This is a genomic window from Pseudomonas sp. HPB0071, from assembly GCF_000478505.2.
Taxonomy (GTDB): domain Bacteria; phylum Pseudomonadota; class Gammaproteobacteria; order Pseudomonadales; family Pseudomonadaceae; genus Chryseomonas; species Chryseomonas luteola.
Genome location: NZ_KI517367.1, coordinates 3466473 through 3579742 on the forward strand (window position 1 = coordinate 3466473; position 113270 = coordinate 3579742).

The window sequence follows — 113270 nt, forward strand, 5'->3', positions numbered from 1 at the left end:
CCTCTGTTCGCAAGATGAGTCAGCAGTTGGGCGTCAGTCACGCAAGTGTTTTACAAGCTTATGCCACACTGGAAGACCAAGGGCTTATCCGGGCTCGTCCCCAGTCAGGGTTTTACGTACACCAGACGCCTGCCTTGACAGCGCCTACACCTGAAATCGGCAGGGTAGAGCGGCCAACCCTGGTCACTCGCGGTGACATTATCAATCAAGTGCTTCTGGAGTCCCGACGAGATGACGTGGTTCCTTTCGGGGCTGCCATTCCTAATGTGGATTTTCTACCTATCCGGGCCCTGCATCAGCAGATCAGCAAGGTGACGCGCTTTCACAGTCAGCGTGCGTTCAGCTATATGTACAGCCCGGGTTACGAGCCCTTGCGCCGCCAGGTTGCGATCCGTATGCGGGATGCCGGGGTCTCGGTAGCGCCTTCTGAGGTTGTTATTACCCATGGCTGTGTGGATGCCTTGCAGATGTCCCTGCGTGTGCTGACCAAACCAGGTGATCTGATCGCTACCGAATCGCCTACCTATTACGGCTTGCTGCAATTGGCTGATGTGCTAGGTCTCAAGGTGGTCGAGATTCCCTGTGACCCACAGACCGGTCTAAGCGTAGAGGCATTGCAGCTGGCCGCGCGGCAGTGGCCTGTAAAGGCGCTGGTCATGACCTCCCGGCTGAGCAATCCCCTAGGCAGTACAATGCCTGAGGCGCGTCAAAAGCAGCTGCTAAGGCTTGCCAATGAGCGAGACTTCATGATCATTGAGGACGATATCTACGGTGAATTGTTCTATGAGGTCGGTGCGACGAAGGCGTTGAAAGCCCATGATCGGAACGGCAGGGTGGTCTATTGTTCAAGTTTTTCCAAGACGATCTCACCTGGTGTGCGTATCGGTTGGGTCATTGCCAATCAATACCAGTCGGACATTCAGCGCTTACAGACCTTTACCACCCACTCTGCCTGTAGTCTCACGCAAATGGGTGTAGCGGCTTATCTTGAAAATGGCGGGTATGACCGTCATCTACGCTCCATCAGGCAGGAATACCGCAAGAATATGACGGCGTGGCAGCTAGCCGTTCAACAGTACTTCCCTGAGGGAACCCAAATGAGCCGACCTATCGGCGGCTTCATTCTATGGGTGAGCCTTCCAGCCAGGGTCAATACGAAGGATCTCCACCTCCGAGCGTTGCAGGAGGGCATCAGCATTGCGCCAGGCATTATTTTCAGCAATACGGATCAATTCAACAATTGTATTCGGCTCAATTGCGGGATGGCGTGGAATCGACAAACCGAGCGCGCTTTGATGACGATTGGAATACTGGCCAATCAGCTCTGCCAAGAGGCTCAGGTAGCTGCTTAACGGTGTGAACTCGTTCGCCATTTTGTGAGTCTGTTTACATTAGGCGTGAAGAGGTAAAGGTGTCGATGGGCTCGACCGAGGCCGCAAGCTGGCTGCCGATGATTGGAGTGCTAGGCAATGTACCGCTGGTGCTTGTTTGGCTGACAGGGCTGCTGGTGGCTTGCCTGAAATGGCGAACGCACCGCAAGGCGAGCCTGTTATGCCTGTTGAGTATGGTCATCCTGCTTGTCTGGCTTGCAGCCTATAGCGCGCTTACGCTGGCATTGCCGGTTTTACTGCCGCTCTGGCAGATCCCACTGGCGCCAGGGTGGGCGTATGCGTTACTCAACGCCGTCGGCAACCTGGTAACCGCAGTGTGCTATGCGCTATTGCTGTGGGCCATCTTCACAGGAAGGAGTTCACGACGTTCTGCCTGAGGCTTTCTTATGAGGACTCTACGTTGGATGGTGAGTGGTCATAAGCCGTGCTGGCTGGCGCTGGTATTGATACTCAGTGGGTGTGATAAGCCGGAAAAGGAACCGCCCAAAAAGCCAGCCGAACCGCAGGCGGCCTCTGTAGAGCAGACCGCGCCAAAACCAGTATCGCCAGCAGCTTCCCATGCCAAGCCAGTACCGGACACTTCGGCCCGGCAGGAACCCATCCTCACCTCCCGTGTCCCTGAAAGCTTTGATGAGGAGCCTGTGCCGGCTCCTCAGCCGGACAAAAAGCCTGAGCTGGTTATTGAAAAAACAAAGCCCAAACCGGTGCCCAAGACTGTAAAACAGAAGCTTCCCGAACCGGAGGAGCCACTCAAGGTTGACCTGAGTATTCCCAAAGAACTTATCGAGAGCGCAGTGCCTGTTACAGCAGAGCAAAAGGAGCCGACGGGCATGCTTCCTCCGCTGTTCGACAAGCATGAGGAGAATGATCGATTCAACCTGAGCGGTCGAATACTAAATCGCGAACGCTCAGATGATTTCGAAGGTGCTGAGTTGCAGTTTGAGTTCAGGCGCTAAGTCACAACTTAGGATATCTAGCGATTCCGGGCATCCTTGGCGTCCATTTCCGCGTTTCGCTGACGGATCCGCTGACGCTGCTCATCAGTGAGCTCTACCTTGTTGGCCGAGCTGCGAAGCATCAACAGGCTACCTACAATCGAGCCCACCGCAATAATCAAGAAAAGCCAGGCATACCAGGGCATGGTGCAGTCCTCCGTGCAAATGAAACAGTCTATGCTGCTTAGACCCGTCTAGGCAGTAGGAGTGCTTTTAAGCAAGGGTAAAACGCTATCGTCTTTCAAGTTGACCCCGGTCAGTTTTAGCTTTAAGGCCTGCTTGATCAGGTAGTCGAGTTTATGAACCGCCAAGCGGTACGGTAGCCCCTCGGGCCGTACATTGGAAATACAGTTACGCTCGCTATCCATACGTCCGCGGCGGGGCTGGTAGGTAACGTATAATCCGAGGCTGTCAGGTGATGTAAGACCAGGTCGCTCTCCGATCATCACGATTACGAGCTGAGCATTGAGCCGCTCTCCAATCTCGTCACCCAAGGCCACGCGGGCTTGCTCGGCAATGACCACGGGTATTTGGGACCAGTCGGTATCGAAACGCTCCTTTAGTAGCTCAAGTATGGGAACTGCATGGCTACTGGCCGCAAAGGACGACAGCCCGTCGGCAATGACGATAGCGATGTCCGGAGCAGGCGCTTCAGCCATTAACTGCTCACGGCTGGCGATATCCAGCATTCGGCCATGATCCGGGCGTAATAGATACTGCTGCCGATCCGCAGCCTGGCTGTGTACATGAATCGTGCGAAAACCTTTTGACTGGAGTTGCTCGCTCAGCATGTGGACATCCAGCGGATGGTGTACGGCATCTCTTGCCTGCGCATGAGCCAGGCCGAATCGAAGTACTTCCGCCGTGGGGAGGCTTGAGCCAACTCGGCCCAATGCTATACGTGCCGACGTATGGGTGCGCAGTTCGTCCCAGGGGTTTGTCTGGACCAGCGTAGGTTTGGCGGTCGTCATCATGCGGCTCCCGGCAGGTGGGGCAGGGCACGTAGCAGCTGGTGCTCGCGGTTGATGTCTCGTAGCTGTCCGGAGGGCTCTGTAATGGACATGCGGGTCAGCCAGGCTTCAAATTCGGGGGCACGCCTTAAATCCAGTACGCTGCGCAGATAAAGTCCATCATGAAAGGAAGTGCTCTGGTAGTTGAGCATAATGTCGTCAGCGCCTGGAATGCCCATGATGTAGGTCAACCCGGCGACGCCCAAAAGCGTCATGAGTGTGTCCATGTCATCCTGATCCGCTTCGGCATGGTTGGTGTAGCACACGTCGCAGCCCATCGGGACGCCCAGCAGCTTGGCGCAGAAATGGTCTTCAAGGCCGGCCCGGATGATCTGCTTTCCATCGTAGAGGTACTCGGGACCGATAAAGCCAACCACCGTATTGGTCAGCAGCGGTTTGAACGTCCGCGCGACCGCGTAAGCACGTGCTTCGCAGGTCTGCTGGTCAACACCATGGTGTGCGCTGGCGGAGAGGGCACTGCCTTGACCTGTCTCGAAATACATGACGTTATCGCCCAGCGTGCCCCGCTTGAGTGAACGGGCTGCATCATGCGCTTCCTGTAACAGGCTCAGCGTTACACCAAAGCTATCGTTGGTCTTTTGCGTGCCGGCAATGGATTGAAAGACTAGATCAACCGGGGCGCCTTTTTCGATCGCCTTGATTTGGGTGGTGACGTGGGTCAGTACACACGTCTGCATGGGAATATCAAAGTGCTGACGCAGCTCATCCATCATCTCCCACAGCGGCGTCAACGTTGAAAGCGAGTCACTGGCCGGATTGATACCGACAACGGCATCGCCTGCACCGTAGAGCAAGCCATCCAGCATGCTGGCCGCAATGCCTTGCAAATCGTCAGTAGGGTGATTGGGCTGCAGGCGCACCGAAAGATGGCCGGGCAAGCCTATCGTATTGCGGAAGCGGGTTATGACCTGGCATTTTTTGGCTACCAGGATCAGATCCTGATTGCGCATCAGTTTGCTGACAGCGGCGGCCATTTCAGGCGTGATGCCTGGCGAGACCGCTGTCAGGGTTTTGCTGTCCGTACTGTCGAGCAGGAGCCAATCACGAAAATCGCCTACGGTGAGATGACTGATAGGGGCAAATGCAAACGCGTCGTGACTGTCGATGATCAGGCGTGTTACGTCGTCCTGCTCGTAGGGAATCAAGGCCTCCTCAAGAAAGCGTTTGAGCGGGACATCCGCCAATGCGATCCTGGCAGCCATACGCTCCTCTGCCGAGCCGGCCACAAGCCCGGCCAGTTCGTCACCCGAGCGCGCCGGACTGGCCTTGGCCAGAAGTGTCTTGAGGTCTTCGAAGCGATAGGCCTGATGGCCGATGATGGTCTGGTAGATCATACACACTCCGGTTCTGTGACTGTCTCAGAGGGCCATCCCGAGGACAAGTGCTATCAGGCTCATATGGCGTTGACCTTCAGCAGGCTATCCGTGGGCGCCTGGGCACGCTGGCGTGCGGTAAAAAGAAAGTAGACGAAGCCGACGCCCATGAAGGTCAGGAAGACGAGGCCTATGACTGGGTTGAACCATGCCATGGCGACCAGGCAGACCAGTGCAATGGCCAATGCCAGCGCGGGTACGAAAGGGTAGCCGGGCGCACGGTAACTGCGCGGCAGGTTAGGTTCGGTGCGGCGCAGCCTGAACAGGCTCAGCATGCTCATGATGTACATGACGATGGCACCAAATACCGACATGGTAATCATGGCGGCAGTCAACGACATGCCTTGGAGGTTGATGAGCCCGTCGCTATAGATAGCCGCAACGCCCACGACCCCACCTGCAATGATGGCGCGATGGGGCGTCTGGAAGCGTGACAGTTTGGCGAGTCCGACGGGCAGATAGCCTGCTCGCGCCAAGGCAAAGAACTGGCGGGAGTATCCCAGAATGATTCCGTGGAAGCTGGCTACCAGACCAAACAGGCCGATCCATACGAGCATGTGTAGCCAACCGGAATTTTCGCCTACCACCATCTTCATGGCCTGCGGTAAGGGATCATTGATGTTGGAAAGCGTACGCCAGTCTCCAACGCCACCTGCGAAAAGCATGACGCCAATGGCCAGTACCACCAGTGTCAGAATGCCCGTCGTGTAGGCTTTGGGAATGGTGCGCTTGGGATCCTTGGCTTCTTCGGCCGCCATTGCAGCGCCTTCGATGGCAAGAAAGAACCAGATTGCGAAAGGGATGGCAGCAAAAATGCCAGTAATGGCGGGCATACCGAAGGTATCCGAGCCTGCCCAGCCATTAAGAGCAAAATTGGCGAAGCTGAAACCGGGTGCTACTACGCCCATGAAGACCAGCAGCTCCAGAACGGCCAGTACGGTCACGACCAGCTCAAAGGTGGCTGCCAGCTTTACGCCCAGAATATTGAGTGTCATGAATGTGATGTAGGCGCCTACGGCTGCAAGTTTGGGATCAAGCGCAGGGTACTGAACATTCAGATAAGCGCCGATGGCCATGGCGATGGCAGGCGGTGCAAAGACAAATTCGATTAGCGTGGCAAGGCCGGCAATCAGACCGCCTTTCTCGCCAAAGGCACGGCTGCTGTAGGCAAAAGGGCCTCCTGCATGGGGAATGGCTGTGGTGAGCTCGGTAAAGCTGAAAATAAATGCGGTATACATGGCGGCGATAATAAGCGCCGTTACCAGAAAGCCGAGCGTTCCGGCTACGCCCCAGCCGTAACTCCAGCCGAAATACTCCCCCGAAATGACCAGGCCTACAGCGATACCCCAGAGATGCAAGGTGCCCAAGGCGGGTTTTAATTGTGTAGTCATCTTGTCTTCTCACCGAGTGGGTTCACGGGTAACCATTGCAGCGAGCATGCCAGCCTGTTATTGGCTTTTTGGCGGCTTTCTAACACCATAGCTGCCCAAACGTAGGGCGCCAGCCAAAAAGTGACTCTTTGTTTTGGTGCATGGGTGTAGCAGACAAGCAATCCTTTTGCCGGGAAATGGCTTTCTGCGACAATAGGGCTTCCCTGGATTCATATGTGAGAGTGCCATGCCTGCTTGCCAGACACCGATTATTGTCGCCCTGGATTTTCCTACTGCCGAGGGTGCCCTGGCGTTGGCGGATCAGCTCGATCCGGCGCAGTGCCGCGTCAAAGTGGGCAAAGAGCTGTTTACTTCCCACGGCAGACCTGTCATCGAAGCGCTGCATGCCAAGGGCTTCGAGGTCTTTCTGGATCTCAAATTTCATGACATTCCCAATACCACAGCCATGGCCGTCAAGGCTGCTGCCGAGCAGGGCGTCTGGATGGTGAACGTCCATTGCTCGGGCGGTTTGCGTATGATGACAGCCTGCCGGGAGACGCTCGACACCCTTTCCGGCCCCAAGCCACTGCTTATTGGCGTGACAGTGCTGACCAGCATGGAGCGCGAAGACCTGGCAGGTATCGGTCTGGACATCGACCCCAAGGAGCAGGTCCTGCGTCTGGCCGGATTGGCTGAGCGCGCTGGTATGGACGGGCTGGTATGTTCGGCTCAGGAAGCCTCTTCGCTCAAGGCCGCTCACCCCAGCCTGCAGCTGGTCACTCCAGGTATTCGCCCGGCAGGCAGTTCGCTGGATGACCAACGTCGTATTCTTACGCCGCGTGAGGCGCTGGACGCCGGATCCGATTATCTGGTGATCGGCCGCCCCATCAGCCGCGCCAGTGATCCCGCGGCGGCATTGACGGCTATCCTGGCTGATCTACGCTGAAATTAGGAGATGTTCGCATGGCTCGCTCTAGCATGAGCGTTGCCTGCGAGCGTCACAAAAGATTTCAGGCCCTGTTCTTCGCTTGTACGGTTCAAGTAGCATCGGGCTGTTCAAAAGGAGAACGTAATGCACGCGCAACTGGAAACCTGTCTCCAAGCAGTCGACAGGGTCCTGCTCGGCAAGGACAAGCAAGTCCGCCTGGCCATGACCTGCCTGCTCGCCAAAGGTCACTTACTGATTGAAGACTTGCCCGGTATGGGCAAGACCACGCTGAGCCATGCCCTGGCCAAGGTACTCGGCCTTTCGTTTCAACGTATCCAGTTCACCTCCGATCTGTTGCCTGGCGATATTTTGGGTACCTCTGTCTTTGACAAGGACACTGGGCAGTTCGTCTTTCACCAAGGCCCGGTTTTTACCGAGTTGCTATTGGCCGACGAAATAAACCGGGCAACGCCAAAAAGCCAGAGTGCACTACTGGAGGCGATGGAGGAGGGGCAGGTCACTATTGAGGGTGCGACTCGCCCACTACCGGAGCCGTTCTTTGTCATCGCGACCCAGAACCCTGTTTCTCAGGGGGGAACGTTTGCATTGCCCGAGTCCCAGCTGGATCGCTTTTTGATGCGGCTTTCGCTGGGCTATCCAGGCCGCGCAGCCGAGCGAGCATTGCTGTTGGGTGGGTCGGGTAGAGACCAGCTTCCCAGGCTGGAGCCCCTGCTGGATCATCGGCAGCTGGCTGCTATCCAGAACGAAGTGCCCAATATCCATGCCAGCGATGCGGTGGTGGACTATGTGCTGCGTCTGGTCGAAGCAACCCGTACGCAACCTAACTTTGCCCTGGGTCTCTCACCAAGAGGCAGTCTGGCGCTGCTGGGTGCCGCCCGCGCCTGGGCGCTGTTGGACGGTCGTGACTATGTAATTCCTGAGGATGTTCAGGTTGTCTTGCCTGCCGTAGCCGGACATCGTCTGCGGGATCAGGCTGATCCTGCCGGTCATGGGGGCGGGGCGCTGGTCCAATGGCTGCTCCGTGAAGTCCCGGCACTCTGACGCTTATGAAAGCAGGTTTTTTCCGTCGTCAGTGGAGCGCCTGGCTCGATCGACGCATACCCGCTGCGCCATCCATGGTATTGCACCAGAAGCGCATTTTTATCCTTCCCACCCGCCAGGGCACAGCGTTTGGCGTTGCGTTGATTTTGATGCTGCTTGCAGCCATCAACTACCAGAACAGCTTGGCGTACGGCCTGACGTTTCTGCTGTTTTCGGTTGGGATCGTCACCATCCTGCATACCTATCGAAATCTGGCGGGACTGCGGTTGACGGCAGCTGGGTCAGCGCCAGCGTTCGTCGACGAGCCCGTGCGGTTTCGGGTGCGTCTGGACGATGAAGGGCGCGCCCATCAGGCCATTGCAATCGGGTGGGGTAAGGACACGCTTCAATACACCGATGTCGAGGCAGGTAGCGCCAGTGAGTTGGACCTCTTCCTGACACCCGTGAGGCGGGGATGGTTGAGGCCCGGCAGGCTGCGGGTAGAAAGCCGATTTCCGCTGGGGCTGATGGTGGCATGGAGCTGGCTTGATCTGGAGCAGAAAGCCTTGATCTACCCAAAACCGATACCGGGTGATTTGCTGTTGCCGGCGGGTCTTGACGCAGACGCTGACGAAGGTGCCCGCACTCAAGGGCAGGGTGCTGATGATTTTCTGGGACTCAGACCTTACCAACCAGGGGACTCACGTCGCCGGCTGGACTGGAAAGCGTACTCGCGTGGACAGGGCCTATTGGTCCGGGATTTCGCCATGCTGACAGGCAGTGATTTATGGCTCGACTTTTCTGTATTGGACGGAGATGTCGAAGCACGACTATCCCAACTGTGCCACTGGGTTCTGGTTTGCTCCGCCAAGCAGCAACGGTTTGGGCTGCGCTTACCAGGAACCGTGCTGGGCCCTGATACCGGTGAGGCACATCAGTCGGCATCGCTCAAGGCACTGGCTCTGTTCGGACAGCCCTCATGACAGCCGTTCAACCTATCCCCCGTATCGCGCTGACCTGGTTGCTGGTTGCCCAGGCATTAGTCATTGCGCCCCACTTGTTCCATCTGCCGTTCTGGATCGTCGGGCTGTGGCTGGGGTGCGCGTTCTGGCGTATTCAGCAGTTCAGGATGAGGGCTCGGGCACCTACCCGGATTGAAAAAGCCGGCTTGCTGATTGTAGCTGCCGCTAGTGTCTGGTTCGCCCAGGGTACGGTGATCGGGCTGGACGGCGGAACCGCGCTGCTCATCTCAATGTTTGTGCTCAAGCTGGTCGAAATGAACACAAGGCGGGATGCCTTGGTAGTGATCTTTCTGGGCTTTTTTGCGGTTGTCATTGCTTACCTGTTTGATGACAGCTTTCTTGCCGCCTTGTATAGCCTGTTGCCCATCTCTACGCTGCTAGCGGCGCTCATTGGCCTCCAACAGAGCGGCATGGCGCATCGGCCATGGCCTACCTACAGGCTGGCCGGAAGTCTGGTGCTTCAGGCACTGCCACTCATGCTCGTGTTGTTTCTCTTTTTTCCACGCATGGGACCGTTGTGGTCAATGCCACAATCGGGTGACAAGGCCGTAACGGGGCTTTCGGACAATATCGCTCCCGGCGAGATTGCCGAACTTTCCCAATCTGCCGAGCGGGCATTTCGAGTCAGCTTCGAAGGGACGCCTCCGCTACGCAATACGCTTTACTGGAGAGCAGTAACTTTCGAGCGCTTCGATGGCCAGCGCTGGTCGGTCAGCCAGGAAACTGCCTACAGCACTGCCCCACAATGGCAACCGGCTGGCGTTGCTATTCACTATACAGTGGTTATGGAGCCAAGCCAGAAGCCTTGGCTGTTTGCGCTAGACGTGCCGCAAACCAATCAGAGTGACGTCAGGCTGGTCGGAGATTTCCACCTGCAACGCCGAAGACCCGTTGATACGCCTTTGATGTACGAGGCGACATCATGGCCGCAAGTGATACGCGAGGAAGCTATAAATCCGGCCAACTCACGGCGCGCACTGCAACTACCTACCAACAACGACCTGCAAGCGCGTGCCTGGATTAAAGATCTGCAGCAGCGCTATCCCGAGCCTCAGGCATTGGCAGAGGCGATACTGCGCTATTTTCGTGTGGAGCCTTTTATTTACACCCTCAAACCGCCAGTCGGGGGGACGAATGCTATCGATGCCTTTCTCTTTGAGCATCGTCGTGGCTTTTGCGCCCATTATGCTGGTGCGATGACATTTCTCCTGCGTGTCGCCGGTATCCCTGCACGTATGGTGGCGGGTTATCAGGGAGGAGAATACAACCAGGCAGGCAATTACTTGACGGTCCATCAATTTGATGCACACGCCTGGGTAGAGTACTGGGTTTCCGGAAAAGGCTGGGTAAGCGCCGACCCTACGGCCCAAGTCGCGCCCGAGCGGGTAGAGCGTGGCCTTGAGGATGCGTTGTCAAGTGCACGAGGTGAAGGTGCTTTTCTAGAGTCGTCACCCTTCTCACCGATGCGCTATCGACAACTCGCCTGGCTTAACGAAGCCCGGATGGCGTGGGACAGGCTCAACTATGGCTGGCAACGCTGGGTTCTAAATTATCAGGCTGAGACGCAAGGCGACCTGCTGCGGAATTGGTTTGGCAAGGTCGATAGTGCCACGTTTGTTGCGACGCTTGTTGGCAGTGGGGGATTGTTGATGGGGCTATTGGCGGTATGGCTGCTCAAACCCTGGAAACAGGCAACTGACCCACAAACACGGCTATTCAATCAGTTCGAGCGAGTGGTAAGGCGCTACGGACTGACTCGTGAGAAAGCTGAAACCGTCCGTCATTTCATGCAGCGTACTATTCAACGACTCCCTCACCAGCAAGGCGAAATTGAAGCGTTCTGCCTGACCTTCGAACGCCAGCGCTACAGCCGCGAAACTGTGGATGAACATCTTCTTAAAGCACAGCTAAAGGCTTTGAAAAACGCTCTAAGAACATCAAAAAGTGCTGATCAGGCCTAGAGAAAGCGCTCGATCAGCTGACAAAAAGCGAGTGGGACTTCTTGCTCGGCTCGTGAAACTGGATCGCCATTGCCGCTACGATACCTACAACGCCCACTGCAACACTGGCAAGACTATGGCACAGCAGGCCGCTGGTAACAGTCAGCGCAGACAGGCTGACAAGCGGGACCGACAGCATCAGTGCCGTATCGCGTGAGGAGGCCCGATTCATCATATGGCGCATGATTGCACTCCTGTTAATTGATACACTTACTGTAAGGGCTTTGATAATGTGGTCGCGAATCGTTCCTCACTATCAAAGCCATAGTTTACTTGTGCTTAAAGCTTGAGCTGTTGGATGGCCCTGTTCAGGTCACCTGCCAATGCGGCCAGCTCCTGACTGGTTGCCGATGCATCGGATGTCTGCCGTACGGTATGCTCGGTAACGTCTCGTATACCGACCACTGAGCGGCTCATTTCCTCTGCTACGTGAGACTGCTGCTCGGCGGCAACCGCAATCTGCGTGTTGCTGTCGCGCATCTGCGCCACGGCTCCAGCAATCGCCGCCAAGGCCTGTCCGGCTTCGGCAGCTTCTTCAACACATCCATCTGCTTTGATCGAACTTTCGTTCATGAATTCAACCGCATCGCGCGTTCCTGCCTGAAGCGTTGCAATCATCTGAGTGATTTCGTTGGTTGAATCCTGTACACGCTGTGCCAGATTACGGACCTCGTCAGCCACGACGGCAAACCCGCGGCCCATTTCGCCCGCGCGAGCCGCTTCAATGGCAGCATTGAGTGCCAGCAGGTTGGTCTGTTCGGCAATACCATGAATGACACTGACGACGCTGCTGATTTTCTGGCTGTTGTCAGCCAGATGCTGGATCATTTCAGCCGTCTGCTGAACACCCTGGGAAAGTCCGGAGATCGACTGGCTGACGCGCTCGACTACGGTCTGTCCGGCACCGGCTAAACGATCGGCTTCCTTGGATTGATCCCGAGTGTCGGCGGTGTGCTGGGCGATGTGATGGACCGTTGCAGACATTTCATTGATGGCTGTTGCCGTCTGGTCCGTTTCGCTCTGCTGATTCAACATGCCGCGCTGTACTTCCCGCATCGTGCTGGCCAGACGTGCTGCGCCCTCATCCAGTCGAGTGGCGGTCTCGGTCACCGTCATGACAATACGTTGATAGCCCCCCTGCATTGCATTGAACGCGTTGGCCATCTGGCCGACTTCGTCACGGCTGTTGAGCGGTACTCGTGCTGACAGGTCACCGCTGCGCTCTACGTGCAGCATGACATCCTTGAGTGTATGCAGGTTGGTCAGAATGAAACGGATCAGAAGCTGAGAGGCGCACAGTAGTGCCAGCATTAGCACGAAAACGGCCACACCGTATTCGAAGGCGCGATGCATGAAGACCTCGCCAAAGCTCACCCGCTCCACGGTTATGGCAAACGGCTGACCATCGGAGGTCTGGGCAACCCAGGCTCCTGCCAGCGCTTCGCTGCGCTCCAGTTCCACCCAGTCCCGCTTTCCACTCAGCGAGACTGCATCGACTCCAAGGCGCGCTAGCGCAGCGGTGTCGTTGAGTTTCACCGCTGTGTCTGTAACCGGGAATTGAGCAGCCGCTAACGTCGATAGATGGCTGGCTTCCAGTCTGGCAGCGTTCTGACCGGCATCAAGGCGGGCATTCTGCTCAAGATGCATGGCAAACAAGACCAGTAACAACGTCGTAAAGAAAGCAACGGCGTTGACGGCCCAGAATTTGTACTTCAGGGAAATGTCTCGAATCCAACCACTCATGGAATGTTGTGTCCGTAACGGGAGTTTTTCCAGCATAGAGCCGGAACAAAATGTCGAAGCGGTCTACAGAGGCGACCGCTTCTTTCCACTCAGGTTAACGGCACAATAAAGAGCAGCTTTAGGTCGGATCTTCAAAACTCGCTTCAATCACCGGCAGGTTGAAAAACTGCCGGGCTGTGACTGTGGTATGTGCGGCGAGGGCCTGAGGCGACTCGTGACGATGGCGAGCCACTTCATGCAGTACTTCAGTCAGGAATGCTGGTTCGTTATGCCCACTCTTGGGTTTGGGGCGTAGCGTGCGCGGTAGCAGATAAGGCGCGTCGCTTTCCAGCATCAGGCGGCCCATGGGAATGTCATTCATCAGCGGATGAAGGTGTGTACCGCGACGCTCGTCACAAATCCAGCCGGTAATACCGATGTGCAGGTCCAGATCCAAGTATTGATAGAGGGCCTGTTTTTCGCCGGTAAAGCAGTGCACGACAGCCGCGGGAAGCTTGTCGCGAAAATCGCGTATAATGGCCAGCAGACGTTCGCTGGCGTCTCGTTCATGCAGGAAGACCGGAAGTTGTAGTTCAACGGCTATGGCCAGTTGTTCTTCAAGCGCTTTCTCTTGCACGGAGCGGGGAGCAATGTCGCGGTTGAAGTCCAGCCCGCATTCTCCAAGAGCACGTACTTTCTGCTCTTTTGCCAGCGCCTTGAGGCTGTTACCTGTCGTGGCGGTCCAGCTTGCTGCTTCGTGTGGATGAATGCCGGCTGTTGTAAACAGCGTGTTCGAGTCATCCAGCGTGCGGCAAAGTTCGAGCGCAGCCTCGCTTTCAGCAAGGCTTGTGCCGGTCAGTACCATTTGAACGACACCCGCTGTGCGCGCTCGCTCAATAACGGCTTCGGCTTCTCGCGCCAGGCTGGGATGAGTCAGATTGACGCCGATGTCGATCAGTTGCATGAGAAATACCTAATAAACGGTGGCCAGCTGAGTATCAGTCTGTCCATTTAATAAAAAAGTCGATCATGAACAGGATTATGTCGGTGTTCATGGGTAGTTCGGCTTCCATTGCCTCCTGGAAAGGGAGGGCGTCGTTGCGCCTTGTCTTGCGCTTGGCCAACCATGGAGAACCGGATGGCGCGTCATCTTATTGTTGTGTGTTGTCTGCTGTTGTTGTCACCTTTTCCTGCCCAGGCACGGGTCGGAAGTACAGAGCACTGGAAGCAGGAGAAGACCGTACGTGACCTGTCTGCGATTCGAACTGCAGGCGTGCTGCGTGTCCTGGTCAATCAGAACCGTAACAGCTCCGGCGAACTGGACGGCAAGCCCATCGGCATAGAGTACCGTCGTCTTGATGCCTTCGAGCAGTATCTCAACGCCAAGGGCAAAAAGGCTCAGCCGCTCAAGGTTGTTTTCATCCCAAAGCCTAAAGAGGAATTACTGGCTGCGCTAGAGCGGGGTGAGGGTGATATTGCTGCTCCGGGTGAGCTGTTTTCGGGGCCTATCGGGACCAAGATCGTACGCAGCCATCCACTGATGACCAATACGCCACTTGTAGTCGTCAGCCGATCAGGGCAGCGTCGCTATACTCGTCTGGATCAGCTGTCTGGTCGCCAGCTCACTCTGCCAGCCGGTAGCGCAGCCGAACCCGCGTTGCGCGAGCTGAATGCGCAACTGGCTAAGCGTAAGCTCAAGCCCATCGAGCTTGAGCGGGTTGACTCCAGCCTGGGTGTTGAGGATGTGCTGGAAATGGTTTCCGCTGGAATCTTCTCCCTTACGGTCGTTGAACAGCCTATTGCAGACCGCTGGGCCAAGGTCTTGCCCAAGCTTCATGTAGAGCGGCGGCTAGTAGTGGCCAAGCAGCAGGATATGACTTGGTTTGTCCGGCGCGATACCCCTGAACTGCGTAAAGCGGTGAATGGCTTTCTGGCTGGAAATCGTATGCCGACCGGCAGCGATGTGGCGTTTCAAAAGGCCTACAAAGGCAGTTCCAAGGTCCGGAATCCGTTAGGTGCAGACGATCACCAGCGGCTTACCGAAGTTCGTCCGGTCCTGAAGCGATACGCGAACACTTACAATCTGGATTGGCTAACCCTGGCGGCTATGGCTTACAAGGAATCAGGTCTGGATGGCGCTGCCAAAGGTAGCGGTGGCGCAACAGGGCTGATGCAAATTACACCATCGGCGGCCCGAAGCGTTGGGGTCAAGAATATTCGCACGGTTGACGGCAATGTGCAGGCTGCTGCTCGCTACATGGCAAAGCTGCGCCGCCAATTCTTTTCAAGCCGCACGCTGGATGAGCGTGAGCGTCGGGCTTTTGTTCTCGCAGCTTACAACCTGGGACCAGAGCGGGTTCAGCGGCTGCGGACCGAAGCGAAGCGACAGGGGCTTAACCCTAACAAGTGGTTCTTTCAGGTCGAGCGAATTGCCTCTGAAAAATATGGGATGGGCGTCGTCAATTACGTCAGCAGCGTCAATAAATACTATCTGGCGTATGCCCGCGAGCGTGACCGGCTGGAAGAGGGCAAGCGCAGCATCCGTATTACCAGTCGTTAATCCGGTTGGCAAACCGCCGTGCTTGACAGCATGAGTACCGCTTGCCTAGGATTCGAATGCGCCGATTTAAACAGCAACTTGCGGGGCGCGAGTCTATCGAGACTCAAAAAATACCGCTAAAGCGCTGGCCGGTGATTGCCTCACCGCTGACCAGCGGGACTTATGAGGCGGATACCATCACCATGACCATTTCCCACTGCCAATTGCGCCTGACCCCCATTACTCACGGATCGCTCAGCTCGCATCCTTCCATTTTGCTTGGCGGACTGCATCAGCCCACACTGCTCCGGTATCTGGAAGGCTGGCCAAGGCGTTGGCCTGCTTCTCGCTCCTTCCAGATCCGTTTTGCCCAGCAACCGCAGGAGTTGAGCCAATTTGCCAAGGACATGTTTGACTTCGCCGTCATCGAAGCGCCTTCCAGGGACCAGGCGGCTGCGGTCGTGCATGAATTGACACGGATTGCCCGGCAAGGCGTGATTACCCGGCGTCAGGGGTAATCAATTTCTACGATGTACCAGCGCTTCTCGCCGGTTGGTGTCTGCACGGTAATTTCCGCATCCAGCGGTTTACCGACCATGGCACGAGCCAGCGGGGCGTCGATGCTGATCTGGTTGAGTTTTATGTCGAACTCATCCGGTCCTACGATTCGATAGCGAGCCTGTTCACCCTCGTCATCTTCCAGGGTTACCCAGGCGCCAAAATACACCTTGTTGGGATCTGCCGGCCGCTCGCTGATAACCTTGAGATTCTCCAATCGCTTACGCAAAAAACGTACACGGCTATCGATTTCACGCAGCATTTTCTTGCCATAGGTGTACTCGGCATTCTCTGAACGATCACCCTGGGCCGCCGCTTCGCTCACGGACTGCGTGACTTGTGGTCGACGGACATTCCAGAGCTCATGCAGCTCGGCGCGCAGGCGCGCTTCGCCTTCGGGCGTAATCAAAGGGGTGCCTGCACTACGAGGCGGTCGGTATCGACTCATACATCCATTCCATATAAAAACCTGATTAACCTTCCCGCAGAATGCGTAGCGGACTGACCGTCAATGCCCGTCTCGTTCCCAAAAGACCGGCTGCAGCAATCATTGCTGCGCCTATCAGGGGAAGCAGCAAAAGCCATGGGTGCGGTTGCCATGGCATATCGAACACAAGGCGGTACAGCAAAGCTGTAATGATCTCACACCCTAATGCTGCCAAAAGTCCACTGGTTGCGCCAAGCAAGGCAAATTCAACCCGGCGGGTGCGTATCAGGAGTCGTCGCTCCGATCCCAGTGCCCGCAAAAGTGCGCCCTGGCGTATGCGCTCATCCAGTGTGGATTGAAGACCGGCAAACAAGACCGTCATTCCAGCGGCCAATACAAAGAGCAAGACGAATTCTACCGCAATGGTCACCTGGCCCAGGATGCTGCGTAGTTGCGCAAGGATCGCATCGATAGGCAATAACGTCGCGGCTGGAAACTGACGTGCCAACTCAACCATGGCCCGGTCATGGCCAGGCGGAATGTAAAAGCTGGTGAGATAGGTGACGGGAACATTGGTAAACGTTCCCGTCTGAAAGATCATGAAGAAATTGGGCTGAAAATTATTCCAGTCCACGGTTCGCAGACTACTCACCTGCGCCTCTATGATCTTGCCGGCAATATTGAAGCTGAGATGATCGCCTATCCCTACTTTGAGGCTCTTGGCCAGTTCTGCCTCTACGGATACGCCCGGCAGATCACGTGTTGGTGGTGTAACGTCCCACCACCGTCCGGCAGTGATGACATTGCCTGAGGGCAGCGTGTCAGCCCAGGTAAGACTAAGGTCGCGACGCGTGGCGCGGTCTCCGCGTGACTCGCTTTCTACGACCTCGCTGGCAGGCTCGCCATTGATCAACACCAAACGACCCTGCACGATGGGATATAACGGTTTCGGATTGGGCGACAGCTGGCTGATCTGTGCCGCAAAGGCGTCCTTCTCGGCAGGCAGGATATTGAGTGCAAAATAATTGGGGGAGTCCGCTGGCAGCTGGTCCTGCCAGCGGTCCAGTATTTCTCCGCGCAACAAGGCGATAAGCGCCATCGCCAACAAAATCAGCCCAAATGCCAGGGCCTGTCCGGCAGCAGCGACTGGATGACGAAGCAATTGGCCCAGCCCCAAACGCCAGGCAAGCGGTGCCGAGGCTAGCATGCGGCGTAATCCTTTCAAGCCCAGCAGCATTAGTCCGCCAAGCACTACTGTGGCAGCCAGTCCGCCACCTAGCAGTGCCAGGGTTAGCCTGAGGTCCAGCGATAACCGCCACATGATCAGCCCTAAGGCCAGCAGGGCAGTACCATAGACGATCCAGCTTCTAGGAGGAACAGGAAGAAGGTCGCTGCGCAGAACGCGCAGGGGCGGGACTCGGCCAAGTGCAGCCAGGGGCGGCAACGCGAAACCAGCAAGCGCGATCAGGCCCGTCCCCATGCCCGCAAGTGCTGGAAATAGTCCTGCACTGGGGATTGTTGCGGGCAGCAACCCTGCCATCAGGTGGAAGAGCAGAAACTGGGCAAGCCAGCCCAGTACAGCACCCAGTACGCTGGCCGCCAGTCCGAGCATGGCCAGTTGCACGCTATACAGAATCAAGGCTTCCCGGCGCGAAAGCCCAAGGCAGCGGAGCAGAGCGCTTGCGTCGAAGCGCCTGACTGCGAAGCGATTGGCCGACATGGCCACGGCCACGCCAGCCAACAACACGGCGGCGAGGCTCGCTAATCCCAGGTAGCGTTGCGCTCGGTCCAGGGCGCTGCCGAGCTGACGATTACCGTCGCGTGGGTCCTCGATTCGCTGATTGACATCGAGACTACGTTCGAGCGTTGCCCGGTAACGCTCCAGCTGATCGGTCGCTCCACTCCAGAGGTCTCGGTAGCGAACCCGGCTGCCCGGCTGGATGACTTCAGTGGCCGGCAGGTCTGCACTGTTCATCAGGACACGTGGCGTCAAACTGTAAAAGTCCCCAGCGCGATCGGGTTCGTAGGTCAGGATGCGAGAGATACGTAGTGTTTTACGACCAACATCGATCGTGTCACCTATCTTCAGTTCAAGTGCCGGTAACAGACGAGCCTCGACCCAGGCCTCCCCAGGATCTGGAAGGCCTCCAACTGTTTCCTGACCTTGTGGAGTGAGCGTGCTCTTGAGCTGTCCCCTGAGCGGATAGGAGCCGCTGACGGCTTTGACGCTGGACAGTTGAATGGCCTGTTCACCGGCAATGACGCTGGAAAACTCTATGGTTTGAGCATGTTTCAGCCCTTGGGCAAGGCCGGCATCGATCTGCTCCTGACGAGCTGCCGAGGTACCTCGCAGTGCCAGGTCACCGCCTAGAAACTCCGTGGCCCTCAACACCATGGCTTCGTTCAGGCGAGCCGTGAAATAACCGATCGCACAGCTTGAGGCAACCGCAATCACCAGTGCAAAGAAGAGCACTCGCAGCTCTCCGGCTCGAACTTCTCGCATAAGCTGCCGGCTGGCTTGACGCAATAATCGGAAGAAGGGGGGGCGAGTCATTCAGGCCTCCAATGTGACTAGGCGGCCGCTTTCCAGACGTATCAGACGATTGCATCGCTGCGCGAGTCGCTCATCATGGGTCACCAGCACCAGGGTGGTTCCAAGCTCTGTGTTCAGTTCGAATAACAGGTCGCTGATACGGGCGCCAGTAGTGGTATCCAGGTTCCCGGTAGGCTCGTCGGCAAACAACACCTTGGGGTTAGCAGCGAACGCCCGTGCGATGGCGACTCGTTGCTGCTCGCCTCCAGAAAGCTGGCGCGGATAATGACTCAGGCGATGCCCCAGATTGACTCGTTCCAGAAGAGACTCGGCGCGATCACGCGCATTTTTGTAACCTTCAAGCTCCATGGGGAGCATGACATTTTCTAAAGCGGTCAGGCTGTCGAGCAGTTGAAACGACTGAAAAACGAATCCGACATGCTCGGCACGTATTCGCGCACGCTCATCCTCTGACAATGCGGCCAGAGCATGTCCCGCTAGAACAACATCCCCCTCACTCGGCTGATCTAACCCGGCCAACAGGCCTAGCAGAGTGGATTTGCCGGAGCCTGAGCTGCCTACGATGGCCAGGCTGTCGCCCTTTGCCAATTCAAGGTCGAGGCCATGAAGGATGGTGAGTTCACCTTCCGCGCTGGGTACAACCTTGCTAAGGTTCTGGGCAACTAGAATGCTGGCGCTCATGAGGATTCCGCATGCGTAAATGGTTATCGGGCGGCTGTCTCGCGCTGTTTCTAATTGCGCAACACGCCGCAGCACAGACGCTTTTGATCGTTGGAGATAGTATCAGTGCCGGTTTGGGGATAGAAACGGGCCAAGGATGGGCTTCGCTGCTTGAAAAACGGCTGGACGAACAGAAGGGCAGCTACAAAGTCATCAATGCCTCGATCAGCGGTGACACCAGTGCCGGCGGGCTTTCCCGGCTATCGCCGTTACTTAATGAGCATAAGCCTGATGTTGTGCTGATTGAGCTGGGCGGCAATGATGGTTTGCGAGGCCAGCCCCCTGCGCAATTGCAACAGAATCTTGCATCAATGATTGACCAGTCCAAGCAGGCAGGTGCCAAGGTACTGCTTCTAGGAATGCGGTTGCCGCCCAACTATGGCATTCAGTATACCGAGCGTTTCGCTGCGGTTTATTCCAGTCTGGCTGAAGAAAAAAAGGTCGCACTGGTGCCCTTCTTTCTGGAGGGGGTTGGAGGAATAGAGCAGTACATGCAGCCAGACGGAATTCATCCCAATGCAGCCGGACAGCCAAGACTACTGGAAAATGCCTGGCAAGCCTTACAGCCCTTGCTTGAACGGACGCAGAATGCAAAGCACTGACATTTTGTAAGATTTTACAGTTTGGGGCGGTTAAATCCGGTTCACCTGCTTTTCAGGTCAACGCCTTTCCGTTAAGGTTGCGCCCCCCCTTCTGGAGCCTCAAATGTCGCGTCACGCCTGGTCCTTGTTTGGCTTTCAACTTATCGTGCCTGATTCACAGCTCGATCTGTTCGCCTGCCGGACAACACGGCTGCACATCGTTGCACGCCAGCTTGAGCTAGGCGGACATGCCGATCGCACATTGTGCGGCAGCCTTCTCCCGGCCGAGCCCAAGTTTCAGCCATTGGCTCGGCATTGGCTGAGACACTCGCAGTTATGCCCCCAGTGCATGGAACGTCTGGAAGCAGATAAACGGGGTGAAGTGGGTACTGTTTCGTTCCTCTGAGGTCTCACGACCTTATAGGCGCAGTGTTACACTGACACTATTTACAGCATTCTTTTCAAAGGATTTTTCGATGTTGTCTCGCGCATCATCTATCGCCTGTTTATCGCTTGCCGTTAGTCTGACTGCCGGTACGGCTTGCGCCCTGGAATTGCCGCTTCCACCGCCTGGTGAAGATATCGTGGGCGAGGTGCAGGTTATCAAGGCCGCCTACGAAGACACATTTGCAGACCTCGGTGAGAAGTACGATCTTGGCTATTCGGAGATGGTGGCAGCGAACCCGGGCGTTGATGCCTGGTTGCCAGGGGCGGGTACCGAAGTAGTTCTGCCTACACGGTTCATCCTGCCGCCTGGGCCGCGTGAAGGGGTTGTCATTAATCTGGCTGAGTACCGTATGTACTACTACCCCAAAGGGGGTAATACGGTTTTCACCTACCCATTGGGAATTGGACGTGAAGGATGGGGGTCGCCTGTTGGGACTACCCGAATCACCGCCAAGACCAAGGACCCCAGCTGGTATCCGCCTGCATCGATTCGTGCCGAGCACGCCGCCGATGGTGATCCGCTTCCTGCCGTGGTTCCGCCTGGGCCGGACAATCCGCTTGGACCCTACAAGTTGAACCTTGCGCTACCAGGTTATCTGATCCACGGTTCCAACAAGAAATTTGGTATCGGCATGCAGGTCAGCCACGGCTGTTTCCGGATGCTGAATGAGGATCTCAAGGAGTTCGTTGGAATGGTTCCGGTGAACACCCCTGTACGCATCATCAACGAGCCTTACAAGTTTGGTATCAGCCAAGGCAAGCTGTATCTGGAGGCGCATGAGCCGCTCTCGAGCGAAAATGGCAAGCCGGCCATGATCGACCAGCACACGGCTGTAGTGAATGCCATGATCCGTCGCGAGGACTTGAGTGGTCACGCTGAGCTGAACTGGGAATTGGTAAAGGACATCGTCACGGCGCAGGATGGTCTGCCCGTAGAGGTGGCTGCTACCATCAATCAGGCTTCTCAAACTGCTGCGACTGCCGCTGATCAGCCTGCTGCAGCGCTATAAAACAGTGTGGCAACAAAAAGCCCGCCAAAATGGCGGGCTTTTTGTTGCTCGCAAAAGCCGACCCGAGAGTCGGCTTAACAGGTCAGAGACCTATTATTTGCGGCTGGCTTTTTCCAGCATACGCAGAGCGCGCTCGTTAGCTTCGTCAGCAGTCTGCTGAGCTTTCTGAGCAGCAGCCAGAGCGTCGTCAGCATGACGATAAGCTTCGTCAGCACGAGCCTGAGCGCGAGCAGCAGCGTCTTCAGTAGCGGTCAGACGGGCTTCGCTTTCTTTGGAAGCGTGGCTGCAACCAGTAGCCAGGGCAGCTGCCAGAGCCAGAGCGGCAAATTTCAGAGCGTTGTTCATCATTATCCCCTTGAGGTGGACTTCCATATAGAGTGCAAATTTCCCAGCGGAAAATTGCGCGCTACATACTACTCATAACGTGTAGTAAGTAAACTGAGCGAATGCAAGGTTCGCGAGTTTTTTTCACTTTCCCTTTCATAAGCTCGATAAATTGACATTGCGTTGCTTAAAAAGTGTCCAAGGGTGACTGATGACGGGTTTTCTGACGGTATAAGGAGCGCGACTAAGGCAAACAGTTACAAGGCTAATGGGTTGTATTAATGCAAACTTCAACGCACTATTAAGCTCTTAGTCTTGCGCCAGATGCTCGTTGTATTAAGCCTAAGGTCATGATTGTTGTGCGATGGCCGGCCCGAACGGGGCAGCCATTTCTGTAGTCTGAAAATAGGCTCGGCAGCAATGTCGCTTCCCAATAAGAGAGATAAGGCGGGTAATCGGTTTTCCGCCAAGGAGCAGATATGAACGAGTCGTTTTCAATCGACCACGACCTCTCATCTCACCAATTTGTCATCCACGTCGATGGGCAGCGCGCGTATCTTGCCTATATGGATCTTGGTAAGCAGACCATGGATTTTTACAGAACCTTTGTGCCCGATAATCTGCGGGGCAGGGGAATAGCCGCAGCGTTAGCCGAACACGCACTGACTTACGCGGAGTCACGTGGCTACAGCGTCATTCCATCCTGCTCCTATGTCGAGCGTTATATCGAGCGGCGTCAGCAGAAGCTAACGGCTCCTCACTAATCGACAGGCATAAAAAAGCCGGGTAAAGAACCCGGCTATAAGAAGACTGGCAATCAATCGCGCTTGCGCTTGGGCAGTACGTCCTTGAGCTTGTTATGCATGCTCATGATGCTCTGTTCCGTCATTTCCCAATCGATGCAGGCATCTGTAACCGAAACGCCGTATTTCAGTTCGTTGAGATCCTTAGGAATCGGCTGGTTGCCATAGCCCAGATGGCTCTCTACCATCAATCCGATAATGGTCTGGTTGCCTTCGATTATCTGGTTGGCAACGTTATCCATTACCAGCGGCTGCAGTGAGGCATCCTTGTTAGAGTTTGCATGGCTGCAATCCACCATGATATTAGCCTTGACCTTGGCTTTGCTTAATTCACGTTCGCATACCGCAACGCTGACCGAGTCGTAGTTCGGTTTGCCGTTACCGCCGCGCAGAACCACATGACCGTAGGGGTTACCTTTGGTTTGCACGATCGAGACCTGTCCCTGCTGATTGATGCCGAGGAAACGATGTGGGTTTGAGACCGATTGCAAGGCGTTGATAGCAACGGTCAGGCTGCCATCGGTGCCGTTCTTGAAGCCAACGGCCGATGAAAGGCCGGAAGCCATTTCACGGTGCGTTTGGGACTCCGTGGTCCGGGCGCCAATTGCAGACCAGCTGATCAGGTCCTGAAGATACTGTGGTGAGATGGGATCTAGTGCTTCGGTGGCAGTAGGCAAGCCTTTCTCGGCCAGCTCCAGCAGCAATTGGCGACCAATGTGCAAACCATCCTGAATCTTGAAGGAGTCGTCCAGGTAGGGATCGTTGATAAGCCCTTTCCAGCCGACTGTCGTCCGCGGCTTCTCAAAATACACCCGCATGACAAGGAAGAGGGTATCGGAAACTTTTTCGGCCAGAACCTTCAGGCGGTCGGCGTACTCGTGGGCTGCCTTGATGTCATGAATGGAGCAGGGGCCAATCACGACAAAAATCCGATGATCCTTGCCATCAAGGATATCACGCACCACCTGGCGACCCTGAGCGACTGTCTTGGAGGCGCTTTCGGTCAAAGGAATCTCTAGTTTGAGTCGCTCAGGCGTTATCAGGGGGTCGTTTGATACGACGTTTAGGTCATTTATAGGTAAATCGGCCATAGTGTTCTCGGAGGCCACGGTGCCTGCTTGGGCATAACCGGCTGGCGTTACGCGGTAAAAGGTTGACAAGAGGCTAACCATAACGTGTCTTCATAGGAGGCGACAATGGCCTTTTCCGGTTCGAGAGACGAAGCGGCCTGTTGCGTCCTTGGATGTCTTGACCAGTACGAAATAGCGAGGCTTTGTGGAATTAAGCGATCTTGATGCGGATCAGGCGTTGTTGGCGCTTTCGGGAGTAACGTTGCTTATCTTCACTGGTGAAGGGTGCTCAAGTTGCCGGTGGGCGCGAGAGCGCTTGCCGGAGATGAACTTGCCATGCGATCGAATCGCCTGGGTCGATGCGGAGCGAAACGGAGGAATGGTGCAGCGCTATGAGGTATTTCACTTGCCTGCTCTGTTCGTAGTACGTCAGGGGCTATTTTATGGCGGGCTGAAAACGCGGATGACCGAGTCTGAATTGAATCAGGGAATTCTGGCTTGTCTGAGCCGTGATGCTGATGATTTACCTTGATGAGAGAAGTGTGATGTTAACTAACCAAGTTCGCAAATTAAGGCATTTACCAGCATTTTGCACGGCGAAGTGGCAATACGCTGCTACGCTTTCCTGTGATGAATAAGCATTCGGCATGTCGTATGACGGCCATCCACGTCAGTAGTTGAGGGGGCCAATTGATCCAATCGATTCTTTATGCAACTGATCTGGGCATCTACTCATCCTCTGTCTTGCAGCATGCGCTTTCCTTGGCGCGAGCGCATGATGCTAAGTTGTATGTCGTACATGCGGTTGAACCCTTGGGGTTGTTCGCTGACTCGATTTTGCAAACCTATATGGATGCCTCCACGTTGGCACAATTGAACAAGCAGGGTTTCAATACCGTTTTAGCCAATATTGAGCAGCGCGTGATTGAGTGTCTGCGCGATGAAATGGGGGAGGCTGCGCAGGAGTTTGACCGTATCCGCTTGGTGCGGGTCGTTCAGGGAGATCCCGCTCAGGTCATTCTTGATCAGTCCCATGATCTGGCTGTCGATTTGATCGTGTTGGGCAGTCATAGTCATGGCAGCGCTTGGGATACACCGCTGGGACGTACTGCAGGCAAAGTTCTGCAAATGGCGGATGTGCCTGTCTATCTTGTACCCATGTTGCAGCATCGCAGCCATTGATAATTACCAATGGCTATAAATATTTTTGTAGTGCGTTAGTATAGGTTATAACAACGGTGCTGTTAGCTATAGCAAGGAGCCATCATGAAGCTTCAGCAATTGAGGTACATATGGGAAGTGGCGCATCACGATCTCAATGTTTCTGCAACAGCGCAAAGCCTGTATACCTCCCAGCCAGGCATCAGTAAGCAGATCCGGTTGCTTGAGGATGAGTTGGGGGTAGAGGTGTTTGCTCGAAGCGGCAAGCACCTGACACGCATTACGCCAGCGGGTGAGCGGATTATCCAGACCGCTGGTGAGATCCTGCGTAAGTGCGAAAGCATCAAGCAGATCGCCCAAGAGTTCTCCAACGAGAAGAAGGGCACGCTTTCAATCTCCACGACGCACACCCAGGCCCGCTATGCCTTGCCGGATGTGATCAGTGATTTCATGAAGCAGTATCCGGATGTCGCCCTGCACATGCAGCAGGGTACACCTATGCAGATTGCTGAAATGGCAGCAGATGGCACAGTTGATTTTGCCATTGCAACGGAAGGCCTTGAGCATTTTGGTGATCTGATCATGCTGCCCTGCTATCGATGGAATCGATGTGTCATCGTGCCCCATAGTCACCCCTTGGCCAAAGTGCCCAAGCTCACCCTGGAAGCTCTAGCTGAGCATCCCATCGTCACCTACGTATTCGGTTTTACAGGTCGTTCCAAGCTGGATGAGGCCTTTAGCCGGCGAGGATTGGAGCCAAAAGTCGTTTTCACCGCAGCCGATGCCGACGTTATCAAGACCTATGTAAGGCTCGGTCTGGGGGTGGGAATCGTGGCGGATATGGCGGTTGACCATAAGCTCGACAGTGACCTTGTTGCGCTGGACGCCAGTGAATTGTTCGAGGCCAGCATTACCAAGATCGGCTTGCGTCGGGGGACCTTCCTACGGGGATATATGTGTGACTTCATCAGTCGTTTCGCCCCGCATCTGACGCGTGAAGTCCTTGTGCAGGCGATGCAGTGCCATAGCCGCCAGGAAGTTGAAGACCTGTTTGCTGATGTCGCATTGCCGACCTACTAGATTCGCTTAATCATCGTATGAAAGAAAGGGAGTCACTTCGTCTCATTTTGTGTCAGAGTGACGGGGTGAGCTTTCCAGCGGCTCACAGGTGTCCCTTACAAGAAAAACAATACGAGGTTCATACGATGAAAGTGTCCCGAAAGTCTGCTGTTCTGCTAGGTATAGGTTTCGCTCTTATGTCCGGACTCTCCCAAGCCAGCTCGTTGCATGTTGATCGTGCCCCGTTCGGGTCACTTCCTGATGGCCGTGCCATCGAGCGCTATACGCTACAAAACAGCAACGGAATGCGAGTTGGCATCATTACTTATGGCGGTATCGTCCAGTCCATTGAGGTGCCCGATGCAAAAGGGCATGTGGAGGATGTCGTTCTAGGTTTTGATGATGTGAAAGGCTATCTGGATAACGGCACCGTTTACTTTGGTGCGCTGATCGGCCGATTCGGCAATCGCCTGGCCAAAGGCAGGTTCGAGCTTGATGGCAAGACGTATCAGGTGCCGATCAATAATGATCCAAATGCTCTGCATGGCGGACCGGAAGGCTTCAATACCAAGGTATGGCAGGCCAAGCCTATCGAGGGCAAGGATTGGAAGGGCGTATCGCTTAGCTATGTTTCGTCTGATGGTGAGATGGGCTTTCCAGGCACGCTCACTACTACTGTGCGTTATACCCTCAACGAGCATAACGAGTTGCAGATCGAATATACCGCAACGACGGATAAGCCTACGGTAGTCAACCTGACCAATCACAGTTATTTCAATCTGGCGGGCGCTGGCAACGGGACCATTCTTGACCAGAAGGTGACTATCCATGCGTCCAAGTTCACCCCGATTGATTCAACGCTGATTCCGACCGGGGAACTGGCTGAGGTGAAGGGTGCGCCCATGGACTTTGTCCATCCGACTGCTATCGGTGCGCACATTCGTGACAACGACCAACAGCTGAAATATGCCGAGCCCAAACAGGGTGGCTTTGATTTCAACTGGGCATTTGATAAGCCGGGGCAGCTCGATGCCGTAGCGGTTACGGCTTTTGATCCATCATCCGGGCGGCGTCTGGAGATGTATACAACCGAGCCGGGCGTGCAGTTTTATACCAGCAACTTTCTGGATGGCACCATCAAGGGCAAGCAGGGCAAGGTTTATCCGCACTGGGGAGCGTTTACGCTGGAGGCTCAGCACTTCCCCGATGCACCAAACCAGCCCAACTTTGCCAGCACTCGCTTGAATCCCGGCGAGACATACAAGCAGACTACCATCTACAAATTCTCGACCCTCAAGCAGTAATCTCCTGCCTATGGGGCTGCACCGTCAGCCCCATATCCTGCCTTAATTCTTCAATCAGCATTTTGGCCGGTGCGGTGACGTCCATGCCCTGGCGAATGACAACGCTATAGGGCTCGCTGTTGATTTGCAGGTCAATGGAAAAGCGCTTGAGCAAGCCAAAGCGTTCACTGAAGAGCGCTACATCGCTAGGCATCACAGCCAGAAGATGCGGATCCTCCTGCAACAGGCTAAGCATCGTGAACGTAGAGGCCGTTTCGATGGGATAGCGCGGAAAGTCGAGCCCTGCAAGGCGAAACTGCTGCTCCAGCGCGAGGCGCATGGGCATGTTGGACGGATAGACAACCCAGCGATAGCCTGTCAGCTCGTCCAGACTGGAAAGTGATGCGTTGGCCAGCGGATGGTTGGGATGAGCCACCAGCGCCAGGCTTTCTGGATGTTCGATCAGCTTTTCATATGCATCAGGCCGGGTGCTTACGCTGGTTCGGCAAATCACTACGTCTACCCGCCCTTGGTCGAGAAGGGCAAGCAGTCGCGCGCTGGTGTCCTCCGCGATATGAATCGACAGTTCCGGCTGTTTCTGGCGAAGCCGATTGAGCGACTGCATGAGCAGCGGCACCGCACCCATGATAACGCCAATGGACAACCGGCCACCCTGACCATGCAGGATGCCAATCATTTCTTCCCTGAGGTGGGCAATGTCAGACTGAATGAGGCGCGCATATCGAGTCACGCAGCGTCCCAGATCGTTAGGCACCAGTCCCTGACTGGTACGTGTAAAAAGGGTGGCGCCTAGTGTCGCTTCAATTTCATGGAGGGCTTTCGTTGCACCCGGTTGAGTAATAGCAACCTGCTCGGCAGCCTTGTGCAGTGAGCCATGCTCCTCAAGGGCAATGAGAAGCTTGAGCTGACGTACGCGTAGGCGCGATGAAATGGAATTCAAAGATGGAATCATGGGAATAACCAAAGGTTATCGCTTAATCAGTACCTCTCATTAGGCAGCGTTCTGCGCGCGCCGTAAAGTATGCGCTATCCATTCAGCCCATAACGATAAGAGCAAACCCCATGAGACTGATTCAATTTGAGACTTCAGAAGGCCAGCGCCATGTAGGAGTGGTTGAAGGCGAGAATCTCCAGATTGTACGTAATGTTCGCACGACACGTGAGCTGGCACTGAATGCAATCCGAAATGGACATGATCTGGTTGCTGAGGTCCAGGCGCAGGGTACCGAGCCAGGACCGAGTTATGACAGTGTGCTCGAAGCCCGTCGCGTATTGCCTCCGTTGGATCATGACGATACGGCCCACTGCCTGGTTACCGGAACTGGGCTTACGCATCTGGGCAGTGCTTCTACGCGAGATAAGATGCATCAGCACAACAATCAGGACGAAGCCAAGTTGACCGACAGCATGCGTATGTTCAACTGGGGACTTGAAGGCGGACGACCTTCGGCCGGTGAAGTGGGGGCGCAGCCAGAATGGTTCTACAAGGGTGACGGCAGCATTGTTGTCCGTCCGGGCGAGGATTTTTCCCTTCCCGAGTTTGCCGAAGATGCCGGTGAAGAGCCTGAATTAACCGGCCTGTATGTCATCGGTGATGACGGGGAACCTTATCGGGTAGGTTTTGCGCTGGGAAATGAGTTTTCCGATCATGTCATGGAACGGAAAAACTACCTTTATCTAGCGCACTCTAAACTGCGCTGTTGCGCATTTGGGCCTGAATTGCGAGTAGGTGAGCTGCCTCGCCACCTTTCAGGTATGAGCCGGATTCGCCGTAACGGTGAGGTCCTTTGGGAAAAGGAATTTCTTTCAGGCGAAGAGAATATGTGTCACAGCCTGGCGAATCTTGAATATCACCATTTCAAGTACAACCAGTTTTTGCGTCCGGGCGACGTACATGTACATTTTTTCGGAACGGCTACACTGTCCTTCGCTGACGGTATCAAGGCGCAGCCGGGAGATCGGTTCGAAATCAGCATGCCTGAATTCGGTAAACCTCTGATCAATGGCATCGCTTCCCATAAGCCGGATTTCGTAATAGGCAACATCAAAGCGCTATAACGTTCTGAACATCAAGTGCTTTAAACGTGGGTTGTCAGCTAAATCTGCCTTCATAAGAGGCCGGTTAAATCACTAAATTGCTATGTTGTATGATGACTTAAAGTCCGACAGGATGTACCTTTAGTGCCTGACACCGATGTTCTTCTCATTTTATCTGCGTGAGCATTGGCTCGCGCAGTGTCCTGAAACCCTTTATGGTCAAGGAGTTAAGCATGCAGATCACAGGACATAACTATGTTGGCGGAGCGCGTAGTGCTAAAGGCGAAACTATCGTCTATAGCGTGGATGCGACCTCTGGAGAACAGTTATCGTATAAGTTCTATCAGGCTACGCCTGAAGAAGTTGATGCTGCTGCACGTGCTGCGCAAGAGGCTTATCCCATCTATCGCAGCCTGAGCGCTGAAAAGCGTGCCAGCTTTTTGGAGGCCATTGCAGACGAACTGGACGCGCTGGGTGACGATTTCGTGCAGCTGGTTTGCCGCGAAACCGCATTGCCTGCTGGCCGTATCCAAGGCGAGCGTGGACGCACCAGTGGACAGATGCGTCTATTCGCTCAGGTCCTGCGTCGTGGTGATTTCTACGGGGCGCGCATCGACCGTGCCTTGCCTGACCGAAAGCCGCTGCCTCGTCCAGACCTGCGCCAATACCGTATCGGTCTTGGTCCAGTAGCTGTATTCGGTGCAAGCAACTTCCCGCTGGCATTCTCTACCGCAGGCGGCGACACCGCTTCGGCGCTGGCTGCCGGTTGCCCGGTTGTGTTCAAGGCCCATAGTGGTCACATGGGAACAGCTGAATATGTGGCTGAAGCCATTGTTCGTGCGGCTGAGCGTACTGGCATGCCGGCTGGCGTTTTCAATATGATCTACGGCGCTGGCGTCGGCGAGCAGCTCGTCAAGCACCCAGCCATCCAGGCGGTCGGTTTCACGGGCTCGCTGCGAGGTGGCCGCGCACTGTGTGATATGGCTGCTGCACGTCCTCAGCCGATCCCGGTTTTTGCTGAAATGTCCAGTATCAACCCGGTTCTGCTGATGCCTGAAGCGATCAAGCAACGCGGCGATAATGTGGCTAATGAGCTGGCCGCTTCGGTCGTGTTGGGATGTGGTCAGTTCTGTACCAACCCGGGCCTGATCATTGGCATTCGTTCGCCAGAGTTCTCTGCATTCCTGGAGCGTTTCGCCGCGACCATGAATGACCAGCCGGCGCAGACCATGCTCAATGCAGGCACCCTGAAGAGCTATGTCAAAGGTCTCGAGCATTTGAATGCTCACTCCGGTATTACTCATCTTGCCGGTGCAACCCAGCAAAATAACAATCAGGCTCAGCCACAGTTGTTCAAGGCTGATGTCAGCTTGCTGCTGGAGGGTGATGAGTTGTTACAGGAAGAGGTTTTTGGCCCAACTAGCATTGTGGTAGAAGTTGCCGATAAGGCCGAGCTGATTCGCGCATTGCATGGCCTGCATGGCCAGCTGACCGCGACGCTGATTGCCGAGCCGGGTGACTTGGAAACCTACGGTGCTGAGCTGACAGCTGTGCTTGAGCAAAAAGCAGGGCGCCTATTGATCAATGGTTATCCAACCGGCGTAGAGGTCTGTGACTCCATGGTTCATGGTGGTCCTTACCCGGCAACGTCCGATGCTCGCGGAACCTCCGTAGGTACGTTGGCCATCGATCGCTTCCTGCGCCCGGTCTGCTACCAGAATTACCCGGATGCACTGCTGCCTGAGCCACTCAAGAACGCTAACCCGCTGGGTATTGCCCGTCTGGTTAACGGCGTTACGACACGTGATGCGCTGAGCTGATCGCTCCGTTAATGAAAAAGCCCCGGCGTGCCAGGGCTTTTTTATGGCTATTCGCCCTCTAATACCAGTGTAAGAGCCTTACGTGCGTCTTCCAGTTGTACCAGGGTGGCATGTTTGGCGCCCAGGGCATCGCCATGTTGAATAGCCGTCAGGATCGCTTTATGGCGGGGAAGGGCGAACTCATGAAGGTTGGGACGCCTGTTTGATTGCTTGAGCGATTCGCGCAATGCCAGCGATAGCATGTTGCAGAGGTTAGCCAAGAGGTCATTGTGAGTGGCTTCGGCAATCTGACTGTGGAAATCCAAGTCCGGTTGTAACCACTCTTCCGGCGTCTTGGCTGCTTCCATGCGCTGATAAGCGTTCTCAATGGCCGCTACGTCATCAGGTGTGGCATGCGTAGCAGCAAGCGCGGCGGCTGCGGGCTCTATAATGCAGCGCACGCTTGAAAGCATGTTGAAGAAATCGTTTTGTGGCGTCGTTTCCATCAGCCAGTGCAGTACGTCGGGATCAAGCATATGCCATTCGCGACGAGGCCTGACAACCGTGCCCACCTTGGGTTTGGAGTAGACAAGCCCTTTGGCTACCAAGACCCGGGTTGCTTCGCGCAGCACCGGGCGGCTGACAGCATACTCCTCGCATAGCGACGCTTCAGGCGGAAGCTTGGAGTCTGCAGGGAAGTGGCCAGAAACGATATGCCGGCCCAACTCCTGAACGATTCGGGCATGCATGCTTTTGCGAAGTGAAGGTTTGCGATATTCCATGAGGCGCGACGTGGCGATCCTGTTTCGAGGCCGCGCATCATAACATTCGCCCCTCGCCAATGCGGAAAGGGGCGTTGAGAACTCACTCAATGTGAATGTCTCGGCACCTCGGAGCCACGGCAGCCGACGAGGAAGTCGAAATCGCAGCCCTCATCGGCCTGCAGCACGTGGTCCACGTACAGCTTGCGATAACCGCCACCGAGCAGGTTGGCGTTCGGGTCCTGCCAGTCCGCCAGGCGGGCCTGCAGCTCTTCATCGCTGATATCCAGATGCAGGCGGCCGTTCTCGCAGTCCAGCTCGATCATGTCACCGTCACGCACCACCGCCAGCGGACCACCTGCCGAAGCCTCCGGCGCTACGTGCAGCACCACCGTCCCGTAGGCCGTCCCACTCATGCGCGCATCGGAAATACGCACCATGTCGGTAATGCCCTTGGCCAGCAGCTTGGGTGGCAGACCCATGTTGCCCACCTCAGCCATGCCCGGATACCCTTTTGGTCCGCAGTTCTTGAGCACCATGACGCAGGTCTCGTCGATATCCAGGTCCGGGTCGAGCACACGCTCCTTGTAATGCTCCAGGTTCTCGAACACCACCGCACGGCCCCGGTGCTGCATCAGCTCCGGTGTGGCAGCAGAGGGTTTGAGCACTGCTCCCTTGGGTGCCAGGTTGCCCCGTAACACGCAGATGCCGCCGTCCTTGCGGATGGGGTTGTCCAGCGTACGGATGACTTCATCCTGCCCGTAGATCGGCGCCTCGGCACAGTTCTGCCAGATCGACTGGCCATTGGCGGTCAGGGCATCAGGGTGCGGCAGCAGGTTTGCCTCACCCATCCGGCGAATCACTGCCGGCAGGCCACCGGAGTAGTAGAACTCTTCCATCAGGAAGCGACCGGACGGCTGCAGGTCGACGATGGTAGGCGTACCGCGACCGACCCGCGTCCAGTCGTCCAGCTCAAGGTCTACGCCCATACGCCCGGCGATGGCCTTGAGGTGAATCACGGCATTGGTCGAACCGCCGATGGCAGCATTGACGCGGATGGCATTCTCGAAGGCTTCCTTGGTCAGGATCTTCGACAGGCGAAGGTCCTCATGCACCATGTCCACGATACGCATGCCAGAGAGGTGCGCTAGAACATAGCGACGCGAATCCACGGCTGGGATCGCAGCGTTATGCGGGAGCGAGGTGCCCAGGGCTTCAGCCATGCAGGCCATGGTGGAGGCAGTACCCATGGTGTTACAGGTACCGGCCGAGCGGGACATGCCAGCTTCAGCAGAAAGGAACTCGTTCAGGTCGATCAGCCCACCCTTATAGGCCTCGTGCATCTGCCAGACGATGGTACCGGCACCGATGTCGCGACCGTGGTGCTTGCCGTTAAGCATCGGCCCGCCGGTTACCACGATGGCGGGTACGTCGCAGCTGGCAGCGCCCATCAATAGCGCAGGGGTGGTCTTGTCGCAGCCGGTCAGCAGCACCACAGCATCGACCGGGTTGCCGCGGATGGCTTCCTCCACGTCCATGCTGGCCAGGTTGCGGGTCAGCATGGCGGTGGGGCGCAGGTTGGACTCGCCATTGGAGAAGACGGGAAACTCGACGGGAAAACCGCCGGCTTCGTAGACGCCGCGCTTGACGTGCTCGGCAATCTTGCGGAAGTGGGCGTTGCAGGGGGTAAGTTCGGACCAGGTGTTGCAGATCCCGATGATGGGTTTGCCCTGGAACTCATGGTCCGGGATGCCCTGGTTCTTCATCCAGCTGCGATACATGAAGCCGTTCTTGTCGGCATTGCCAAACCACTGGGCCGAGCGCAACTGGGTTTTTTTCTCAGACATGTTGTTAACTCTTATTTGTCATACTAAACGGAAGTATTGATCCGAATTTAGACTTAATAAGCTTTCATGTGAAGTGTTGTTGAGTAAAAAGTATTACTTTATAGTCCATATCACCAGTGCGGCTGCTATGCTCAAGCCGTACATAACAAAAACAATCGGAGACTTGGCTATGAGCCCAGAAATGCGGCTGATCCGCCTCATCACACTCAAACTTATTCCCTTCCTTATCCTGCTGTACCTTGTAGCCTACGTGGACCGTTCCGCTGTCGGGTTTGCCAAGTTGCATATGGGGGCAGATATCGGCATCAGCGATGCGGCTTATGGGATGGGGGCAGGACTGTTCTTTATCGGATATTTCCTATTCGAAGTGCCAAGCAATCTGTTCCTGACTCGCTTTGGAGCGCGCCGCTGGTTTGCACGGATCCTCATTACCTGGGGTGCCATTACGATTGGCATGGCCTTCATCCAGGGGCCAACCAGCTTCTATGTAATGCGGTTTCTACTTGGTATTGCGGAGGCGGGATTCTTTCCTGGGGTGCTGTACTACATCACGCAATGGTATCCCATACGTCACCGCGGCAAGATCCTGGGATTTTTCATCCTGTCGCAACCCATTGCCATGATGGTAACTGGTCCGCTCTCGGGCGCCTTGCTAGGCATGGAAGGCATAATGGGTCTGCATGGCTGGCAGTGGCTGTTCATTCTTATCGGTACGCCTGCAGTATTGCTCGCATGGCCAACCTTGCGTTTTCTGCCAGATGGTCCGGCAAAGGTGAAATGGCTATCGGCTGATGAGAAACGCTGGTTGGCAAACGAACTTGAAAAGGATTTGCAGGAATATGGCCAGACACGTCATGGCAATCCACTGCATGCACTCAAGGACAAGCGCGTCCTGCTACTGGCACTTTTCTATCTGCCGGTGACCTTGAGTATTTACGGCCTGGGCTTGTGGCTGCCGACGCTGATTCATCAGTTTGGCGGAAGTGACATCATGACCGGCTTTGTCTCGTCCGTTCCTTATCTCTTTGGCATTATTGGTCTTTTGCTTATTCCTCGCAGTTCAGATCGCCTGAATGATCGTTATGGTCATCTGGCGGTCCTGTATGCGCTAGGTGCCATAGGTTTCTTCTTCAGTGCTTACCTAAGTGCACCAGCACTGCAATTGGGGGCTTTGTGTCTGGCGGCCTTCAGCCTGTTTTCCTGCACTGCAATCTTCTGGGCGCTACCAGGTCGCTTTTTCTCGGGTGCCAGTGCCGCCGCTGCCATTGCGCTGATCAATTCGGTGGGGAATCTGGGAGGTTATATCGGGCCATTTGGTATTGGCGCACTTAAAACCTATACCGGGACATTATCGTCCGGTTTGTACTTCCTGGCAGGAGTACTTTGCATAGGTCTTTTGATGACATGGGTCGTGTATAACCAGCTGGAGCGGCGCCTTGCGCTCAAGACTGCCCCATCTTCCTGAGCGGCAGGCTGCATAAAAAAGCCACTCTTGATGAGTGGCTTTTTGCTTTATCAGTGCTGGATATGCAAGCCGCACTCACGGTTTTCTTCGCCCTTGGTGGGGTCGAAGTAATCGAAGTTGTTTGGCAGATTGTGCTCCACCAGATATTGGTACAGGTCTTTAGAGGTCCAGTTCAGCAGGGGGGCAACCTTGATCAGGCCATCCTGGTTGATGCTGACCGGCTGCATTTGGGCACGTACTGCAGTATCGCTTGCACGCAATGCGGTAAACCACACGCTGGGTGCCATTTCCCGCAGTGCGCGGGTAAACGGCTCAAGTTTGACTTCTTCGGTAAAGGCCTCATGGCGTGGATCGTCTAAACCAGGCACAGGACCTTCAATAGCTTCGCGATGGGCCCGCGAGCGCTTGGGTAGATAAGTGATCAAGTTGAGATTAAGTGCGCGGGCGACCTCATCGGCGAAGCGATAAGTCGCCTCGGTATTATAGCCGTTGTCCATCCACACCACAGGGATGTCAGGCTTTACGCGCGTTACCATGTGAAGAATGACCGCTTCAAACGGACGAAAATTGGTCGTGCAGATAGCCGGCTTGCCAAGACCCAATGCCCAGGCAACAAGCTGCTCAGGCTGATTGGCGAATTCGGCATTGATGCGGTCCAGATCAAGTGACATGGCAAGGCTCCAACGCTAATAAGTCAAGACGAACATGGTAACAAAGCCCCGTCTGGGCTGCACGACGTAGCGGCATCCGTCAGGCTATGCATCTCAAGGGTGTTCAATAACACTCGTACCTTGGCAATAGATTCCTCATACTCGTCTTGCCATTCTGAGTCCCTGACGATTGCACCGCCGCCCCAGCAGCTGGCCATCCCGTCCTTGATCAATACACTGCGAATAGCGATGGAGCTGTCCATCTCGCCCCGCACGTCGATATAGAGCAGGGAGCCACAGTAGATGGAGCGGCGAGTCGGCTCCAGCTCATCGATAATTTCCATTGCCCGAATCTTGGGGGCTCCGGTGATTGAGCCGCCTGGAAAGCTTCCGGCCAGCAGATCGAATACATCACAACCGGATGCAAGCTCACCCCTCACACTGCTCACCAGATGATGCACGTTTGGATAGCTCTCCAATGTAAATAGCTCAGGGACTTTGACCGAGCCTATTCGGCAGCTGCGTCCCAGGTCATTACGCAAAAGATCAACGATCATTACATTTTCGGCACGATCTTTTGGACTGGCCAGCAATTCATCTGCCAGGGCGGCGTCTCGTACGGGGTCCAGGCTGCGTGGTCGCGTCCCTTTGATAGGGCGTGTTTCCACCCGACCGTCATGCACCTGAATGAAGCGTTCAGGTGAGTGGCTGAGGATGGCACCGCCCTGGATGGGCATATAACCGGAAAAAGGCGTAGGGCAGGCGGCTCGCAAGGTGCGGTAGGCTTGCCAGTCCGATCCAGAGCAGGGCGCCTGAAAGCGCTGTGTGAAGTTGATCTGATAACAGTCCCCAGCGTTTATATAAGCCTGGGTTCGCTCGATTTGTTCGCGATAGCGCTCTTTAGTCACATTCGCCTGGAATGGGATTTTCAGGCAAAAGGTTTGATCCTGGCTTGGAGTAACCGGGCTTGTGAAGAGATCAATCAAGCGCGAGCGTTCAGCGGCATTCAGTACCGGATGAAATACTAGCTGGCTGGTCTGTCTCTCATGATCGCTAATCAATGCCCAGCCATACAGACCCAGTCTGGCCTCAGGCAACATCAGATCATCTTGGGCCTGAGCCGGTAGACGCTCCAGCTGGCGACCAAAATCATAGCTCAGATAGCCCATCACGCCACCTGCAAAGGGCAGATCTACTTCGGTGGGAAGCTGCGCTGCTCCGAGCCTGCCGAGTGCGTGGCGAAGCCGAGCGAAAAACGAATGCCCTGATTCCTCCGGTAAAGGGGCGAGCTGCTCTAGCGGCCAGGCACTAAGCAGGTCATATCGTCCACGTGTGGCCGTTGGTCTGCCAGAGTCCAGTAGAACAGCACCCTCCGCATTACGGATGCGCTCGAAGAAATCACCGGGGTCTGCTTGGTAGTCAAGCGGATAAAGTGTGCAGGTGAGCATGTGTTCAGCGAGTTATGGTAGATGAGGAGACATGACCGAATAATCGTTGAGAAAAGGCTACACGCTCTTCCGCTGTTTCAACGATACCCTGGGTCTGCATTTCGGCGAGACGAGCCTCTACTGCCTGAGCTCGCAAGGTAAGTCCGCTGTCATTGGCAATCTGAATATTCAGGCCAGGCCGTGCATTGAGTTCAAGAATCAGAGGTCCTTTATCTTTGTCGAGCACCATGTCAACACCAATGTAACCCAGCCCGGATAATTCATAACAGGAAGCCGCCAGGCGCATGAAGTCGTCCCAGTCCGGCAACTGTACGCCGTCTACGGGGTGGGCGGTATCCGGATGCTTTTCGATCTTGGCGTTAAGCCAGGTGCCTCGCAGCGTAAGCCCGGTTGCCAAGTCCACTCCGACACCAATGGCACCCTGGTGCAGGTTGGCCTTGCCGCCGGACTGGCGTGTAGGCAGGCGTAACATGGCCATTACGGGGTAGCCCATCAAGACGATAATTCGAATGTCCGGAACACCTTCATAGCTGATATTGCGAAACAGCTCATCAGGGATGACCCGGTACTCGATGAGTACTCGATCTCTATGGCCACCGAGTGAATAGAGACCCGAGAGGATGCTGGAGATGTGATATTCCATGTCCGAACGGCTAACCATCTTGCCGGAGACTGTTTTCAATCGCCCCTCAAAGCGGTCGGCAATGACCAGAATGCCGTCGCCACCAGCCCCCTGTGCGGGTTTAACAACGAAATCCTGATGGTTCTCAATAATCGTATCGATCTTCCCGATGTCGTGCTCTGTCGAGATGATCCCGTATAAATCTGGCACATGGATGCCTGCCTCGATTGCTCGCTGCTTAGTCAGGATTTTGTCATCCACGACCGGGTACAGGCTGCGCTTGTTGTACTTGAGTACATAATCGGCATTACGCCGGTTGATACCCATGATCCCGCGAGCCGAAAGGGCCTTCCATGTTTTGATCAAACCGAACATGTCAGTCTTCCTTCAGCAGGGCCTTGAAGCGAACCAGTTCCGTCAGGCGATAACCGCGATAACGACCCATTGCCAGCATGAAGCCCACTAGAATCAACAGGACGGCCGGGAACGTAAATACGAAATACACCAGCGGTGGGATTTTCATCAGAAGATAAGCCAGCGAGCCGGCGAACAACGTGCCGATGGCGACCTTGAGAGCATGGTTGGCGCCACGCTCCTCCCAGGTTATCGAGAGTCGCTCAATGGTCATGGTCAGAATAACCATTGGGAAGAGCGCAACCGAAAGGCCGTTTTCAAATCCCAGTTTGTGACTGAACAGGCTGATGGCGGCAATCATGACTACGACGAACGTCAGTACAACCGACAGTCGAGGCAGCATTTGCAGGCGGAGGTGTTCCAGGTAGGAACGCAGGGAAAGGCCCAGTGCAGTGATCACGGTGAACAGACCGATGCCCCACTGCAGGCCGGTTTCCCGGAAAGCCAGTGCAATCAGAACCGGTGTAAAGGTTCCCAATGTCTGCAGGCCTATAAGATTTCGCAGTATGAGAATCACGAGCACGCCAAGCGGGATCATGATCATCGTCTGGTAGGTCTGCTGGGTCTGGAGGGGCAGGCCGTACAGGGAATAATCCATGAAGGCCGTCTCCACACTCGAATTGGTGAGCTGAGCCAGGCGAATGGCATTCATCTGGCTGCTGTCCAGCGTGAACGTCACATTCGCTTTACGACCGCCATCGAGGTTCAGCAGTTGACCGTCACCGCTCCACCAGATCATGCGATCGGACGGTAGACCGCGCTCGCCTGTTTCAGGATTGAAATAGATCCAGTCCTTGCCGTTATAGCTACGCAGCCAGAGTTCCGGATTTTGCTGAATGTGGGCGACAAGGCGCAGGGTGTGAACCTTTTCCAGGGGTACACGTGCCAGCGACACCAGCAGATCGATGGTCTGTGCCCGCTTGGTGATGCTGGTATCGCCATTAAGTAACAACTTTACGTTGTCGTCATTGACGTTATTGACGCGCCTGATGGCTTCGCTGATGAATGTTTCCACATCGGCTGAATGTTGACGGATAGGCGCGATCAAGGCTTCAGCAGCCAGGCGCTCAGGACCTTCCGGCAGAACAATAGGGTCTCGAGTAACCGGGCCTTTTTCTTCACGTGGCTTGTCACTTCCAAAACGCTTGGTCATAACCAGACGGTAATACAGGGTCTGGTCGCCTTTGGCACGTCGCGCAGACCAGGTCAGCTGCCGGTTACCCTCTATGCGGCTGACGTTAACGCCGTAGTTATTGGAGACAAAGCTCTCGTTAAGGCTGACGTAGCCTTGCGTCAAGGGTGGAACGAACAATTGTACTTTGACGGGCACGTGGGGTGTGGCAGTAAACGTAACCTTGGCATCGATGCTCCATAACTCATCTGTTTCATCCTGAGTGATCGGAATGCCCAGCCCAAAGATCTGGTAGGCGGTAATGGATACGCCAAGTAGAACCAGAACGGTGATAAGAATCTTCAGATGCAAATTAATGGAGCGCATGCAGGTTACTCGACTTTCAAATAGGGCATGCCGGAGTACCGGCCAGATAAGAGCGGGAGACGTCAATCAAGGCGTCATAGCGCCTGAGTGCCTTACTGCCAATCAGCAAGGGAAAGTCAAAGTGGCTACGGTTCGTAAGATTAACCTCAATCGTATGCCTCTCATTTCCCATGCAGATAACCATTGGAATAACGGGACGACTGGTATGCATCTTGGGTTCGACCCCTGGTGTGTGGTCTGCATGCCGCCGCTTGATATGGCTTACACGAAGCAGAGGGCGCTCCAGCGTAATGTCATGGGCCTGATCAATAGCCAGAGAAAAGCGCACCCAGCGCTCCCCGCTACGGGTAAATAGATGAATGCGGTGTGCACTCAAGGAGGCGGTTTCTGCACCCGTATCAAGCTTTGCTTTAAGGTGTAAATTCAGCTCCGGCAGATACACATTTTCATGCAGGCCATACGTTCGCTTCTCGCTTGAAAAGCACAGGGTGCTCCATAGCAGGGGCACGCTAAACAGTAGATAAATTAAAGATTTCATCAAGCTAGTGCAGGCCAGGCATGTGCCAGCGGAGGATGGCTTCCGGCACAGTGCGTTAGTCAAAAGGGCGCATTCTAGCATGGGCCCCTTTCTAAACCAGTGAAGCCTACCGCGACGTATCACTTCAGGCGGCGCTCAACACCTTTCTCTACCAGAATCTTGGCGGCGATCTCTTCAACAGAGAAATGGGTTGAATTGATAGACGGAAGATTTTCACGTCGGAACAGGCTTTCTACTTCCCGGACCTCAAACTCGCACTGGGCAAAACTGGCATATCGGCTATTGGGCCGGCGCTCGTGCCGAATCGCCGATAGGCGGTCAGGGTCGATTGTCAGACCAAACAGTTTGTTCTTTTGTGCCTTGAGCGAGGCAGGCAGTTGCAAGCGCTCCATGTCCTCCTCGGTTAAAGGATAGTTCGCTGCTCGAATTCCAAACTGGAGCGCCATATAAAGGCAGGTGGGCGTTTTGCCGCACCGGGAGACACCGACCAAAATCAAATCAGCCTTGTCGTAGTGTTGCGTACGCGCGCCGTCGTCGTTTTCCAGAGCAAAATTCACGGCCTCGATACGTTGCATATAATTGGCGTTGTGCATCATGGAGTGTGATTTACCGACCGAATATGACGATTCGGCACACAACTCCTGCTCAAGCGGGGATAAAAAAGTGGAAAAGATGTCAATCATGAACCCATTCGACTGGTCGAGAATCGCGCGTATTTCCCGATTGACAATGGTGTCGAAAATAATGGGGCGTGCACCGTCTGACACGGCGGCGTTGTTGATTTGCTGTACCATGGCCCGGGCTTTTTCCACGGTGTCGATATAGGGCCGGGTCAGTTTTGTAAAGCTGATGTTCTCGAATTGAGCGAGTAAGCTTTGGCCGAGGGTTTCGGCAGTAATGCCGGTACCGTCGGAAATAAAGAAGGCGGTTCGTTTCATCAGGGTGAAACTCCCGAGACAGTGGTTTTTGATTTTATCGTAAGGTGCTTCGTAAAGGCTGTCGGGAGACTGGCACTTTTTAAAAGTACCTGGCGCCTGTAGCCAGTCGATAAAACGAATTCTACTGATTCTGGAGTAAAGACCCAGTGTGAACGTGCCAGTTGCGTACGAGCTTTCCCACAAATACAAATATGGAGAGATCACCTTGGACGAGTACGTAGTTTCCCTGGATAAACTCGGGGTGCACGATGTTGAGCAAGTGGGCGGCAAAAACGCATCCCTTGGCGAAATGATCAGCAACCTGGCGGGCGCAGGTGTTTCGGTTCCTGGCGGTTTTGCTACTACTGCACAGGCCTATCGGGACTTCCTTGAGCAAAGCGGGCTTAATGACCGTATCCATGCCGCTCTGGACGCGCTAGATGTCGACGATGTTAACGCGTTGGCTAAAACAGGCGCCGAAATCCGGCAGTGGATCATGGACGCCGAATTTCCGGCTCGCCTGGATACTGAAATCAGAACGGCCTTCGCACAGCTGTCGGCAGGAAATGACAATCTGGCGGTTGCCGTGCGGTCTTCCGCTACGGCAGAAGACCTGCCGGATGCCTCCTTTGCCGGTCAGCAGGAAACGTTCCTGAATATACGCGGTGTAGACAACGTCATCCGAGCGGCCAAAGAGGTCTTTGCATCGCTGTTCAACGACCGGGCCATTGCTTACCGCGTACACCAGGGCTTCGATCACAAGCTCGTCGCGCTATCGGCTGGGGTGCAGCGCATGGTTCGCTCCGAAACAGGGGCGGCAGGCGTGATGTTTACACTGGACACCGAGTCGGGTTTCCGGGATGTGGTCTTTATCACAGGTGCTTATGGCCTGGGTGAAACCGTTGTCCAGGGTGCCGTCAACCCTGATGAGTTCTATGTACACAAGTCCACACTAGAGGCGGGGCGGCCTGCAATCCTTCGCCGTAATCTGGGTAGCAAGGCTATCAAGATGATCTATGGCGAGGAAGCCAAGGCGGGGCGCTCTGTCAAAACCGTCGATGTTGAGGCTGCCGAGCGTGCACGCTTCAGCATTACCGATGATGAGGTCACCGAGCTTGCCAAGCAGGCACTCATCATTGAAAAGCATTATGGTCGCCCGATGGATATCGAGTGGGCCAAGGATGGAGATGATGGCAAGCTCTATATCGTTCAGGCGCGTCCCGAGACCGTCAAGAGCCGTGCCAGTGCAACAGTAATGGAGCGCTACCTGCTCAAGGAAAAGGGGCAGGTCATTGTTGAAGGGCGTGCGATCGGCCAGCGTATCGGTGCAGGCCCGGTCAAGGTCATCCGTGATGTTTCCGAAATGGATCGCGTCATGCCGGGCGATGTCTTGGTTTCCGATATGACCGATCCCGACTGGGAGCCGGTCATGAAGCGCGCCAGCGCTATCGTCACCAACCGCGGCGGCCGGACGTGTCACGCAGCAATCATCGCTCGTGAGTTGGGTATTCCGGCTGTAGTGGGGTGTGGCAATGCAACCGAGCGCCTTAGTGATGGGCAGGTCGTAACCGTCTCATGCGCAGAGGGTGACGCGGGCCTGATCTACGAAGGTGAATTGAGCTTCGATGTCCGTCAAAGCTCGGTAGATGCCATGCCTGATCTGCCATTCAAAATCATGATGAATGTAGGAAATCCAGATCGAGCATTCGACTTCGCCCAATTGCCCAATGCAGGCGTTGGACTGGCGCGCCTTGAGTTCATCATCAATCGCATGATCGGCGTGCATCCCAAGGCGCTACTCAATTACGACAGTCTGCCGCTGGATATCAAGGAAAACGTCGACAAGCGTACGGCTGGCTATAGCGATCCGGTAGGCTTTTACGTCGAAAAGCTGGTCGAGGGCGTTAGCACGCTGGCTGCAGCGTTCTGGCCCAAAAAGGTCATTGTCCGCCTGTCCGACTTCAAATCCAACGAGTACGCCAACCTCATTGGTGGCAAACTGTACGAGCCTGAAGAAGAAAACCCGATGCTCGGGTTCCGTGGTGCTTCTCGCTATATCAGCGAGTCTTTCCGCGACTGCTTCGAGCTTGAATGCCGTGCCATGAAAAAAGTGCGTAACGAAATGGGTCTGACCAATGTCGAGCTTATGGTTCCTTTCGTTCGTACTCTTGAAGAGGCCTCCCAAGTAGTTGATCTGTTGGGGACCTACGGGCTCAAGCGTGGCGAAAATGGCCTGCGCGTGATCATGATGTGCGAGCTGCCTTCCAATGCGCTTCTGGCTGAAGAGTTCCTTGAGTATTTCGATGGTTTCTCCATCGGCTCTAATGACATGACTCAATTGACGCTGGGCCTGGATCGTGATTCTGGCATCATTGCTCATCTTTTCGATGAGCGTAATCCAGCCGTCAAGAAGCTCCTGGCTCAGGCCATCGCGGCTTGTAACAAGGCCGGTAAATACATTGGTATTTGCGGTCAGGGCCCGTCCGATCATCCTGACCTAGCCAAGTGGCTGATGGATAAGGGAATCGAAAGCGTATCGCTCAATCCGGATTCCGTGCTTGATACATGGTTCTTCTTGGCCGAGGGACAGGCTTAAAATAGCGCGTCATTCACAGGCGGGGTTAACCCCGCCTTTTTATGTAACGGTAATTATGCAAAGCAGTAGCCAGCTTTTCCCTGTTGCGCTCGTGCGCGCCGAGTTATACGGGGACTTAACCGAAGATGTGTACCTTCTCAAGCCCAACAATAGCTCAGACCTTAGTGTTGAACTGTCTCTGACACGCCTTGGGCGGCTGAACCGGCAAGCGCCCTACAGACCTCCCGTTATCCTCGTTCATGGTGCCTTTGGTAATCGTTTTACGTGGTATTCCGCGAGCGGTACTGGGCTGGGTGTCGAACTTGTCGATGCCGGATTCGACGTCTGGATTGCCGAGATGCGCGGTCATGGCTGCTCACCACGCAACCTGGAGTATGTGAGCAATCAATTATCTGACTATGCACGCTATGACCTTCCAGCAATTGCAGCCTTTGTAGAGGAGCAATCGGGGTTGCCGGGTCACTGGATAGGGCACGGGCAGGGCGGGCTTGCGGTTATTTTGGGCGTGCTCAACGAATGGATGACCGAGCGCTCAGTCAAGTCGCTGGGCTTGTTGGGCGTTGCCACGTCCGACCGTCTGTGGGGGCTGCTATCGTGGCGGGAAAAAATGCGCTCGACTATTTCCGGCCATGGAGTAGGCGTTGGTCCTGAGGATGAGCCAAAGGTGCTGCTAAAGGCACTTCAGGATGAGCGTGCACTGGGCAGTAGTCGCTCCGAGCGGGACCGGCTGCTAACGCGATTGTCTTCGCTCTCAATACCTGTACTGGGACTGGCAGCTGCCAATGACCCACTGGTGAGCGCTGAGGCGTGCCGAATGCTGTTTGACCGTTTCGGAGGGCAGTATAAGGATTTCATCTCTCTAGGCCAGCTTCTTTCCCGCGAAAACGGTATGAGTCATGCCTCGCCTTTCATGGCACGGGAAGCACATCGGCACTTTGGCGGGCTAATTTCAGAATGGCTGACCAGTATCGAAAAAGCTTCACAAAAGCAGGATGTTGCACCTAGTATCGAACTGACTGAATAGTAGCCCTGGATTCACTCAGGAGCCCAATGCGCAGCGGGCGATATCGTTAGGAGAGCCCATGTTCGTGCCGCTTGAAAGGTTATTGAATCTTGAGGAAGGATATCGTCAGCGCTTCCTGATCAAGGGGTTGCCAATCGTACTGATGGTCATCGAGGGCAAACATATCCTTTTTGAAGACAGGTGTCCCCATCAGGGCGCTTCACTGTTTCAGGGCGCCTTAACCTCGGACTCGATACGATGTCCCAGGCATGGCTTTGAGTTCGATGTGCACACAGGCAAGGCAGTCAACGCCAACTGTCCTGAGTTGAAATTGCTCAATCCTGCCTATGAGCGGGATCGTATCGGTATCGACCTTTAACGTCTCGAGAGGCCTCATATGCGCTACGTCACGCCTGATCTCTGTGATGCCTATCCCGACCTGATACAAGTGGTAGAGCCATTGTTTAGTAATTTTGGTGGCTGCGACTCGTTTGGTGGGCAAGTTGTCACCATCAAATGTTTTGAAGATAATTCGTATGTAAAGGAGCGGGTCGAGGAAGACGGTTCGGGAAAGGTCATGGTCGTGGATGGCGGTGGGTCCATGCGCTGTGCGCTTCTGGGCGATATGCTGGCTGAAAAAGCAGCAGCCAATGGATGGGCTGGTATCGTGATTTACGGATGCGTTCGGGATGTGGATGTACTGGCTGAGACCAACCTAGGTATCCAGGCACTGGCTTCGCATCCCAGAAAATCCGAAAAGCGTGGAGTAGGGCAGCGCGATATACCCCTTGTGTTTGGCGGAGTCACTTTTGAAGTTGGCCATTATCTATATGCTGATAACAACGGCATTATCGTCTCCTCGCAGCGGCTTGAGATGCCAGGCGAATGAAAGAGTAACGAGAATCTGGAATGCAGGATTACGAAAGCGGTAACGAACGCGGCCTCGTATATGGCTATGTATTGAATGGACGAGGTGGTGCCCGCCGGATTCAGCGCAACGAGCTCGATATTCTTGACCTGCAGCCCGACGAAACCCTGTGGTTGCATTGGGACCGAAGTGTACCTGAGGCCCAGCAGTGGCTTCGTCAGTCCAGCGGACTCAATGAGTTTGCCTGTGATCTTCTTCTGGAAGAGGCCACCCGTCCTCGTATCGTTCCCTTGATCGGCGAGAGCCTTCTCCTGTTTCTACGCGGCGTGAACCTGAACCCCAACGCTGTTCCCGAGGATATGGTATCGCTGCGTGTTTATGTGGATGCCCAGCGCGTTATTTCTCTTCGCTTGCGTCCCCTCAAGGCGGCAGCTGAAATCCAAGAGGATCTCGAGGAGGGAATAGGGGCTGAAAACACGCGGTCGCTTATCCTTCAACTGGCTACTTACATGACAAGCCGGGTCGATACGCTGGTCGTTGAGCTTGCTGAACAGCTCGATGAAATGGAGGAACGGGTAGAAGAAGATGAAACAAACCTGCCCGAGCACAGCCTGATCCTGGGTCTGCGCAAGCGCGTCGCTAGCCTCAAGCGTTATCTGGCTCCTCAGCGCGACATTTACTTCGATCTGTCGCGCCAGAAACCAGCCTGGCTGGTAGCCGGAGGAGAGGCCGAGTACTGGAGTGAGCTTCATAATAGCCTGACGCGGAATCTGGAGGAGCTTGAGCTTATGCGAGAGCGAGTCAGCTTCTTGCAGGAGGTCGAGCAGCGCAGTGTGGCTGAGCGGACCAATCGGACCATGTATCTGCTTGCCATCATTACCGGATTCTTCCTGCCCATGAGCTTTGTGACGGGTCTGCTTGGCATGAATGTGGGCGGCATTCCCGGATCGACATTCTCGATGGGCTTTGTTATGGCATGCGGTGCCATCCTGCTTATTGCTGTCTTTCAGTGGTGGCTCTTCAGGCGGTTGCGGTGGTTGTAAGCGTGACTTGCTGTTTTGGACGGCCGTCTAGCATGAAAGTGGCGAGGGGTGCGCTATGCCAGATCCTTTCGAAGAATCATTAAAAGATATGCTCAAGTCGGGAGCCGAGGCTCCGACGGATTACGACAGACTGGATCGCGTCCTGAAGACTGCCAATCGGCAGGTGGGGGCAGGTGATCTGTTCGGGCTGATGGGGCGTTGGGGATCCGCCGTCCTCATGGCTATCAATAATGGCTCGGGGCACGTCAAGCCTGTACGTGGTTCTTCTCGTAGCTCCCGTTCTTCTAACAAACAAGCCGAGTAATCATGGAATTTGATATCTGGACGCAAAGCCTCCTGTCCGCGATGACAACCCTATGGAGCAAGGTGGCAGGCTTCATTCCCAATCTTCTGGGGGCTTTGCTGGTTGTTATTCTCGGATTCTTTTTTGCGAAGCTGCTTGATCATCTTCTTTCCAGGCTCCTGGCCAAGCTAGGCCTGGACAGATTGATGACCGGGACTGGTCTTACCAAGATGTTGGCCCGGGTTGGGATCAAGATTCCTGTCAGTACATTGATCGGTCGCATCGTCTACTGGTTCATTCTGCTGGTTTTTCTGGTATCGGCTGCAGAGTCGCTTGGCCTGCAGCGCGTTTCGTCTACGCTTGATGTCATGGCCTTGTACTTGCCCAAAGTGTTTGGCGCTGCTCTGGTTCTAGTCATAGGCGTGCTGCTGGCGCAGCTGGTCAATGGAATCGTGCATGGCGCGGCTGAAGGTGTTGGGCTGGATTATTCCGCAGGCCTTGGGCGCGTTGCCCAGGCGCTGGTCATTATCATCAGCATTTCTGTAGCCATCGGGCAGCTTGAAATAAAGACTGAGCTACTCAATACCGTTATTGCAATCGTGTTGGCATCACTTGGTCTGGCAGCCGCATTGGCGTTGGGGTTGGGCAGTCGCGACCTAGTCGCTCAGATCCTGGCTGGAATCTATGTGCGAGAAATTTTCGAGGTCGGGCAAGTCGTACAAATCGATGAGGTTGAAGGCGTTATCGAAGAGATCGGTACGGTGAAAACGTTGTTGCTTACCGCGGACGATGAATTGATATCGGTTTCAAACAAGCGGCTTCTTGATCAGCGTGTAAAGGCTCGCTAACAAGTGAAAAAGTTGCCGACAGCGAGCTGTGAGACGGATATCATGCCGCCCACTGAACGGCAGTCCGGCACCGTCCGCTTTGAACGAAACCTTGTCTACAGCCTATGATCCCCGCCAGCTCACTGATGAGGAGCTGGTGCAGCGCGCACATACCGAGTTGTTCCATGTGACGCGTGCCTACGAAGAACTGATGCGGCGGTATCAACGTACGCTGTTCAATGTATGCGCACGCTATCTGGGGAACGACCGAGATGCAGATGATGTCTGTCAGGAGGTCATGCTGAAGGTGCTGTATGGACTTAAGAACTTTGAGGGCAAGTCAAAGTTTAAGACCTGGCTCTATAGCATTACGTACAACGAGTGCATTACCCAATACCGGAAGGAGCGTCGTAAGCGTCGTCTGGTAGATGCTTTGAGTCTGGAGCCGATCGAAGAAGCTTCGGATGAAAAGGCGCCAAAGTTGGAAGAGCGGGGTGGTCTGGATCGCTGGCTAGCCCATGTGAATCAGATTGATCGAGAAATTCTGGTGTTACGCTTTGTGGCGGAGCTCGAGTTCCAGGAAATTGCAGACATCATGCACATGGGGCTCAGTGCGACCAAGATGCGTTATAAGCGGGCACTGGATAAGCTGCGTGACAAGTTCGCAGCAGAAGTTGAGGGCTAGGTAACACCATAGTCCACTGTTTTTTATGAACTTCTGAATAACTTGTTGTCAAAGCCTCCGGAGATTGCCGGAACACTAATATCATTAAGATGGGGATACATAGGATGAAATTGAAGAGCACCTTAGGCGTCGTCATTGGCTCCCTGGTCGCCGCTTCTTCTCTGAGCGCCATGGCTCAGGGTCAAGGCGCAGTAGAGGGCGAGCTGTTTGGCAAGCGCTACTTCACCGACAGCCAGCGTGACATGAGCAATGCCAACCTGTATGGCGGTTCGGTGGGTTACTTCCTGACTGACGACGTCGAGCTGGCGCTGTCCTATGGTGAGTACCACGACGTACGTGGCGACCACGATGAAGGTCACAAAAAGATTCACGGTAGCCTGGCTGCCCTTGATGCCTACTACCACTGGGGTGCTCCTGGTGTAGGTCTGCGTCCTTACGTTTCCGGCGGTTTCGCTCACCAGTCCCTGACTGATGCGCATGCTGACCATCACGGCCGCAACCACACTACGTTCGCAAACGTAGGTGCGGGCCTGAAGTATTACTTCACCGAGAACCTGTACGCTCGCGGTGGCCTGGAAGGCAACTACAACATCGATGATGACCAGGGTGAGTGGTCTGCCGTCGTAGGTGTGGGTGTGAACTTCGGTGGTTCTTCCCGTCGTCAGGAAGCTGCACCAGCACCGGAGCCGGTTGCTGATGTGTGCACCGATTCCGACAACGATGGCGTTTGCGATAACGTCGACCAGTGCCCGAACACTCCAGCTAACGTAACTGTTGATGCCAACGGTTGCCCGGCTGTTGCAGAAGTTGTTCGCGTTGAACTGGACGTGAAGTTCGACTTTGACAAGGCTGTTGTGAAGCCGGAAAGCTATGGCGACATCAAGAACCTGGCTGACTTCATGCAGCAGTATCCACAGACTTCTACTACTGTAGAAGGTCACACTGACTCTGTTGGTACTGATGCTTACAACCAGCGTCTGTCTGAGCGTCGCGCAAACGCAGTTCGTAACGTTCTGGTTAACCAGTATGGTGTTTCTGGCAATCGTGTGAATGCTGTAGGTTACGGTGAGAGCCGTCCTGTAGCTGACAACTCCACTGAAGCTGGCCGTGCCGTTAACCGTCGCGTAGAAGCTGAAGTTGAAGCTCAAGCTAAGCAGTAATTAGTTACTGTCTAGTAAAAAGCCTGCATCTTAGGATGCGGGCTTTTTAATTTGTGCTTGTTGAAGCAATAAAAAAGCCCCGAAAGGGGCTTTTTTATTAACGATTATTAATCGGATTAATATCGCGCTTGGTTGGGCCGGTATAAAGTTGGCGAGGACGACCAATCTTATAGGGGCCGGAAAGCATTTCTTGCCAGTGAGAGATCCAGCCTACTGTTCTGGCCAGGGCGAAGATCACAGTAAACATACTGGTGGGTATGCCGATTGCTTTTAGGATAATGCCTGAATAGAAGTCGACGTTGGGGTAAAGATTTCTTTCAATGAAGTAAGGATCTTTGCGCGCAAGTTCTTCCAATTGCATGGCAAGTTCAAGCTGAGGATCATTAATGCCAAGTTCGGCAAGAACTTCATCGCATGTCTGTTTCATAACTTTGGCGCGAGGGTCAAAGTTCTTGTAAACACGATGGCCAAAGCCCATTAGCTTGAATGGATCGTTCTTATCCTTGGCCTTGGCGACGAACTTATCAATATTGCTGACATCGCCAATCTCATCCAGCATTCGCAATACTGCTTCGTTTGCTCCGCCGTGAGCGGGGCCCCAAAGCGCTGCAATGCCGGCTGCGATGCAGGCGAATGGGTTTGCACCCGAGGAGCCTGCCAGCCGAACTGTCGAGGTGGAGGCGTTTTGCTCGTGGTCGGCATGCAGAATAAAGATTTTGTCCATTGCCTTTGCGAGAACCGGGCTGACCGGCTTAATTTCGCAAGGTGTATTGAACATCATGTGAAGGAAGTTTTCTGCGTATCCCAGGCGATTATCGGGATACATCATTGGCTGACCCATGGAGTACTTGTAAACCATGGCGGCCAGGGTTGGCATCTTGGCAATCAGGCGCATGGCCGAAATTTCACGATGATGCGGGTCCTGGATGTCCAGGGAGTCATGATAGAAGGCGGAAAGTGCGCCCACTACGCCACACATGATGGCCATTGGGTGAGCGTCACGACGAAAGCCATTGAAGAACGTCTTAAGCTGTTCATGAACCATGGTGTGGTTCTTGATGATGCTTACAAAGTTCTGCTTTTGTTCTTCGTTAGGCAATTCACCTTTTAGTAAAAGGTAACAAGTCTCAAGGTAATCGGACTTTTCTGCCAGTTGTTCGATGGGATAGCCGCGGTGCAAGAGGATCCCATTATCACCATCGATGTAGGTGATTTTCGATTCACAGGAGGCCGTCGACATAAAGCCTGGATCGAACGTGAAAACGCCAGCATTCGTAAGATTACGAACATCGACCACATCAGGTCCGAGGGTTCCAGACATTACGGGCAGCTGTACCGGGTCTGCGCCCTCAATGATTAGCTGCGCTTTCTTGTCAGCCATTAAGGCCTCCTTATTTATGCTTGAAATCATTTATACAACCCCCACGCAGGGCCAGGGCCACTATAGAGGCAATCATTTGAAAGTCAATTTACGAACATATTGCGCCAATTATTACTTAGGTTTCAAACGTGCTCATAACTTACACTATTGAGCGCCGTTTAGGGCAGCGACATTAGTCTATTTGTATGGAATTGGTGCGTTGTCATGAGCAGCCTAACTGTCTATACTTCATGGCCGACCGCCTCAGGCTGTGTGCCTCTCCAGCGCGGTTGTCAATCCAGTAATGGATGTCTATTAAAGCAATTCCCAATAACTAGCCCGGCAACTTTGGGCTCTCAGTGTGAAAGAAGCCGTGAATAGTAAACGACCTGTAAATCTAGACCTCAGGACCATAAAACTCCCTATCACAGCTTACACCTCGATCCTTCACCGAATTTCCGGCGTTATCCTCTTCATCGGCCTTGCTGCGCTGCTTTATGGGCTCGACCTGTCGCTGAGTTCTGAGGATGGATTTGCTCGTGTGAAAGCGTTCCTGGCGTATCCGTTGGTCAAGCTCGTGATCTGGGCCGTGTTGTCCGCATTGCTGTACCACCTAGTAGCAGGCGTGCGCCATTTGATTATGGACATGGGTGCCGGTGAAACATTGCAAGGCGGCAAATTGGGCTCTCAGATCGTATTGATTGTATCTGCGGTGCTGATCGTTCTGGTGGGGGTCTGGATATGGTAACTAGCGTCACTAACTTCTCGCGCTCAGGTCTCTATGACTGGATGGCTCAGCGCGTATCCGCAGTAATTCTTGCGATTTATACGCTTTTCTTGCTTGGATATGTCGTGCTTCACCCCGATATGTCGTTTGAGCAATGGCATGGGCTGTATAGCAACGGCTGGATGCGAATCTTCAGCTTGCTCGCCTTGGTTTCGGTTGGGGTTCATGCCTGGGTAGGCATGTGGACCATCTCTACCGATTATCTGACCCCTATGGCCTTGGGCAAGGGCGCCACGACGGTGCGTTTCCTGTTCCAGGCTGTGTGTGGTGTTGCCATGTTCGCCTTCTTTGTGTGGGGCGTACAGATTCTTTGGGGTGTGTGAGTCATGTCCAGTATTCGTACTCTTTCTTTTGACGCCATCATCGTAGGTGGCGGCGGCGCAGGCATGCGTGCAGCGCTGCAGTTGGCCCAGTCAGGTCACAAGACAGCTGTTGTTACTAAGGTTTTCCCTACTCGTTCCCATACCGTATCCGCTCAGGGCGGTATTACCTGTGCCATCGCATCGGCTGACCCGAATGACGATTGGCGCTGGCATATGTACGACACTGTAAAGGGGTCGGACTACATTGGCGACCAGGATGCCATCGAGTACATGTGCTCTGTGGGTCCCGAAGCGGTTTTCGAACTGGAACACATGGGTCTCCCGTTCTCCCGTACTGAAACAGGCCGTATCTATCAGCGCCCATTCGGTGGGCAGTCCAAGGACTATGGTAAGGGCGGCCAGGCGGCGCGTACGTGTGCTGCGGCTGACCGTACCGGTCATGCGCTGTTGCATACCCTTTATCAAAACAACCTGAAGAACAATACAGTCTTCTTGAATGAGTGGTATGCAGTCGATCTGGTAAAAAACCAGGATGGATCCATCGTTGGGATCATTGCAGTTTGCATCGAAACGGGTGAGACCGTTTACATTCGTTCGAAAGCCACTGTTCTGGCCACCGGCGGTGCTGGACGTATTTACGCTTCTACTACCAACGCGCTGATCAATACCGGCGATGGTATCGGTATGGCATTGCGTGCAGGTGTGCCTGTTCAAGACATTGAAATGTGGCAGTTCCACCCAACCGGTATTGCCGGTGCGGGCGTGCTGGTAACCGAAGGTTGCCGTGGTGAGGGGGGTTACCTCATCAACAAGCATGGCGAGCGCTTCATGGAGCGTTATGCGCCTAATGCCAAAGACCTGGCTGGACGAGACGTTGTTGCTCGGTCCATGATCAAGGAGATCATTGCAGGCAATGGCTGTGGCCCAGACGCCGATCATGTACTGTTGAAGCTGGATCACCTAGGTGAAGAGGTGCTTCACGGCCGTTTGCCAGGCATTTGCGAGTTGTCCAAAACATTCGCGCATGTTGATCCGGTCAAGGCACCTATTCCTGTTATTCCGACCTGCCATTACATGATGGGTGGTATCGCTACCAATATTCATGGACAAGCGATCACTCAGGATACCAATGGCAATGATAAGATCATTGAAGGGCTTTTCGCCGTGGGCGAGGTAGCCTGTGTGTCGGTTCATGGTGCAAACCGTCTGGGTGGCAACTCTCTGCTTGACCTTGTTGTCTTTGGTCGCGCAGCGGGTCTGCATTTGGAAAAAGCATTGAAGGAAGGTGTTGAGCATCGCGACGCCAGCGCCAGTGATATCGAGCACTCCCTGGCTCGCATTTCTGGTGTCAACGAACGCAGCACTGGAGAAGACGTAGCGCCTCTGCGCAAAGAGCTTCAGAGCTGCATGCAGAACTACTTCGGTGTATTCCGTACGGGCGAGTACATGCAGAAGGGTATCGCACAGCTTTCCGAGCTGCGCGAGCGAATCGCCAACGTGAAGATTGCAGACAAGAGCCAGGCATTCAACACGGCCCGTATCGAGGCACTCGAGCTACAGAACCTTTTGGAAGTTGCTGAAGCCACTGCTATTGCAGCGGAAACCCGCAAGGAAAGTCGTGGAGCGCATGCTCGCGAAGATTTTGAAGAGCGGGACGACGAGAACTGGCTCTGCCATACCTTGTACTTCCCAGAAGACAAGCGTGTTACCAAGCGCGCTGTCAATTTCTCTCCGAAGACAGTTCCTACGTTCGAACCTAAAGTTCGTACATACTGAGGTTTGCCGTTATGTTGCAAGTCAGTGTTTACCGCTACAACCCTGAAAAGGATGAACTTCCTTTCATGCAGGAATTTCAGATCGAGACCGGTGGTAAGGATCTGATGGTTCTTGACATCCTGGCCTTGATCAAAGAACAGGATGTTACGTTCTCTTACCGTCGCTCTTGCCGCGAGGGTGTTTGCGGCTCCGATGGTATGAACATCAATGGCCAGAATGGCTTGGCATGTATTACACCGCTTTCAAGCGTTGTAAAAGGTAACAAGCTGGTTGTTCGTCCTTTACCGGGTCTGCCTGTCATCCGTGACCTCGTGGTCGATATGAGCATCTTCTATAAGCAGTACGAGAAGGTGCAGCCCTATCTGCAAAACGAGACGCCTGCGCCAGCTATCGAGCGGCTGCAAACACCTGAAGAGCGCGAAAAGCTTGATGGCTTGTACGAGTGCATCCTGTGCGCCTGCTGCTCTACGTCTTGCCCGTCGTTCTGGTGGAACCCTGACAAGTTCCTGGGCCCTGCTGCGCTGCTGCAAGCCTATCGTTTCCTGGCTGACAGCCGTGATACGCATACTCAGGAGCGTCTTGCTGCCATGGACGATCCCTTCAGTGTCTTCCGTTGCCGTTCGATCATGAACTGCGTGACGGTATGTCCGAAGGGGTTGAACCCAACGAAAGCAATTGGTCATGTGCGTAGCATGCTGCTTCAGAGCGGTACTTAATTAGCGATTTGCACCGACAAAGGAACAGAATCCTTTGTCGGTGCTCTAAAGCGACCTGCAAGGCGTAGGCTCTGCCGGTTGATTGAATACATATTAGGGGCAACCGGGCTGGTGCCCGGACATCAATGAATGCTGTATAGCTTTCTGGCGCGCAGTATGACTCGATGGTGTTGTCCCTGACCGAGGGGTGACTTAAATGCACGAAAGCGTTATGCAGCGGATGTGGGAAAGCGCTCACCTATCAGGTGGGAATGCCTCCTATGTCGAAGAGCTCTATGAGCTCTATCTGCACGATCCCAATGCCGTTCCTGAGGAATGGCGCTCTTATTTCCAGAAGCTTCCTGCAGATGGAAATTTCTCCCCTGACGTATCGCACTCAGCGATCCGTGATCACTTCGTTCTCCTGGCAAAAAATCAACGCCGTGCCCAGCCTGTCTCAGCAGGTACAGTTAGCAGTGAGCATGAGAAGAAGCAGGTCGAAGTTCTGCGCCTTATTCAGGCTTATCGTATGCGCGGCCATCAGGCTGCGAGTCTGGATCCGCTGGGGTTGTGGCAGCGTCAAGCGCCTGCCGACCTGTCACTCAATCACTATGGGTTGACTGACGCAGATCTCGATACGACCTTCCGCACCGGCGAGTTGTACTTCGGTAAAGAAGAGGCAACTCTGCGGGAAATACGGGATGCTCTGCAAGAGACATATTGCCGCACTGTCGGTGCGGAGTTCATGCATATTGTCGATTCCGAGGAGCGCCGCTGGTTCCTGCAGCGTCTGGAAAGCGTCCGTGGACGTCCTCAGTATTCCGCCGAAGCCAAGACACACCTGCTCGAACGCCTAACGGCCGCAGAAGGTTTGGAAAAGTATCTGGGTACCAAGTATCCAGGCACCAAGCGCTTTGGCCTGGAGGGTGGAGAAAGCCTCATTCCGCTGATCGACGAAATCATCCAGCGCTCCGGCTCCTATGGCGCCCAAGAGATCGTAATCGGTATGGCCCACCGTGGCCGCTTGAACGTACTGGTTAACACGCTAGGCAAGAATCCTCGCGATCTTTTCGATGAGTTCGAAGGCAAGAAAATCGTTGAGCTGGGCTCCGGTGATGTGAAGTACCACCAGGGTTTCTCCTCCAACGTAATGACTGAAGGTGGAGAAGTTCACCTAGCGCTCGCCTTTAACCCGTCACACCTGGAAATCGTTTCTCCAGTGGTGGAAGGATCGGTACGCGCACGTCAGGATCGTCGTAGCGACAAATCCGGCGATAAGGTCGTTCCGATTTCCATTCATGGTGATGCGGCCTTTGCAGGGCAGGGTGTAGTGATGGAAACCCTGCAGATGTCCCAGACCCGGGCTTACAAGACCGGTGGCACGCTGCATATCATCATCAACAACCAGGTCGGCTTTACCACAAACCGCCAGGAAGATGCCCGTTCCACCGAGTATGCAACTGATGTTGCCAAAATGGTGCAGGCGCCTATCTTCCACGTGAATGGTGATGATCCGGAAGCGGTTCTCTTCGTGACACAGCTGGCGGTCGACTACCGCATGCATTTCAAGCGTGACGTAGTCATTGACCTCGTTTGCTATCGTCGTCGTGGCCATAACGAAGCTGACGAACCCAGTGGTACTCAGCCGCTGATGTATCAGCAAATCACCAAGCAGCGCACCACACGTGACCTTTATGCGGATGCGTTGGTACAGGCCGGTGTGATGAGTGCCGAGCAGGTACAGGCTCAGTTCGAAAACTATCGTAGTGCCTTGGATGAAGGTCGCCATGTGGTGGCGAGCCTGGTCAAGGAGCCGAACAAAGGCCTGTTCGTTGACTGGCGCCCCTACCTGGGACATGCCTGGACCGCACGTCACGACACTCGATTTGACCTGAAGACTTTGCAGGAACTATCCAACAGGTTGCTGCAGCTGCCGGAAGGCCTGGTTGTACAGCGTCAGGTTGGCAAAATCCTCGAAGATCGTCAGAAGATGAGTGCTGGTGGACTCCCGATCAACTGGGGCTACGCGGAAACCATGGCCTATGCCACGTTGCTGCATGAGGGCCATCCGGTTCGTATTACTGGTCAGGATGTTGGCCGTGGTACGTTCTCGCATCGCCATGCTGTGCTTCATAACCAGAAGGATGGTGTGCCTTATGTTCCGCTGCAACATCTGAGCGAAGATCAGCCAAGTTTCGAGATCTACGATTCCTTGCTGTCCGAGGAAGCTGTACTGGCGTTTGAGTACGGCTATGCCACGACGACACCAAATGCTCTGGTGATCTGGGAAGCGCAGTTTGGTGATTTCGCCAACGGCGCGCAGGTTGTCATCGATCAGTTTATTACCAGTGGCGAAATCAAGTGGGGCCGCTTGTGTGGCCTGACTATGCTGCTGCCTCATGGTTATGAAGGACAGGGCCCCGAGCATTCCTCTGCTCGTCTGGAGCGCTACCTGCAACTGTGTGCCGAGCAGAACATCCAGGTATGCGTACCGACCACGCCCGCTCAGATCTACCATCTGTTGCGTCGCCAGGTTATTCGTCCGCTGCGTAAGCCACTTGTGGTTCTAACACCCAAGTCGCTTCTGCGTCACAAGCTTGCCATTTCCACACTGGAAGATTTGGCTGAAGGCTCGTTCCAGACTGTTATACCGGAAATCGATGCGATCGATCCGCAAAAGGTAACCCGTCTGGTCATGTGTAGCGGCAAGGTCTATTACGACCTGCTTGAGAAGCGCCGTACCGAAGGTCGTGAAGATACAGCGATCGTACGCATCGAACAGCTTTATCCGTTCCCTGAGGATGACCTGACAGAAGTCATGTCTGCCTACAGCAATCTGACGGATATTGTTTGGTGTCAGGAAGAGCCTATGAACCAGGGTGCCTGGTATTGCAGTCAGCATCATATGCGTCGCGTCATTTCAGCGCTCAAGCCTGAGATTGGCCTTAAGTATGCAGGACGTGATGCCTCCGCTGCGCCGGCAGTTGGTTACGCTTCGATGCATGCCGAGCAGCAGGAAAAACTGCTGAACGATGCTTTTAATGGTTAACGCGCGCGCATAAAACGAATTAAGGAATCCAATAGAATGGCTATCGAGATCAAAGCCCCAACATTTCCAGAGTCGGTTGCAGATGGCACCGTCGCTACTTGGCACAAGAAGCCTGGTGAAGCCGTAAAGCGGGACGAACTGCTGGTCGATATCGAAACCGACAAGGTTGTCCTGGAAGTTGTGGCTCCCGCTGACGGTGTGTTGGCCGAAGTCTTGAAAAACGAAGGCGACACCGTGCTGAGCGAAGAAGTCATTGCACGCGTGGAGGAGGGTGCTGCAGCTGCTGCGCCAGCCGCTAGTGCTCCGGCCGTAGCGCCGTCTGCTGCGCCTGCTACTGCAGCTCAGGATGAAGAGGATCCGATTCTGGCGCCAGCCGCTCGTAAGCTGGCAGAAGAAAATGGTCTGGATCCAGCCAGCATCAAGGGCACCGGAAAAGGCGGTCGCGTAACCAAGGAAGACGTTGTAGCCGCTATCGAAGCCAAGAAAGCTGCGCCTTCCGCTCCGGCAGCCAAGCCGGCTGCAGCGGCTGCGCCGGCGCAGACCTTTGCTGCAGGCGATCGCGTCGAGAAGCGTGTACCGATGACACGTCTGCGTGCCAAGGTCGCCGAGCGTCTGGTCGAAGCTCAGTCAAGCATGGCCATGTTGACTACATTCAATGAAGTCAACATGAAGCCGATCATGGAGCTACGCGCCAAGTATAAGGACATGTTTGAGAAGAAGCACAATGGCGTACGCCTTGGCTTCATGTCTTTCTTTGTTAAGGCGGCGACCGAGGCTCTCAAGCGTCAGCCAGGCGTCAATGCCTCTATCGATGGTAGCGACATCGTTTACCACGGTTATCAGGATATTGGTGTCGCGGTTTCCAGTGATCGTGGCCTGGTTGTTCCGGTGCTGCGCAATGCCGAGCTCATGAGCCTGGCTGAAGTCGAGGGTACCATTGCTGATTTCGGCAAGAAGGCGAAAGCCGGCAAGTTGACCATGGAAGACATGCAGGGCGGTACCTTTACCATCTCCAACGGTGGTGTTTTTGGCTCGTTGCTATCCACTCCGATCGTTAACCCGCCGCAGACTGCCATTCTTGGCATGCACAAGATCCAAGAGCGGCCTATGGCAGTGAATGGTCAGGTTGTCATTCTGCCGATGATGTACCTTGCACTGTCCTATGACCACCGTCTGATCGACGGTAAGGAAGCCGTAACCTTCTTGGTCACCATGAAGGATCTGCTGGAAGACCCGGCCCGTCTGCTGCTGGATATCTAATCTGGTCCATATATAGAGACGGCTTCGTAAGAAGCCGTCCGGTTTATCGAAATAGGATGAAACTTATGAGCGAAAAATTCGACGTAGTCGTGATCGGTGCCGGCCCTGGCGGCTATGTGGCTGCCATCCGTGCTGCGCAGCTCGGCCTGAAAACTGCCTGTATCGAGCGATACAAGGGTAAGGAAGGCAAGGTCTCCCTGGGTGGTACCTGCTTGAACGTAGGTTGCATTCCTTCCAAGGCGCTGCTGGATAGCTCTTACAAGTTTCATGAAGCGCATGAAGGCTTCAAGGTTCACGGCATCGATGCACCCAACGTGACTATCGATGTACCTGCCATGATCGGTCGTAAGGATCAGATCGTTAAGAACCTGACAGGTGGTATCGGCACGCTATTCAAGGCCAACGGTGTAACGCTGTTGGAAGGACATGGCAAGCTGCTAGCCAACAAGCAGGTTGAAGTGACAGGTCTGGACGGTCAGACTCAAGTTGTCGAAGCGACAAATGTCATCCTGGCTTCGGGCTCGCGTCCGATCGAAATTCCGCCGGCTCCGCTTGTTGAAGGCATTGTTGTTGACTCCACGGGTGCTCTTGACTTCACTGAAGTTCCGAAGCGTCTGGGCGTTATTGGTGCAGGCGTTATTGGTCTGGAACTGGGCTCGGTATGGGCTCGTCTGGGTGCCGAAGTAACTGTTCTGGAAGCGCTGGACAAATTCCTGCCGGCTGCCGATGAGCAGATTGCGAAGGAAGGCCTGAAGATTCTAACCAAGCAAGGTCTGAACGTTCGTCTGGGTACACGTGTAACCGGTTCGGAAGTCAACGGAAACGAAGTGACCGTGACCTTTACCGACTCTACCGGTGAGCAGAAGCAGACGTTCGACAAGCTGATCGTAGCCGTAGGCCGTCGTCCCGTGACGACCGATCTGCTGGCTTCTGATTGCGGCGTGGAGAGCGATGAGCGCGGATACATCTATGTTGATGACTATTGCGCTACCAGCGTACCCGGCGTTTACGCAATCGGTGACTGTGTACGCGGCCTGATGCTGGCTCACAAAGCTTCCGAAGAAGGTGTCATGGTGGCCGAGCGTATCGCAGGTCACAAGGCTCAGATGAACTATGATCTGATTCCTTCGGTTATCTATACCCATCCGGAAATGGCATGGGTCGGCAAAACCGAGCAGGCTTTGAAGGCTGAAGGCGTTGAAGTGAATGTCGGCACCTTCCCGTTTGCTGCAAGTGGCCGAGCCATGGCGGCCAACGATACGGCTGGCCTGGTCAAGGTAATTGCCGACGCCAAGACCGATCGCGTTCTAGGTGTTCATATTATTGGCCCAAGTGCAGCGGATCTGGTTCAGCAAGGCGCCATCGCCATGGAATTCGGCACCAGTGCCGAAGACCTGGGCATGATGGTGTTCTCGCACCCAACACTGTCTGAAGCGCTGCATGAAGCGGCCCTGGCAGTGAATGGCCATGCCATTCATATTGCCAACCGCAAGAAGCGTTAAGACGGTAGACCAACGGTGAGCAGCCCGCCGCTACTCCAGGGGAGGGCCGCAGGAACGCTCACCGGACTGCCAGAGGGCAGTTACAGGTGGCGCGGCGCCAGTGAGCGCAGCGCCGAAAATGCGCAATACCTAACGAAGACGGTAGATAAGCATGAATCTCCACGAGTATCAGGGTAAGCAGCTGTTCGCTGAGTACGGCCTGCCTGTATCCAAGGGCTTCGCTGTAGACACCCCGGAAGAAGCGGCGGAAGCCTGCGACAAAATCGGCGGCAGCGAGTGGGTTGTTAAAGCACAAGTTCATGCGGGTGGCCGTGGTAAAGCCGGCGGTGTGAAGCTGGTCAAGAGCCGTGAAGACGCCAAGGCGTTTGCTCAAAACTGGCTAGGCAAAAATCTGGTGACCTACCAGACTGATGCTAATGGTCAGCCGGTTAGCAAGATCCTGGTTGAGTCCTGCACGGACATCGACAAGGAACTGTACCTCGGTGCGGTCGTTGACCGCTCCAGCCGCCGTATCGTTTTCATGGCCTCCACCGAAGGTGGGGTGGACATCGAAAAAGTTGCGCACGACACGCCTGAGAAAATTCTGAAGGCAACTGTTGATCCTCTGGTAGGTGCTCAGCCTTATCAAGGCCGTGAGCTGGCCTTTCAGCTAGGCCTGACTGGTAACCAGATCAAGCAGTTCACCCAAATTTTTGTTGGTCTGGCTAAGTTGTTCCAGGATTATGACCTGGCGCTGCTGGAAGTGAACCCGCTGGTCATCAAGAAAGATGGCAACCTTCACTGCCTGGATGCCAAGATCAATATCGACAGCAATGCCATGTATCGTCAGCCCAAGCTGCGTGCAATGCATGATCCATCCCAGGATGATGCTCGTGAAGCCCATGCGCAGAAGTGGGAACTGAACTACGTTGCACTTGAAGGTAACATTGGCTGCATGGTTAATGGTGCAGGTCTGGCCATGGGTACCATGGACATCGTTAACCTGCATGGCGGCAAGCCGGCCAACTTCCTGGACGTAGGCGGTGGCGCGACCAAAGAACGCGTAACCGAAGCGTTCAAGATCATTCTGTCCGACAGCAATGTTAAAGCCGTACTGGTTAATATCTTCGGCGGTATTGTTCGTTGCGACATGATTGCTGAAGGCATCATCGGCGCAGTGAAAGAAGTCGGCGTGAAGGTTCCCGTCGTTGTGCGCCTGGAAGGCAACAACGCTGAGTTGGGTGCCAAGGTCCTGGCCGAAAGCGGTCTGAACATCATCGCGGCAACTAGCCTGACCGACGCTGCCCAGCAGGTCGTCAAGGCCGCGGAGGGTAAGTAATGAGCGTCCTGATTAATAAAGACACCAAAGTTATCTGCCAGGGCTTTACCGGTAGCCAAGGTACTTTCCACTCCGAGCAAGCTATCGCCTACGGCACCAAGATGGTTGGCGGTGTAACGCCAGGCAAGGGTGGTACTACTCACCTGGGTCTGCCCGTATTCAATACGGTTAAGGAAGCAGTAGAAGCGACCGGCGCCGAGGCTTCGGTCATCTATGTTCCGGCTCCTTTCTGTAAGGACTCCATTCTTGAAGCCGCGTTTGGTGGTATCAAGCTGATCGTTTGCATCACCGAAGGCATTCCTACGCTGGATATGCTGGATGCCAAGGTCAAGTGCGATGAGTTGGGCGTACGCCTGATTGGTCCAAACTGCCCAGGCGTAATCACACCCGGCGAATGCAAGATCGGCATCATGCCTGGTCACATTCATTTGCCAGGTAAGGTCGGCATTGTTTCCCGTTCCGGTACGCTGACGTACGAAGCGGTCAAGCAAACCACTGACGCAGGTTTCGGCCAATCCACATGTGTGGGTATTGGCGGTGACCCGATTCCGGGTTCCAACTTCATCGATATTCTGAAGCTGTTCCAGAAAGATCCCCAGACCGAAGCGATCGTCATGATCGGTGAGATCGGTGGTTCTGCCGAAGAAGAGGCTGCAGCCTTCATCAAGGCCAATGTGACCAAGCCTGTTGTGTCCTACATTGCCGGTGTTACTGCACCTCCTGGCAAGCGTATGGGTCATGCGGGCGCAATCATCTCTGGCGGCAAAGGTACTGCTGACGAGAAGTTCGCTGCGCTGCAAGACGCAGGCGTCAAGACCGTACGTTCCCTGGCTGATATCGGCAAGGCCCTGGCCGAGCTGACTGGTTGGGAAGTCAAGAAGGCGTAAGCCTTACCTTGATGCAAAGGCCACCTTTAAGGTGGCCTTTGTTTTTATAGGGCTGATAAATTTTTAGTTCTGTAAATCGCTGATCGATCGACAATACTGCTACAGAGGGCCTGATTTCGGCTCGTTTAGTCGGGGTGTAAGACGTTTTTGCTGCCTTTGTCTGCAGATTTCGTTAGGATGTGCACCCTTCACAGCCACCGTCTCCAAAAGAGTAGGGTAGCCATTAGTGGTCCGCTTTAGCCAAGCGGGCGTCGTTCCTAATAAGCAACGGGAACCCTTCGCGATCAATCTGTCTGAATCCGGTATTCCCTTAAATGAAATCTCTGAAAGGCCAGGATATCCTGGCGCTTGGCTTTATGACCTTCGCTCTCTTTGTAGGCGCGGGTAACATCATTTTCCCTCCGATTGTAGGCTTGCAAGCCGGTCCCCACGTTTGGGCTGCGGCTATTGGCTTCCTTATTACAGCGGTAGGCTTGCCTGTACTAACAGTGGTTGCCTTAGCTCGTGTAGGCGGCGCCATGAATGCGCTGAGCTCACCAATCGGACGGGTAGCTGGTGGCCTTTTGGCAGCGGTTTGCTATTTATCAGTCGGCCCGCTGTTTGCCACCCCACGTACTGCAACTGTCTCATTCGAGGTTGGGCTTGCGCCCCTTACAGGTGGTGGGGCGCTACCGCTCTTTCTCTACAGCCTTGTCTATTTCTGTGTTGTATTGCTGGTATCGCTTTATCCAGGTCGGTTGTTGGATACGGTAGGCCGTTTCCTGGCGCCGTTGAAAATCCTGGCGCTTGCCATTCTGGGGGCGGCGGCATTCCTATGGCCTGCCGGCGGGACGGGCGAGTCCGTTAAAGCTTATCAGGCACAGGCGTTTTCCCAAGGTTTCATTAATGGTTATCTGACCATGGATACGTTGGGCGCTCTGGTGTTTGGCATCGTCATTGTAAATGCGATCAAGGCGCGTGGCATAGAATCAGCAACACTGATTACGCGCTACGCTGTTATTGCAGGACTGATTGCAGGTGTTGGGTTGGCTCTGGTTTACATCAGCCTGTTCCAGCTGGGCTCTACTAGCCATTCATTGGTGCCAGCGGCCACTAATGGGGCAGAGGTACTTCATGCCTATGTACAACATACGTTTGGTGAGCCTGGCAGTATTTTCCTTGCCTGTCTGATTTCGCTTGCCTGTCTGGTCACTGCGGTTGGATTGACCTGTGCCTGTGCAGAATACTTTAGTGAAGCCCTGCATCTGCCTTACAAAGTTCTGGTTGTTGCACTGGCACTTTTTTCTCTACTCGTTTCGAATCTGGGTTTGACTCATCTGATTCAAATATCCGTACCCGTGCTGACGGCCATTTATCCGCCGTGCATTGTCTTGGTTGTGCTTAGCTTCTGCTCCAGACTGTGGCATTCACCCTCGCGCGTTGTAGCCCCTGTCATGTTGGTTGCGTTTCTATTCGGCGTTATAGATGGCATAAAGGCGGCAGGTTTTGATGCCAGCTGGATTACATGGCTGGAAGCCAAGCTTCCGCTGGTAGATCAAGGGCTGGCGTGGCTCATTCCATCGGTTGTAGTGGGTGTATTGGCTACGCTCTGGGATAGACAGCAAGGCCAGCCACACGCCGTTCGAGCTTCATAAGAGCTTTTTCCCGGTAATAAAAAAGCCCGCAATAGCGGGCTTTTTATTACAAGCTTACTGCTGCTTGGTGTTCGGATCGCCGCCTTGCAGAGGCTGATCCGGATTTCCCTGAGGAGAAGTATTGGTGCCGGTATCCTGAGCTTCTTTAGCTTGCTCTTGGGCGGCTTCAGTACGCTCTTGAGCAGCCTGATTGCTTTCCTTGGCTGCTTCATTCATGTGTTCTTGAGCTTTCTGCTCGGATTGCTGTGCGTCTTGTGCCTTTTCTTCGGAAGGCTTGTCACAGGCAGCTAAGCCAAGGGCTGCAGCAAGCAGCAGGGCGTAAGCGAAAGGTTTTTGCATGGTCTTCTCCTTGTTTAATTCACGGCAGCACTTCGAGCATACGTATACAGCGAAGTTCCGCGTAGACCTTCTTAGCGTCTATGGCGGTATGCGAGCCTAACAGGTACGGCTGCCAGACCTATTGGCAGCAATCATGGCCAGGTAGTTCCTGACATTTGATTAAATGGCCCGGATATGAGACCTGTAATCCGTTTTGGGTTGAAAAATAAGGACTTGCCCCCATTTTGCGTCCATCACCGCTATCGCGGCTCAACCGTCATCTGTGGAGTTCGTAACCATGAGTGTGGAGACTCAGAAAGAAACATTAGGTTTTCAGACTGAAGTGAAGCAGCTGCTTCATCTCATGATTCATTCTCTGTATTCCAACAAGGAAATTTTTCTTCGGGAGTTGGTTTCCAACGCCTCCGATGCGGCGGACAAGCTCCGCTTTGAGGCCCTGGCCAAGCCGGAGCTGCTTGAGGGCGGCGACGCGCTCAAGATCCGTATCAGCTACGACAAGGATGCACGCACTGTCACGATAGAGGACAACGGCATCGGCATGAGCCGTGAGGATGTCGTTACGCATCTGGGAACTATTGCCAAATCAGGCACCGCTGATTTCCTTAAGAACCTGTCGGGCGACCAGCGCAAGGACTCCCACTTGATCGGCCAGTTTGGGGTCGGTTTTTATAGTGCCTTTATCGTAGCGGACAAAGTGGATGTCTTTACACGCCGTGCTGGACAGCCTGCTGCGGAAGGGGTCCACTGGAGTTCGAAAGGCGAAGGCGAGTTCGATGTTGAAACCATCGAAAAACCTGAGCGTGGTACTCGCATCGTTCTGCATCTGAAAACAGGCGAAGAAGAGTTCGCTGACGGCTGGCGTCTGCGTAATATCATCAAGAAGTATTCTGATCACATTGCACTGCCGATCGAGTTGCCAAAAGAGCATCACGGAGAGGACGCACCCTCAGAGCAGGAGTGGGAAACGGTCAATCGGGCCAGCGCGTTGTGGACACGGCCGCGTACTGAAGTCAAGGATGAGGAATACCAGGAGTTTTACAAGCACGTCTCCCATGATTTCGAGAACCCTCTGACCTGGAGTCACAATAAGGTAGAGGGCAAACTTGAATACACCTCGCTGCTTTATGTACCTGCACGCGCGCCCTTTGATCTGTACCAGCGTGAAGCGCCGCGTGGATTGAAGCTATATGTGCAGCGTGTATTCATTATGGATCAGGCTGACGAGTTCCTGCCCCTTTACCTGCGCTTCATCAAGGGTGTGGTGGATTCCAACGATCTCTCGCTTAACGTCTCTCGTGAGATTCTTCAAAAGGATCCGGTCATCGACTCCATGAAGTCGGCGTTGACCAAGCGGGTCCTGGATATGTTGGAAAAGCTGGCCAAAAACGAGCCGGAGCAATACAAGCAGTTCTGGAGTGCTTTTGGACAGGTTCTGAAAGAAGGGCCGGCGGAGGACTTTGCCAATCGTGAAAAGATTGCCGGCTTGCTGCGTTTTGCATCGACTCATGGAGATGCGGGTGAACAGGACGTTGCGCTCGCTGACTACATTGGTCGCATGAAGGAAGGGCAAGACAAGATCTACTACCTGACAGGCGAAAGCTACAATCAGGTGAAGAGCAGTCCACACCTGGAAGTTTTCCGTAAGAAGGGTATCGAAGTCCTTCTGCTAACGGATCGCATCGATGAGTGGCTGATGAGCTACCTGACGGAGTTCGATGGTAAGTCGTTCGTTGATGTTGCTCGTGGCGATCTGGACTTGGGCAAGCTTGATTCCGAAGAAGACAAGAAAGCTCAGGAAGAAATAGCCAAGGCCAAAGAAGATCTTGTTGGTCGCATCAAGAAGGCACTGGATAACGAGGTCAGCGAAGTGCGGGTTTCTCATCGCCTGACAGACTCACCGGCTATTCTGGCAATCGGCGAACAGGACCTGGGTCTGCAGATGCGTCGCATCCTTGAAGCGAGCGGCCAGAAGGCCCCTGAATCCAAGCCGATTTTTGAAATCAATCCACAGCATCCTTTGATCGAAAAATTGGACACGGAGCAGGACGAAGACCGCTTCGTAGATTTGGCTCATGTCTTGTTCGATCAGGCAGCTCTCGCTGCAGGTGATAGTCTCAAGGATCCGGCTGCGTACGTGCGCCGTCTCAATAAGCTTCTGGTAGAGCTTTCTGCCTGATGCGCTGATAAAGCCCGCTTCTGGCGGGCTTTCTTTTAACACCCAACGACGAAGAGGTAACCCATGGCCGAAATGACGGTTAAGGCAATCCAGTATGAGATCGATGGACAGCCGTTCGAAGGGCAGCTGGTCTACGATGCTGATCAGCCCCGGACGCGGCCAGCAGTTCTGCTTTCGCCTAACTGGATGGGCGTATCGCAAGGTGCTATTGATTTAGCCAAGCGCCTTGCCAGCGAAGATGGGCTGGTTTATTTCATCGTGGATTTTTATGGCCAGAAGGTGCGTCCTGCTAATGCAGATGAGGCGCTGGCAGCCATGATGCCGATTCGTAATGATAGGGCTTTACTACGCAAGCGCCTGCAGTCTGCTTATCAGGCGCTTGTTGCTCAAGCGGGCACTGTTGCAATAGACACGAAACACATTGCTGCCATTGGCTTTTGCTTTGGTGGCTGTGCTGCGCTTGAGTTGGCGCGTGAAGGTGCAGAATTGGCTGCTGTTGTCACTTTCCATGCCAATCTGGATACGCCAAATCCTGAAGATGCCCGTAATATCAAAGCACCCGTTCTAGTGCTGCACGGGGCTGCTGATCCGTTAGTGCCTAGCGAACAGATTTCTGCTTTCGAGGCAGAAATGACCGCAGCCAATGTCGATTGGCAAGTTATCAGTTACGGTAATGCTGTCCATTCCTTTACTGATCCGGAAGCCAATAATCCAGGCAAGCAGCAATACAATCCGGTTGTTGCCAAACGCGCCTTCCTGGCTATGCATAATCTGTTTGATGAGGTCATGTCGCGCTAGTATGCGAAGACCCGCAGCAGTGCCAGGTCATAAAAAGCCCGCCAATAGGCGGGCTTTTTATGACCTGTAAGATTTAGTCTTCGTCATGCATATTGGATTGCAGGTAGTTCTCAATCCCTACCTTGTCGATCAGCCCCAACTGAGTTTCGAGCCAATCGATATGCTCCTCTTCAGACTCCAGGATGTCTTTGAGCATGTCGCGACTTACATAGTCTCGAACACTTTCACAGTACACAATTGCATCTCGTAGGTCGGCAACCGCTGCGATTTCCAGGCGAAGGTCACACTCAAGCATTTCCTTGGTATTTTCACCAATCATCAACTTGCCAAGATCCTGAAGGTTTGGAAGGCCTTCAAGAAACAGGATTCGCTCAATCAGACGATCCGCATGCTTCATCTCGTCGATTGACTCATGGTATTCATGGTGGCCAAGTTTTTTCAGGCCCCAGTCGTTATACATGCGCGAATGGAGGAAGTACTGATTGATGGCAACAAGCTCGTTTCCAAGTATCTTGTTGAGATGCTGAATGACTTTAATGTCGCCTTTCATGACGGCTCCGCCCAAGGATTATGTAATACAAGTCTGGGCGCGAAGCGAGAGCTTGTCAAACGTAAGTTATTGAATTGATTATGAAAAACATCTGTGAATAACACGCTTTCGCAACTGATTCATAACTTACTGATTTTTAGACATAAAAAAACCGGGCCAAATGCCCGGTCCTTAAAAATCTGTTTATCAGGCTTGGGATAATCCGACCGGGTAGGCCTGACTTTGAGCCGCCTGAAGCTCGCCAAGGGTTTCTCTGACAACCGTTTTAGCCAGGCAGGCACATTTACCGCATTGAGTACCTACTCCTGTGCATTCCCTTACTTCCCGATAGCTGCAGCATCCTTCGTAGATAGCTTCACGGATTTGCTTATCGGTGACACCTCGGCACAAACATACGTACATGGCGATTCGTCTATGGCTGAAAAGAGATATCGGCAGACTAATCGTAGTGAGAATGATTGTCAAAGCGTTATAGGAGGGAATGTTATTAACCTGCCGAGCGGCACGATGTCCGCTCGGCAAAGGTTTATTCAGGGTCCATCCAGCCGCCCAGCTCACGCCAGCGATTGACGATACCGCAGAACAGATCGGCCGTTTTTTCCGTGTCATAACGGGCAGAGTGCGCTTCCCTATTATCAAACTCGATTCCAGCGCTTTGGCAGGCTTTGGCTAGTACCGTTTGCCCATAAGCCAGTCCGGCTAATGTAGCCGTGTCAAAGCTTGAGAAGGGGTGAAAGGGGTTTCGTTTGATACCACAGCGCAAGACCGCAGCGTTGAGAAACGCAAGATCAAAGCTACTGTTATGACCTACCAAAATGGCTCGCTTGCAACCGTTGGCTTTCAAAGATTTCCGCACCCCACGGAAGATTTCCGTAAGGGCATGTTCTTCCTTGACGGCCATTCTCAGCGGGTGATCAAGCTTGATGCCAGTAAACTCGAGCGCGGCAGGTTCTACATTGGCCCCTTCGAACGGCTCGACCCGAAAGAAATGGGTGTGCTCAGGGAAGAGAAAACCTTTCTCATCCATCCCAATGATAGTAGCGGCTATTTCCAATAGCGCATCGGTGGACGCATTGAAGCCACCGGTTTCCACGTCCACGACTACAGGTAAATAGCCACGAAAGCGTCGGGCCATTGGAATACGCGAGTCGGACATTGGCGCGGTGTTTTCCATTTCTTCCGCGAACAGTTCTTCATCATCACTCATGCAGAGGTCTCCAGACGCCAACGCAACGTTTCTCCGGCACGCAGCGGCACAACTTCAAAATCGCCAAAAGGCAGGGAGCTAGGTGCTTTCCACTCTTCACGCACCAGCGTTACGGTATCGGTATTATGCGGAAGGCCATAAAAGTCGGCGCCAAACAGGCTGGCGAAGCCCTCTAATTTATCCAGCGCGTCGCGGCCTTCGAAGGCTTCGGCATACAGTTCAAGTGCTGCATAGGCGGTATAGCAGCCAGCGCAGCCGCATGCAGACTCCTTGGCGTGTTTGGGGTGTGGTGCTGAGTCCGTACCCAGAAAGAACTTTGGACTTCCGCTGACAGCGGCATCCAGTAGCGCTTCCTGATGCGTGTTGCGTTTGAGGATAGGTAGACAAAAAAAGTGCGGGCGGATGCCGCCAACCAGCATGTGATTACGATTATAGAGCAGATGATGAGCGGTGATGGTGGCGGCTACGTTTGCCGACGCATCACGTACAAATTGTGCTGCATCGCCTGTCGTGATGTGTTCAAGCACGACCCGAAGCGCGGGGAAGCGTCTAACGATGACGCTAAGCTGCTCGTCGATAAAGCACTTTTCACGGTCGAAAATGTCGACTTCTGAGCGTGTAACTTCGCCATGTACCAGCAGCGGCAGTCCTACCTCGGCCATCGTTTCCAATACCGGAAAGATATTGTCCAGCGAGGTGACCCCTGAGTCGGAATTTGTTGTGGCGCCAGCAGGGTAGAGCTTGACGGCATGTACGAAGCCGCTCGCCTTGGCAGCACGGATTTCGTCTGGTGTGGTGCGGTCAGTCAGGTACAGTACCATCAGCGGTTCGAAGCGGTTGGCGGCGGGGCGGGCAGCCAGAATACGCTCGCGATAAGCCGCGGCTTGTTCCGCATTGCGTACAGGTGGTACCAGGTTGGGCATGATGATGGCACGGGCAAAGGTGCGAGCAACATCGGCTACGGTTTGGCTCAAGGCCGCACCATCACGGAGGTGTATATGCCAGTCATCGGGACGGCGAAGCGTTATCCGGTCGGACATGCTGATTTCCAGGCGAACAAATGTGGAGAGAATGCTACCGGAAAAGGCGGACTCGGGCACGCCGCCCAGCCTAGAAGTATTTCAGAATAGCTGATCCATTGGGTGAAACAGGCAGAGTTGTTCTAAAGCAATGCCGCCTGCGTAGCGTTGGCGTACTATCCAAGTGCTGATTGTATTCAAGTTTTCTGGGTAATGAACCGATATCACAAGGGTAAGATTCTTCTATTGGATTCGGAGCCTCCCTGTGCGCCTTCGTTACTTGACCCTTCTACTGCTCCTGGCCAGCCTGCCGGCAATGGGCATCACATTCCAGGACCGCATTGAAAAAGCGGGATGGAAAGTGGAGGGCGATCAGTTTGAATGCCGGCTTTCTCAGGATGTTCCCCGCTTTGGTACGGGTGAGTTTGTTCGTCGTGCCGGAGAGCAACCTACTTTCAGGCTCAAAACATCTGAAAACTGGCTTTCCCAAGGCTCTGCGACGCTGCTGGCTGCCGCTACGCCATGGCAGCCGGGACGAGGTGATGAGTCGCTGGGTTCAATCAGAATTCAAAGTGGCAATACTCCGCTCAATACGAGCGAGAGTCAGGGGCGGCGCCTGCTGACCGGATTGATGGAAGGTCGCAGTCCATTGATCAAATCGCGTAGCCGTAATGGCGACCCGCTTGAGGTTCGTATTCTACCCGCGAGGTTTGAGTCGGCGTATCAGGATTTCCAGCTGTGTGCTGCCAAGCTTCTGCCAGTCAACTTTGATCAAATTCGTCACTCCCTGGTTGGCTTTCCCAAGGGGGGAAGTGATCTGGATGAAGTGGCACGTAACAAGCTGGACATCATTCTTCAGTATCTCAAAGCCGATCCCACTGTAAACCATGTAGTGATTTCTGGCTTTACCGATAATTCCGGTAATCGACTCGATAACCGCCAGGAATCGCGGCTGCGTGCAATGGCTGTCATGCAGTATCTGAAAGCCAGCGGCGTTCCTGAGGAGCAAATGGAAATTCGCTTTTTTGGAGAGCAGTATCCTTTGGTCGCCAATAACAGCAAGGCAAATCGAGCCAAGAACAGAAGGGTGTCGATGGTGTTTACCCGTGAGCCTGTAGCCTCTGACTCCAAGCCAGAGTCTTCTACGGCAGCGCCAGCCGACGCGCCGGCGGCCGTTCCAGCTACAGCTTCGCAAGGTGGTAAGCCAAGCAGTTAATAGCGTACCGGGTGTCGCCTAGGCAACTTCTTGTGTCGCGCCTCTATAAATAGCTCCGCTTGGCAAGTAGAATCATCTTCTTTCTAAGCAATGCGTGGGAGCGAGTGGCATGACGGACGTCAAGAAGGTAGTCCTGGCGTATTCGGGCGGCCTGGATACTTCGGTGATCCTCAAGTGGCTGCAGGATACCTATAACTGTGAAGTCGTAACATTTACAGCGGACCTTGGCCAAGGGGAAGAAGTGGAGCCCGCTCGCGCTAAAGCCAAGGCTTTAGGCGTCAAGGAAATCTTCATCGAAGACCTGCGTGAAGAATTCGTTCGTGATTTCGTTTATCCGATGTTCCGGGCGAATACGGTATACGAAGGCGAATACCTGCTAGGTACTTCCATTGCTCGTCCGCTTATCGCCAAGCGATTGATCGAAATTGCCAACGAAACGGGCGCTGATGCCATCTCCCACGGTGCAACCGGCAAGGGCAATGATCAGGTACGCTTCGAACTGGGAGCCTATGCGCTCAAGCCTGGCGTAAAAGTTATTGCACCCTGGCGTGAGTGGGATTTGTTGTCCCGCGAAAAGCTCATGGATTATGCAGAAAAGCACAATATCCCGATCGAGCGTCACGGCAAGAAAAAATCGCCTTATTCCATGGATGCTAACCTCCTACACATCTCTTATGAAGGTGGTGTGCTGGAAGACACATGGACTGAGCATGAGGAGGACATGTGGCGCTGGACCAAGTCGCCAGAGGCTGCTCCGGATCAGCCGACGTATATCGAATTGACTTACCGTGCTGGTGATATCGTGGCTATCGATGGCAAGGACATGACGCCTGCCCATGTGCTGGCTGAGCTCAATCGCATCGGTGGCGAAAACGGTATTGGCCGTCTGGATATCGTTGAGAACCGTTACGTGGGAATGAAGTCGCGTGGCTGCTATGAAACGCCTGGCGGCACCATTATGCTCAAGGCCCACCGAGCTATCGAGTCCATTACCCTGGATCGTGAAGTCGCCCACCTCAAGGATGAGCTCATGCCTCGCTATGCGAGCCTGATCTATACCGGCTATTGGTGGAGTCCCGAACGCCTGATGCTCCAGCAGATGATCGATGCTTCCCAGTCCAACGTAAACGGGGTCGTACGTCTGAAGTTGTATAAAGGCAACGTAATTGTCGTTGGTCGTAAATCTGACGACTCCCTGTTTGATGCGAATATCGCTACGTTTGAAGAAGACGGTGGTGCTTACGACCAGGCTGATGCAGCAGGTTTCATCAAGCTCAATGCATTGCGTATGCGTATCGCCGCTAATAGCGGACGCAAATTGTTTTGAGTGATCTTGCCCCGGATCAATACCTGGGCAGCCCTTCCGTCTGGAGGGGCTCTCGCTCTTAAACGCTAATAAAAAAAGCCCAACCGGGCTTTTTTTATTTACAGATCGAAATCGTATTCCGAGATCTGACGCTTCAAGCGACGCTCTTCAAGCATATTGTCTATCAAGCGGCGCTTGGTAAGGTTGGTTTTGCTGACAGGCACATCAGCAGCCTCAACGTCACCCTCGGTTTCTACGAAGTCATCATCAAGTTCGATATCACTTTTCTCGCTCGCCATGAGAAAACTCCTAGCATGAGGTGGTCAAGGAGCGGGTGCAGTTTGAGAGGACTACACAGCCCTTTTGGCGCACCTTATAGCGACAAAGTGATGAGTCGTAAAAAAGATTTTTTTAATCGATCAGCTTGAAAGTTACGGTACTTATCAATTATCCGATGTCTTGGCTTTGTATTCGCACAGGTCCTCAATGCGACAGCTCCCACAGCGGGGTTTTCGCGCCTGACACACGTAGCGCCCATGCAGAATCAACCAGTGGTGTGCATCTAGCAGATATTCCTTCGGAACCACCTTGAGAAGCTTTTGCTCCACCTCAACCACATTTTTTCCTGGAGCAAGATTGGTCCGGTTGCTGACACGGAAAATATGCGTATCAACGGCCATTGCAAACTGCCGAAACGCTGTATTTAAAATGACATTTGCAGTTTTACGACCTACGCCAGGAAGGGCTTCCAGTGCCTCACGTGTCTGTGGGACTTCACCGTTGTGCTGCTCGATCAAAATACGGCAGGTCTCGATAACGTTCTTGGCTTTCGTGTTATAGAAATTGATCGTATTGATGTATGCAGAAAGCCCATCCACACCAAGGGCATACAGGCTTTCCGGAGTGTTGGCCACTGGGAACAACTTTGCGGTTGCCTTGTTGACCCCTTTATCGGTGGCTTGTGCCGATAGCATTACGGCAATCAGTAATTCAAAAGGCGTCGTGTAGGACAGCTCGGTCTTGGGATCAGGGTTGTCCTCGTGGAGACGACGAAAGATTTCCAGGCGCTTGGCGGCATTCATGGGAATAGTGGCTCGGCTTTCACGGTATAAGGGCTAACGTATTATTACGATGCCAAATGCTCTGACAGTTTATTTTCAAGCTCGGTCAATCGGCCACGCACTTCCAACAAGACATTCTCGGAAGTGTCCCTGTCGCGTTCAAGGCGTTTTACTTCTGCCTTGGCATAAGCAATCTGCGTCTTAAGGGTCCGCGTTAGAGGGTCGACAGGGCTTTTCTGTATCCGAGTATGCTCCGGCAGAGGTCTGTCTGAAGCCTTTTCAGCCATGTCCAAAGCGTTCTCAGCCTGATGAAGCATTTGGCGCAGTTGCGAAAGCTCCTCTTGAGGCGCACCGTTACGCTCTGCCGAGAGAAACGCGGCACGGGCACTTACTAGACCCAACTTTGCCTGTTTCAATGCGTCCGGCGTCTTGGACGGCGTCTGATCTTCAAGATTTGCCAGGGCTTGTGCAGCAGCGGCAGCTGAACCGTGAAGCATGCTCAGCTGCTCTTGCTGTTCCGGGGTTGGCTGTTGCCCGAATGCTTTCTCAGCTTTACTGAGTTGCGCTCGTGCCATGGCAGCATTGATTTTGGCTCGCTTTATTTCAGCAGAAACATCAATCGGTTGGGCTTGGCTTGAAGGGCGGCTACCACTCAGCGCTTCATCCAGAGCTTGCTGGGCGGCTTCAGCGGCCTGCTTGAGCCATTTAACCTGATCTTCCAATTGTTGTGTGGCACGCTGAGCCAGCTGCTTTTCAGCTTTCTTGAGCGCCATTTGGGCTGTAGAGGCGTTGATCTTGAGTTTTTTAAGTATTACGTCCGCATCAGTGGATGGATCTTTCTGAGCTTTGATGCGCGATATTGCTGCCTGGACAGGATCGACTGACGTGGCAGTTTGAACCGCCTCTGTCGACAATTGAGAGCGTGCCAGACGTGCATCTCGATCGGCCTGTTTACGCTGCTCTTCACGCGCCAGACGTGCGTTGTGTGCGTCATAGCGTAAGCGGTAATGAGCCGCTTGCTGCCGTTGCTGTTCGTGAGAAGGTTGTACAGGTAGCGGGTTCAGATCGATACAGTCGACAGGGCAAGGCGCAATGCACAGTTCACATCCGGTACATTCAGCCGCTATGACCGTGTGCATCAGCTTTGCTGCGCCTACGATGGCATCCACCGGGCAAGCCTTTAAGCATTTGGTACAGCCAATGCATTCTGCCTCACGAATGAACGCTACCTGAGCAGGTGTGGGCAGGTAGGGTGAGTCCAGAGGCGTGGCCTCGACGCCCAGCAGCACGGCCAGATCATGAATGGTTTCATCCCCACCGGGAGGACATTTGTTAATGGCTTCGCCCGCCGCAATGGAAGTGGCATAAGGGAGACAGCCAGGATGGCCACATTTACCGCACTGGGTTTGCGGTAAAAGCGCGTCGATTGCATGTATCAGGCTCATGCACATACATCCAGTGACGTGCGCATGGCGCCAAAAACAAATTCAAGCATGGTCAGCAGATAAAGCGGATAGCCAGACAGGGGCGTATTATCCGGGATATGGCCGCGAATGAACACCTGCCGCTGGCCAGCGGCAGGCTGCTAGATCAACGAGGCGCTATGGAGGCCATCGATCAGGACTTGCGGTCGCCCTTTGGAGCAAGACTCAATCCGTGCGCGAACTCCATAAACTTCTGCCAGACTATCCGCATCGATCACGCTCTGCGGAGTGCCATGAGCCGCCAGGCGTCCATTCTTGAGCATGACAATATGGTCGGTTTGTCTCAAGGCGATGTTGATATCGTGCAACACGATAAGGGTAACCATATCGCGCTGACGTGTTTCCTGGGCTATCACGTCCATCACATGAAACTGGAAGTTCAGATCAAGTGCGCTCAGGGGCTCATCAAGTAAAAGCAGTGTCGGTCTGCGGATCAGGGCCTGTGCCAGACCTACCAGCTGTTTTTGTCCACCAGAGAGCTGGTCAAGGTAGTGCATGCCCAGGTGTTCGATCTCAAGGCGCCTAAGCAGGGTAAGCGCGTCCTCAGTGTCTTTGGCATGCGGCTGCCCAGAGGCACGGCGTGCAACCAGAAGCGACTCGAAAACACGCAGATGGACGCTGGCAGGCAATGTCTGGGGAAGATAGACCACTTTCTCCGCGCGTTTGGCAAAGCTCAGACTGGTAAGCGCCTCTTCGTCCAGTGTGATGGTGCCTTTGGCCGGCGTCAGGCCAGCGATGGCCTTGAGTAAAGTTGACTTACCGCTTCCGTTGGGACCGAGCAAGGCGGTTACCTTGCCATGCGTAATGCCTTCAAGGGTAAGGTCCTGAATGATCGTTTTTTTGCCATAGCCAACATTCAGCCCCTGCATGGATAACGCGTGCATTACAGGCCTCCCTTGTTACGCAGGACAACCGTGAGGAAAAAGGGTATACCCACAAGAGCCGTTACGATTCCAACCGGTATCAGCACGCCGGGGAGCAGGTTCTTGGATGCAACAGATGCAAGTGAAAGAATCAACGCACCGGCCAAGGCGCTGGCAGGTAGATAGAACCGGTGATCTTCGCCAAAGATCAGGCGAGAAATGTGCGGGCCTACCAAGCCAATGAAGCCGATGGTGCCTACAAACGCCACAGCCAGGGCGGTGAGAATACTAACTCTCAGCAGGGTGCCTAGCCTTAAGCGCTTGACATTGATTCCAAAGCTGGCTGCACGATCCTCACCGAGTCGTAACGCTGTCAGCTGCCATGCCCGACGAAGCGACAAGGGAAGTGCGATGGCAAGTGCCAGCGCCAGAATGCCGAGCTTGAGCCAGGTGGCTCGGGCAAGGCTTCCCATGGTCCAGAAGACCAGTCCTGAAAGCGTATCCTCACTGGCAACAAATTGAACCAGCGATACTAGTGCCTGAAAGGTAAAGCCCAAGGCAATACCGAACAGCACAATGGCGCTGGTTGTGGCTTGACGAAGCCGTGCGACAACGTCGAGTAGAAGGGTTGCTGCCAGAACAAACACAAAGGCGTTGATCGAGATAAGCCACTCGCTGGGTACACCCGGAATGCCCAGATTCAACACAATGGCCAGGGCCGCTCCGAACGCGGCGGCGTGTGAAAGCCCTAGCGTGAAAGGGCTGGCCAGAGGGTTATTCAGTATTGTCTGCATTTCGGCGCCGGCAAGGCCTAACGCTGCGCCGACACAAACTGCCATGAGCGCTTGCGGGAGACGAATATTCCAGACAATAACCGCCTGACTAGGACTGACCGATTCGCGATGCACTAGGGTTTGCCAGAGATCACTAACGCTCAGGCCGGCCGGCCCGAGCGTGAAGTCCAGTAATAACGAACAACCAATCGCGATTACGAAGATCGCCAGAATAAGGAGTCGCTTACTCAGGAGCGAGCGGTAATCGTTAGAGAGAGAGGCATCCAGGGCAGGATGCTCAATCGATTGCTTGGCGTTCATGGATTACTCTTGGCTTGCGTCCAGTAGGCGCCACGGATATCGACAGGAAGGAACTGGTTATTCAGCTCATCCAGCGTTTGCTTGGGGTCGACGTCCTTGAACGCGTCCGGGTAGAACCATTTGGCAAATGCCTCGATGGCCAAAATGTTGTAGGGCGAGTTATAGAAATTATGCCAGATGCCGTACGTACGGCCTTCATGAACAGCTCTGAGCGGCGCGATTTCCTGACGCTTGAGCAGACCTTGCAGGCTGGCGGCCGCGGCATCATCCGTAACGCCTGCGCCTGACTTCAGGCCATTGTCAGTGGAGCTCATGTCCCGAGTGCCACTTGCAATGTAGATATCAGGGTTAACACTCAGAAGGGTCTCGGCATTGATGTCGCCGATTACGCCAGGCAGCAGGGGAGCGGCCAGGTTGTTGCCTCCAGCCGCTTCGATAAATTCGCCAAAGTTGCCTTTACCGGCCGTATGGCAGCACGCTGCGCCAGGCCAGATACCTGCCAGCATTTCGATGAAGACATTGGGACGTTTGTCGCTAGGGATAGTTGAGACGGTTTTCTGAATTCGATCCAGATGACGTTGATAGAACGCGATGTAATCTTCAGCCTGCTTTTCTCGATGCACAGCCTTGCCAAGTACACGCATGCTGGGAATGGTGTTTTGCATGGGGTGCTGACGGAAATCAATGAAAACAACCGGCACACCTGCAGCCTTTAGCTGCTCTACCAGCTCATTCTTGACGCCCGGGCCGTGACCAGCAATGCCGAAGATTGCAATATCAGGCTTCAGGGAGATCGCTTTTTCATCGTTGACACTGGCTTCAGACGTTTTGCCAATAGTCGGGATCCTGTCGATTTGAGGATACTTGGCCTGATAGGCCGCGTAGCCCTGCTTGTCTACGGTACTGAGTTCACCTTGCCAGCCAACAATACGGTCGAGTGGCTTGTCGCCTTCCAGTAGAGCCAGTGCATAAAGCATCCGTCCTTCGCCCAGAAGGATACGGTCAACCTTGGCAGGAATTTCTACCTGGCGACCAGCGATATCAGTAATAGTCTCAGCATGAAGACCACTCGACATGATGGCAGCCAGAGAAAAGCCTGATAGAAGGCCAAGCCAGCGCTTGCCAGACAATATGGAATTAAACATTACTCTTCCCTGCAAATGAGATGCTTTATTATTAGGCGACTAACAGCTTATGTTTTCAAGTCTCTTTGCAATATTTAGCCGTTATTGTTCAACCACTTATAAGAAAAACGGCCGCTTATAGCGGCCGTTTTGATTACTTCACTCGCTGCCCTGGCAAGGCACCCGCGTCTGGACTTAACAGAAAAATATCCTTCCCACCAGGACCGGCTGCCAGCACCATGCCTTCGGAAACACCAAAGCGCATCTTACGGGGAGCCAGATTGGCAACGTACAGAGTAAGGCGACCTTCCAGCGTAGCGGGGTCATAGGCGCTCTTGATCCCAGAGAACACATTGCGCAGTTCGTCGCCAATATCCAACGTGAGTTGCAGAAGCTTGTCGGCTCCCGCTACCGCTTCAGCCTTGACGATACGTGCTACTCGCAGATCTACAGCGGAAAAGGCATCGAAGTCGATGGTTCCTGCAATAGGCTCCTTAGCCAGTTCACCATTATTGGAGGCCTGAGGCGCTGTAGTGCTGGCAGTCAGGTCTTCTTTTGATGCTTCGATCATCTCGGTCACTTTTGCAGATTCGATTCGTGTCATGAGGGGTGCAAACGGGTTTAGCTGATGATTCGCCAATGCCGTTGAAAGATCTTCCCAGCGCAGCGGAGCTATATTCAGGAACGTTTCGGCGGCCTCTGCGAGCTTGGGGAGTACGGGCTTGAGGAAGATGACCAGTTGACGGAAGAGATTGATGCCCAATGCGCAGATTGCCTGGACTTCATCCTGTTTGCCTTCCTGCTTGGCCAGTGCCCAAGGCGCTTTTTCAGCAATCCAGGCGTTAGCCTGGTCGGCCAGCGCCATGATTTCACGCATGGCGCGCCCAAACTCCCGACCTTCATAGGCTTCGGCGATGCTGGGCGCCGCGGCCTGAAATGCCTGCCAGAGTTCAGGTGCCGGGTTGGCCTCGATCAAGAGCCCGTTATTACCCTTGTGAATGAAGCCAGCACAGCGGCTGGCGATATTGACAACCTTGCCCACCAGATCGGAATTGACTTTCTGGACAAAATCTTCAAGGTTCAGGTCCAGATCATCTACACCGCGCCCCAGCTTGGCGGCATAGTAGTAACGCAGGTATTCAGGCGAGAGATGCTCAAGGTAGGTACGTGCCTTGACGAACGTACCGCGTGACTTCGACATTTTCTGCCCATTTACCGTAACGTAACCATGAACGTTGACGGCGGTAGGCTTGCGGTAGCCTGCACCCTCCAGCATGGCTGGCCAGAACAAGGCATGGAAGTTGACAATATCCTTGCCGATAAAGTGATAGAGCTCTGCGGTGGAGTCCTTGCCCCAGAACGCATCGAACTCAAGGCCTAGTTCCGGACGATGAGTGATCAGGTTCTGGAAGCTGGCCATGTAGCCAATTGGAGCGTCCAGCCAGACATAAAAATACTTGCCAGGCGCATCAGGGATTTCGAAGCCGAAGTAAGGCGCGTCACGGCTGATGTCCCACTCCTGCAGACCGGCATCGAGCCATTCGGCAATCTTGTTGGCTACTGACTCCTGTAAGGCGCCGCCGCGCGTCCAGCTTTTGAGCATGGCGTCGAAGTCAGGTAGCTTGAAGAAAAAGTGTTGCGATTCCTTGAGAACAGGTGTCGCGCCGGAGATGGCTGACTTTGGATTGATCAGATCCGTTGGTTCATAGGTAGCGCCACACTTTTCGCAGTTATCACCATATTGATCCTCGGTGCCGCATTTAGGGCAGGTGCCCTTGATGAAGCGGTCAGCCAGGAACATGTTCTTGTCCGGGTCGAAGTACTGGGTCACTGCACGTGTAGCAATGTGGCCTGCATCCCGTAGCTTCAGATAGATCTGGCTTGCCAGCGCACGGTTCTCTTCCGAGTGCGTCGAATAGTAATTGTCGAAATCAATAAGAAAATCGGCGAAATCCGCCATGTGCTCGGTACGAACACCATCAATAAGCTGTTGCGGCGTAACGCCTTCACGTTCGGCGCGCAGCATGATGGCGGAGCCATGGGCATCATCGGCACAGACATAGATGCACTGATTGCCGCGCAGTTTTTGATAGCGCACCCAGATATCAGTCTGGATGTACTCCAGCATATGGCCAAGGTGAATCGAACCGTTGGCATAGGGGAGGGCGCTAGTGACAAGAATCTTCCGGGGTTCGGACATAGGGCTCGACTGTCAATTAAGGCTAAAAATAATTGAACACTATAAAGGCCGAACCGTTTTTTTTCACGCCTGGTCCAATAGCTGAGTATTCGGGTAGGTTTTATCCTGTCTGACCGGTAGCATAGTGACTACGATTACACCGTACCCTTGTTTGGAGCTGTTATGAGCGCACTTACCCGCGAAGTGGTAGAAGCCACTCTGCGCCAGTACACCGATCCCTACCTCAACCAGGACCTGGTCACCGCAGGTTGCCTGCGCGATGTCACCCTTAACGGCGGACACATCGTCGTTAGCATCGAACTGGGTTATGCGGCGGGACTGTTCAAGAATGGCATGGCACAGGTGCTCAAGAATTCGTTGGAAAACCTGCCAGGTGTGACCCAGGCGGATGTCCAGATCCAGTGTGTCATCAAGCCCCATGCGGCTCAGCCTCAGGTTGAGGCGATGTCGAACGTAAAGAATATTATTGCGGTCGCGTCTGGTAAGGGTGGGGTCGGCAAGTCCACGACTTCTGCCAACCTCGCGCTGGCCCTGGCACGTGAAGGGGCTCGAGTAGGTATCCTGGATGCCGACATTTACGGCCCCAGCCAGGGCATCATGTTTGGTTTGCCTGAAGGTACACGTCCCAAGATCCAGGATGAGAAGTGGTTCATTCCGCTGGTGGCACATGGGGTCGAAGTCATGTCCATGGCTTTCCTGACCGATGAGCGCACACCTGTGGTGTGGCGTGGTCCGATGGTGTCGGGCGCGCTGCTGCAGCTGATTACTCAGACCGCTTGGAATAATCTGGATTACCTCGTCATCGATATGCCGCCAGGCACGGGTGACATCCAGCTTACGCTGGCCCAGAAGGTTCCTGTAGCTGGTTCTGTCATCGTAACGACTCCGCAGGATCTGGCCCTTCTTGATGCCAAGAAGGGCGTTGAGATGTTCCGTAAGGTCAATATTCCAGTGTTGGGCGTAGTCGAGAATATGGCTGTGCACATCTGCTCAAATTGTGGTCATGCCGAGCATTTGTTTGGCGAGGGCGGCGGCAACAAGCTTGCCAGTCAGTATGGGGTTGATCTTCTAGCCTCTCTGCCGTTATCCATGGCTATTCGCGAGCAGGCGGACCAAGGACGTCCTACGGCCATCGCTGATCCAGACAGCCAGATCGCCATGATTTATCAGGATATGGCGCGTCATGTTGGCGCACGCATTGCCCAGAGTGGAAAAAAGGCTGCCATCATGCCCACCATCACGGTTTCGGACGACTGATACCATTGACGAGCGAGGGACTGAATAGCGTTGGTCCTTCGCTTTCTCATGGTTTAGGTCTTTGATGAGTGCCGCCGTACCGGTAAGATGTGCGGTTATGTTTTTACCCCTGACAGGACAGTGCCATGAGCATCAAAGCAGATAAGTGGATTCGCCGCATGGCCCAGGAACACGGCATGATCGAGCCGTTCGTTGAGCGGCAGATGCGTGGGGAGGGAGCCGACCGGCTGATCTCTTTTGGCGTGTCCAGCTACGGTTACGATGTGCGCTGCGCTGATGAGTTCAAAGTATTCACCAACATCCATTCAGCTACCGTCGACCCGAAGAATTTCGATGAAAAAAGCTTCGTCGATATCAAGGGAGATGTTTGCGTTATTCCGCCAAACTCCTTTGCGCTGGCGCGTACCGTCGAGTACTTCCGTATTCCTCGTAACGTATTGACCATCTGCCTTGGCAAAAGCACTTATGCCCGCTGTGGCATTATCGTGAATGTCACGCCGCTTGAGCCGGAGTGGGAAGGGCACGTAACACTGGAGTTCTCCAATACTACAAACCTGCCGGCCAAAATCTACGCCAATGAGGGCGTGGCTCAAATGCTGTTCCTGGAATCTGACGAGCCTTGCGAGGTGTCTTACAAGGATCGTGGTGGAAAGTATCAGGGGCAACGCGGTGTAACACTGCCGAAAGCCTGACTGACAATAGTGGAAGAAGCCGGGCGTGTCCCGGCTTTTTCATGCCTGCTGATCTAACCAGTCTGCTCAACTGTATTAAGAGGCCGGTTAGACGGAGGCATAATAAACGCTTTAAGTAGACCCTACCGCATGCCGATACAGTAAGAGCCATACAGCCATCTGTCGTGGCTGAGCGGACGGGCTTTTGCAGAGTTTCGCTTCAAGGTCCTTGCAAGATGGCCGATACCTAGGAAACGCTATTCTTAGGAGATTTGGCATGGCTAGCATTCTTGACTCTGTCGACCAGCGCACGCAGCTGGTAGGCGAGAACCGTCTGGAAATTCTGATGTTTCGTCTGTCCAGTCGGCAGATGTTTGCCATCAACGTGTTTAAGGTGCAGGAAGTATTGCACCTGCCCAAACTGACTTTAATGCCCAAGCGTAATCCGATGGTCTGCGGTGTCATTCATCTGCGCGGACAAACACTGCCGGTTATTGACCTGGCATGTGCCATTGGCATGAGGCCGATTGTGCCTGATCAAAACAGCACGATTATCGTCACTGAGTACAACCGCACCGTCCAGGCGTTCCTGGTAGGAAGCGTGGATCGCATCATCAACCTTAACTGGGACAGCATCCAACCACCTCCGGGTGGAGCCGGTCGTCAACATTATCTGACGGCTATTACCAAGTTTGAGGACAAGCTGATCGAAGTCATCGATGTAGAAAAAGTACTGGCTGAAATCGTGCCTTATAACGTCAAGGTTTCCCGCGAGCGCTTGGACGACTCGTTGCTGACCAAGGCGAAGTCACGTGAAATTATGTTGGTGGATGACTCCAGCACCGCGCTCAATCAGATGCGCGATACGTTGACGCAGCTCGGTTTGACGTTCCACATCGCTACGGATGGTCTCAAGGCGTTGCAAAAGCTCAAGCAATGGGCCAAGGACGGGGTCAATGTCTCTGAAAAGCTGCTAATGCTTATTACAGACGCTGAAATGCCGGAAATGGATGGCTATCGCCTAACGACGGAGATCCGTCAGGATCCTCAGCTCAGTAGCCTCTACGTCGTACTCCATACCTCGCTATCCGGTAGTTTCAACGAGGCGATGGTCAAGAAAGTAGGCTGCAACGCATTCCTGTCCAAGTTCCAGCCTGATTTGTTGGTTGAGGCGGTACGAACCCGATTGAGCCTGCTAGACCAATAAGTGTAGGTCCTGACGATAATTTTGTCCGTCAAGCCTGCACACAGGCGCTGATCTTTTCTAGACTCACGGCTTCTTTGGTCGACAGGAAGCCGTGCCATGTTTCATCTCAGCGGACTTTATCGTTATCCCGTCAAATCTACTGCGCCTGAGCCTCTTGAGCGTGCCGATATTGATTGCCTAGGCGTGGCGGGTGATCGGCGATGGATGGTGGTAGAGGCTTCGACAGGACGTTTCCTGACCCAGCGATTGTTACCCAGCATGGGGCAGATTGTAGCCCGTTGGATCAGTAACGGTTGTCTCTCGCTTGATGCCCCTGGAATGTCAACGCTTGAAATTTCCGTTCCTCTGCCAGATGAGGCCTTGCAGGGCGTCACACTCTGGCGAGACACGTTCCAGGTTCCAGAGGCAGGAGAAGAAGCCAATGCCTGGTTAAGCACCTTCTTGGACAGACCTTGTCGCTTGGTGTACATGCCCGAAAGTCGGGCGCGTCAGGTTGATACTGCTTATGCCAGTCCTGGTGATTACGTTAATTTCGCAGATGGTTTTCCATTGCTACTGATTGGCCAAGCCTCTCTGGATGATCTGGCTCAGCGCGTGGGCCGGCCTTTGGATATGAGGCGGTTCAGACCTAATCTGGTCGTTGAAGGTAGCAAGGCTTACGCGGAGGATAAATGGACGCATATACGAATAGGGGAGGTTGAATTTCGTATTGTGAAGCCTTGCTCTCGGTGTGTACTGATTACTGTTGATCCGGTTACCAGCGTGCGCAGTCATGACCGGGAGCCTTTAGCAACACTGAAGACTTATAGAGAACATGAGGGCGCCGTTTACTTTGGGCAGAATCTGATCCAGCTTAATCCAGGCGCAGTGAATATCGGTATGCCTGTTGAGGTGCTGGCATAGCGCAGTGGAAATGAAAAGGCCCTTCTGAGAAGGGCCTTTGTCATCAACCAGCTACTAGAACCCGTATGGATTCAAGGCGTAGCGATGCTTTGTCCAAGTGGGTAATACCTTCTTCACGCTGCTGACGCAGGGTGTCGATTTCAGTATCACGAACACTTGGGTTGACGGCTTGCAATGCCGTCAAGCGAGCCAGCTCCTCGTCCATGTTAGCAACGAAACGCTGACGTGCCAGTTCGACGCGCTCGTTATGACGAGGCAATACCTTGCCTTCGCCAGCCGCCACGAGTTTGCTCAAGGCGTCACGCTGGGCTTGAACAAACTTGTTGGCGCTTCCGCGTGGTACGCTTTCCAGCTGATCATTAAGCGTCTCGAACGAAACGCGTGCAGCCAGATCATTGCCGTTTGCATCCAGCAGGCAGCGAAGGGCAATAGGGGGCAGGAAGCGAGTCAACTGAAGTGAACGTGGGGCTACCGCCTCGCTGACGTAAAGCAATTCAAGCAGTACTGTGCCAGGCTTGAGTGCCTTGTTCTTGATCAGCGCTACCGCCGTGTTGCCCATCGAGCCTGATAGCACAAGGTCCATGCCGCCCTGGACCATGGGGTGCTCCCAGGTAAGAAACTGCATGTCTTCGCGTGCCAAGGCCAGATCCCGATCATAGGTAATCGTCACACCTTCATCGTTACCCAGCGGGAAGCCTGCATCGAGCATTTTTTCGCTGGGCTTGAGAATGAGCGCATTATCGGAGTGGTCTTCGCTGTCAACACCAAAGGCATCCAATAGCTTCTCCATATAGATCGGCAGTGCAAACTCGTCATCCTGTTCCAGGATCGCCTCCTGAAGCTCTTCACCTTCGCCGGAGCCACTGGAGTTAAGCTCAAGCAACCGATCGCGGCCTATATGCAGCTCGGCTTCAAGTGCTTCACGTGTGCGGCGACCCTCTTCAAGCAGAGCTTGCCAGCTGTCTTCATCTCCACCAGGGAGCAGCGTGTTGAGCTGTTCACCGAAGCGCTGCTCTAGCGTATTGCCGGTAGGGCAGGTTGACAGAAACGCATTCAGTGCATGGTGATACCACTGGAACTTGCGCTCCTGTGCGCTACCTTCGAGGTAAGGAACATGCAGCTGAATAGTGTGGCGCTGACCGATCCGGTCCAAACGGCCGATTCGCTGTTCCAGCAAGTCAGGGTGCGCGGGTAGATCGAACAACACGAGATGATGGGCAAACTGGAAGTTGCGTCCTTCACTACCAATTTCAGAGCAGATTAGTACCTGCGCCCCAAATTCTTCGTCAGCGAAGTAGGCGGCAGCCCGGTCACGCTCAAGAATGCTCATCCGCTCATGGAAAACCGTGGCCGGAATACCCGAGCGCAGTCGCAAGGCGTCTTCCAAATCCAGTGCAGTCTCTGCATGTGCACAGATGACTAGAACCTTGAATTTTTTCAAGCTCTTGAGGGTTTCAATCAGCCACTCTACACGTGGGTCATGGCGCCACCAGCGATCGTTTTCATCCTCTGGAACATACAGTGTTTCAGGATACAGCGAGGCGCTGGCATCCATGTACTGATCCGGGAAGGGCAAGGCTGATGCGTCCAGGTTTCGCTCTGGAAAGCCCAGCACTGCGGCGCGAGTATTACGGAAAAGAACCCGACCTGTCCCGTGACGGTCCAGCAGCTCACGAATAAGACGTGAGCGAGCCTCTTCATCACCAGCCGCAGCGGATGTAAGCAGCGTGTCGCCTTCCTCGCCCAGGAAGCCATGAATGGCAGCACGTGAAGCATCGCTCATCGTGCCGTGATCCAGCAGCTCTTGAACAGCTTCGGCAACCGGGCGGTAATTGGCACTTTCATTACGGAATGCTTCAAGATCGTGGAAGCGATTAGGATCCAGCAGGCGCAGGCGGGCAAAGTGGCTGTCTTGACCAAGCTGTTCGGGCGTAGCGGTCAGAAGCAGGACGCCAGGGATGACTTCAGCCAGCTGCTCGACCAGAGCATATTCGGGACTTACCTGTTCCGGGTGCCATACAAGGTGATGGGCTTCATCCACAACCATAAGGTCCCAGCCGGCTGCAAACGCGGCGTCCTGGGCGCGCTCATCACGCTTTAGCCAGTCCAAAGAGACCAAAGCAATCTGATTATCTTCAAAAGGATTGGTCGCGTCACTGGCGCGGAAGCGCTCTGAATCGAACAGGGCGACTTCCAGATTGAAGCGCCGGCGCATCTCTACCAGCCACTGATGCTGGAGGTTTTCAGGCACAAGAATCAGAATGCGACGCGCACGACCACTGAGCAGCTGGCGATGGATAACAAGACCTGCTTCGATCGTCTTGCCAAGGCCCACTTCGTCGGCCAAAAGGACACGTGGAGCAATACGGTCAGCTACACTACGGGCAATATGCAGCTGGTGTGGGATAGGTTGGGCTCGAGCGCCTGCCAGCCCCCAGAGTGGCGATTGTAAGAGACGACTGCTGTGTTCAAGTGTGTGGTAACGCAGGCTGAACCAGGAAAGCGGGTCGATTTGACCTGCGAAAAGACGATCACTTGCCAGACGGAACTGAATAAAGTTGGACAGTTCAGCCTCGGTCATCGTGCGAGGTTCGTTTTTGGCATTCAAACCGTGATAGGTGAGCAGGCCTTCGTTTTCTTCCACCTCACGAACGGTGAGTTTCCAGCCTTCAAAGTGGGTGATTTCATCACCTGGTGCGAAGCGTACGCGGGTCAAGGGTGCGTTGCGTTGAGCATACTGGCGTGTTTCTCCGGTAGCCGGATACAGTACGGTCAGAAGGCGTCCATCCTGTGCCAGGATGGTACCGAGCCCCAGCTCGGCTTCACTGTCACTGATCCAACGTTGCCCAGGTTGATACTGCGCCATGTAGTAGCTTCTCCCGCCCATTCAAAAAGCCGGTTATGTTAACGAATGCGCCCGCCGAGGCCAAAGCCTGATGGCATAAAATCTTTAAATAGGTATATCGCGAGAGGACAAGTTGATGTTACCGCCCATACCGCAAGCCTTGATTCCGATCACTACGCAGCACGATTCCGTAAAGCCTCGACCGGACATCGCTCCAGTAACAGCTGTCGCCCATGCAAAGGACGCGGGCTTTCAATCCGTTCTGGATGAGCAAAAGCTGGAGCAGGAAAGCGAAAAACGTCGCAAGCGTAAGCGGGGACTGCAGGTTTTACTGCCGGATGAGCGTGCCGAAGCATTGATGGAACCTTCCGAAAAAGGGCAGTGTGTTGATATCAAAGTTTAGGCGGCGGCTGGGTTCTATCAAGCCATATATAGCGCTCTGTATAAGTCAATGCCAAGAGAGGGTCGGCCGCAAGCCCTCTCGGGAAGGAGAAGGGAGGCCATGACTCAGACAGGTTTGGCGAATGCCGATGTGACGCTCTATGAGTCTTGGGTTGTTTCTCAGGAAGCTGACGACTGGATGGCGGAGCTGATTAAACAAACGCCATGGGAGCAGCCGCAGGTGCAGGTTTACGGCAAGAGCTATCCAATTCCCAGGCTCGTTGCTTGGTATGGTGATCCTGGAATCAGTTATGGATATTCCAGTCTTGCGCATCCTTCTTTGCCTTGGACGGAGCTTCTTGGCGATATTCGTGGTCGAGTAAGTCGGTTTTGTGAACACCCATTCAATGGGGTGTTGATCAACTATTATCGTAACGGCCAAGATGCCATGGGTTGGCATAGTGATAGCGAGGCCGTGCTGGGCCGAAACCCTACAATTGCTTCGTTAAGCTTGGGAGAGGCGCGACGTTTCGACCTGCGTCGTCGCGGTGTGCAACGTATCGAGCATTCCATCGAGCTAACGCACGGCTCGCTTCTGGTTATGCGAGGTGCTACCCAGCATTATTGGCAGCATCAAGTTGCCCGTACAAAACGGTCCATGTCTTCTCGACTCAATCTTACTTTTCGTTGGATACGAACGTGAGCGATAACAACCTGATTGATTTTACTTCCGAGCGAAGCAAGCGCATCCATGATTTGAATGAAAAACGGCTGAACGAGATGCGTCAGGCGTTCGAACAGGCTCTGCCATTGGCGAAGCCCAAAAAGAAAGGCAAGTCAAAGCCCAAGAAACGTTGAGTGTCAGTTACCTACCTACCCAACCATTGACTGAGGTCAATAATCCGAAGCTGTCTCTCGTTTAACGTATACCCATTGCTTGGCCGCAGAGATCATCACCATGTTTATCGATGATGTCATCACAATGGGTATCGGCGCGTTGGCTTCGATTTCGCTATTTATTGCGGTTGTAGGTTTCATCGTCTGGAAGGATATGCATAAACGCTGACCTTCTGGACAAAGGGCACGCAAGGCACTTGGGCGACTTCGGTCGCCTTTTTTTTGCTTTATTTTCAGGGATTAGAAAAAGGCTGGCTAAAAAGCCAGCCTTTTGTGTTTAGTGAGCAACTACAGGTTTGGTGCGATAGCCTTTCAAACCGTAGAAGAGAATGTAGACATAGCCCAGCATCGGAACAAAGAACGACATCAGCAGGCCGATAGAGTCAGCAAACATAGCCTGGATAAACGGAACCAGTGCGCCGCCAACGATGCCCATGCACAGCAGACCAGAGCCCTTACTGGTGAACTTGCCTAGGCCGTCTAGAGCCAGGGAGAAGATGGTGGGGAACATAATGGAGTTGAACAGACCAATGCAAAGCAGAGCCCACATTGCTGCCTTACCACTGACTGCCATGGCAATCGCAAGCAATACGACGTTTGCAACGCTGTTGAAGGCCAGCACATAGTTAGGTCTGACGCGTGCCATGATCACACCACCGACAAAGCGGCCTACCATCGCGCCGCCCCAGTACAGAGCCAGGTAGCGTCCAGCTACATCACTCGAGAGGCCTGCCACGTCAGGGCTTTCCATCAGGCTGATCAGGTAGGTGCCGATCGATACCTCGGAGCCTACATACATGAAAATACCGATAACACCGAGAAGAAGGTGCTTGTACTGCCAGATGCTTTTGGCTTCGTGCTGAGGAGCGCTGTTCTGCTGGGTCTGAACTTCGTCATTACCGCCTTTGATTTGCGGCAATTTGATAAAGCCAATGATCACGGCAATTGCCAGAAGCATACCGGCCAGAATCAGGTAGGGCATCTGTACCGAAGAGGCATCTGTGCTGTGCTCGACCAGTGCCAGAATGGTTACGGCGCCAATCAGCGGGCCTACGGTTGTGCCCAGGGAGTTGAAGGCCTGAGTCAGGGTCAGACGGCTTGCAGCGGTTTCCGGCTTACCAAGAACAGTAACGTAGGGGTTGGCTGCCACCTGAAGGACAGTGATACCACCCGCTAGTACGAATAGGGCCAGTAGGAAGAAGGCGTAGGAGTGCGCTCCGGCAGCTGGATAAAACAGCAAACAGCCAACAGCAGCTGTACATAAACCGAAGATAATTCCCTTCTTGTAGCCAAGCCCCTCAACCAGGCGACCTGCCGGGAACGAGACGATGAAGTACGCGGTAAAGAAACAGAACTGAATCAGCGAGGCTTGAACGTAGCTCAGCGTGAAGACAGCCTTGAGGTGAGGAACCAGAATATCATTCAGCGAGGTAATCAATCCCCACATGAAGAACAGTACGGTCAGTACCGACAGGGGGCCTCTGTAATTTGGAACTTCGTTGGAATTATTCATCTTCTCTCCAAAGGGGTAGGCGACTCAAATAAACGCCCGTTTAAAGCTCGCATATGATTGATCCAATCCGTTTCGGTTCAATCCGCGCGGAATAATAGTTATGAACCGTGCAGAAATCGATTCAGCGAGAGGTTAAATTTTTAAAAAGTTCGTCTAAAGTCATGTTTTGGTTGTAAAAAAACCCGCACGGTGTGCGGGTTTTAGGGTGTTGCACGCGGCGCTGGATCAGCTATTCCAGCGCTTGAGAATCAGCGTGGCGTTGGTTCCACCAAAGCCAAAGCTGTTGCTCATGACGACGTCGAGCTTGGCATTCTCCTGAGTCTCACGAAGAATGGGCAAGTCTGCTACCTGAGAGTCGAGCTCATCGATATTGGCTGAGCCAGCGATGAAGTTGCCTTCCATCATCAACATGCAGTAGATCGCTTCATGAACACCAGCGGCGCCCAAAGAGTGACCTGACAGGCTCTTTGTAGAGCTGATGGCCGGGGTCTTGTCACCAAAGACTTCTCGTACCGCCTTGATCTCCGCAACATCACCCACCGGGGTGGAGGTGCCGTGGGTGTTCAGGTAGTCAATCGGGGCGTCCACTGTAGACATCGCCTGGCGCATGCAGCGTGCAGCGCCTTCACCGCTCGGCGCAACCATGTCATAGCCATCGGATGTTGCACCGTAGCCTACGATTTCTGCATAAATCTTGGCACCACGAGCAAGGGCATGCTCGAGTTCCTCGACTACAACCATACCGCCGCCGCCAGCGATGACAAAGCCATCACGATTGGCATCGTACGCGCGGGAAGCTTTTTCAGGGGTTTCGTTGTACTGGCTAGACAGGGCGCCCATGGCGTCGAACAGGAAGGACTGGGACCAATGTTCCTCTTCACCGCCACCGGCAAACACGACGTCCTGCTTGCCCAGTTGAATCTGCTCCATCGCCAGGCCAATGCAGTGCGCACTGGTTGCGCAGGCCGATGCCACGGAATAGTTCAGGCCTTTAATTTTGAAAGGCGTTGCAAGGCAAGCCGATACCGTGCTGCTCATAGTACGAGTAACCCGGTAGGGGCCGACACGCTTGACGCCTTTTTCGCGCAAGATATCCAGCGCTTCCATCTGGTTGAACGTAGAGGCGCCCCCGGAGCCGGCAATCAGGCCGGTACGTGGGTTTGAAACCTGCTCTTCGGTCAAGCCTGAGTCTTTGACAGCCTGTTCCATTGCCAGGTAGGCATAGGCGGCTGCATCACCCACGAAGCGCTTGACCTTGCGGTCGATCAGCTCTTCCAGGTTCAGGTCGACGGACCCGGACACTTGGCTGCGAAGCCCCATTTCGGCATATTCCGGATTGAAACGAATGCCGGGACGACCTGCGCGCAGGTTGGCGGAAACGGTGTCTTTGTCATTGCCGAGGCAAGAAACAATGCCCAAGCCGGTGATCACGACGCGACGCATGCGGAAGGACCCTTAGAAACTTTCTGTTGAAGTGAATAGGCCGACACGAAGACCTTCGGCCGAGTAAATCTCGCGACCATCAACGCTAACCGTACCATCTGCAATGGCTAGAATTAGCGAACGTGTAATGGTGCGCTTGATATGTATGTTGTAGGTCACTTTCTTGGCAGTGGGCAGTACCTGGCCAAAAAACTTGACCTCTCCTGAGCCCAGCGCACGGCCGCGGCCAGGATTTCCCTGCCAGCCAAGATAGAAACCTACCAATTGCCACATGGCATCCAAGCCCAGGCAGCCTGGCATTACCGGGTCACCTTCGAAATGGCATTTAAAGAACCAGAGATCTGGATTGATATCCAGCTCGGCGACCAGTTCACCCTTACCGTACTTGCCGCCTACATCGCTGATATGAGTGATCCGATCGATCATCAGCATGTTCGGGGCGGGCAGTTGCGCATTACCCGGGCCGAATAGCTCGCCACGGCTGCAGCGCAGCAAGTCTTCGTGGGTGAAGGCGTGTTGTTTGGTCATGCAAGCTCCTGTAGCTGGCCTGGTGATCAATGTCGGCGATTATAGTGTCGCTCTCGCTATTGGACAGCCACCACATAGACAGCCAAGCCATTTTTAAAGTCACAGCGAGGCGGTAAAACCTCGCGAAAGACGAATTGTGCACGTTGGAGATCAAATACTCCAATAGTGATGCATATCCGATTACAAGGACGTTGCTCCTCGAGACCGCTCGGGCTGGCTAATCCAGCGTTGCAGCATCTGCTGAAGATCAGCTCGCTTGAAGGGTTTTGCCAGATAATCATTCATTCCGGCAGCCAGACAATTTTCCCGATCCCCCTGCAGCGCATTAGCCGTCAGTGCAATGATGGGAACCATAGGTCCAGGCTGTTGGCGGATCAGGCGAGTAGCCTGATAGCCATCCAGCACCGGTAAGCGACAGTCCATGAGAATTGCACTGAAAGACTGCTGTTCGGCCAGACTTACCGCCTGGGCTCCATCCCCTGCGATAGTAATATGATACCCCAGGCTGCGTAACATGGCTTCGATAACTGTCTGATTGACCGGGTTATCCTCAACCAGCAGGACGTTCAGTCCATTGACCTGAAACTCCTGAAGAGGAGACTGGTTGCGCTCTGTCTGCTGGACATGTCGGAAGGGAAGCGGCAATTCGAGCGTAAAGGTTGATCCCTGGCTTTCCTGGCTTATGGCATGAAGCGATCCACCCATCCGCTCCGCCAGTGTGCGTGCGATGGACAGGCCAAGCCCGGTACCTCCGTAACGGCGACTGATGGTTGGGTCAGCCTGCTGGAAGGCATCAAACATGCGCTCCAGACGTTCTGCCGAAATACCTATGCCGCTATCGTGTACCGAGCAGGTGAGCCAGAGCAGGCGCTCATCCAGCGGTTGGCAGTAGCATTTAACCTCGATTGAGCCGCTCTCGGTAAATTTGAGTGCATTGCCAACCAGATTGACCAGGATCTGCCTCAGGCGCGTCGGGTCTCCGGTAACCTCCAGTCGCTCCAGACTTTCGGCGCCTTCAAGCGCCAGCTGCAGACCACGTTGTGTTGCACTGTGCTGGAAAACCTGCACCGAACCTGTAATCAGGTCGGCCAGATTGAATGGAATGCTTTCCAGCTCCAGCGCACCACGCTCGATACGTGAGAAATCCAAAACATCGTTGATGACTTTCAGCAAATGCTCTGTGGATTCGGTAGCAAGGCTGGTGTATTCACTTTGCTCGCGGGATTGCTCTGTGGTTTCAAGGAGCTGCAACATGCCCAGTACGCCATTGAGTGGTGTACGAAGCTCATGACTCATCATGGCGAGGAAGTCTGATTTGGCGCGGTTGGCCTGCTCGGCCTCTTCACGTGCCGCAACCAGCTGATCAATGCTGCGCTGTTGCTCTTCACTGGCCCGCTGCAGGGCTTGGGCAAGATCATTGATCAGATGCGCCAATACGCCCATTTCGGAGTTGTCTGGTACCGGAAGACGGCTGTGGTAGTCGCCTGCGCGAATGGCATTCACGGTACGACCCATGTCGCTTAGCGGCGCGGAAAGGCGCTTGGCCAGGCGCCAGGCCAGCAAGAAGGTAAGCCCAAGTGCCAGTAAGGCCAGTGCGCCTGCCTTGGTCAAAATAGCCTGTTGGCGCTCATGGAAGGCTTCGTTGGTCACGCCAACGGCAACACGGCCAAGGGACCCATTCGAATTGGGTGTGCCCGAGCGGCTGATGCTTGCGTGAAATATCTCTACCTGTGAAGCCGATTGCGCATTGGGGGGCGGATTATGCGCATACATGATGATGCGCTCCTGACGATCGCGGATTTCGATAAAGCGAACGTAGCGGGTCGCCAGTGTGGCCTCCAGGAGGTTGCGTAGCATCGGGAGGTTATCGGTTGAGACCCCATATTCACTGGCAGATGCCAACTGAATTGCAATCAGCTGACCTGTGTGACTGAGTTCGTGATGCAGATCCTGAAGGCGGGCGTATGTGAAATAGCCCGTCAGTACCAATGTAATAATCAGGGCAGGTCCCAGGCTGATGGCTAAAGTACGGGTACGTATGCCCCAGCCGCGTCGCTTGTCCAATAGAGCGTTCTCCGTGAGCCTTGAGCTCGATGCTCTTACTACAATAGGCCATTCTGGCCGTTATGGTGTTAGCGTCCACCTTCAGGAAGAAGGATACGGTAATTACACATGGTTCAATAAAAGAGAGCGGAATGTTAAATAGGGGCTTCGTATAATGTGGATACCGTCGCACATTGCGGCATAAATGGATAACCCGATGAGTGTAAAGCAATCCATAGCAGTCTTGGGCGGAGGCAGTTTTGGAACTGCCCTGGCCAATCTGCTGGCGGAGAATGGTCATCCTGTAAAGCTCTGGATGCGCGATCCTGAGCAGGCTGAAGCTATTCGTCAAGTTCGTGAGAATCCGCGATATCTAAAGGGCATAAAGGTTCATCAATCTGTCGAGCCGGGATGTGATCTTGATGCCTCTCTGGCAGGGTGTGACATTGTCTTTGTCGCGCTGCCCTCCAGTGCGTTACGTAATGTGCTTGCCCCGGTAGCCGATCGCCTGGCGGGTAAGGCGTTGGTCAGCCTCACCAAAGGAATTGAAGCGCATACCTTCAAGCTGATGAGCCAGATCCTTGAGGAGATCGCACCGAAAGCCAGAATTGGTGTGATTTCAGGACCTAACCTGGCGCGAGAGATTGCAGAGCACGCACTGACGGCTACCGTTATTGCCAGTGAAGATGATGCGCTCTGCCAGCAGGTGCAGGCTGTTCTCCATGGGCGTACTTTCAGGGTCTATGCTAGCCGTGACCGGCTGGGAGTAGAGCTGGCCGGAGCCTTGAAGAACGTATATGCCATCATGGCGGGGCTGGCAGCTGCGCTGAATATGGGTGAAAACACCCGCAGCATGCTGATTACCCGCGCGCTCGCCGAGATGACTCGCTTTGCCGTACAGCAGGGTGCCAATCCTATTACATTCATGGGTTTGGCCGGGGTAGGTGATCTTATCGTCACTTGTTCTTCGCCCAAGAGCCGCAACTATCAGGTAGGGCACGCGCTTGGCGAGGGCCTTACGCTTGAGGCGGCAGTTGCTCGAATGGGGGAGACGGCGGAAGGAATTAACACCTTGCGTGTCCTCAAGGAAAAAGCCGATGAACTCGGCGTCTACATGCCACTGGTGCAAGGCCTGTATGCGGTACTGTTCGAGTCCCGCACGCTGGATCAGGTTATTGCTGCGTTGATGCGTGGAGAGCCGAAAACCGATGTCGATTTCTATTTGCCGATAGGCTCCGAAACTTAGGAGAGAATATGTCAGCAGACACTCATGAACGCGAAAGCCTCGCGTTGCGTCTTATCTGGATGGTGATTTTCCTGCTTGTATGGTTAGTGTCGCAGTACATTTTTGCAGGCGTGGTAATTGCTCAGCTGGGCTATCGCCTCGTCAAAGGTACACCAAGTGACGCCTTAAGTGAATTTGGTTCGAGTTTGTCCTGCTATCTGGCGCAGATTGTTCGTTTCGGAACCTTTGCTACAGAAGAAAAGCCATGGCCTCTTGCTGACTGGCCCGATACCGCTTCCTCTATGCAAGAGAAGCAGCCATGACGCTCTGGTTGCTAAGGCATGGTGAGGCGGAGCCGCGTTCAGAGGGCGATGAGTTCAGGCCGTTGACGGATAGAGGGCGTACTGAGGTCAGGCGCAGTGCAGAGCGGCTATTAGGGCAAAGAATCGATGTGATTTATGCCAGTCCATACGTCCGAGCCCAGCAGACAGCCGAGCTGGTCAGGGGTGTTCTAGGGCACAAAGAGCCCATTGTCACTCTGCCCTGGATAACGCCTGATGATGACGTGATCAAGGCTATTGATCTTCTGGATGATCTTTCCGGCAGTAATATCCTGTTAACTACCCATAATCCCTTTGTCAGCTATCTGGCTGGTCTTCTGGTTCATGGAAACCTACAGCAGCCACTGAGTATGGCTACAGGCTCACTGGCTACGCTTGAAGGGGAAATGCGCATTGCAGGTGCTATGGAGCTGGTTGAGCTTTTCCATCCTTGACTGATTCGACGATTCCATAATTTCTAACAAAAAAGAGGTCGTTATGTTAATTGATGCATCAGGTGTGTCTTTACGGGTCTATGCGGAGTACCTGGTATGAGTATCTGGTTCACCGAGCCGGACCTCGCTGCGCTGGATGAGAGTTTGCAAAACACTATTTGCGAGCGCGTGGATATTCATTTTGAGGCTTATGATGAAGATTCGCTCACTGCAAGCATGGCGGTAGATGAGCGTACCCACCAGCCGTTTGGGTTGCTTCATGGAGGGGCTTCTGTTGTCTTGGCAGAAACCGTCGGCTCCATTGCCAGTCTGCTCTGTATCGACAGGAGCCAGTACACCTGCGTGGGGCTTGAGGTCAATGCCAATCATTTGCGCGCTGTTAGACGTGGACGGGTGACCGCTGTGGCAAAGCCTGTCCATCTGGGTCGAAGTACTCATGTATGGGATATCCGATTGTCAGATGAAGCGGGGCGTGCAACCTGCATTTCGCGTTTAACGGTAGCTGTCATCCCCAAAGACCGCATTTCGTCCTGATGCCGCGCCTGGACCAGCCCTTTCGGTTATTAGGTGTTGGTCTTGCGCCTCTTTATATCTAGAGCATTTACTGGTTCGTCGAGCATGAGCGCCATTGCTCTGCGAAGCCCTTCTGCTTGCTTTATTGTCTGATCTGAAAATCAATTATGAGAACTAGACATGACTGCCCATGTACAGGAGTTGCGCCTTAACTTACCCCACCTTGAGCTTGCGGCTCGTTTATTCGGCCCTGAAGACGGGCGGCCAGTGCTGGCTTTGCATGGCTGGTTAGATAATGCCATGACGTTCTCGCGATTGGCCCCTTATCTGGAGGGGTTGCGCATTGTTGCAGTCGACCTGCCGGGGCATGGTTTATCCGCTCATCGCCCGGCCGGTGTTGGCTACCTGCTGCAAGACTACGTGCAGGACGTCTTGATGGCAGCAGAGCAGCTAGGGTGGGAGCGCTTCTCGTTACTGGGTCACTCACTCGGGGCCATTATTTCGGTGCTTTTCGCAGCAGCATTGCCGGAACGTGTCGAGCGTCTGGCGTTGATCGACGGGCTGCTACCGTACACGACAGAGCCGGATGAGGCGCCTGAAAAACTAGGCAATGCCTTGCGTGCTCAGCTTAATTTGCCCAATAAGCGCAAGCCGGTTTATGAGACTGTTCAGCAGGCCGCTCAAGCCAGACTCAAAGGTGTGGGATCGGTCAGTATGGAGGCTGCAGAGCTACTGGCAGAGCGAGGGTTGATGCCTATTCCAGGAGGGTATACCTGGCGCTCCGATGCTCGTTTAACCTTGCCGGCCACATTAAGGCTGACGCATGAGCAGGCCTTGGCGTTCATTAAAAAAGTGCAGTGCCCCGCGAGTCTCGTTGTGGCTGACAAGGGGCTGCTCGTCAACATTCCCGGTATCGATGGACTTCTACAGGAGCTTGCTTGCTATGAAGTTACCCGTTTGGCTGGAGGGCATCACTTGCATCTGGATAACGAGGTTGGCGCAAGAGCGGTAGCAGATTGTTTCAATCGCTTTTTCTCTGCAGCTTGACTCGAATACGGGTATTGATAAGGCTTGTTATGCATAAAGGATCAATAGCGATCAAGTCACAGGGAGCCATGCCTCTAAAGAATGCAGCGTTTGGGCGGTTTTTGAACGTGTATTCGCTCTGTCAGATTCGCCTGTCAGTCCTCAGACAGGAAAAAGCGCGTGCCGGTATAACACGCCACTCTAGGTAAATATGTCCCGCTATTATTTATGGGTCTTTAAATTAATTCAGGGTGATTCACTAATATATATGCGACTTTTTTTTGCGCTTGGTCTGGGGTTCATGACGTGTGCTGCTGTTGCGGCAGATATGCCAGGCGGTGTCGATCTTCCAGTGCTGGCGCGACCTGCCCATGCCGAAATTATTGATTATCGTGAGGCTGGGGCTGTCGAGAAAATGTACCCACAGGGCGCTGTAATTCGTATAGGGGGCAAGTTGCGCCTGGAGGGAGACGTCCAAGCAGAGGGTAAGCTCGTCACGCTGACCTATGAATTACCCCGTGGACATGACCCTATTGCGGCACTCAATGAGGCTAGAAGTACATTGCAGAAGCAGTCTGCGATACCGTTATCGTGGTGTGAAGGACGCGATTGTGGCTCCAGTAATGTGTTTGCCAATGCTATTTTTGGCAAATCGCAGTTGTATGGGCCGGACGAGCAGCAGTCGTATCTCCTATTGCGTCTCGCTCCACCACAAGACGAGACATTGCTGGCGCTTTACGCGATTACTCGGGGTAATCGAAGGGGTTATCTGCACGTGGAACAGCTCGAGGCTTCCACACCTTTGGGCAAGCTGGTAGCAAGTCCTGCAACATTGCTTCGTCAATTGCGGCAAGATGGTGAATTACATCTTCCTGCGTTAGCCGATCCACCAGACGATATCTGGCTGGACCTGGTAGGGCAGTGCCTTAATCTGGACACGGGTACCCGAGTGATCATCGGTGGGCCGCAAGCGGGCAAGTGGGAAAAAGCGTTGCTGGCCAGGCGTATACGAGCGGCCCGGCTTGAAGCTGATCCGAATCGTGAGCCTGGGCTCTATCTGCAGCCATAATCCATCTAGCGGTAACGACAGGTATCTGCCGGGGCGTTAAGCTCTGACACTATCGCTTGCCTGTCCGGCGGATGGAGCCGCTTAAGCAGGACAGTGATTCGATTGTCATCTTAGGAATTTATATGCGGCTTCCTGCTGGTCAGTCTCCCCAATTACCTCCGCCCATGTATGAGCACGATCGCCTGCTCGTCCGCATACTTCTCCTGTCACTCCTTGGTGCCTGTCTATGGGTGTTGCTGCCATTCATGTCGGCCCTATTTTGGGCTGCGGTACTGGCTTACGCCAGTTGGCCTCTGATGCGGGGCTTGACCCGCAGGCTGAACGGCCGTAATACGGTGGCCGCTGCGATTCTTACGATCGGTTGGATATTGTTGGTGGCATTGCCGCTTGTATGGGTCGGTATCGGACTTGCTGATCATGTGCGTGGAACGATTGAGTTAGTTCGCAGCATTCAAGTGGGCGGTTTGCCGCCTGTGCCAGAGTGGGTAGTGCGGTTGCCTCTTGTTGGCGACCGGCTGGCCAGTCTATGGCAAACCCTGGATGCACGAGGTACTGCCTATTTTGACAGCTTGAAGCCCTATCTGGGGCAGATGGGGAATTGGCTTCTGGCGCGAAGTGCGCGCGTAGGTGGCGGCTTTTTAGAGCTGGCGCTAAGTCTTGTCTTGGTGTTTTTCTTCTACCGTGACGGACCTCGGCTGGCTACCTTGGTTGAGAAGCTGCTCGTCAGGCTGATTGGTGCTCAAGCCGGCCATTATATGCAACTGGTCGGCGGCACAGTGCATCGAGTCGTTAATGGAATTCTAGGAACGGCGGCGGCTCAAGGTGTCTTGGCGATGATAGGCCTAATGATCGCTGGGGTGCCCGGCGCGTTAGGATTGGCGCTGTTGACCTTTGCATTGAGCTTGATCCCTGTAGGGCCTCCGCTGGTCTGGATACCTTCAACGATCTGGCTGGTGCTCCAGCAGGAATATGGATACGCCATATTCATGGGACTTTGGGGGCTCTTTGTCATTAGCGGTGTAGATAATATTCTCAAGCCGTATTTGATTAGTCGGGGAGGGGATCTGCCATTGGTAGTCGTATTGCTTGGTGTCTTTGGCGGCCTGCTGGCGTTTGGTTTTATGGGATTGTTTCTGGGGCCTATTCTTTTGGCCGTTGCCTACAATCTGATTCGTGACTGGATGGCAGGCGCTACAGATCAGGTCCCAAAGCCATAACCAAACGAGTGGGGCAAACAAGACGTTTTACCCACTCAAGCACGTTATAGCGGAAGGCTCTTGGCGTTTACATGCAGGTTGCGTCCTGCAAGCAGGCCAAATAACGCGGCTGAAATGGCGATTCCAATAAACAGGATGTCCACACTGCTCCAGCCGCTGCTCATGTCATGGATCACGCCTACCAGCAGGGGACCCATGGCTGCCAATGTATAGCCTACGCCTTGGGACATTCCTGACAGGCGAGCTGCAATATGCGCATCAGGCGAACGAAGTACGATCAAGGCCAGGGCTATACTGAAGGTTCCGCCTTGGCCCAGGCCTAGAATGCAAGCCCAGAACCATAGACTGCCGAGGGAACCGTACAGGCAGCCAAGAAGGCCGGTTAGCGTCATGCTCAGCACCAGGATGATGGCCAGGCGCTGGTCCTTGCCTCGGGTAGCCAGCCAGGGCGTGATAAGCGCGGTCAGTAATTGAAGTAGGACTGAAATGGACAGCATGAGTCCTGCCTCTACAGCGCTGAGACCTCGATCAATCAGGATGGAGGGTAGCCATCCAAAAACAATATAGGCGAGCGACGATTGAAGCCCCATATAAAGAGTGACCTGCCAAGCCAGCTTATCCTGCCATAAGCCTACCACCTGCCATTTCTGGCTGTTCGCATGATGATTAGCGCGGGTTTGCGGCAACCAGACGATTGCTGCCAGGATCGCTGGCGTTGCCCAGAAAGCCAAGGCCGGTTGCCAGCGGTCGTTGAACATATGCTCCAGTGGGGCTGTTGCACCGGCGGCGAGGGCGGCACCCAGGCATAGCGCCATGGTATAGGCGCCCATGAGCATGCCTGCCTGCTCCGGAAAGTCCCGCTTGATAATGCCGGGTAATAGAACGCCGATGACTCCAATGCTGGCACCTGCAACAAGACTGCCTATAAACAGGCCGGCAGGGGGTAACAGACTACGTAAGACAATACCGCCTGCCAGTGTAAGCAGTATCACCAGCACAGTTCTTTCGCTGCCCAGCCACCGGGAGAGGCGAGGCGCCAATGGCGCAAAAAGTCCCAGACACAGGACGGGTGCTGTGGTCAGTAGTCCGGCTGCCGAGCTGGACAACCCGGTCGAGGCCTCGATCTGACGAAGCAGAGGGGAAAGACTTGATAAGGCGGGCCTTAAGTTAAGTGCGACAAGAAAGAGTCCCAGCAGGAGTAACCACGCACGTGCGGGTACAGATGAGGTGTGGGTTGATGGGGCAGACATTAAGTAATCCAAATGTATAAACATGCTCATCCTACCTCAAACAATCGGCAGGACATTTTTGTAGTTGGGGTGGCGAGATATACACACCCGACTAAAACGCCATTGGGCGTAATGTCAAGGGGTTGTAATGCGTAGTAAAGCTATACTTTAAAATTATAAATGACTGAAAAGGCACAGGATTTATGGATTGCCTAAAAAAACGACAGTTTAGTTAAAGGTGGCGTGGCTACTGGCGTTGCGGTGATTTCCACCATCTTTTCCACGAACTTATCCACAGCTTTTGTGGATTAAAAACGTTCATGTCAGGTACTTTTAGGCGTTTATACAATGTTTTTTCGCGACATTTTGTCCTTGTAAATAGCTGGCAAGTTCCATCCGTGGCTCCGTACGAGCCTCGAATCACGCGTATAGCAGGCGTATGCTGGCTATTTAGTCTGGTCATTTACCAAGCAAGCCTAACCTTATCCAGGCTTTGTTAGAATACTGACCTATAAGCGCGCCTCGCGCGTATGAAATTCTTAGCCTTCAGCGGAGTACTTATGTCCGAGCCGATTCGCCTTACCCAATACAGCCATGGAGCCGGCTGTGGTTGCAAGATTTCGCCTAAGGTATTGGAAATCATTCTGGCCGGCAGTGGTGCCCAGCATCTGGACCCGAATCTTTGGGTAGGAAATGCCTCAAGGGATGATGCAGCGGTATATGCCCTTGATGCTGAGCGAGGTGTGATTTCCACAACTGACTTCTTCATGCCCATTGTGGATGATCCCTTTGATTTCGGTCGTATCGCGGCGACCAACGCCATTAGCGATATCTACGCCATGGGTGGCGATCCTTTGATGGCAATTGCAATTTTGGGCTGGCCTGTCAATGTGCTTCCGCCTGAGGTTGCACGGGAAGTGGTGGCAGGTGGTCGCAAGGTTTGTGACGAGGCGGGCATCCCGTTGGCTGGTGGACACTCTATCGATGCGCCTGAACCTATTTTTGGTCTGGCAGTAACAGGTGTCGTCGAAAAGCGAAACATGAAGCGAAACGACACGGCTTCGTTAGGCTGCAAGTTGTTCCTTACCAAGCCTCTGGGCATCGGCATTCTGACTACCGCTGAAAAAAAATCAAAATTGCGTGTGGAAGACATGGGTGTCGCACGCGATTGGATGTGTCAACTGAACAAGCCGGGTAGTCGCTTTGGCAAGTTGGCTGCCGTCACCGCAATGACAGATGTAACGGGCTTCGGGCTACTGGGACATCTGGTGGAAATGGCTGACGGCAGCGGCTTAACTGCCCGGGTCGAATATAACGCAGTTCCACGTTTGCCTATGGTTGAGCAGTATCTGGAGTGGGGGTGTGTGCCTGGTGGCACCTTACGCAACTTCGATAGCTACGGTGACCGTATTGCATCGCTATCCGAGCAGCAGAAATTGCTTTTGTGTGATCCCCAGACCAGTGGCGGGCTGTTAATCGCGGTCGAGCCGCAGGGCGAGTCAGCATTCATGTCGGTCGCTCGAGAGCTAGGCCTGTCACTTCAGCCTATTGGCGAAATGGTTGATCGACAGCGGCATGCGGTTGAGGTGTATTGATGCGCGATGACGCTCGGGACTACCGCTCCCTCTTTCTTTCTGGTGTGCCGCTAATGGATGTGCGTGCACCCGTCGAGTTTTCCAAGGGCGCTTTTCCGGGCGCAACCAACCGGCCGTTGATGAATGACATCGAGCGGCAAAAGGTGGGTACCTGTTACAAGCTGAAGGGGCAGCAGGCTGCTCTGGAGCTTGGACACTCTCTGGTTTCCGGCAAGTTGAAGGAAGCGCGGGTACAGGCGTGGGCCGAGTTTGCCGAGGCCAATCCGGAGGGCTATCTGTACTGCTTCAGGGGTGGCCTGCGGTCGCAAATCACTCAGCAATGGCTGCTTAGTGAGGCAGGTATTGCCTATCCGCGTGTAGCCGGCGGCTATAAGGCCATGCGTACGTTTCTCATGGAAACACTGCTTCAGTCTGTTGAGGAATGCCGCTTCGTATTGGTGGGCGGTATGACTGGAACTGGCAAAACAGAAGTCATCGCTCAGCTCGACGATAGTGTTGATCTGGAAGGGCATGCCAATCATCGCGGCTCAAGTTTTGGTAAGCGCGCCACCGTACAGCCATCACAAATCGATTTTGAAAACAGTCTGGCCATCGACCTGTTGAGGCGTCGTGCAAAGGGGCAGGATCGTTTTGTGCTGGAAGATGAGTCTCGGTTGATTGGGCGGTGCTCCTTGCCTTTTGAGTTGCACCAGGCCATGCAGCATTTTCCTATGGTATGGCTGGAAGACACCCTGGAGGGGCGTGTCGAGCGAATACTAAAGGACTACGTGACTGATCTGGCAGCCGAGTTCAATCGTGAGCATGGCGACAGCGGATTTGATTTGTTTGCTGAACAGCTTTGTAAGAGTCTTTCCAATATTGCCAAAAGACTGGGCGGCGAGCGCTATCAACGCCTGGTGGAAATCATGAATGAAGCACTCGCGGTGCAGAAGGTCAGTGGCGATGTAGAGCAGCATCGTGAATGGATTCGAGCGTTGCTAAGTGAATATTACGACCCTATGTATGCCTATCAACGCGAGAATAAGTCAGGGCGCATCCTCTTTGCTGGAGATCAGCAGGCGGTCGTGAGTTATCTCAAGGCAAACCGTTGAACAGGCTAGTTAAAACGAGGTCTTTAATGCGCCGGATTTACTTATCCATTGAAGGAGTCAAATCATGAATCGCTGGCTTGCAATGATGCCTGTCGCGGCGCTGGTACTTGCTGGATGTGCAGCCAAAACGGTCAATCGAGACAGTTGTGCAGCGGAAGTGAACGCTGCATGGAAAGAACTGGATATAGCCAAAACCGAAGGGTTTGCAGGTACGGTCAGCTACTCCAAGGCGCTGGGCTTGATTTCAACCGCCAAGACTCAGCAGCAGGTAGAGGCCTATAACGGCTGCGTTCAGAATGCTCAAAAGGCGCGCTTTTATATTCGCGAATCACGCGCTGGTCGTTGATTGATCCAAGGATGAACATCTCACATGTTCATCCTTTCTTGCTTCCCTTTCCTCTATCTAGCCTTGAGCGTTGAACGCTTGCCCATTGACGTGTGCGCTGTCTGGTCCCATCAAATAGAGGTAGACGGGCATGATCTCCTCGGGTGTTGGGTTGCGTGCAGGGTTTTCAGCAGGGTAAGCGAGGGCACGCATGTCGGTTCGGGTTCCGCCGGGATTGATACTGTTGGCCCGTACGGCCGCAGTGCCATCCATTTCATCGGCAACCACCTGCATAAGGCCTTCGTTGGCAAATTTAGAAACGGCGTATGCTCCCCAATAGGCACGTCCTTTTCGCCCCACACTGCTGGAGGTGAAAATGATCGAGGCATCGTTCGATTGTCTGAGCAGTGGCAGTAGCGCACGCGTTAACATGAAGGCTGCGTTGACGTTGACTTGCATAACCTGCATGAAGGCTTCTCCGCTGGTCTGCTCAACAGAGGCGCGAGGACCTAGAATACCTGCATTGTGCAAAAGACCATCAAGTCGACCAAACTCCGTCTCTACCATGGCAGCCAGCTCTTCGAACTGCTCAGGCCGTGCGGCTTCAAGGTCAAAAGGAACGACTACCGCTTGTGGATGGCCAGCAGCCTCGATTTCATCGTAGACCTCGTTGAGGTTCTCTTCTGTCTTACCCAAGAGCAGGATGGTTGCGCCATGGGCAGCATAGGTTTTTGCCGCTGCCCGGCCAATGCCTCGTCCGGCACCTGTTACAAGGATGATTCGATTTTTGAGAAGGTCAGGGCGGGCCTTGTATTCAAACATCTTGACTCCCAGCCGCTCGCTTGAGCGGCCCTACTGTTTTAACAGCCGCAAATGGCGCGGTCCAAGGCGTCACGCAGCTCAAGCGGGTGATCTACTACCAGATCGGCGCCCCAGTGAGCAGGATTGTCCTCTGGATGGATATAGCCATATCGCACGGCCGCTGTTTTGGTGCCCGCTGCGCGCCCCGATTCGATATCTCGACGATCGTCACCGACAAAAATGACGGCTTGCGGCTCGATATTGATCTGTTTACACGCTAACAACACGGGCTCTGGATCAGGTTTGCTGTAGGTGACATGGTCAGGGCAGACCAGAACGGCTGAACGTTTAGCAAGGCCAAGTGCCTGCATGATGGGCTCAGCATAACGGACGGGCTTGTTGGTGACTACGCCCCAAGTCAGACGAGCCCGTTCCAGGTCCGCCAACAATTCTTCCATGCCCTCGAATAGGTGAGAGTGAATGGCGCAGTGATCCTGATAGCGGTCAAGAAAGTCCAATCGTAGTGGGTCAAACTCATCGCTCAAGGGATCTACTTCGAACGCGCTGGCTACCATGGCTCGCGCGCCACCCGATACGACGTCCCGGACAGTTTTCTCATCGACGGCTGGCAAGCCTCGATCAGCGCGCATGGACTGGATCACGGCGATAAAGTCAGGTGCCGTGTCGAGCAATGTGCCGTCCATATCGAACAGTACTGCTTTTATTCGCATCCTATTACTCCTCGCGGATGGTGCGCAGCATGTAGTTTACGTCGACATCATTGCCCAACTTGTAGACCTTGGTAATCGGGTTGTAAGTCATACCGATGACATCGCGTACGTGTAGGCCGGCGTTTCGGCACCAAGCGCCTAATTCGGATGGACGAATAAACTTGCGGAAGTCATGAGTGCCGCGCGGCAGCAGACGCAAGACATATTCGGCGCCCACAATGGCAAATAGATAGGATTTGGGGTTGCGGTTAATCGTAGAGAAAAAGACATGGCCGCCAGGTTTGACTAGTGTCCGGCATGCTTGAATCACAGATGCCGGATCTGGGACATGCTCAAGCATTTCCATGCATGTGACGACATCGTAAGCGCCGGGCGTTTCAGCTGCCAGCTCCTCAGCGGTAATGCGGCGGTAGCTGACGGGCACACCTGATTCCAGTTGGTGAAGCTGTGCAACTGAAAGCGGCGCTTCGCCCATGTCGATTCCTGTGACGTCCGCACCCCGTACTGCCATGGCTTCGCTCAGGATGCCGCCGCCGCAGCCTACGTCGAGTACTTTTTTGCCGGCGAGGTTGGCGTGTTGGTCAATCCAATTGACGCGCAGCGGATTGATATCATGAAGCGGCTTGAATTCACTCTCTCTGTCCCACCACCGCGAGGCCAGGGCTTCGAATTTGGCGATCTCGGCATTATCGACGTTGGACATCCCTTACACTCCATTCTCTAAATTCGTTGTGCAAATGCGCTTGTGATTTGGCATTTGCTAGATGAACGCACCACTGACGCAGCCAGTCGTTAGCGAGTGGCTATCTTTTGGCCCCAGGTGCGAGCGTTCTCGATAAGTTCTTGTTCATCCAGGCGGGTCAGCTTGCCGTCCTTTAACAGGGGGCGACCACCCACCCAGACATGCTTCACGCAATCACGGTTGCTGGCATAAATCAGTTGAGACACTGGGTCATAAATGGGTTGCTGAGCCAGTCCGCTCATGTCGAAAGCGACCATGTCAGCTGCCTTGCCTACCTCAAGGGAGCCCAAGCAGCGCTCAAGACCCAGGGCACGTGCCCCATTGAGTGTGGCCATACGCAAGGCTCTGTGTGCATCCAGTGCTGTTGCGGAACCGGCTACGGCCTTGGCCAGGAGAGCGGCGGTACGGGTTTCGCCCAACAGATCCAGGTCATTGTTGCTGGCTGCCCCATCCGTACCTATGGCGACGTTCACGCCTGCCTGCCAAAGCGTTTCTACCGGGCAGAAACCGCTGGCTAGCTTGAGATTGGACTCAGGGCAGTGGATTACATGAGTGTTGGTCTCAACCAGGTTTTCCAAGTCTTCCTCGTCGATCTGGGTCATGTGGACAGACTGGAAGCGGGGACCTAAAAGTCCTAGCCTGCGCAGGCGAGCAAGCGGACGTTCCCCTGTCTTTTCGATTGCCTCCTGAACCTCGCCAGCCGTTTCATGCACATGCATGTGGATGCATGCGTCAAGTTGATCGGCCAGCATCAGGACATTGGCTAGCTTGTCATCGCTGACGGTGTAGGGAGCGTGAGGCCCAAAAGCGACCTTGATGCGCTCATGGAGCTTCAGGTCATCAAAAAGCTCAAGTCCCCGGCGTATCGCCTCATCTGCAGTCCTTGCCCCTGGTACAGGAAAGTTCATGATCGGCAGGGTGACTTGCGCCCGCATACCTGACTCGTGGATGGCCTCACACGCTACCTGCGGAAAAAAGTACATATCCGAAAAGCAGGTTATGCCGCCTTTGATTTGCTCTGCGATGGCCAATCGGGTGCCGTCGCGGACAAAATCCTCGCTTACCCATTTGGCTTCAGCGGGCCAGATATGCTCCTGTAGCCAAGTCATGAGCGGAAGGTCATCCGCAAGGCCACGAAACAGTGTCATCGCAGCATGGCCGTGCATATTGATGAGGCCCGGACTCAGTAGCATGCCGGGAAGTTCGACTGACTCGGCCGCCTGATAGCGTCGCAGATCAGAGCGGGGTGCCAATACGGCGACTTGCCCATCCTTGATGCCGATAGCGTAGTCAGTCAGTACCACCCCGGCCGGTTCCACCGGAACGATCCAGGTGGGGAAAAGAAGCAGGTCAAGGGGCACGACACCGGGCATGGAAGGGCTTCCTGAAAGTAAATAAATGAAAGTATAACTGGCGTCAGCCCAATGGCGGGACTCAGTCGGGCCACATTATCGATAAAAGCGTTTATAAACCCATGTATTCGCGATGTCCTGTCACAGCGGCTTGTATCACCCCTGTATAATCGACTTTTTTGTTTCAGGCGATGAGGGTGATCATGCGCGAGCGACTTCTGGCCGCAGAGAAGGTCAAGGCTATCGAGTGGAAAGAGGGCGTACTGCATCTGCTGGATCAGCGTTTATTACCCATGCAGGAAGTCTGGCTCACGTATGACTCGGCCAGTGGTGTGGCCGAGGCAATCAGGCAGATGGTCGTGCGAGGAGCACCGGCAATCGGTATTAGTGCAGCCTACGGCGTTGTGCTAGGCGCTCGAGCGCGCCAGCAGGCAGGAGAGGACTGGTTGCAAACGCTGGATGAGGATATGCAGATGCTCGCAGAGTCCCGTCCTACAGCGGTCAACCTGTTCTGGGCGCTTAACCGTATGCGAGAGCGCCTGAAGCGACTCAAGCCGGGCGAGGAGGCACTAGCGGCCCTTGAAGCGGAGGCCGTTGCCATCCATGAGAGCGATCGCGAAGCCAATCTGACCATGGCGCAGCTCGGGGTCGAGTTGATTCGCAAGCATGGCGATGGCGTTCAGACGCTTCTGACCCATTGCAATACCGGTGCGTTGGCGACCGGAGGGTTTGGAACCGCCCTGGGGGTTATTCGTGCGGCTCACCTGGAGGGACTTGTGGACAAGGTATTTGCCGATGAGACGCGCCCGTGGCTACAAGGTGCCCGCCTTACTGCCTGGGAGTTGGCTGGCGAAGGCATTCCTGTCACTTTGAATGCCGATGCGGCAGCGGCCCATCTGATGAAAACCGGCAATATCTCCTGGGTCATCGTAGGGGCTGACCGAATCACAGCCAACGGTGACGTTGCCAACAAGATCGGGACCTATCAGCTGGCCGTCAATGCAATGCACCATGGGGTGCGCTTTATGGTTGTGGCGCCCAGTTCGACCATCGACATGAATCTAACATCCGGTGAGGACATCCCCATCGAGCAGCGTGAGGGACGCGAACTGCTTGAAATAGGCGGTGTTCGGATTGCGGCAGAAGTCGATACTGTAAATCCTGTTTTCGATGTAACGCCTGCTGATCTGATTGATGCGATTGTCACGGAGCGAGGCGTCGTGGAGCGGCCCACTGCAGAGAAAATGGCTGCACTTATGAACCGCAAGCGCTTGCACTGATTTTTCCGTTTAACACGACTCACACATCGCCTGCGGGAAACCGCTGGCAACCCTTGGTTTGTGGTAGTATTTACCGCTTTCCCGCAGGGTGTTGAAACTAAGGAACCAGGCTTCTCATGGGCGAACTGGCCAAAGAAATCCTCCCGGTCAATATTGAAGACGAACTCAGACAGTCTTACCTCGATTATGCGATGAGCGTAATCGTCGGACGCGCATTGCCGGATGTGCGCGACGGCTTGAAACCTGTGCATCGCCGTGTGCTTTATGCCATGAGCGAGCTGGGTAACGATTGGAACAAGCCTTATCTAAAATCCGCCCGTGTCGTGGGCGACGTAATCGGTAAATACCACCCTCACGGCGACTCTGCGGTATACGACACGATTGTACGTATGGCGCAGCCGTTCTCCCTTCGCTACATGCTGGTGAATGGTCAGGGTAACTTCGGTTCGGTTGACGGTGACTCCGCAGCCGCTATGCGATACACCGAAGTGCGCATGTTCAAATTGACCCACGAAATCCTGGCGGACCTGGATAAGGAAACCGTTGACTGGGTAGACAACTATGACGGGTCCCTGAAGATCCCGGCAGTCATGCCTACAAAGGTTCCGAACCTTCTGGTCAATGGCTCCAGTGGTATCGCGGTGGGGATGGCTACTAACATTCCGCCTCACAACCTGACCGAAGTGATTGATGGCTGCCTGGCGCTGATCGAAAACAGAGAGCTGACTGTCGACCAACTGATGCAGTATATCCCGGGACCTGATTTCCCGACGGCAGGCATCATCAACGGCCGGGCAGGTATCATCGAGGCTTATCGCACAGGGCGGGGACGTATTTACGTACGTGCACGTGCTGACGTCGAAGATATCGACAAGTCAGGCACTCGCCAGCAGATCGTCATCACCGAGCTGCCTTATCAGCTGAACAAGGCTCGTCTGATCGAAAAGATTGCCGAGCTGGTGAAAGAACGCAAGATCGAAGGTATCACCGAGCTGCGTGATGAGTCCGACAAGGATGGCATGCGTGTCGTGATCGAGTTGCGTCGTGGTGAAGTGGCTGAGGTTGTGCTGAACAATCTGTATGCACAAACCCAGCTGCAAACAGTGTTTGGTATCAATATCGTTGCGCTGGTGGACGGCCAGCCCAAGGTCCTTAACCTAAAGGACATGCTTGAGGCATTCATCCGTCACCGTCGCGAAGTGGTTACCCGTCGGACCATTTATGAACTGCGTAAAGCGCGTGAGCGTGGTCATATTCTCGAAGGCCAAGCGGTTGCGCTGTCCAATATCGATCCGGTTATTGAACTGATCAGGTCCTCTCCAACCCCAGCTGAAGCCAAAGAGCGGCTCATTGCGACCGGTTGGGAGTCCAGTGCTGTCGAGGCGATGGTAGAACGCGCTGGTGCGGATTCCTGCCGCCCGGAAAACCTTGATCCGCAGTATGGTCTTCGTGACGGCAAATACTGGCTATCTCCTGAACAGGCGCAGGCCATCCTTGATTTGCGACTGCATCGCCTGACCGGCCTGGAGCATGAAAAGCTGCTGGCTGAATATCAGGAGATCCTGAAACAGATTGCAGAGCTGATCCGAATACTCAACAGCCCTGAGCGTCTCATGGAAGTCATCCGTGAGGAGCTTGAAAAGATCAAGGCAGAGTTCGGTGATGCACGTCGTACTGAAATCGTCGCGTCTCAAGTCGACCTGACCATTGCTGACCTGATCACAGAAGAAGATCGTGTCGTCACCATTTCCCATGGCGGCTACGCCAAGTCCCAGCCCTTGCATGCCTACCAGGCTCAGCGCCGTGGTGGTCGCGGCCGTTCTGCCTCGGGCGTGAAGGAAGACGATTACATCGAGCATCTTCTCGTCGCCAATAGCCATACCACACTGCTGTTGTTCTCCAGCCTGGGTAAGGTGTACTGGAAAAAGACCTACGAAATTCCTGAGGCTTCTCGTGCTGCACGTGGTCGTCCGCTTGTAAATCTGCTGCCATTGGCTGAAGGCGAGCGTATCACTGCGATGTTGCCAGTAGATCTGGAGGCCGTGCGTCAACAGGCACCTGAGGATGAAGACCTGGGTGATCAGGACGATGTCGTTGAAGACGTGGTGCTTGAAGATGATGTTGAGGTCGATGAGGGCGCAGAAGGGGTTGAAGATAGCGGCAAGGATGAGCCTACCGGATCCTATATCTTCATGGCTACTGCTTACGGCACGGTCAAGAAAACCCCGCTGGTGCAGTTCAGTCGTCCTCGTAGCAATGGCCTGATTGCGCTGAAGCTGGAAGAGGGCGATAGCCTGATTGCAGCGGCCATTACCGATGGCGCCCAGGAGGTCATGCTGTTCTCTGACAACGGTAAGGTCATTCGCTTCAAGGAGCGTCATGTCCGCACAATGGGACGTACAGCCCGTGGTGTCCGCGGTATGCGTCTGGGTGATGGGCAGCATCTGATTTCCATGCTGATTCCAGAAGAGCAGGCGCAGATACTGACAGCCAGTCTGAATGGTTATGGCAAGCGTACTGCTATTGCTGAGTATCCGCAGCGTGGTCGTGGTGGTCAGGGCGTAATAGCCATGGTAACCAATGAGCGTAATGGCCCGCTGATTGGCGCTATTCAAGTCCTTGAAGGTGAGGAAATCATGTTGATTTCCGATCAGGGTACGCTGGTGCGTACACGGGTTGATGAGGTTTCCCTGCAAGGCCGCAACACGCAGGGTGTAACACTGATCAAGCTTGGCAAGGGCGAGAAGCTCGTAGGCCTTGAGCGTGTGCAGGAGCCCTCTGTTGACGACGAGTTGATTGAGCATGAGGGCGAGCTTGATGACGAGTTGCTTGAAAAGGAGCTTCCTGTCATTAGCGAAGAGCCAAGCGATGAGGATGTCCTGCCGGGCGCCAACGATGTTCCCTCTGATGACATGCCCAATGAGGACGATGAGTGATGAGCAAGCGAGCGTATAACTTCTGCGCTGGCCCGGCTGCGCTGCCGGAGGCGGTACTGAAACAAGCTCAGGCCGATCTGCTCGATTGGCAGGGGCGCGGCTTGTCTGTCATGGAGATGAGTCACCGTGGCGACGACTTCACTGCAATCAGCTCGAAAGCCGAGCAGGACTTGCGGGATTTGCTTGTAATCCCCGCTGATTACAAAGTGCTTTTCCTGCAGGGCGGGGCAAGTCTACAGTTCGCTCAGATTGCACTGAACCTGCTACCTGAAAGTGGAAAGGCTGATTACATCGATACAGGGATCTGGTCACGCAAGGCTATCGAGCAGGCGCAAAACTATGGCGCAGTGAATGTTGCCGCCAGCGCCAAGAAATACGATTACCTGGCTATCCCTGGGCAGAATGAGTGGCAGCTTTCCAAGGATGCGGCCTACGTTCATTACACGCCGAACGAAACCATTGGCGGTCTTGAGTACAACTGGATTCCTGAGACAGGCGATGTTCCTCTAGTTGCTGATGCGTCCTCGAACCTGCTGTCACGTCCTTTGGACGTGTCACGGTTTGGGTTGATTTATGCGGGCGCACAGAAAAACATCGGACCCAGTGGGCTTGTAGTGGTGATCGTTCAGGAGGAGTTGCTGGGGCGGGCACGTTCCTCTTGCCCCAAGCTCCTTGATTATAAGGTCGAAGCAGACAATGGTTCGATGTACAACACGCCCGCCACGTTTTCCTGGTATCTGTCTGGCCTGGTGTTCC

Annotated in this window: 108 protein-coding genes (2 of these 108 cut by a window edge); 64 read left to right on the top strand and 44 right to left on the bottom strand. The window is 54.2% G+C overall.

Going from position 1 to position 113270, the window contains the following annotated elements:
* The 3 genes in view from HMPREF1487_RS16145 to HMPREF1487_RS26335 are tightly spaced (at most 59 nt apart) and all read left to right on the top strand, a layout consistent with a single transcriptional unit that may run on beyond the window.
* Window positions 1-1352 carry the 3' portion of an aminotransferase-like domain-containing protein gene (locus HMPREF1487_RS16145; protein ID WP_010797750.1) on the top strand. It extends 88 nt beyond the left edge of the window, so 1352 of the gene's 1440 nt are visible here — the last part of the coding sequence; the start codon falls outside the window, past its left edge; its stop codon occupies window positions 1350-1352.
* Between the two features lie 59 nt (window positions 1353-1411).
* On the top strand, window positions 1412-1768 hold the full coding sequence (locus HMPREF1487_RS16150) for a hypothetical protein (protein ID WP_125912962.1): 357 nt from the start codon (window positions 1412-1414) through the stop codon (window positions 1766-1768).
* 9 nt (window positions 1769-1777) lie between these two features.
* Window positions 1778-2347 carry a hypothetical protein gene (locus HMPREF1487_RS26335; protein WP_010797752.1) on the top strand — a complete coding sequence of 190 codons (570 nt, stop codon included), beginning with the start codon at window positions 1778-1780 and terminating at the stop codon, window positions 2345-2347.
* Between the two features lie 17 nt (window positions 2348-2364).
* Here the strand turns inward: HMPREF1487_RS26335 and HMPREF1487_RS26830 are convergent, their stop codons facing one another.
* Genes HMPREF1487_RS26830 through eat form a run of 4 tightly spaced genes read right to left on the bottom strand, consistent with a single transcriptional unit; the run spans window position 2365 to window position 6181 of the window.
* Entirely contained in the window at window positions 2365-2532 is a 168-nt protein-coding gene (locus HMPREF1487_RS26830) for a DUF2897 family protein (RefSeq protein WP_010797753.1), read from the bottom strand.
* A 48-nt stretch (window positions 2533-2580) separates the two neighbouring features.
* Entirely contained in the window at window positions 2581-3357 is a 777-nt protein-coding gene (gene eutC, locus HMPREF1487_RS16160; RefSeq protein WP_010797754.1) for an ethanolamine ammonia-lyase subunit EutC, read from the bottom strand.
* On the bottom strand, window positions 3357-4751 hold the full coding sequence (locus tag HMPREF1487_RS16165; RefSeq protein ID WP_010797755.1) for an ethanolamine ammonia-lyase subunit EutB: 1395 nt from the start codon (window positions 4749-4751) through the stop codon (window positions 3357-3359). Before HMPREF1487_RS16165 ends, eutC begins: the two co-directional genes overlap by 1 nt.
* A gap of 59 nt (window positions 4752-4810) precedes the next feature.
* Window positions 4811-6181 (bottom strand): ethanolamine permease, encoded by a 1371-nt coding sequence (gene eat, locus HMPREF1487_RS16170; RefSeq protein WP_010797756.1) that lies wholly within the window; start codon window positions 6179-6181, stop codon window positions 4811-4813.
* A 226-nt stretch (window positions 6182-6407) separates the two neighbouring features.
* Here eat and pyrF point away from each other — a divergent pair, with 226 nt between their 5' ends.
* From pyrF to HMPREF1487_RS16190, 4 genes are all read left to right on the top strand, one after another.
* Window positions 6408-7106 carry an orotidine-5'-phosphate decarboxylase gene (pyrF, locus tag HMPREF1487_RS16175; protein ID WP_010797757.1) on the top strand — a complete coding sequence of 233 codons (699 nt, stop codon included), beginning with the start codon at window positions 6408-6410 and terminating at the stop codon, window positions 7104-7106.
* Window positions 7107-7232: 126 nt separating this feature from the next.
* A complete protein-coding gene (locus tag HMPREF1487_RS16180) occupies window positions 7233-8150 on the top strand; it encodes an AAA family ATPase (RefSeq protein WP_010797758.1) in 918 nt (305 codons plus the stop codon).
* A gap of 5 nt (window positions 8151-8155) precedes the next feature.
* Window positions 8156-9112, top strand: a complete 957-nt coding sequence (locus HMPREF1487_RS16185) for a DUF58 domain-containing protein (protein ID WP_010797759.1) — start codon at window positions 8156-8158, stop codon at window positions 9110-9112.
* Window positions 9109-11112 (top strand): transglutaminase TgpA family protein, encoded by a 2004-nt coding sequence (locus HMPREF1487_RS16190; protein ID WP_010797760.1) that lies wholly within the window; start codon window positions 9109-9111, stop codon window positions 11110-11112. The genes HMPREF1487_RS16185 and HMPREF1487_RS16190 overlap by 4 nt, the downstream gene beginning before the upstream one ends.
* A gap of 13 nt (window positions 11113-11125) precedes the next feature.
* Here the strand turns inward: HMPREF1487_RS16190 and HMPREF1487_RS16195 are convergent, their stop codons facing one another.
* The 3 genes from HMPREF1487_RS16195 to HMPREF1487_RS16205 all read right to left on the bottom strand — a co-directional run bounded on the left by HMPREF1487_RS16195 (window position 11126) and on the right by HMPREF1487_RS16205 (window position 13837).
* Window positions 11126-11335, bottom strand: a complete 210-nt coding sequence (locus tag HMPREF1487_RS16195) for a hypothetical protein (protein WP_010797761.1) — start codon at window positions 11333-11335, stop codon at window positions 11126-11128.
* A 95-nt stretch (window positions 11336-11430) separates the two neighbouring features.
* Complete coding sequence (locus HMPREF1487_RS16200; RefSeq protein WP_010797762.1) at window positions 11431-12894, bottom strand: methyl-accepting chemotaxis protein; 1464 nt, start codon at window positions 12892-12894, stop codon at window positions 11431-11433.
* 118 nt (window positions 12895-13012) lie between these two features.
* Window positions 13013-13837, bottom strand: coding sequence for a TatD family hydrolase (locus tag HMPREF1487_RS16205; protein WP_010797763.1), 825 nt, complete (start codon window positions 13835-13837; stop codon window positions 13013-13015).
* Between the two features lie 174 nt (window positions 13838-14011).
* Between HMPREF1487_RS16205 and HMPREF1487_RS16210 the strand changes: the two genes are divergently transcribed.
* Together HMPREF1487_RS16210 and HMPREF1487_RS16215 are read left to right on the top strand one after the other, a co-directional pair.
* On the top strand, window positions 14012-15433 hold the full coding sequence (locus tag HMPREF1487_RS16210) for an MltF family protein (RefSeq protein ID WP_010797764.1): 1422 nt from the start codon (window positions 14012-14014) through the stop codon (window positions 15431-15433).
* A 182-nt stretch (window positions 15434-15615) separates the two neighbouring features.
* Window positions 15616-15930, top strand: coding sequence for a hypothetical protein (locus HMPREF1487_RS16215; protein ID WP_037030853.1), 315 nt, complete (start codon window positions 15616-15618; stop codon window positions 15928-15930).
* Here the strand turns inward: HMPREF1487_RS16215 and greB are convergent.
* The 3 genes from greB to HMPREF1487_RS16230 are packed head-to-tail and all read right to left on the bottom strand — an operon-like array spanning window position 15921 to window position 19632.
* Complete coding sequence (greB, locus tag HMPREF1487_RS16220; RefSeq protein ID WP_010797766.1) at window positions 15921-16418, bottom strand: transcription elongation factor GreB; 498 nt, start codon at window positions 16416-16418, stop codon at window positions 15921-15923. The genes HMPREF1487_RS16215 and greB overlap by 10 nt on opposite strands.
* 25 nt (window positions 16419-16443) lie before the next feature.
* Window positions 16444-18951 (bottom strand): ABC transporter permease, encoded by a 2508-nt coding sequence (locus HMPREF1487_RS16225; RefSeq protein WP_010797767.1) that lies wholly within the window; start codon window positions 18949-18951, stop codon window positions 16444-16446.
* The gene (locus HMPREF1487_RS16230; protein WP_010797768.1) at window positions 18952-19632 is read right to left on the bottom strand and encodes an ABC transporter ATP-binding protein; all 681 of its coding nucleotides are present in this window, start codon (window positions 19630-19632) and stop codon (window positions 18952-18954) included. It abuts the gene before it with no gap.
* An 11-nt stretch (window positions 19633-19643) separates the two neighbouring features.
* On the opposite strand from HMPREF1487_RS16230, the gene HMPREF1487_RS16235 reads away from it, so the two are divergent.
* From HMPREF1487_RS16235 to HMPREF1487_RS16245, 3 genes are all read left to right on the top strand, one after another.
* Window positions 19644-20273: an arylesterase gene (locus HMPREF1487_RS16235; RefSeq protein ID WP_010797769.1), complete on the top strand. Its 630-nt coding sequence runs from the start codon at window positions 19644-19646 to the stop codon at window positions 20271-20273.
* Between the two features lie 103 nt (window positions 20274-20376).
* Complete coding sequence (locus HMPREF1487_RS16240) at window positions 20377-20658, top strand: hypothetical protein (RefSeq protein WP_010797770.1); 282 nt, start codon at window positions 20377-20379, stop codon at window positions 20656-20658.
* 70 nt (window positions 20659-20728) lie between these two features.
* Window positions 20729-21709: a L,D-transpeptidase family protein gene (locus HMPREF1487_RS16245; RefSeq protein ID WP_010797771.1), complete on the top strand. Its 981-nt coding sequence runs from the start codon at window positions 20729-20731 to the stop codon at window positions 21707-21709.
* A gap of 93 nt (window positions 21710-21802) precedes the next feature.
* Here HMPREF1487_RS16245 and HMPREF1487_RS16250 read toward each other — a convergent pair whose 3' ends face one another.
* Window positions 21803-22054: an Lpp/OprI family alanine-zipper lipoprotein gene (locus HMPREF1487_RS16250; RefSeq protein WP_026003970.1), complete on the bottom strand. Its 252-nt coding sequence runs from the start codon at window positions 22052-22054 to the stop codon at window positions 21803-21805.
* Window positions 22055-22512: 458 nt separating this feature from the next.
* On the opposite strand from HMPREF1487_RS16250, the gene HMPREF1487_RS16255 reads away from it, so the two are divergent.
* Window positions 22513-22797, top strand: a complete 285-nt coding sequence (locus tag HMPREF1487_RS16255) for a GNAT family N-acetyltransferase (protein WP_010797773.1) — start codon at window positions 22513-22515, stop codon at window positions 22795-22797.
* Window positions 22798-22850: 53 nt separating this feature from the next.
* Here HMPREF1487_RS16255 and HMPREF1487_RS16260 read toward each other — a convergent pair whose 3' ends face one another.
* Window positions 22851-23927, bottom strand: coding sequence for a 3-deoxy-7-phosphoheptulonate synthase (locus HMPREF1487_RS16260; protein WP_037030855.1), 1077 nt, complete (start codon window positions 23925-23927; stop codon window positions 22851-22853).
* Between the two features lie 184 nt (window positions 23928-24111).
* On the opposite strand from HMPREF1487_RS16260, the gene HMPREF1487_RS16265 reads away from it, so the two are divergent.
* From HMPREF1487_RS16265 to HMPREF1487_RS16280, 4 genes are all read left to right on the top strand, one after another.
* On the top strand, window positions 24112-24438 hold the full coding sequence (locus tag HMPREF1487_RS16265; RefSeq protein ID WP_010797775.1) for a YbbN family protein: 327 nt from the start codon (window positions 24112-24114) through the stop codon (window positions 24436-24438).
* Between the two features lie 158 nt (window positions 24439-24596).
* A complete protein-coding gene (locus tag HMPREF1487_RS16270) occupies window positions 24597-25088 on the top strand; it encodes a universal stress protein (RefSeq protein ID WP_010797776.1) in 492 nt (163 codons plus the stop codon).
* An 84-nt stretch (window positions 25089-25172) separates the two neighbouring features.
* Window positions 25173-26147 (top strand): HTH-type transcriptional regulator CysB, encoded by a 975-nt coding sequence (gene cysB, locus HMPREF1487_RS16275; protein ID WP_010797777.1) that lies wholly within the window; start codon window positions 25173-25175, stop codon window positions 26145-26147.
* Between the two features lie 125 nt (window positions 26148-26272).
* Window positions 26273-27430: an aldose epimerase family protein gene (locus HMPREF1487_RS16280; RefSeq protein ID WP_010797778.1), complete on the top strand. Its 1158-nt coding sequence runs from the start codon at window positions 26273-26275 to the stop codon at window positions 27428-27430.
* On the opposite strand, the gene HMPREF1487_RS16285 is transcribed toward HMPREF1487_RS16280, so the two are convergent.
* Complete coding sequence (locus tag HMPREF1487_RS16285; protein ID WP_010797779.1) at window positions 27420-28382, bottom strand: LysR family transcriptional regulator; 963 nt, start codon at window positions 28380-28382, stop codon at window positions 27420-27422. The two genes, HMPREF1487_RS16280 and HMPREF1487_RS16285, sit on opposite strands and share 11 nt — an antisense overlap.
* A gap of 110 nt (window positions 28383-28492) precedes the next feature.
* Here HMPREF1487_RS16285 and araD1 point away from each other — a divergent pair, with 110 nt between their 5' ends.
* Together araD1 and HMPREF1487_RS16295 are read left to right on the top strand one after the other, a co-directional pair.
* The gene (gene araD1 / locus HMPREF1487_RS16290) at window positions 28493-29488 is read left to right on the top strand and encodes an AraD1 family protein (protein WP_010797780.1); all 996 of its coding nucleotides are present in this window, start codon (window positions 28493-28495) and stop codon (window positions 29486-29488) included.
* A gap of 212 nt (window positions 29489-29700) precedes the next feature.
* Window positions 29701-31287 carry an aldehyde dehydrogenase (NADP(+)) gene (locus HMPREF1487_RS16295; RefSeq protein ID WP_010797781.1) on the top strand — a complete coding sequence of 529 codons (1587 nt, stop codon included), beginning with the start codon at window positions 29701-29703 and terminating at the stop codon, window positions 31285-31287.
* Between the two features lie 47 nt (window positions 31288-31334).
* Here the strand turns inward: HMPREF1487_RS16295 and HMPREF1487_RS16300 are convergent, their stop codons facing one another.
* Entirely contained in the window at window positions 31335-32048 is a 714-nt protein-coding gene (locus tag HMPREF1487_RS16300; protein WP_010797782.1) for a FadR/GntR family transcriptional regulator, read from the bottom strand.
* An 86-nt stretch (window positions 32049-32134) separates the two neighbouring features.
* Window positions 32135-33874: an IlvD/Edd family dehydratase gene (locus tag HMPREF1487_RS16305; RefSeq protein WP_010797783.1), complete on the bottom strand. Its 1740-nt coding sequence runs from the start codon at window positions 33872-33874 to the stop codon at window positions 32135-32137.
* Window positions 33875-34043: 169 nt separating this feature from the next.
* Here HMPREF1487_RS16305 and HMPREF1487_RS16310 point away from each other — a divergent pair, with 169 nt between their 5' ends.
* Complete coding sequence (locus HMPREF1487_RS16310) at window positions 34044-35339, top strand: MFS transporter (protein WP_010797784.1); 1296 nt, start codon at window positions 34044-34046, stop codon at window positions 35337-35339.
* Between the two features lie 50 nt (window positions 35340-35389).
* On the opposite strand, the gene HMPREF1487_RS16315 is transcribed toward HMPREF1487_RS16310, so the two are convergent.
* From HMPREF1487_RS16315 to HMPREF1487_RS16340, 6 genes are all read right to left on the bottom strand, one after another.
* Entirely contained in the window at window positions 35390-36010 is a 621-nt protein-coding gene (locus tag HMPREF1487_RS16315) for a phosphoadenosine phosphosulfate reductase domain-containing protein (RefSeq protein WP_010797785.1), read from the bottom strand.
* 23 nt (window positions 36011-36033) lie between these two features.
* Window positions 36034-37437, bottom strand: coding sequence for an aminodeoxychorismate synthase component I (pabB, locus tag HMPREF1487_RS16320; RefSeq protein WP_010797786.1), 1404 nt, complete (start codon window positions 37435-37437; stop codon window positions 36034-36036).
* Window positions 37438-37441: 4 nt separating this feature from the next.
* Window positions 37442-38434, bottom strand: a complete 993-nt coding sequence (locus HMPREF1487_RS16325) for an alpha-L-glutamate ligase-like protein (protein WP_010797787.1) — start codon at window positions 38432-38434, stop codon at window positions 37442-37444.
* Between the two features lies 1 nt (window position 38435).
* Window positions 38436-39971, bottom strand: a complete 1536-nt coding sequence (locus HMPREF1487_RS16330; protein WP_010797788.1) for an osmotic stress tolerance membrane protein RloB — start codon at window positions 39969-39971, stop codon at window positions 38436-38438.
* A gap of 16 nt (window positions 39972-39987) precedes the next feature.
* A complete protein-coding gene (locus HMPREF1487_RS16335) occupies window positions 39988-40509 on the bottom strand; it encodes an ATP-dependent zinc protease family protein (protein ID WP_051370192.1) in 522 nt (173 codons plus the stop codon).
* 119 nt (window positions 40510-40628) lie between these two features.
* A complete protein-coding gene (locus tag HMPREF1487_RS16340; protein ID WP_010797790.1) occupies window positions 40629-41447 on the bottom strand; it encodes a posphoenolpyruvate synthetase regulatory kinase/phosphorylase PpsR in 819 nt (272 codons plus the stop codon).
* A gap of 205 nt (window positions 41448-41652) precedes the next feature.
* Here HMPREF1487_RS16340 and ppsA point away from each other — a divergent pair, with 205 nt between their 5' ends.
* The 9 genes from ppsA (at window position 41653) to HMPREF1487_RS16385 (ending at window position 49891) form a co-directional block, all read left to right on the top strand.
* Window positions 41653-44022: a phosphoenolpyruvate synthase gene (gene ppsA / locus HMPREF1487_RS16345; protein ID WP_037030131.1), complete on the top strand. Its 2370-nt coding sequence runs from the start codon at window positions 41653-41655 to the stop codon at window positions 44020-44022.
* Window positions 44023-44077: 55 nt separating this feature from the next.
* Window positions 44078-45046, top strand: a complete 969-nt coding sequence (locus HMPREF1487_RS16350) for an alpha/beta hydrolase (protein ID WP_010797792.1) — start codon at window positions 44078-44080, stop codon at window positions 45044-45046.
* A gap of 58 nt (window positions 45047-45104) precedes the next feature.
* Window positions 45105-45404: a Rieske (2Fe-2S) protein gene (locus tag HMPREF1487_RS16355; RefSeq protein ID WP_010797793.1), complete on the top strand. Its 300-nt coding sequence runs from the start codon at window positions 45105-45107 to the stop codon at window positions 45402-45404.
* Window positions 45405-45422: 18 nt separating this feature from the next.
* The gene (gene rraA / locus HMPREF1487_RS16360) at window positions 45423-45914 is read left to right on the top strand and encodes a ribonuclease E activity regulator RraA (protein ID WP_010797794.1); all 492 of its coding nucleotides are present in this window, start codon (window positions 45423-45425) and stop codon (window positions 45912-45914) included.
* A gap of 20 nt (window positions 45915-45934) precedes the next feature.
* Entirely contained in the window at window positions 45935-46936 is a 1002-nt protein-coding gene (locus tag HMPREF1487_RS16365; protein ID WP_010797795.1) for a zinc transporter ZntB, read from the top strand.
* A gap of 55 nt (window positions 46937-46991) precedes the next feature.
* Window positions 46992-47240: a hypothetical protein gene (locus HMPREF1487_RS16370; RefSeq protein WP_010797796.1), complete on the top strand. Its 249-nt coding sequence runs from the start codon at window positions 46992-46994 to the stop codon at window positions 47238-47240.
* A gap of 2 nt (window positions 47241-47242) precedes the next feature.
* The gene (locus HMPREF1487_RS16375) at window positions 47243-48067 is read left to right on the top strand and encodes a mechanosensitive ion channel family protein (RefSeq protein ID WP_010797797.1); all 825 of its coding nucleotides are present in this window, start codon (window positions 47243-47245) and stop codon (window positions 48065-48067) included.
* Window positions 48068-48146: 79 nt separating this feature from the next.
* Window positions 48147-48731, top strand: a complete 585-nt coding sequence (gene sigX, locus HMPREF1487_RS16380; protein ID WP_019365377.1) for an RNA polymerase sigma factor SigX — start codon at window positions 48147-48149, stop codon at window positions 48729-48731.
* A 104-nt stretch (window positions 48732-48835) separates the two neighbouring features.
* A complete protein-coding gene (locus tag HMPREF1487_RS16385; protein ID WP_010797799.1) occupies window positions 48836-49891 on the top strand; it encodes an OmpA family protein in 1056 nt (351 codons plus the stop codon).
* A gap of 97 nt (window positions 49892-49988) precedes the next feature.
* On the opposite strand, the gene gltA is transcribed toward HMPREF1487_RS16385, so the two are convergent.
* Entirely contained in the window at window positions 49989-51272 is a 1284-nt protein-coding gene (gene gltA / locus HMPREF1487_RS16390) for a citrate synthase (RefSeq protein ID WP_010797800.1), read from the bottom strand.
* Window positions 51273-51612: 340 nt separating this feature from the next.
* Here gltA and sdhC point away from each other — a divergent pair, with 340 nt between their 5' ends.
* From sdhC to brnQ, 10 genes are all read left to right on the top strand, one after another.
* The gene (sdhC, locus tag HMPREF1487_RS16395; protein WP_010797801.1) at window positions 51613-51999 is read left to right on the top strand and encodes a succinate dehydrogenase, cytochrome b556 subunit; all 387 of its coding nucleotides are present in this window, start codon (window positions 51613-51615) and stop codon (window positions 51997-51999) included.
* Window positions 51993-52361: a succinate dehydrogenase, hydrophobic membrane anchor protein gene (gene sdhD, locus HMPREF1487_RS16400; RefSeq protein ID WP_010797802.1), complete on the top strand. Its 369-nt coding sequence runs from the start codon at window positions 51993-51995 to the stop codon at window positions 52359-52361. Before sdhC ends, sdhD begins: the two co-directional genes overlap by 7 nt.
* 3 nt (window positions 52362-52364) lie before the next feature.
* On the top strand, window positions 52365-54137 hold the full coding sequence (gene sdhA, locus HMPREF1487_RS16405; protein WP_010797803.1) for a succinate dehydrogenase flavoprotein subunit: 1773 nt from the start codon (window positions 52365-52367) through the stop codon (window positions 54135-54137).
* An 11-nt stretch (window positions 54138-54148) separates the two neighbouring features.
* Window positions 54149-54853 (top strand): succinate dehydrogenase iron-sulfur subunit, encoded by a 705-nt coding sequence (locus tag HMPREF1487_RS16410; RefSeq protein WP_010797804.1) that lies wholly within the window; start codon window positions 54149-54151, stop codon window positions 54851-54853.
* Between the two features lie 196 nt (window positions 54854-55049).
* The gene (locus tag HMPREF1487_RS16415) at window positions 55050-57881 is read left to right on the top strand and encodes a 2-oxoglutarate dehydrogenase E1 component (RefSeq protein ID WP_010797805.1); all 2832 of its coding nucleotides are present in this window, start codon (window positions 55050-55052) and stop codon (window positions 57879-57881) included.
* Window positions 57882-57917: 36 nt separating this feature from the next.
* Window positions 57918-59141, top strand: coding sequence for a 2-oxoglutarate dehydrogenase complex dihydrolipoyllysine-residue succinyltransferase (gene odhB, locus HMPREF1487_RS16420; protein WP_010797806.1), 1224 nt, complete (start codon window positions 57918-57920; stop codon window positions 59139-59141).
* Window positions 59142-59206: 65 nt separating this feature from the next.
* Window positions 59207-60643 (top strand): dihydrolipoyl dehydrogenase, encoded by a 1437-nt coding sequence (gene lpdA / locus HMPREF1487_RS16425; protein WP_010797807.1) that lies wholly within the window; start codon window positions 59207-59209, stop codon window positions 60641-60643.
* 151 nt (window positions 60644-60794) lie between these two features.
* The gene (gene sucC / locus HMPREF1487_RS16430) at window positions 60795-61961 is read left to right on the top strand and encodes an ADP-forming succinate--CoA ligase subunit beta (RefSeq protein WP_010797808.1); all 1167 of its coding nucleotides are present in this window, start codon (window positions 60795-60797) and stop codon (window positions 61959-61961) included.
* Window positions 61961-62848, top strand: a complete 888-nt coding sequence (gene sucD / locus HMPREF1487_RS16435) for a succinate--CoA ligase subunit alpha (protein ID WP_010797809.1) — start codon at window positions 61961-61963, stop codon at window positions 62846-62848. Before sucC ends, sucD begins: the two co-directional genes overlap by 1 nt.
* A 314-nt stretch (window positions 62849-63162) precedes the next feature.
* Window positions 63163-64482, top strand: coding sequence for a branched-chain amino acid transport system II carrier protein (gene brnQ / locus HMPREF1487_RS16440; protein WP_010797810.1), 1320 nt, complete (start codon window positions 63163-63165; stop codon window positions 64480-64482).
* Between the two features lie 54 nt (window positions 64483-64536).
* On the opposite strand, the gene HMPREF1487_RS16445 is transcribed toward brnQ, so the two are convergent.
* Window positions 64537-64821, bottom strand: coding sequence for a hypothetical protein (locus tag HMPREF1487_RS16445; RefSeq protein WP_010797811.1), 285 nt, complete (start codon window positions 64819-64821; stop codon window positions 64537-64539).
* Window positions 64822-65098: 277 nt separating this feature from the next.
* Between HMPREF1487_RS16445 and htpG the strand changes: the two genes are divergently transcribed.
* Together htpG and HMPREF1487_RS16455 are read left to right on the top strand one after the other, a co-directional pair.
* Complete coding sequence (gene htpG, locus HMPREF1487_RS16450) at window positions 65099-66997, top strand: molecular chaperone HtpG (protein ID WP_010797812.1); 1899 nt, start codon at window positions 65099-65101, stop codon at window positions 66995-66997.
* A 63-nt stretch (window positions 66998-67060) separates the two neighbouring features.
* Window positions 67061-67795: a dienelactone hydrolase family protein gene (locus tag HMPREF1487_RS16455; protein WP_010797813.1), complete on the top strand. Its 735-nt coding sequence runs from the start codon at window positions 67061-67063 to the stop codon at window positions 67793-67795.
* A 73-nt stretch (window positions 67796-67868) separates the two neighbouring features.
* On the opposite strand, the gene bfr is transcribed toward HMPREF1487_RS16455, so the two are convergent.
* The 4 genes from bfr to pyrC form a co-directional block, all read right to left on the bottom strand.
* Window positions 67869-68345, bottom strand: coding sequence for a bacterioferritin (gene bfr / locus HMPREF1487_RS16460; protein WP_010797814.1), 477 nt, complete (start codon window positions 68343-68345; stop codon window positions 67869-67871).
* 186 nt (window positions 68346-68531) lie between these two features.
* Complete coding sequence (locus tag HMPREF1487_RS26835) at window positions 68532-68747, bottom strand: bacterioferritin-associated ferredoxin (RefSeq protein WP_084213909.1); 216 nt, start codon at window positions 68745-68747, stop codon at window positions 68532-68534.
* Between the two features lie 124 nt (window positions 68748-68871).
* Window positions 68872-69519 (bottom strand): ribonuclease T, encoded by a 648-nt coding sequence (rnt, locus tag HMPREF1487_RS16465; protein ID WP_371106384.1) that lies wholly within the window; start codon window positions 69517-69519, stop codon window positions 68872-68874.
* Window positions 69520-69548: 29 nt separating this feature from the next.
* Window positions 69549-70592 carry a dihydroorotase gene (gene pyrC / locus HMPREF1487_RS16470; protein ID WP_037030137.1) on the bottom strand — a complete coding sequence of 348 codons (1044 nt, stop codon included), beginning with the start codon at window positions 70590-70592 and terminating at the stop codon, window positions 69549-69551.
* A 244-nt stretch (window positions 70593-70836) separates the two neighbouring features.
* Here pyrC and HMPREF1487_RS16475 point away from each other — a divergent pair, with 244 nt between their 5' ends.
* Window positions 70837-71787, top strand: coding sequence for a flagellar protein MotY (locus HMPREF1487_RS16475; protein WP_010797817.1), 951 nt, complete (start codon window positions 70837-70839; stop codon window positions 71785-71787).
* Between the two features lie 109 nt (window positions 71788-71896).
* Window positions 71897-73114 carry an argininosuccinate synthase gene (locus tag HMPREF1487_RS16480; RefSeq protein WP_010797818.1) on the top strand — a complete coding sequence of 406 codons (1218 nt, stop codon included), beginning with the start codon at window positions 71897-71899 and terminating at the stop codon, window positions 73112-73114.
* A gap of 98 nt (window positions 73115-73212) precedes the next feature.
* Here the strand turns inward: HMPREF1487_RS16480 and HMPREF1487_RS16485 are convergent, their stop codons facing one another.
* The 7 genes from HMPREF1487_RS16485 to metG all read right to left on the bottom strand — a co-directional run bounded on the left by HMPREF1487_RS16485 (window position 73213) and on the right by metG (window position 80919).
* Window positions 73213-73392, bottom strand: coding sequence for a PA3496 family putative envelope integrity protein (locus HMPREF1487_RS16485; protein WP_010797819.1), 180 nt, complete (start codon window positions 73390-73392; stop codon window positions 73213-73215).
* A gap of 144 nt (window positions 73393-73536) precedes the next feature.
* Window positions 73537-74175 (bottom strand): endonuclease III, encoded by a 639-nt coding sequence (gene nth, locus HMPREF1487_RS16490; RefSeq protein ID WP_010797820.1) that lies wholly within the window; start codon window positions 74173-74175, stop codon window positions 73537-73539.
* A 44-nt stretch (window positions 74176-74219) separates the two neighbouring features.
* Window positions 74220-75599 carry an RnfABCDGE type electron transport complex subunit B gene (locus tag HMPREF1487_RS16495; protein WP_010797821.1) on the bottom strand — a complete coding sequence of 460 codons (1380 nt, stop codon included), beginning with the start codon at window positions 75597-75599 and terminating at the stop codon, window positions 74220-74222.
* Between the two features lie 140 nt (window positions 75600-75739).
* The gene (locus HMPREF1487_RS16500) at window positions 75740-76522 is read right to left on the bottom strand and encodes an ABC transporter ATP-binding protein (RefSeq protein WP_010797822.1); all 783 of its coding nucleotides are present in this window, start codon (window positions 76520-76522) and stop codon (window positions 75740-75742) included.
* Complete coding sequence (locus HMPREF1487_RS16505) at window positions 76522-77595, bottom strand: FecCD family ABC transporter permease (protein WP_010797823.1); 1074 nt, start codon at window positions 77593-77595, stop codon at window positions 76522-76524. Before HMPREF1487_RS16505 ends, HMPREF1487_RS16500 begins: the two co-directional genes overlap by 1 nt.
* Window positions 77592-78740 carry an ABC transporter substrate-binding protein gene (locus HMPREF1487_RS16510; RefSeq protein ID WP_010797824.1) on the bottom strand — a complete coding sequence of 383 codons (1149 nt, stop codon included), beginning with the start codon at window positions 78738-78740 and terminating at the stop codon, window positions 77592-77594. Before HMPREF1487_RS16510 ends, HMPREF1487_RS16505 begins: the two co-directional genes overlap by 4 nt.
* Before the next feature lie 133 nt (window positions 78741-78873).
* A complete protein-coding gene (gene metG / locus HMPREF1487_RS16515) occupies window positions 78874-80919 on the bottom strand; it encodes a methionine--tRNA ligase (RefSeq protein ID WP_010797825.1) in 2046 nt (681 codons plus the stop codon).
* Between the two features lie 162 nt (window positions 80920-81081).
* Here metG and apbC point away from each other — a divergent pair, with 162 nt between their 5' ends.
* The 4 genes from apbC (at window position 81082) to HMPREF1487_RS16535 (ending at window position 84957) form a co-directional block, all read left to right on the top strand.
* Complete coding sequence (gene apbC / locus HMPREF1487_RS16520; RefSeq protein ID WP_010797826.1) at window positions 81082-82176, top strand: iron-sulfur cluster carrier protein ApbC; 1095 nt, start codon at window positions 81082-81084, stop codon at window positions 82174-82176.
* Window positions 82177-82301: 125 nt separating this feature from the next.
* A complete protein-coding gene (gene dcd, locus HMPREF1487_RS16525) occupies window positions 82302-82868 on the top strand; it encodes a dCTP deaminase (RefSeq protein ID WP_010797827.1) in 567 nt (188 codons plus the stop codon).
* A 256-nt stretch (window positions 82869-83124) separates the two neighbouring features.
* Window positions 83125-84054, top strand: coding sequence for a chemotaxis protein CheV (locus HMPREF1487_RS16530; protein ID WP_010797828.1), 930 nt, complete (start codon window positions 83125-83127; stop codon window positions 84052-84054).
* A 96-nt stretch (window positions 84055-84150) separates the two neighbouring features.
* Window positions 84151-84957, top strand: a complete 807-nt coding sequence (locus HMPREF1487_RS16535; protein WP_010797829.1) for an MOSC domain-containing protein — start codon at window positions 84151-84153, stop codon at window positions 84955-84957.
* Window positions 84958-85000: 43 nt separating this feature from the next.
* Here the strand turns inward: HMPREF1487_RS16535 and rapA are convergent, their stop codons facing one another.
* Window positions 85001-87823 (bottom strand): RNA polymerase-associated protein RapA, encoded by a 2823-nt coding sequence (rapA, locus tag HMPREF1487_RS16540; RefSeq protein ID WP_010797830.1) that lies wholly within the window; start codon window positions 87821-87823, stop codon window positions 85001-85003.
* A gap of 115 nt (window positions 87824-87938) precedes the next feature.
* Between rapA and HMPREF1487_RS27975 the strand changes: the two genes are divergently transcribed.
* The 4 genes from HMPREF1487_RS27975 to ccoM all read left to right on the top strand — a co-directional run bounded on the left by HMPREF1487_RS27975 (window position 87939) and on the right by ccoM (window position 89249).
* Window positions 87939-88205, top strand: a complete 267-nt coding sequence (locus HMPREF1487_RS27975; RefSeq protein WP_010797831.1) for a hypothetical protein — start codon at window positions 87939-87941, stop codon at window positions 88203-88205.
* Window positions 88206-88304: 99 nt separating this feature from the next.
* Complete coding sequence (locus tag HMPREF1487_RS16550) at window positions 88305-88886, top strand: alpha-ketoglutarate-dependent dioxygenase AlkB family protein (protein ID WP_010797832.1); 582 nt, start codon at window positions 88305-88307, stop codon at window positions 88884-88886.
* Window positions 88883-89041 (top strand): hypothetical protein, encoded by a 159-nt coding sequence (locus HMPREF1487_RS27705; protein ID WP_010797833.1) that lies wholly within the window; start codon window positions 88883-88885, stop codon window positions 89039-89041. The genes HMPREF1487_RS16550 and HMPREF1487_RS27705 overlap by 4 nt, the downstream gene beginning before the upstream one ends.
* A gap of 100 nt (window positions 89042-89141) precedes the next feature.
* A complete protein-coding gene (ccoM, locus tag HMPREF1487_RS28250; RefSeq protein ID WP_010797834.1) occupies window positions 89142-89249 on the top strand; it encodes a cytochrome c oxidase subunit CcoM in 108 nt (35 codons plus the stop codon).
* 108 nt (window positions 89250-89357) lie between these two features.
* Here ccoM and HMPREF1487_RS16560 read toward each other — a convergent pair whose 3' ends face one another.
* From HMPREF1487_RS16560 to HMPREF1487_RS16575, 4 genes are all read right to left on the bottom strand, one after another.
* Window positions 89358-90593, bottom strand: coding sequence for a sugar MFS transporter (locus tag HMPREF1487_RS16560; RefSeq protein ID WP_010797835.1), 1236 nt, complete (start codon window positions 90591-90593; stop codon window positions 89358-89360).
* A 225-nt stretch (window positions 90594-90818) separates the two neighbouring features.
* Window positions 90819-92036: a beta-ketoacyl-ACP synthase I gene (fabB, locus tag HMPREF1487_RS16565; protein WP_010797836.1), complete on the bottom strand. Its 1218-nt coding sequence runs from the start codon at window positions 92034-92036 to the stop codon at window positions 90819-90821.
* Between the two features lie 12 nt (window positions 92037-92048).
* Entirely contained in the window at window positions 92049-92564 is a 516-nt protein-coding gene (fabA, locus tag HMPREF1487_RS16570; RefSeq protein WP_010797837.1) for a 3-hydroxyacyl-[acyl-carrier-protein] dehydratase FabA, read from the bottom strand.
* Window positions 92565-92744: 180 nt separating this feature from the next.
* On the bottom strand, window positions 92745-94628 hold the full coding sequence (locus HMPREF1487_RS16575; protein ID WP_010797838.1) for an ATP-binding protein: 1884 nt from the start codon (window positions 94626-94628) through the stop codon (window positions 92745-92747).
* A 196-nt stretch (window positions 94629-94824) separates the two neighbouring features.
* On the opposite strand from HMPREF1487_RS16575, the gene HMPREF1487_RS16580 reads away from it, so the two are divergent.
* The 7 genes from HMPREF1487_RS16580 to HMPREF1487_RS16610 all read left to right on the top strand — a co-directional run bounded on the left by HMPREF1487_RS16580 (window position 94825) and on the right by HMPREF1487_RS16610 (window position 100432).
* Window positions 94825-95853, top strand: coding sequence for an NAD(P)H-dependent glycerol-3-phosphate dehydrogenase (locus HMPREF1487_RS16580; RefSeq protein WP_010797839.1), 1029 nt, complete (start codon window positions 94825-94827; stop codon window positions 95851-95853).
* An 8-nt stretch (window positions 95854-95861) separates the two neighbouring features.
* A complete protein-coding gene (locus tag HMPREF1487_RS16585; RefSeq protein WP_010797840.1) occupies window positions 95862-96155 on the top strand; it encodes a DUF4389 domain-containing protein in 294 nt (97 codons plus the stop codon).
* Entirely contained in the window at window positions 96152-96607 is a 456-nt protein-coding gene (gene sixA / locus HMPREF1487_RS16590) for a phosphohistidine phosphatase SixA (RefSeq protein ID WP_010797841.1), read from the top strand. Before HMPREF1487_RS16585 ends, sixA begins: the two co-directional genes overlap by 4 nt.
* Window positions 96608-96703: 96 nt before the next feature.
* Window positions 96704-97141: a hotdog fold thioesterase gene (locus HMPREF1487_RS16595; RefSeq protein ID WP_010797842.1), complete on the top strand. Its 438-nt coding sequence runs from the start codon at window positions 96704-96706 to the stop codon at window positions 97139-97141.
* A gap of 159 nt (window positions 97142-97300) precedes the next feature.
* Window positions 97301-98167, top strand: a complete 867-nt coding sequence (locus tag HMPREF1487_RS16600) for an alpha/beta hydrolase (RefSeq protein ID WP_010797843.1) — start codon at window positions 97301-97303, stop codon at window positions 98165-98167.
* A gap of 247 nt (window positions 98168-98414) precedes the next feature.
* Entirely contained in the window at window positions 98415-99215 is an 801-nt protein-coding gene (locus tag HMPREF1487_RS16605; RefSeq protein ID WP_037030141.1) for a DUF4892 domain-containing protein, read from the top strand.
* A gap of 164 nt (window positions 99216-99379) precedes the next feature.
* Window positions 99380-100432, top strand: coding sequence for an AI-2E family transporter (locus HMPREF1487_RS16610; protein WP_037030858.1), 1053 nt, complete (start codon window positions 99380-99382; stop codon window positions 100430-100432).
* A gap of 44 nt (window positions 100433-100476) precedes the next feature.
* Here the strand turns inward: HMPREF1487_RS16610 and HMPREF1487_RS16615 are convergent, their stop codons facing one another.
* Window positions 100477-101682: a CynX/NimT family MFS transporter gene (locus tag HMPREF1487_RS16615; protein WP_037030143.1), complete on the bottom strand. Its 1206-nt coding sequence runs from the start codon at window positions 101680-101682 to the stop codon at window positions 100477-100479.
* Window positions 101683-102221: 539 nt separating this feature from the next.
* Between HMPREF1487_RS16615 and selD the strand changes: the two genes are divergently transcribed.
* The 3 genes from selD (at window position 102222) to HMPREF1487_RS16630 (ending at window position 104693) form a co-directional block, all read left to right on the top strand.
* Entirely contained in the window at window positions 102222-103256 is a 1035-nt protein-coding gene (gene selD / locus HMPREF1487_RS16620; RefSeq protein ID WP_010797847.1) for a selenide, water dikinase SelD, read from the top strand.
* A complete protein-coding gene (gene mnmH, locus HMPREF1487_RS16625) occupies window positions 103256-104347 on the top strand; it encodes a tRNA 2-selenouridine(34) synthase MnmH (RefSeq protein ID WP_010797848.1) in 1092 nt (363 codons plus the stop codon). The genes selD and mnmH overlap by 1 nt, the downstream gene beginning before the upstream one ends.
* A 64-nt stretch (window positions 104348-104411) precedes the next feature.
* Entirely contained in the window at window positions 104412-104693 is a 282-nt protein-coding gene (locus tag HMPREF1487_RS16630; RefSeq protein WP_010797849.1) for a hypothetical protein, read from the top strand.
* 57 nt (window positions 104694-104750) lie between these two features.
* On the opposite strand, the gene HMPREF1487_RS16635 is transcribed toward HMPREF1487_RS16630, so the two are convergent.
* The 4 genes from HMPREF1487_RS16635 to HMPREF1487_RS16650 all read right to left on the bottom strand — a co-directional run bounded on the left by HMPREF1487_RS16635 (window position 104751) and on the right by HMPREF1487_RS16650 (window position 108319).
* Window positions 104751-105494 (bottom strand): YciK family oxidoreductase, encoded by a 744-nt coding sequence (locus tag HMPREF1487_RS16635; RefSeq protein WP_010797850.1) that lies wholly within the window; start codon window positions 105492-105494, stop codon window positions 104751-104753.
* Window positions 105495-105532: 38 nt separating this feature from the next.
* A complete protein-coding gene (mupP, locus tag HMPREF1487_RS16640; RefSeq protein ID WP_010797851.1) occupies window positions 105533-106204 on the bottom strand; it encodes an N-acetylmuramic acid 6-phosphate phosphatase MupP in 672 nt (223 codons plus the stop codon).
* Window positions 106205-106208: 4 nt separating this feature from the next.
* Entirely contained in the window at window positions 106209-106907 is a 699-nt protein-coding gene (gene ubiG / locus HMPREF1487_RS16645) for a bifunctional 2-polyprenyl-6-hydroxyphenol methylase/3-demethylubiquinol 3-O-methyltransferase UbiG (protein WP_010797852.1), read from the bottom strand.
* An 89-nt stretch (window positions 106908-106996) separates the two neighbouring features.
* Entirely contained in the window at window positions 106997-108319 is a 1323-nt protein-coding gene (locus HMPREF1487_RS16650; RefSeq protein ID WP_010797853.1) for a TRZ/ATZ family hydrolase, read from the bottom strand.
* 182 nt (window positions 108320-108501) lie between these two features.
* Here HMPREF1487_RS16650 and mtnA point away from each other — a divergent pair, with 182 nt between their 5' ends.
* From mtnA to serC, 3 genes are all read left to right on the top strand, one after another.
* Window positions 108502-109578 (top strand): S-methyl-5-thioribose-1-phosphate isomerase, encoded by a 1077-nt coding sequence (gene mtnA / locus HMPREF1487_RS16655; RefSeq protein WP_010797854.1) that lies wholly within the window; start codon window positions 108502-108504, stop codon window positions 109576-109578.
* A 116-nt stretch (window positions 109579-109694) separates the two neighbouring features.
* Window positions 109695-112514 carry a DNA gyrase subunit A gene (gene gyrA / locus HMPREF1487_RS16660; protein WP_010797855.1) on the top strand — a complete coding sequence of 940 codons (2820 nt, stop codon included), beginning with the start codon at window positions 109695-109697 and terminating at the stop codon, window positions 112512-112514.
* Window positions 112514-113270: the 5' portion of a 3-phosphoserine/phosphohydroxythreonine transaminase gene (serC, locus tag HMPREF1487_RS16665; RefSeq protein ID WP_010797856.1), read on the top strand. The gene runs 329 nt beyond the window's last position; only the first 757 of its 1086 coding nucleotides appear in the window; its start codon is at window positions 112514-112516; the stop codon falls past the right edge of the window. The genes gyrA and serC overlap by 1 nt, the downstream gene beginning before the upstream one ends.

Bases quoted from the DNA above. Each gene is read 5' to 3' on its own strand.
- HMPREF1487_RS26335 (WP_010797752.1), top strand. From the start codon at position 1,778: ATGAGGACTCTACGTTGGATGGTGAGTGGTCATAAGCCGTGCTGGCTG.
- HMPREF1487_RS26830 (WP_010797753.1), bottom strand. From the start codon at position 2,532: ATGCCCTGGTATGCCTGGCTTTTCTTGATTATTGCGGTGGGCTCGATT.
- eutC (WP_010797754.1), bottom strand. From the start codon at position 3,357: ATGACGACCGCCAAACCTACGCTGGTCCAGACAAACCCCTGGGACGAA.
- HMPREF1487_RS16165 (WP_010797755.1), bottom strand. From the start codon at position 4,751: ATGATCTACCAGACCATCATCGGCCATCAGGCCTATCGCTTCGAAGAC.
- eat (WP_010797756.1), bottom strand. From the start codon at position 6,181: ATGACTACACAATTAAAACCCGCCTTGGGCACCTTGCATCTCTGGGGT.
- pyrF (WP_010797757.1), top strand. From the start codon at position 6,408: ATGCCTGCTTGCCAGACACCGATTATTGTCGCCCTGGATTTTCCTACT.
- HMPREF1487_RS16180 (WP_010797758.1), top strand. From the start codon at position 7,233: ATGCACGCGCAACTGGAAACCTGTCTCCAAGCAGTCGACAGGGTCCTG.
- HMPREF1487_RS16185 (WP_010797759.1), top strand. From the start codon at position 8,156: ATGAAAGCAGGTTTTTTCCGTCGTCAGTGGAGCGCCTGGCTCGATCGA.
- HMPREF1487_RS16190 (WP_010797760.1), top strand. From the start codon at position 9,109: ATGACAGCCGTTCAACCTATCCCCCGTATCGCGCTGACCTGGTTGCTG.
- HMPREF1487_RS16195 (WP_010797761.1), bottom strand. From the start codon at position 11,335: ATGCGCCATATGATGAATCGGGCCTCCTCACGCGATACGGCACTGATG.
- HMPREF1487_RS16200 (WP_010797762.1), bottom strand. From the start codon at position 12,894: ATGAGTGGTTGGATTCGAGACATTTCCCTGAAGTACAAATTCTGGGCC.
- HMPREF1487_RS16205 (WP_010797763.1), bottom strand. From the start codon at position 13,837: ATGCAACTGATCGACATCGGCGTCAATCTGACTCATCCCAGCCTGGCG.
- HMPREF1487_RS16210 (WP_010797764.1), top strand. From the start codon at position 14,012: ATGGCGCGTCATCTTATTGTTGTGTGTTGTCTGCTGTTGTTGTCACCT.
- HMPREF1487_RS16215 (WP_037030853.1), top strand. From the start codon at position 15,616: ATGACCATTTCCCACTGCCAATTGCGCCTGACCCCCATTACTCACGGA.
- greB (WP_010797766.1), bottom strand. From the start codon at position 16,418: ATGAGTCGATACCGACCGCCTCGTAGTGCAGGCACCCCTTTGATTACG.
- HMPREF1487_RS16225 (WP_010797767.1), bottom strand. From the start codon at position 18,951: ATGACTCGCCCCCCCTTCTTCCGATTATTGCGTCAAGCCAGCCGGCAG.
- HMPREF1487_RS16230 (WP_010797768.1), bottom strand. From the start codon at position 19,632: ATGAGCGCCAGCATTCTAGTTGCCCAGAACCTTAGCAAGGTTGTACCC.
- HMPREF1487_RS16235 (WP_010797769.1), top strand. From the start codon at position 19,644: ATGCGTAAATGGTTATCGGGCGGCTGTCTCGCGCTGTTTCTAATTGCG.
- HMPREF1487_RS16240 (WP_010797770.1), top strand. From the start codon at position 20,377: ATGTCGCGTCACGCCTGGTCCTTGTTTGGCTTTCAACTTATCGTGCCT.
- HMPREF1487_RS16245 (WP_010797771.1), top strand. From the start codon at position 20,729: ATGTTGTCTCGCGCATCATCTATCGCCTGTTTATCGCTTGCCGTTAGT.
- HMPREF1487_RS16250 (WP_026003970.1), bottom strand. From the start codon at position 22,054: ATGAACAACGCTCTGAAATTTGCCGCTCTGGCTCTGGCAGCTGCCCTG.
- HMPREF1487_RS16255 (WP_010797773.1), top strand. From the start codon at position 22,513: ATGAACGAGTCGTTTTCAATCGACCACGACCTCTCATCTCACCAATTT.
- HMPREF1487_RS16260 (WP_037030855.1), bottom strand. From the start codon at position 23,927: ATGGCCGATTTACCTATAAATGACCTAAACGTCGTATCAAACGACCCC.
- cysB (WP_010797777.1), top strand. From the start codon at position 25,173: ATGAAGCTTCAGCAATTGAGGTACATATGGGAAGTGGCGCATCACGAT.
- HMPREF1487_RS16280 (WP_010797778.1), top strand. From the start codon at position 26,273: ATGAAAGTGTCCCGAAAGTCTGCTGTTCTGCTAGGTATAGGTTTCGCT.
- HMPREF1487_RS16285 (WP_010797779.1), bottom strand. From the start codon at position 28,382: ATGATTCCATCTTTGAATTCCATTTCATCGCGCCTACGCGTACGTCAG.
- araD1 (WP_010797780.1), top strand. From the start codon at position 28,493: ATGAGACTGATTCAATTTGAGACTTCAGAAGGCCAGCGCCATGTAGGA.
- HMPREF1487_RS16295 (WP_010797781.1), top strand. From the start codon at position 29,701: ATGCAGATCACAGGACATAACTATGTTGGCGGAGCGCGTAGTGCTAAA.
- HMPREF1487_RS16300 (WP_010797782.1), bottom strand. From the start codon at position 32,048: ATGGAATATCGCAAACCTTCACTTCGCAAAAGCATGCATGCCCGAATC.
- HMPREF1487_RS16305 (WP_010797783.1), bottom strand. From the start codon at position 33,874: ATGTCTGAGAAAAAAACCCAGTTGCGCTCGGCCCAGTGGTTTGGCAAT.
- HMPREF1487_RS16310 (WP_010797784.1), top strand. From the start codon at position 34,044: ATGAGCCCAGAAATGCGGCTGATCCGCCTCATCACACTCAAACTTATT.
- HMPREF1487_RS16315 (WP_010797785.1), bottom strand. From the start codon at position 36,010: ATGTCACTTGATCTGGACCGCATCAATGCCGAATTCGCCAATCAGCCT.
- pabB (WP_010797786.1), bottom strand. From the start codon at position 37,437: ATGCTCACCTGCACACTTTATCCGCTTGACTACCAAGCAGACCCCGGT.
- HMPREF1487_RS16325 (WP_010797787.1), bottom strand. From the start codon at position 38,434: ATGTTCGGTTTGATCAAAACATGGAAGGCCCTTTCGGCTCGCGGGATC.
- HMPREF1487_RS16330 (WP_010797788.1), bottom strand. From the start codon at position 39,971: ATGCGCTCCATTAATTTGCATCTGAAGATTCTTATCACCGTTCTGGTT.
- HMPREF1487_RS16335 (WP_051370192.1), bottom strand. From the start codon at position 40,509: ATGAAATCTTTAATTTATCTACTGTTTAGCGTGCCCCTGCTATGGAGC.
- HMPREF1487_RS16340 (WP_010797790.1), bottom strand. From the start codon at position 41,447: ATGAAACGAACCGCCTTCTTTATTTCCGACGGTACCGGCATTACTGCC.
- HMPREF1487_RS16350 (WP_010797792.1), top strand. From the start codon at position 44,078: ATGCAAAGCAGTAGCCAGCTTTTCCCTGTTGCGCTCGTGCGCGCCGAG.
- HMPREF1487_RS16355 (WP_010797793.1), top strand. From the start codon at position 45,105: ATGTTCGTGCCGCTTGAAAGGTTATTGAATCTTGAGGAAGGATATCGT.
- rraA (WP_010797794.1), top strand. From the start codon at position 45,423: ATGCGCTACGTCACGCCTGATCTCTGTGATGCCTATCCCGACCTGATA.
- HMPREF1487_RS16365 (WP_010797795.1), top strand. From the start codon at position 45,935: ATGCAGGATTACGAAAGCGGTAACGAACGCGGCCTCGTATATGGCTAT.
- HMPREF1487_RS16370 (WP_010797796.1), top strand. From the start codon at position 46,992: ATGCCAGATCCTTTCGAAGAATCATTAAAAGATATGCTCAAGTCGGGA.
- HMPREF1487_RS16375 (WP_010797797.1), top strand. From the start codon at position 47,243: ATGGAATTTGATATCTGGACGCAAAGCCTCCTGTCCGCGATGACAACC.
- HMPREF1487_RS16385 (WP_010797799.1), top strand. From the start codon at position 48,836: ATGAAATTGAAGAGCACCTTAGGCGTCGTCATTGGCTCCCTGGTCGCC.
- gltA (WP_010797800.1), bottom strand. From the start codon at position 51,272: ATGGCTGACAAGAAAGCGCAGCTAATCATTGAGGGCGCAGACCCGGTA.
- sdhD (WP_010797802.1), top strand. From the start codon at position 51,993: ATGGTAACTAGCGTCACTAACTTCTCGCGCTCAGGTCTCTATGACTGG.
- sdhA (WP_010797803.1), top strand. From the start codon at position 52,365: ATGTCCAGTATTCGTACTCTTTCTTTTGACGCCATCATCGTAGGTGGC.
- HMPREF1487_RS16410 (WP_010797804.1), top strand. From the start codon at position 54,149: ATGTTGCAAGTCAGTGTTTACCGCTACAACCCTGAAAAGGATGAACTT.
- HMPREF1487_RS16415 (WP_010797805.1), top strand. From the start codon at position 55,050: ATGCACGAAAGCGTTATGCAGCGGATGTGGGAAAGCGCTCACCTATCA.
- odhB (WP_010797806.1), top strand. From the start codon at position 57,918: ATGGCTATCGAGATCAAAGCCCCAACATTTCCAGAGTCGGTTGCAGAT.
- lpdA (WP_010797807.1), top strand. From the start codon at position 59,207: ATGAGCGAAAAATTCGACGTAGTCGTGATCGGTGCCGGCCCTGGCGGC.
- sucC (WP_010797808.1), top strand. From the start codon at position 60,795: ATGAATCTCCACGAGTATCAGGGTAAGCAGCTGTTCGCTGAGTACGGC.
- sucD (WP_010797809.1), top strand. From the start codon at position 61,961: ATGAGCGTCCTGATTAATAAAGACACCAAAGTTATCTGCCAGGGCTTT.
- brnQ (WP_010797810.1), top strand. From the start codon at position 63,163: ATGAAATCTCTGAAAGGCCAGGATATCCTGGCGCTTGGCTTTATGACC.
- HMPREF1487_RS16445 (WP_010797811.1), bottom strand. From the start codon at position 64,821: ATGCAAAAACCTTTCGCTTACGCCCTGCTGCTTGCTGCAGCCCTTGGC.
- htpG (WP_010797812.1), top strand. From the start codon at position 65,099: ATGAGTGTGGAGACTCAGAAAGAAACATTAGGTTTTCAGACTGAAGTG.
- HMPREF1487_RS16455 (WP_010797813.1), top strand. From the start codon at position 67,061: ATGGCCGAAATGACGGTTAAGGCAATCCAGTATGAGATCGATGGACAG.
- bfr (WP_010797814.1), bottom strand. From the start codon at position 68,345: ATGAAAGGCGACATTAAAGTCATTCAGCATCTCAACAAGATACTTGGA.
- HMPREF1487_RS26835 (WP_084213909.1), bottom strand. From the start codon at position 68,747: ATGTACGTATGTTTGTGCCGAGGTGTCACCGATAAGCAAATCCGTGAA.
- rnt (WP_371106384.1), bottom strand. From the start codon at position 69,519: ATGGAAAACACCGCGCCAATGTCCGACTCGCGTATTCCAATGGCCCGA.
- pyrC (WP_037030137.1), bottom strand. From the start codon at position 70,592: ATGTCCGACCGGATAACGCTTCGCCGTCCCGATGACTGGCATATACAC.
- HMPREF1487_RS16480 (WP_010797818.1), top strand. From the start codon at position 71,897: ATGACGGACGTCAAGAAGGTAGTCCTGGCGTATTCGGGCGGCCTGGAT.
- HMPREF1487_RS16485 (WP_010797819.1), bottom strand. From the start codon at position 73,392: ATGGCGAGCGAGAAAAGTGATATCGAACTTGATGATGACTTCGTAGAA.
- nth (WP_010797820.1), bottom strand. From the start codon at position 74,175: ATGAATGCCGCCAAGCGCCTGGAAATCTTTCGTCGTCTCCACGAGGAC.
- HMPREF1487_RS16495 (WP_010797821.1), bottom strand. From the start codon at position 75,599: ATGAGCCTGATACATGCAATCGACGCGCTTTTACCGCAAACCCAGTGC.
- HMPREF1487_RS16500 (WP_010797822.1), bottom strand. From the start codon at position 76,522: ATGCACGCGTTATCCATGCAGGGGCTGAATGTTGGCTATGGCAAAAAA.
- HMPREF1487_RS16505 (WP_010797823.1), bottom strand. From the start codon at position 77,595: ATGAACGCCAAGCAATCGATTGAGCATCCTGCCCTGGATGCCTCTCTC.
- HMPREF1487_RS16510 (WP_010797824.1), bottom strand. From the start codon at position 78,740: ATGTTTAATTCCATATTGTCTGGCAAGCGCTGGCTTGGCCTTCTATCA.
- metG (WP_010797825.1), bottom strand. From the start codon at position 80,919: ATGTCCGAACCCCGGAAGATTCTTGTCACTAGCGCCCTCCCCTATGCC.
- apbC (WP_010797826.1), top strand. From the start codon at position 81,082: ATGAGCGCACTTACCCGCGAAGTGGTAGAAGCCACTCTGCGCCAGTAC.
- dcd (WP_010797827.1), top strand. From the start codon at position 82,302: ATGAGCATCAAAGCAGATAAGTGGATTCGCCGCATGGCCCAGGAACAC.
- HMPREF1487_RS16530 (WP_010797828.1), top strand. From the start codon at position 83,125: ATGGCTAGCATTCTTGACTCTGTCGACCAGCGCACGCAGCTGGTAGGC.
- HMPREF1487_RS16535 (WP_010797829.1), top strand. From the start codon at position 84,151: ATGTTTCATCTCAGCGGACTTTATCGTTATCCCGTCAAATCTACTGCG.
- rapA (WP_010797830.1), bottom strand. From the start codon at position 87,823: ATGGCGCAGTATCAACCTGGGCAACGTTGGATCAGTGACAGTGAAGCC.
- HMPREF1487_RS27975 (WP_010797831.1), top strand. From the start codon at position 87,939: ATGTTACCGCCCATACCGCAAGCCTTGATTCCGATCACTACGCAGCAC.
- HMPREF1487_RS16550 (WP_010797832.1), top strand. From the start codon at position 88,305: ATGACTCAGACAGGTTTGGCGAATGCCGATGTGACGCTCTATGAGTCT.
- ccoM (WP_010797834.1), top strand. From the start codon at position 89,142: ATGTTTATCGATGATGTCATCACAATGGGTATCGGCGCGTTGGCTTCG.
- HMPREF1487_RS16560 (WP_010797835.1), bottom strand. From the start codon at position 90,593: ATGAATAATTCCAACGAAGTTCCAAATTACAGAGGCCCCCTGTCGGTA.
- fabB (WP_010797836.1), bottom strand. From the start codon at position 92,036: ATGCGTCGCGTCGTGATCACCGGCTTGGGCATTGTTTCTTGCCTCGGC.
- fabA (WP_010797837.1), bottom strand. From the start codon at position 92,564: ATGACCAAACAACACGCCTTCACCCACGAAGACTTGCTGCGCTGCAGC.
- HMPREF1487_RS16580 (WP_010797839.1), top strand. From the start codon at position 94,825: ATGAGTGTAAAGCAATCCATAGCAGTCTTGGGCGGAGGCAGTTTTGGA.
- HMPREF1487_RS16585 (WP_010797840.1), top strand. From the start codon at position 95,862: ATGTCAGCAGACACTCATGAACGCGAAAGCCTCGCGTTGCGTCTTATC.
- sixA (WP_010797841.1), top strand. From the start codon at position 96,152: ATGACGCTCTGGTTGCTAAGGCATGGTGAGGCGGAGCCGCGTTCAGAG.
- HMPREF1487_RS16595 (WP_010797842.1), top strand. From the start codon at position 96,704: ATGAGTATCTGGTTCACCGAGCCGGACCTCGCTGCGCTGGATGAGAGT.
- HMPREF1487_RS16600 (WP_010797843.1), top strand. From the start codon at position 97,301: ATGACTGCCCATGTACAGGAGTTGCGCCTTAACTTACCCCACCTTGAG.
- HMPREF1487_RS16605 (WP_037030141.1), top strand. From the start codon at position 98,415: ATGCGACTTTTTTTTGCGCTTGGTCTGGGGTTCATGACGTGTGCTGCT.
- HMPREF1487_RS16610 (WP_037030858.1), top strand. From the start codon at position 99,380: ATGTATGAGCACGATCGCCTGCTCGTCCGCATACTTCTCCTGTCACTC.
- HMPREF1487_RS16615 (WP_037030143.1), bottom strand. From the start codon at position 101,682: ATGTCTGCCCCATCAACCCACACCTCATCTGTACCCGCACGTGCGTGG.
- selD (WP_010797847.1), top strand. From the start codon at position 102,222: ATGTCCGAGCCGATTCGCCTTACCCAATACAGCCATGGAGCCGGCTGT.
- mnmH (WP_010797848.1), top strand. From the start codon at position 103,256: ATGCGCGATGACGCTCGGGACTACCGCTCCCTCTTTCTTTCTGGTGTG.
- HMPREF1487_RS16630 (WP_010797849.1), top strand. From the start codon at position 104,412: ATGAATCGCTGGCTTGCAATGATGCCTGTCGCGGCGCTGGTACTTGCT.
- HMPREF1487_RS16635 (WP_010797850.1), bottom strand. From the start codon at position 105,494: ATGTTTGAATACAAGGCCCGCCCTGACCTTCTCAAAAATCGAATCATC.
- mupP (WP_010797851.1), bottom strand. From the start codon at position 106,204: ATGCGAATAAAAGCAGTACTGTTCGATATGGACGGCACATTGCTCGAC.
- ubiG (WP_010797852.1), bottom strand. From the start codon at position 106,907: ATGTCCAACGTCGATAATGCCGAGATCGCCAAATTCGAAGCCCTGGCC.
- HMPREF1487_RS16650 (WP_010797853.1), bottom strand. From the start codon at position 108,319: ATGCCCGGTGTCGTGCCCCTTGACCTGCTTCTTTTCCCCACCTGGATC.
- mtnA (WP_010797854.1), top strand. From the start codon at position 108,502: ATGCGCGAGCGACTTCTGGCCGCAGAGAAGGTCAAGGCTATCGAGTGG.
- gyrA (WP_010797855.1), top strand. From the start codon at position 109,695: ATGGGCGAACTGGCCAAAGAAATCCTCCCGGTCAATATTGAAGACGAA.